The sequence below is a fragment of the Ktedonobacter sp. SOSP1-52 genome (assembly GCF_016587395.1).
The window spans coordinates 3,088,936-3,204,278 of the sequence record NZ_BNJH01000001.1; the positions used below are offsets into that span (position 1 = coordinate 3,088,936).

The window sequence follows — 115,343 nt, forward strand, 5'->3', positions numbered from 1 at the left end:
AGGCGAACGTATTGACGAGTCAGCTTGAGCCATCCTCTTTGCCCCCGGAACCTGGTAGGTTGCCATCTGGGTTGATCCTCTCTAGCAAACTCGCTCTCCCCGTCTGCCACCCTCTCTGGTGAAGCGAGAGCGCTTGCTGTCCACGCCTGATGCCGTGCGTACCACCAGGCTCTTGCTCGTCTGTGCCCCGGCAGGCTTTGGGAAATCTACCCTGCTTGCCGCCTGGGCGCACCAGCAAAAAGAGGCACAGGTGGCCTGGTTCTCGCTCTTTTATGAGGCAGAAGGTGATGTTCACGAGGCAATGAGTCACGCGCTCCAGGGGGGCTGACGCCTCTCTTTTTCAGGGGGGCCATGGGATCGGGGGCTGTCTGATGCCTTCCCAACTGTGATCCGCGTGTATTTCGCTCAACGGCGCTTTAGGGAGGCGTTGCGCTTGCTGGAACGCTGGAGCGGACACCTGGATCGACCAGCCAATGTCAGGATCACGATGACATACCTGTCTCAGTTGCTGGTAGCGCTACACCAGACTGGACAGCACGAGCAGACCCGCGAGATCGCGGAGCGCCTCTTTGCTCTCACGGAGCCAGAGGGCTACCTGCGCGTGTACCTGGATGAGGGCGAACCAATGAAGGAGGCGCTTCAGGCACTGCTCTCCACATATGTCGGGCAGGACGAGGTGGCTACGGCAACCAGAGTCTCTATCGCCAAGCTGCTCGTCGCCTTCGAGCAGGAGCCGTCAGGCGCGAGCAGATCACGAGAAGAGGCAAACCCATCCGAGCCTGCGCTTTCCCCGGCTCGACCGCTCTCGGTGACTTCCTCTCTGCCAGAGATCTCACTAACCAGGCGCGAACAGGAAGTCCTGCGCTTGCTCGCAACCGGAGCCTCCAATCAGAACATCGCCAGAACCCTGGTGATTTCCCTGGGTGCCGTCAAGAAGCATGTCAGTACTCTGCTTTGCACACTGGGAGCGAGTAGCCGTACGCAGACGGTCGCCCTGGCGCGAGCCTACTCGCTCCTCTAGCTCCTCCTTCTCCCCAGCAGGCAGCCTTCCTGCCTTGCAAAACTACTCCTTTTCTTCCACTTTTGGGGACTGTGTTGGAGGGCATACCCCATCTATACTTTCCTCATGGTCAGAGCACTCTACTGCAACTGAAGGAGAAAACTGATGCACTGCCGCATTCACATCCAGGGGCACCTTGCTTCTGGGTGGCAAGACCGCTTTCTCGGACTACGAATCGAGCAGCAGGAAGCGGGCACAACGCTCCTTGTGGGTACGCTGCCGGATCAGGCCGCGCTCTATGGAGTGCTCTTACAGCTCATCCGGATGGATCTGGTACTGCTCTTGCTTGAAACGAGTGAGGAGGCAGCACAACGCTCGTGAAGGGTGTGTAACTTCCTCGCGCAAGCCTGGAGCACTTGTTTTGCACACAGTACCAGTTCCCAACACAAGGAAGGGCATACATGTTGGCATGAGCTGTTTGGCTTCGTAGCCATGACGCCGTTGATGAAAGGATGCCTTTCCTTGTTAAAGGTGTTTTCCCAGGAGAAAACTATGACAATCGAAGAAAACAAGAAAAGCAATGATGAAATCGAAATTAAACGGATAATAGAGGCTGGAGTTGAGGGGATTCGCACGAAGGACATCGATGGGGTCATGTCCATGTACGCACCCGAACTGGTCTCGTTCGATATCGTGCCTCCGCTGCAATATGTAGGAGCAGATAGATACAGGAAACAATGGGGAGAGGCGTTCTCGTCGTTCCCAGGCCAGATCAATTATGAAATTGTTGACCTGTCCATTACAGTGGGCGATGATGTGGCATTCGCCCATAGCTTCAACCGGCTGAGTGGAACCATGAACAATGAGCAGAAGATCGGTAACTGGCTGCGTTGGACTGCTTGCTTCCAAAAGATCAACGGCAAATGGCTGATCGTACATATGCAGGCTTCGGTGCCAGTCGATATGGCGACGGGCAAAGCGGTGCTCGACCTCAAACCATAGCCATTTCCTGGGATGTTTCGGCAACAGCCGGCAAAAACATGAGAGGGTGTGCCCAGAATGGTCGGCGCATGATACCGCAGTCGGCCGGACCCATGTCTTAGAACTCTTCCGCCTGCGCGCCGGCGGCTCGTATCTGAACGACGCTGTGTTTCATGATTGCTACTAACGTACTGAGGACGGCTGGAAGTTCGCCGAGCGCGTCTTTGAGGCTAGATACCTCGACATCATACCGCTTGCTGGCTCGGCGCCCCAGGCAGCGGAGGCGCAAGCGCCGAACGATCCCACGTCTTCGCCGAAATGAAGGCACATCACAGGATGAACGAGCGCTCCCGCAGTTCATGTGAAAACTCGTGCCTAATGATGAGACATTTAGAGGCGAATCTGGCTATCCGTAACCTTCCACCAGATGCATCTCAAGATGCACAAAAGACAAGAAAGTGAGAATACTCTCAATGGCAACCAATGTATCACATTCCGAATTTACACAACTGGCATCAGAATCGCAGATTGAGAAGACGGTCCAGGCGCTCCAAGCGCACGGCATACACACGGTCGTCTTTGAGACTGGCGAAGAAGCAAGCAAGTATGTGCTCGACCTGATCCCCGATGGCGCGAAGGTGTATGATTCGCCCTCCCGAACCTGTGAGGCGATTGGTCTGACAGAGCAGATCGAACAGGCACACCACTTTCAAGCAGTGCGCGCTCAGTTAGCTCTGCTTGATTACGTAGCCCAGCGCGACGAGAGGCGCAAATTGGTCGCGACCCCCGATATCCTGGTGGGGAGCGTCCACGCGATCACCGAACAGGGCGAGGTGCTCATTGCATCAGGCACTGGTAGCCAGTTAGGTTCCGCTGCATACAGTGCAAGCAGGGCGATCTGGGTGGTGAGCACCCAAAAGCTCGTACCCACGCTGGAAGATGGACTTCGTCGTATCCGCGAACGCTGCCTGCCCTTAGAGAGTGAGCGATCCCAGCAGGTATACGGCCAGCCCAGCGCCATCAATAAACTGCTGATCATCAATGCGGAGCACGAGGCTGGTCGTCTCACGATTGTCCTGGTTAAGCAGCAGCTCGGCTTCTAGGAGATATGGGCGTTCTGTCTACGAGAAACGAGACACGTGAAGAAGGAACAGGGAAGGACTGGACGAGATGGAACGGAAACGCTATACGCCAGAGTTTATAACGAACGTCGTTTTAGAGAGTCTCCAGCGGGAGACAACGCTGGAGCAGATACCACATGCTCTCGCCTATACTCTGGTCGTAAGCCCTCGGGTGCTTCATCCAGCAACGGACGGAGCCTTCTCTGGTGGAGTCTCTTGGCTCCAAATGAAAAGAAGTGGGGGGCTTACCCAAACATGTCATGCAAGGAGAAAACAATGTCTCATAATGGAAAAACGATATTGGTTTTGGGGATGACTGGACGACAGAGAGGCGCTACTGTACGCCAGTTACTTACTCGTGGTTGGAACGTGAGAGCGCTCGTGCGTCATACTGACTGATACTCCCGGCGCACGAGACCTTCAGTCTCAAGGAGTTGAATTGATACAAGGAGATCTTGACCAGCTTATTTCATTGCGCAATGCACTGGAGAGCGTCTATGGCGTTTTTAGTGTTCGGACCTCTTTCAGCGAGGGGGCCTTGAGGCAGAAGTGCACTGGGGAAAAGCGATCGCTGATGCGGCGCTCGTAGCAGGGATCTCGCACTTTGTCTACTCTTCAGTCGGTGGGGCTGAACGCAACAGTGGGATCGGACACTTCGAAAGTAAGTGGCAGATTGAACAGCATATTCGTACATTAGGTCTGCCTGCAACCATTCTCCGTCCCACCTTTTTTATGAGCAACCTGACCTCTCCCATTGTGGCCCAGTCTGAGGGATCAATCCTCATCCGTTTTGGCGTGCATGCGGATGCTCTGATCCAGATGATTGCTGTTGAGGATATCGGCGCGTTTGCAGCCCTGGCATTTGAACATCCATACGTCTACCTGGGCAAAGACCTCGAACTTGCTGGAGATGAGATTACCTTCGTTCAGGCCACAGCAACGATTGAGCGCTACACCGGGATCCCTACCCGTTTTGAGGAATTGGCATCGGGAGGTGAACCAATGTTTGAGTGGTTCAACACCCATGTCCATCAAGCCGACATTTCCGGACTTCGTCGGATGCACCCTTCATTAATGACACTGGAGACCTGGTTATCTCAGTCGAACTGGCAACCACTACAGTATGAGTAATGGGTCGTAGATGGATACACGCTGGCCTTTGCCAGCCTTTTATTAATGGCCGGTGCGCTTAGTGATCGGCTGGGGTAGTAAGCGCATCTTTCTGACCGGGCTTAGCATCTTTACGCTCACCTCGGCTCTCTACGCGCTGACTGTTCTGATCGTGGCTCGTGTACTGCAAGGTTTGGGGGCAGCGTTTCTACTACCAGCCTCCCTGGCGCTCATTACCTACGGTTTTCCTGTTGCGCGTGAGCGGGCCAATGCTATCGGGATCTGGGCGGGTATCGCGGCTATGGCAGCGGCTGCCGGGCCAGTAGTAGGCGACTTGCTGGTGGAAGGGATTGGGTGGCGAAGCGTCTTCTACATCAATGTTCCGGTGGGGCTGCTAGGTGTACTCGTCACGCTTCTTTTTGTGGCTGTCCCGGCCACAAAAAGAAGCGCTCTCTTGATCCGCCCAGCCAACTTAGCGGGATCATTACGCTGGCTGCGCTAGCCTTTGCTCTGATGAAGGTGGCCCTCTGGGCTAGGGCGTGCCTCTAGTGCTTCTAGCTCTGGGCCTGTTTGTTCTAGTCCTGCTGGCATTCATCCTGACCGAACAGCGCAGCCAGAGTTCGATGCTGCCGTTGGTTCTCTTTCGTATCACGACCTTTTCGGCAGCGACGGTGATTGATTTGCTAATCAATTTTAGTTTCTACTGGCTCATGTTTTTGCTTAATGTTTTCTTTCAGCAAGTGCAGGGCTATTCTGACTGGCAAACCGACATGCGCTTGCTCCCGCTTACACTTGTCAACGTAGTGGGGACAAATTCCTCAGGACGTATAGCGGGACGCGTTGGTGTGCGTATCCAGATAACGCTAGGCCTGTTGATTGGCGCTCTGGGCGTTTTTGCTTTCCTGGCCTTTGGATAGAAGGCTAGCTACCCCACTGGTTGTGCTCTTTTTCATGGCCATCGGGCTTGGTTTATCCCTGGCCATGCCGACTTTGACTTCGGCTCATCTAGGCTCGGTAGTACGTGAGCAGGCAGGGATTGCTTCGATGGTGCTCAATGCCAGCCGTCAGGCAGGAAGCGCCATTGGGATCGTAGTCCTTGGTTCGCTTTTAGGAGGATGTGAGATCGATGACGTTATGCGACGCGCTCAGCGGCGTGATCTTTGCCATGATCTTCGACGGGCCATTGCGTCGGTTCTCCCAGTCGTAGTACTGAGAGTGGAAGGTCTTGTCGCGGGAGGCGATACCATATGGTGTTGCCTCTGCGTACCCTTCTCCTCTGCAGTACTGGTAATAAGTACCGATGTGAGCAGCACATCCATTGACAGTCTGAAAACCCGCTTCACAAGCGCACATTTGCGCAACGTTTTTGTAATTTCGAGTGGCAAAGAGGGCTTTCCTATTCTTCACGAACGGAAAGTCTTATCTGGGCAGGTATCCTTATTTCTTGACTTCGAGCGCGCTCTAATCTGTATACTGCCATGAGAGAAGGAAAACGTCCTCTGCAAGAAACCTCAGAAGGAGATGTATGATGCGTCTAGGATTACAGGTACCCAACTTCACTTGGTCAGATGATCAATGCCAGCTTGGCGATACCTTTGCGACCATTGTCCAGCGTGCGGAGCGAGCAGGACTCTATAGCCTCTGGGTCATGGATCATTTCTTCCAGCTCCCGGTGTTCGGACCTGTTGAACATGAGATGCTGGAGGGATACAGCACTCTGACCTTTGCTGCTGGACATACTAATCGGATCAAGCTGGGTATGCTGGTGGCTGGCGTGACGTATCGGTATCCGGGCCTGCTGGTGAAGACCGCCACCACTCTGGATGTGCTCTCGCACGGACGAGCCTATTTTGGTATCGGTGCGGCCTGGAATGAAGAGGAGCATCAGGGTCTGGGTGTGCCTTTTCCCTCGATAGCCGAACGGTTTGAGTGCTTGGAGGAAACCCTGCAAATCGCACACCAGATGTGGGAAGGCTCCGAAAAGCCCTATCAGGGTAAGCATTATCAGCTTGCACGCCCATTGAACGTGCCCTCATCCGTGCAGAAGCCGCATCCGCCGATCTTGATTGGCGGGACGGGCGAGCGAAAAACCTTGCGTTTGGTCGCCCAGTACGGCGATGCCTGGAACGTCTCTTTGCGCCAAGTCTCACGAGACGAATTGCGCCGTAAACTGGAGGTCCTGCGCGACCACTGCCAGTCAATCGGTCGCCCCTATGCGGATATTGAGAAAACCACTCTAGATACCAATCTGCGTATCACGAGGGATGGCCGCGACAACAGCCTCACCCCGGCAGCTGCCATCGAGCACTTTAGAGAGCTAGCCAACCTCGGGATCGATCAGGCCATTTTCAATACGCCCAATGTCACCGACCTGGAGCTTTTTGACCTGCTAGCAACCGAGATTATACCGGTTGTCGAACAGATCGAGGCGACCTCCCGCTAGCACGAGGTGAAGCCTCAGCGTTAAAGCCGTCAATCTCAACAGGAAACTGGCCACTCTTCCAGCCATGATCCGGATTGTGAAAACACTTGAAGGATGCAAGCGTTCATTGGCAGCTTTCTCCTGTGGCCCAAGGGGATCATTTTGCTGAAAGCGTAGGAAGGTTTGCCAGACCATGTGAAGATGGTGCAATGCTGGAACGTGAGCCAGGAGGAGATGGGATACCCTTCGGGTAGAATCGCGCTGTGAGCGAGTGGGTGAACAAGCCAGGAGAGCAATGGAGCGGAAAGGTGGAATGTGGGCAAGAAGAGCGCTTGTGCTGCACTATGCTGATCGGGTGGGAGGAAGGCTATGATGAGCGCTGGGTGATTGTGACTGATCTGTAGTTGTCCCAGTTTGGATGAATCAGTAAACTGGAAGTGGAGGGTCGTAGAAGAAGTGAGGAAAGCATGGCAACGGGACAAACATACGATAAGACGTTTAAGCAAGAAGCAGTGAATTTGGTGCGTACAAGCGAAAAATCGCAGAGACAAGTAGCCGAAGACTGAGACAAGTAGCCGAAGACTTGGGAATAGCGATGAGTACACTGAGCCGCTGGTGCTCCGAACTGGCGGCGAACGGAGAACGAGCCTTTGTGGGTAGTGGAAATCTCCAGCCAGAAGCTGAGGAGATGCGTCGCTTACGACGGGAAAATGACGTGTTGCGGCAGGAGCGTGACATCCTAAAAAAGGCTCTAACCATCTTCTCGCATCCGTAGAAGACCGTTTTCGCTTTATCGAGCATCACCGGGAGCAATTTGAGGTTCGGATCATGTGTCGAGTGCTCGCGGTTTCGGTCGGCGGGTTCTACGCCTGGATGAAGCGCCCTCCCTCGCAGAGGGAGCGAGAAGATGGCGCGCATCACCAAAGAGATCGTGAAAATCTATTTTCAGCATCAGGGGCGCTACGGCAGTCCACGCATTCATGAGCAACTGCGCGATGAAGGCATCCATGTGGGCCGCAAACGGGTTGTGTGTCTCATGAAGCAAGCCCAGCTTGCTGCCCATCACACGACCCATCGGGTGTTGACCACGCGTGCTGATCCTGCTGCCACGCCAGCCGAAAATGTGCTTGAGCGTGTCTTTGAGGCGGAGCGCCCGAACGAAAAATGGGTCGCCGATGTGACGTACATTGGCACAGCAAGCGGCTGGATGTATGTGGCAGCCGTCTTGGATCTCTACTCGCGGCGCATTGTTGGCTGGGCCATGGCAGCCAAGCAAGATGAAGCCTTGGTCGAGCAAGCCATGGTAATGGCGATCACTCATCGCAAGCCAGAGGCCGGATTGCTTCACCATTCAGATCGTGGCTGTCAGTATACCCAGCCATGCCTATCAGACGTTTCTGCAAGACCTGACCATCACCCAGATTTGTGGAGACCCTGAACTGGGTTATCTCATCGATTGTACAAAGGCTTGTTCATAGACAAGCGGACTGACATACTGTAACGTCGAATGCAGGCGCACCGGGTTGTAAAAGCATTCGAGATACTCAAAGATGGTGGACCGGGTCTGAGCGTGCGTGGCGAAGGTGGTGCGGCTCACGCATTCGCTCTTGAGGGTGTCGAAGAACGACTCCATAACCGCATTGTCGTAGCAGTTGGCTGTGCGACTCATACTCACCTCGATGCCCAGGGAGGCCAGGAGCGCCTGATAGCCCCGGCTGGTGTACTCGCAGCCCCGGTCGGAGTGGTGCAGTAACCCTGCCTGGGGATGCCGACGCACCAGAGCCATCTTCAAGGCGAGCGTCACCAACTGCTCATTTTCGGTTGCAGCCATGGCCCATCCTACCACCATGCGGGAGAACAAATCTAGGACGATCGCCAGGTACAGCCACCCCTCAGTCGTGGGGATCGCGGTAATATCCGTCACCCACTTCTGATTGGGCATGGTGGCGGAAAACTCCCGATTAAGCCGATTGGGAGCACATAGCGCGGTAGGATCACTGCTCGTTGTCACTGGCTTTCGTCGCTTGCGGAGCTTGGCGCACAAGCCGAGGCTCTGCATCAAGCGGACAACGCGCTTGCGTCCACATCGCACCCCAAGCTCATCGCGCAATGCGACATGAATGCGCGGGCTGCCATACACCTGGCGCTTCTCGACGAAAAGCGTTTGGATTTGAGCTGCAAGCTTGGCATCTTCTCGCTGGTGTTGGCTAACCGGGCGCTGACGCGAGGCGTAATAGCCACTGACGGAAACCTCCAACACCTGGCACATCCTGCTCACCGGGTACTCGTTCTGGTGCTCGGCAATGAATGCGTACTTTACGCCGGGCCGCGCGAAAAGATGCTGATAGCTTTTTTTAGGATATCACGCTCCTGACGCAAGATATCCACTTCACGCTTGAGATGGCGATTCTCCTCTTCCAAGGGCGTCTGGTGACCACTGCCAGGAAAGGCATCGCCGCCGTGAGCTTCCAGCTCTTTGCGCCAATGGGACAGGGTGCTGTCTGCCACACCCAAGTCACGGGCAATTTGGGCCTGAGACTTCTGCCCAGCCTGGACCAACTGCACCGCCTCCAACTTAAACTCTTTGGTATACGTCTTCTGCTCATGTTGCATGGCTCTCGCTCTCCTTTGGGAAGCTCTCTCTTTCGAGTTTACTTTCTCCACAAAGGTGGGCGACGGAGTGGTAATAGTAGTTCGCCAATGGGAAACCATTCGTTGAGCGAAGTACCACAGGAGGCCAGACTCAGGAAATGATGGTTGACACGGATGTGTCATGAGACCATCGTGGGAGTTGCATTGAAAAGATGCGGGTCTCTGGAGAGCCTGGTGCATAGAAAGTGTGCATGCCATGGTTCGGGGGAGGACGGTTGGAAACGTGCCGAGAGGTAACGCGCTGGCCGTCTATCCTACCGCGGAGAACCCTTGAAGGCATGTAAAGAGTTGCTCTGCAAGTCCTGTGTGCATGGTGAAGCTGGCCAATTGCTAAACCTGAGTTCTCGCATGATGATCACTTGCATCCGTTACAACCATGCCTGAAAGAACGACATCAGAAAAGCGTGAGACCCCAGTCCTCATGATAACACCCCCTCTGATGAATGGCGGGTAATGAACCCGAAAGAGAACAAACGGGCACCTAAACACACTACACGTTTCATATGCGCAAAAGCGGGATCGCCTACGGGTGCGATACCTATGGCGACGGAACCCCCATATGAGACTTCAAGGGAACAATGACGATCCTAAGAGGTCAAAGGGGCAGCCCTCGAAGGAGGGCCAGATTATGTGAAGGATACCCACATAAAGGGAAGGTATCAAAGAAGTGCCTAACGCATGGAGGTATGCGAAATGCAGGGAACCGAAGAGCTTTTAGGACTTCTCCGTGAACGCGGCAAGCGGGGCTTGCCGATCAAGCGCGTCTATCGAATGTTGTACAACACAAACCTGTACCTCTCGGCCTACGGTCGCGTTTATCGAAATGCTGGTGCGATGACGCCCGGCGGGACGGAAGAAACGGCTGACGGCACTTCACTGGAAACCTTTGAGACCATCATTACTGCACTGAAGCAGGAACGATATCAATGGCAACCAGCGCGAAGAACCTACATCTTGAAAAAGAACGGGAAAAAGAGACCGCTCGGCATACCTGTCTGGAGCGACAAGCTCCTAGCTGAGGTTATGAGAATGATCCTGAACGCCTACTTCGATGGGACATTCAGCGAACACTCCCACGGCTTCCGTGAAGGACGGGGATGTCATACGGCTCTCCGAGAAGTCTACCAGATCTGGCAAGGCACTGTGTGGATCATCGAGGGCGACATCGCCGACTGCTTCGGCTCCCTCGACCATAACCTCATCATTTCGGCACTCGCCGAACCCATCCAGGACGGGCGATTTCTCAATCTCGTCAAAAAGCTGCTCGACGCAGGATACCTTGAGGACTGGAAACTCAACAACACATTCAGTGGAGTTCCACAAGGAAGCATCTTGAGTCCAATCCTCTCCAATATCCTGCTCTCGAAACTGGACAGGTTTGTCGAAACGGAACTCATCCCCGAATACACCAGAGGGAAGAAGAAAAGGCCAAATCAGGAATACAACCGCCTGATCAATCGCGCCCGCAAACGATACAACAAAGGACAGAAGGAGGCTGCCCACAAACTCAAGCAACAGGCTCAAAAACTTCCCTCCATCGATCCCCAGGACCCCGACTTTCGACGACTGAGGTACGTAAGGTACGCAGATGATTTGGCCCTGTCGTTCGTTGGTCCCAAGGAAGAAGCAGAGGCCATTAAACAGCGGCTCCGAGCATTCCTGCTTGAAGAACTCAAGCTCAATCTCTCGGACGAAAAGACGTTGATTACCCACACACGGGACAGCGCTGCCAAATTCCTGAATTACGAAATCACGACGTTACACTGCGACACCAAACAAACCCGCGACAAAAACGGGCGAAGAGGCCGAAGTATTAACGGAGGTATCGGCCTGAAAGTACCCAGAAAGGTCATTGAAGACAAATGCAAGCGGTATATGCGCAAAGGAAAGCCCTCTCACCGAGCAGAACTACTCAATGAGAGTGACTTCACCATCATCGCCACCTACCAGCTTGAATATCGGGGATTGGTCAATTACTACCGGATGGCCTACAACCTTTACACGCTCCGAAAACTCAAATGGGTCATGGAGCAATCGCTGACGAAGACGTTAGCAAGCAAACACAAAATATCAGTAAGCAAGGTGTACAAGAAGTGCAAGGCGGAAATCGATGTGGAGGGGAAGAAATACAAAGGATTGCAAGTCACAGTCTCGCGTGAAGGGAAAAAGCCACTCGTAGCCACCTGGGGAGGCATCCCCCTTACCTGGGATGTCACCGCACCCATTGAGGATGAAATGAGGCAATACGCCTGGAAACGGTCGGAACTAGAACGACGACTCCTGGCCCAAACCTGTGAACAATGTGGGGCGACTCGCATGACCGCTCAGATAGAGGTGCATCACATACGGGCACTGAAAGACCTGAACAGGTATACAGGTCGAGAGAAGCCGCAATGGGTCCACATCATGGCTTCACGCAGGCGAAAAACACTCGTCCTCTGTCACACCTGCCACATGGACATCCAACATGGACGCCCACAGAGACGCGCGGTATCACGTACACGGACAGGATCAACCTGATGATGCTGGAAAGCTGATTACAGTGAAAGCTGTACGATCAGTTTGGAGGGGGCCAGTCGGAAAAAGGAGCAGGAATGTCACCTTCGTCGGCTGGCTACCCTACGGGGAGGCGGTGGTGATGATGGGAGGGAAAGAAGTAAAGGTGCAGGTGTTTGTGATGCGGATGTGCTATTCGAGACGATTGTTTGTGATGGCATTTCCGACGCAGAGGAGAGCAGGGCAATCGCATCTAATGAACCCCATCAAGAACGCGCAAGAGGTACTGGTTGTCCCAGCCAGCCTTGAGACGCTTGGCATGGATGCCCACGCGAGAGGATTTCTCCTGACGCAAGAGATTTAAACTGATGTGGCGCAGCACCGAGAGATTTTCGTCGGCATGACCAAGCCGGATACGCGATTCATCTTCCCGAAAGGCAAGATCAAGCACCCAATGCAGACGGTTTTCGATCCCCCAGTGGCTTCTGACGGCCATCGCAAACGTTTTGACGGAAGAAAAACTGAGCAAGAAGTAACGCGTTTCTTTCGTTGTCTTCTCTTGCATCCGCCGCTCAGCTCGAACGACCCCAATGGCTTGCAAGCCTTTCCACTTGCCATCAGGGTCCAGATGAGCCAGGATGGCTGGATCGCTCAAGGTCCAATGCTCACGAATCTCCAGTCGACCATGCCCTTTCTCCACGTGCCGATCTGACTCCCAATGCGGATCGGTAAACCCTTCTTTTTCTGCCAGAGCAAAGGTCGCTTTCACCTCCTCAAACAGATCCCCATGATTGTCTTTGAGAGCCAGGGCGTAGTCTCCTTCTTGCTCGACGATCTGCTGGGCAATCTTGCTTTGGGTTCCCATCGCATCAATGGTCACAATGCAGCCTTTGAGGGCCAGTTGTTCGAGGAGCAAGGGAATGGCGGTAATCTCATTGGACTTCTCCTCGGTGGCGAGTTGCGCCAACACCAGGCGATTTTCGACCGCCCAGGCACTCACCAGATGCAGCGCTTTCTTGCCGTTGGCCCGATCATGTGAGCGGCGTAACGTTTTGCCATCTATGGCGATGACCCCCTCAATTCTCTGGCTAATCCCTTGCACCCATTGCAAAAAACTGGCTTCAAATTGTTTGGGATCAAGGAGCGCAAAGACACGTCCGAAGGTATCGTGAGAGGGAATGCCATTGGCTAAGTCGAGCAACTGCGTAAAAAAGGCCTCTTTGGCCTTCCCAAATTCCTCGATTTCCACCCATCCCTCCGCTCCACAAAGCGTGCCACAAATGGCCAGGATGATGATATCGCGCAATCGGTGCCGTTTGGTGCGCTCTATGCGAGGGTCTTCGACGTGAGTAAAGATGCTTTCCAGATCTGACCGGGTGTTCTCTTGCATCTTCTCATCTCCTGCTTTTTTCGTTTATTGTATCTCTCCCTTTCCTTGCTTTTTATTGATGAGATTATTTAGATGCGATTGCCCTGGATCTTTCTGTTTTCTTCTTGACAAATTCACACATCGGTGCCGGATGGTTTCGTAGGTCAATACAATCCCACGTTGCACCATAAGCTCTTCAATATCACGGAAACTCAGTGAGAAACGGAAATACAACCAAATGCAATGGCCGATAATATCAACCGGAAAGCGAAAGCCTTTGTAGACGGGGGCAGATGCTTGTGTTTTCATAATGGTTAGTCTACCAGACATTTTAGCCTCTCAGAAAGTTGACAATACCGTTTTAAGCATTGTTTGTTAAAGGTTCTCATCGGCTCACCGCTCACTATGCATCGCGTGTTTTTCTCATTCTCGTAGCCCGGAGAGGGCTATCTTGAGTTTGTTTGGTGCAAGCATTTATTTGCTCTCTCTGCTCCTATGAAAATTTCTTGCAAGTTTTTCACTAATCTTGTATAAATGTTTCTTTATTATGTATACTTCTTTCATTGATGATGATAAATATTTTCGATGTCAGGAAAGTATTTCATGCGGATCAAATTGCGTGATATTGCTGAACGCGCTAATGTTTCGACAGCTACTGTTTCCCGTGTGCTCAATAATAGCGCAAGTGTTGATGAACGTACTCGCGCTATTGTCCTGCAAGCTCTCACAGAACTTAGTTATCCAATGTATCAGGAGGGGATTCTCCAACATACTGGAAATGGGATTGTTGTCGCGATACGTGGTGTCGATAGTGAGAGCGAGCCGGAGGAGCAGAAACGGGAAAGCCAGGACATTTCTAGTTTCAATACCATCATTATTGATGGTATTGAGCGAGGCTTACGACGTAAAGGGTTGCATATGAGCCTGCGCCGGGCTATCTGGGAGGCTCCGGCTGAAAGCGATCTGCACCATCTTACTCAGGCAGATGGTGTCGTGCTCATTGGCGGCATTATTTCCGTCCAGGTCATTGATGCCCTGGAGCAAGCAAACGTTCCGTTTGTGCTCACCGCAGCCCATGCGGGCGAACGCGAGATCAACTGCGTACTGGGCGACTATATACGCGGTGCAGCACAGGCTACCACTCAATTAGTGCGCTTGGGACACCGCCGCATCGCGTTTATCAATGGCCCCTCTATTACGACAACAAGCCAGGATAAATTGGCTGGCTATCGGCTTGGCCTGTGCGAAGCTGGTTTGGCTTATGACGCTCAATTGATCACTACGACTTCAGAATTTACCCCAAATGATGGTTACCAGGCCACACAGGACTTGCTTGCCCGAACTCGGGATTTTAGCGCTATACTCTATGCCGCTGATATGCTGGCGATTGGCGGTCTGCGCGCGCTCAAGGAAGCAAACATTTCGGTTCCCGAGCAGGTTTCAGTGATGGGTTTCTACGATGAGCCCATTACTGAGTTTACTATGCCAACGCTTTCTAGCGTGCATATTGGCTGGCAACGCATTGGCGAGATTGCGGCACAGCGCCTGGTCGCTCTCCTTGAACGCCATGACGAAGAGCGTTTACGCATTTCTATTCCTACGACTGTTATTTTGCGTGATTCAACCCGGTCGGTTGGAGGGAACCTGCCGCCCACTCTTAGCTCTTAAACGACAAGACAGTGTATTGGTCTTAGCCAGTTTTTCTGATGAAAAACTGGAAAGGAGTCTATGATGACACCACAACATGATGCCTTTACGAGAGCCAACCGCCGCACCTTTCTCTATCAGGCAGGAGGGGTAGCTCTTGCTACTTCTGCCTTACTTGCTGGCTGCGGCAGCGGTTCGGGTACTGGTGGAAACTCTGTTACGCTGAATGTCTGGGGAGGAGTCCCAGCCGAAAACGGTCCCGCAAAACTGATAGAGGCGTTTCACAAGGCGCATCCGAATATTCAGGTAAAGTACACGCGCTTCGTTAACGATGACACTGGCAATACCAAGCTTGATACAGCTCTGCAAGGCGGCACCCCTATCGATATCTATTTCTCCTATACTGTCGCTCGTATGTCTCAGCGTATCAAGGCCAATCTCGCCGTTGACCTGACTTCTTATGTGAATGGCGATAGTGAACTCTCTTCCTGGACTCAAAACAATGAGGCCATTTTTAAATCTGACAATAAATACTATAGCCTCCCTACCACTCGCGAGCCAAACTTCGTCGCGATTAACAAGAAAATGCTCGATGCCGCTGGCTTGCAATTGCCAGCAAGCTGGACCGTGAGTGACTATCGCGAGATGGCAAAGAAACTGACGAGCACCAGCGGAGGTAAGACCGTGTATGGCGCCTATTCATCTCCTGGTCTGCCTCTCATTACTCTGGGTCCAAACGCGAATTATAAAGATGGGGGCAAAGAATCGAATTTTGACAATCCTGTCTTTAAGCAAGATTTGCAACTCCATGTCGATATGATCAAAGAGAAGAGCGCCTTTCCCTGGACCGAGGTACTGGCGCAGAATCTGCGCGCCTACGCGCAAAATCCTTTCCTGACGGGCCAGGAAGCGATGTGGATAACCTCTCCCTTCTCGCTACGTTACGTCAACGATACAAGCAAGTACCCGCACGACTTTATGACTACCTTCGCGCCGATGCCCAGACCTGACAACGCTTCTACTTTTTATAATGGTGGAAGCCTTAACAACTGGATTATGATGCATCCCAGGACAAAGAATAAAGATGCCGCCTGGACCTTCATCCGTTACTGGTTAGGCGACGGCAGCAAATATATGCTAACCGCTGGCAAGAACCCGGTGCTCTCCAACATCGATCAGGATACGCAGGTAAACGGTATCCTGGGCGGCAATAAAGCTACGCTCTATGACGTTGAGGCCTTTAAAAAGGCCGTATTTGCCCCTGACCTCAAATTCGTCACAGATACGATCACTGTGGCAGGTGCGCAAATCACGCAGATTACGCAGAGTCAGACTGATCGCTGCTTAATTGGCGAGATCAGTCCCAATCAATGGGTAAGTACAGTGAAACAGCAGTGCGACGATGCGATCAAGAAAGCAGGAGCTTGATTATGAGCACGTTGTACGACAGAGAGACAACGATGCCAGCAGAGACGAAAGAGGCGAAGGTTATTCGTAAGCGAACGGCCGCACGCGCCAGGGGAGAACCTGCCGAATGGGTCGGCTATCTCTTTATCGCCCCTAACTTCATTGGCTTTCTCTTCTTTACGTTGTTGCCACTTATCTTCGCGCTCGTGGTCGCGTTCACGCGTTGGGACGTGGTTTCGGGCCTGGGTGGCATTCAATGGGTCGGATTACAGAACTTTGTCACGTTGCTGCATGATCCAAACTTCTGGGAGAGCGCACGTATTACGCTCATCTATGTAGGCATCAGTGTTCCATTGACTACCGTGGCTGGGCTACTCGTAGCCCTGGCCCTGAATGGTCCGATCCCTGGGCGAGCGGTATTGCGCGTCATTTTCTTTATCCCCTTCATCGCGAACAGCGTGGCTATCGCGACGACATGGGTTCTACTCTACCATCCTACCTATGGGCCAATCAATACGATCTTAAAGGCACTGGGAGTCAGTCAGCCGCCTCTGTGGCTGGTCTCCTCCCAGTGGGCGCTACCGGCCCTGATCTTCATGGCGGTTTGGAGTGGCGTGGGTTACGCTTCGATTATCTATCTCGCGGCGCTTCAGGATGTGCCGCAGGAACTACACGAAGCAGCGGCGATTGATGGCGCGGGAGCCTGGGCACGTTTTCGCGTTATTACCTTGCCCTTCCTGTCTCCTGCCATCTTTTTCCTGCTGGTGACCGGCTTCATCGGCGCATCGCAGAACTTTGGCATGATCAACCTGATGACGCAGGGCGGACCCGGACGCTCAACTACCGTGCTCTCTTATTATATCTATCAGAGTGGATTTCAGTTCTATCGCTTTGGCTACGCGGCGGCTATGGCCTGGGTGATGTTCCTGGCAGTCCTGCTGCTGACGCTGATTCTATGGCGTATCCAGCGGCGAGGCATCTTCTATAGCTAGAAAGGATAGCTTATGGCAACACCCGCATTGACGCATACGAGAGCACAAAGCAGAAGCACTTGGACAATGAAGCAGCGTAAAAAGGTGCAATGGACGATTATCAGCATTGTGATGTGGCTGCTGGCAATCTTGTTCTTGCTCCCTTTCGCCTGGATGCTCATCTCATCTCTCAAGCGCGAAATTGATGTGTTTAGCATGCCAGTTCAATGGTTTCCCAACCCGCTCAACTGGCAGAATTATGTCACGGTCTGGACTGGCGAGCATCCGTTGACGATGTATATCGGGAATTCGGTAATGGTCGCTATCGCACGTGTCCTTGGAGAACTCCTCACGGCTTCCCTGGCGGCCTATGGTTTTGCACGCTTGCGCTTTCGAGGGAGAGACGCGCTCTTCTTTCTCTATATCAGCACGCTCATTATTCCAGCTCAACTGCTGCTGGTGCCTCGTTTTATCCTCTTCCAGCAGTTGGGCCTCTACGATACCCTCTGGGCATTGATCCTGCCAGGCATCTTTACGGCTTTAGGAACCTTTCTCCTACGCCAGTTTTTCCTGACCATTCCCCAGGAGCTGAGCGACGCGGCACGTATCGACGGCGCGAACGATTGGCATATCTACTGGCGTATTATCCTGCCCCTGGCAAAGCCCGCACTGGCCTCACTCGCCATCCTGGCCTTTGTCTGGAGCTGGAATGACTACGAGACGCCACTCGTCATGCTTACCAGCGAACCCAATTTTACCATTCCCCTGGGGTTGACAAGCTATGTTGACGAGAGTGGGGGCTTCACCGCGTCACTAATAATGGCGGGTGCCGTCTCATCCGTAGTGCCCATTATCGTAGTGTTCCTGTTTATGCAACGCCAGTTTATACAGGCCCTGGCTCGCTCTGGCCTGAAGGGCTAATATACCGGGACTAGCCTTAGAACTTTCTGTGGCTGGCCTCAGACATTGCATAACTCTGATAGCCGGTGTCTGATACCCGGCTATCATTAAGAGATACAGCACTGAGGAAAGGTAAACAGTATATGCGTACATCAGTACGGAGGAATCACATGCTCAATATTGGCGGCGTTATACCCGGCCTGGCCGTCAAAGGTGATGCGCTACCAGCACGGAGCGAATGCGGTATTGGAGGCCTTATGGCCTGGGCAGACCGTCTCTGGTTCATTACCTATGTGTCTCATACGCGCACAACGGGCGCGGGAACCGGACTGTATGAGGTTGACGAGGACTTACAGATACGTAAGCGACCTGAGAGTGTTGTTGGCACCTATGCCAATCGCTTGCTTCATACGGAGACAAACCAGGTTATCCTCGGACCCCACCTTATCGATGTCGAAGGGAATGTGCGCACCATCGAAGCGCTACAGGATCACCGCCTGGCGGCGACCATGAGACATCTGCATGATCCTGCCAACAAGGTCTACTTCCTGACAATGGAGGGCCTGTTTCTTGAGTTTGACCTTAATACCTTCAACATCGAGCAGCTTTATGATCTGACACAGGAACTACAGGTTCCACGAGGCGCACAACCGCATTTCAAGTCGGGCCACACCAGCCATGGACGTGTGGTTGTTACCAATAACACCTATGATGAGCGCGACTTCGCGGGAACACAGGCGGCTGGTCGCCTGGCCGAGTGGGATGGCGAGCGCTGGACAATTCTAGAGCGCACAGGTTTCAACGAGGTTACGGGTCGCATGAATTTTGGAAGCGCGATCTTTGCCACCGGCTGGGATAAGGCATCGGCAATCTTGCGCGTCTTTACTGATGGCTCCTGGTCGCGCTATCGCCTTCCCAAGGCGTCGCATACCTTTGACCATTTCTGGCAGACCGAGTGGCCCCGTATCCGCGAGGTAGAGCATGAGCGCTTCCTGATGGACTGTCACGGTATGTTCTACGAACTCTCGCCGACCTCCTATGGTGGCAAGGTCTGGGGTGTACGGCCAATCTCTACTCATCTACGTGTTGTTCCCGACTTCTGTGCTTTCCGCGGCTTCCTCGTCATGGGTGGAAATCAGGTCACGCCAACGCATGATAGTAACTTACTAGCGGGCGAACCCCAGGCGGGTCTCTGGTTTGGAAAAACAGACGACCTGTGGCAGTTTGGCAAACCCAGGGGTTGGGGTGGCCCCTGGTGGGAGGCACCAGTGAGATCAGATGTCCCCTCCGACCCCTACCTGATGACCGGGTTCGAGCATAAAGGACTTCACCTCTATCATGACGCACCTCAGACCGTTGACATTACCATTGAGGTCGATTTCCTGGGAACCCAGAACTGGCAAACCTATGACACGCTCAGCATACCTGCAGGCAAGTACGTCCACCACGAGTTTCCGACTGCCTTTAGCGCTCATTGGGTACGTTTTACGAGCAATACAACATGTAACGCAACTGCCTATTTAATGTATAACTAGAAAGAAGGAGTGAGCAATGCCGATGCAGCAGGAAGCGCCAGCCGCGAGGCGCGCTTATCGTAGCAAAGAGCTACAGTGCGACCTGGTTATTATTGGTGGAGGTATGTCGGGCGTCTGCGCCGCTGTTACCGCAACCCGGGCGGGGGTGAAGGTGACACTAGTGCAGGACCGCCCGGTATTGGGCGGCAATGCGTCGAGCGAGGTACGCCTCTGGGTGCTGGGCGCGACCTCTCACATGGGCAATAACAATCGCTGGGCGCGTGAGGGAGGTGTTCTCGATGAACTTCTAGTCGAGAATCTCTATCGCAACCCTGAGGGGAACGCAATCATCTTTGATACGATTCTGCTAGAGAAAGTGACTGTTGAGCCGAACATTACATTGCTCTTAAATACCGCTTTAATCGATATTACGAAAACGCAACCTGATCGCATTGATGCCATCCAGGCCTTTTGTAGCCAGAACTCGACAATGTACCATGTGCATGCACCTCTCTTCTGTGACGCCTCCGGCGATGGTGCACTGGCATTCCTGGCGGGTGCAGCCTTTCGCATGGGGGCGGAGTCCCGCCAGGAATTTGACGAGGGCTTCGCGCCAGATGCCGAATATGGAGATCTCCTTGGGCATTCCATCTACTTCTATAGCAAAGATGTTGGTAAGCCAGTTACCTTTATGCCCCCAGCATATGCCCTGGAAGATATCACGAGGATACCGCGCTTCCGTAGCTTCAACACGAAGGATTACGGCTGCCGACTCTGGTGGATGGAGTATGGCGGTCGCCTGGACACAGTACATGATACAGAGACGATCAAGTGGGAGCTGTGGAAGACTGTTTATGGCGTCTGGAACTATATCAAGAACTCGGGCAAGTTTCCCGAAGCAGAGACCCTTACCCTGGAGTGGGTAGGTTCCATTCCAGGGAAGCGTGAGAGCAGACGCTTTGAGGGCGATTACATGCTGAACCAGCGGGATATCGTTGAGCAACGCCATCACCATGATGCTATTGCCTTTGGTGGTTGGTCGATTGACCTGCATCCAGCGGATGGCGTATTTAGCGAGCGTCCTGGCTGTAGTCAGTGGCATGCGCGTGGCGTTTACCAGATTCCTTATCGCTGTTTGTATAGCAGGAACGTCCATAACCTTTTCCTGACGGGTCGCATCATGAGCGCCTCGCATGTCGCGTTTGGCTCTTCTCGCGTGATGGCGACATGTGCTTATGCCGCGCAAGCAGCGGGTATGGCTGCCGGGATCTGTATGCGACAAAACCTTCTTCCTGCTGCTCTTAGTGAAACCGAGTATACGCGGCAACTGCAACGCGATCTCATGCGGAGCGGACAACATATCCCTGGCTTCCGTTTGGATGATCCCGACGACCTGGTGAAGCAGGCTCGCATAAGTGCCTCCAGTGAGCTACGGCTAGCCGAACTGCCAACTAATGGACCTCTGATTCCACTGACCAGTGCGTGGGCGCAGATGCTTCCTATCGTAGCTGGCCCCATGCCCACTCTCGCCCTGACAGCCGATGTCGCTGAAGCAACCACGTTACGGGTTGAACTGCGCACAAGTGATCGGCCCGATAACTACACACCAGACGTAATGCTCGGAGCACTTGACATCGCCCTGGAAGCGGGAGCGCACCAGGAAATCACTGTCAATTTTCCGGTCACTATTGATGAACCACGCTACGTCTTTCTGTGTGCCATGCGGAACAAGCAGGTCGCATTATACGGAAGTGAGCACCGGCTCACAGGCATTCTCTCAGCAAAATATAGTCGGACGCAAGAGCCAGCGGAGGACATCGGTGTCGAGACGTTTGAGATGTGGCAACCCCAGAGGCGACCTGGAGGATATAACTTTGCGTTACATTGTGAGCCACCACTGACCGTCTTTAGCCCGACCAATGTAGCGAATGGGATAGCGAGACCTACGAGTCAGCCAAATGCCTGGGTTGCAGCACTCAACGATTCATTGCCCACCCTGGAACTACGTTGGGAACAGCCCCAGTGTATCAGGCGAATAGAGCTTGCCTTCGACACGGATTTTGACCATCCGATGGAATCGGTGCTTATGGGGCATCCTGAACGCGTTATGCCCTTTTGTGTCAAGCATTATCGTCTCTGCGCGGGTGAGCAACTCATCGCCGAGAACACAGATAATCACCAGACACGCAATACGATCACACTCAAGGAACCGATCACGACGGACTGCCTCTCCATCCATTTGTTAAAGCAACATGGAGAAGTTCCCGCTGCTCTCTTTGAGATCCGCTGCTACGCTGAATAATAATGCTCAGAGCCGCTTAGAAACTGTTTGCTAATTGAAAAATCGCCGAGAAAGAAAAGAAAGGAGATCGTTGCGACCAGCTGAGCCAGAAGAAGGAGCCAGAGTGATGCATTCCCACCAGAATCGACCAGCGTATCCCGCGTGATGTCACCGACGCCCAATGGGCCATTCTTGAGCCCCTGGTCCCCAAGCCTTCGACCGAAGGTCGACCAGCCGAAATTGAGCGGCAGGAGATTATCAATGGCATCTTGTACATTCTGCGCAGTGGAGAGCCGTGGCGGATGATGCCCCACGATTTACCCAACTGGCAAACGGTGCATCAGTGCTTCCGTGACTGGAAGCGCGATGGCACCTGGGAATGCATCCACAGCCATTTGCGCAAACGCCTGCGCCAAGAGCTGGGACGAGACGAAGACCCTTCTGCCGGGAGCATCGATAGCCAAACCATCCAGACCAGCGCGGTGCGCGGTGGAGAGCGCGGCTACGATGCGGGGAAAAGTGCGGCCCGTTTCGCCGAAATCAGCATATGCTGCTGAGGGATGGCGAGCAAGGAATGAATCTTGATAACTGAATATCCGACGTGAGGTGCAATCCCTCTCCCGCCCGGTGAAGGCGGAAATGGCCATGCCTTACGGTAGCGACTGGACCTCAATCCGTAAAGCAGGCATGTGAAAGTAGACTCTGAGCCTGACGAGAGTCGAAATCTTTGCCAGGTTGCTATGGTGAGAAGCTCGTCTAACAAGATGAGTAAATCGAATGTGCGTGACCAACCATCATGAGCGTCAACAAGTCAAACAGGCTGAGAGACTTGACCAAAAGGTAGTGATATGATCGCGATGCAGACGCGTCTTTTTCCCCGCCTCTGTTCACTCATCCCCATATCTGGTGGATAGCACACACCTACGGCAACGACAAACGGATATTCGGAACGGGATAACTCTCAAGTGGCTCTTGGCGATGGTCGATACGCCAAGCCGGTTCCAACCAATGCCCTTGAGAGTGGGATTGCCTAAGAAGCAAAAGCCAGGAGGAAAGCTCCTGGATACGCTGACGTAGGCACGATGATATGGAAGGAAGAGGCACCAGTCGTATGCCAAAGACAAAGGCACCCAGGATGAAGCGGCAAACGCCTCTTGATCCTGAGAGTGAGCGTTGGCGCGCACTGCCCTGGCGCAAGTTCGAGCAGCACGTGTACAGGCTACAAAAGCGCATCTTCCAAGCCCAACAACGTGGCAACACACAGGCAGTCCACTCACTCCAAAAATTGTTGATGAAGTCGAGGGCAGCCCGACTGCTGGCGGTACGACGGGTCACGCAGGATAACCAGGGAAAGAAAACTGCTGGGGTGGATGGAGTCAAATCGGTTCCCCCAGCCCAACGCTTTGAACTGGCCGAACGCATTCACCCCAAGCACTGGAAACGCGCGAAGAGCCTCCCGGTCCGACGCGTGTATATTCCGAAGCCAGGAAAACTCGAAATGCGCCCATTGGGCATTCCCGTCATGGAGACGAGATCCCAGCAAGCTCTGGTAAAATTCGCATTGGAACCGGAATGGGAAAGCAAATTCGAGCCGAACAGTTATGGATTTCGCCCTGGACGCTCCTGTCAGGATGCGATGGCTGCGATCTTCGTGATCATTGCGCATAAGGCCAAATATGTCTTAGACGCTGATCTGAAAGGCGCATTCGACAACATCCGCCACGAAGCACTCCTTGAGAAACTGAATACCTTCCCAACCATGCGCCGTGTCATCAAGACATGGCTCAAAGCTGGGGTTGTCGATCACGGAGTCTTTGAAGAGACAACCCGAGGAACTCCACAAGGAGGAGTCGCCTCACCGTTATTGATGAATATAGCCCTTTATGGCATGGAGACCGCCCTCATGAACGCCTATCGAACCAAAACGGATCGACCCCAACTGGTTCGATATGCGGATGACCTGGTGGTGTTCCATCCCACAGAAGAAGGTGTAAAGAAAGCTCAAGAAGTATTAGCGACATGGTTAGCCGACATGGGACTGGAACTCAAGCCAAGTAAAACCAGGATTGCTCATACGCTCCGAGAATACCAGGGCCGGATTGGCTTCGACTTTCTCGGCTTCACCGTCCGCCAATTCCCGGTAGGAAAAACCCACTCGGGAAAAGCGAACCAATATGGGCCTCCACTTGGCTTTAAAACCATCATCACACCGAGCAAAGAAGCCGTTCAACGACACGTTGCCGAGATGAGGACGATCATTAAAAAGAACAGAAGCGCATCTCAGGATAAGCTCATCAGAGAGCTCAATCCAGTGATACGCGGATGGACCAACTACTACCGGGCTGTGGCTGCAAAGCGGACGTTCAGCCATTGTGGACATGTTCTCTATCTGCAACTCAGGTCATGGGCGAATTCCAGACACCCCAACAAAAACAAGCATTGGATAGCACAGAAATACTGGCACGTAGATGACGGCAATGGCTGGATATTTACTGACCAGCAGGGAACGACCTTGCGAGAACACCCGCAAACGCCTATCCAACGACATGTGAAAGTACGGGGAACAGCCAGCCCATACGACGGTGATTTGCTCTATTGGAGTAAGCGGCTACGAACCCATTCGATGTTCAACGGGATGTTAGCAAAACTCCTTCAGAAACAACAGGGCAAGTGCCGATGGTGTGGACTCTTGTTCCAAAATGGGGATCTCCTTGAGGTGGATCACATCACTCCCAAAAGCGAAGGCGGAGGAAATGAGATCAGCAACCGATTTGCGCTCCATCGACATTGCCATGACCAACGACACGCTCGGAAGGTCGTGGGTACCTCTGACAAAGGCTATATCATTGAGGAGCTGGATGATGCGAAAGTATCATGTCCAGTTTTGAAGCCGAGTAAAGGAGGCGACTCCTCTGCTTAGGTTAACAAAAGGTTCGGCAGAAAACGCCACCTGCTCGTTGATACCGAAGGCTTCGTGCAGGCAGTGCGTGTCCATGCCGCCGACATCCAGGATCGCGATAGCGGCAGGCTTTTGCTTGTCGATGGGCCGGGCCGATATCCTCGGATGAAGCATGTATGGGTCGATAGCGCATACGCTGGCACGTTTGCCGATTGGATCAACGAGCAATTTGGCTGGAGCGTGCAGGTCATCAAACTGCGCACGCCCCATCGCTTCCAGGTCCAACCCCGCCGATGGGTAGTGGAGCGAACGTTCTCCTGGATCTCTCGCTGTCGACGCCTCTCACGCGATTTTGAGGGTCTGTCAGAACTCAGACAACCCCTTGGCAAAAAAGTCAGACTTTTGGTATGCTGATCTTGTAAAAACAGGAGAGAATGGGGAATGTTGACTGATGAACTGCCCACATTGTGCTATGACAACCACCACGAAACGAGCGAAGAAAACGAAACTGGGTTACGCCACGTTCTTTTGCCCTCACTGTCAACGTACGTTCAACGAGCGAACTGGTACTCCTTTCAATTACCTTGAATTCCCGACAGACATTGTCCTGCTCGCGGTCTTGTGGCGACTACGCTATAAACTCAGTCTGCGAGACATCGCGGAAATGTTTTTGGCGCGAGGTTTTCCGTTCACTCATGAAGCCATACGTGATTGGGAAGCGCGATTTGCTCCATTGATGGCAGATCACTTGCGAGCCAGGCGACGTGGACAAGCTGGGAAGTCTTGGCATGTAGATGAAACGTATCTCAAAGTGCATGGAAAGTGGTGTTATCTCTATCGAGCCATCGACCACGATGGTCATCTGGTTGACTCCATGTTGAGTGAAAAACGGAATATGGAGGCAGCTCAGCGGTTTTTCCAACAGGCAGTCGCTGTGGTTGGCCATACCCCAGAATCGGTGACGACAGATGGGCATCGTTCCTATCCCAGGGCGATAAGCGAGACCATGGGCACCCCTGTTCAGCATCGGACCAACAAATACCTCAATAATCGCCTGGAACAAGACCATCGAGGGATCAAACAGCGCTACTATCCCATGCGTGGCTTTGGAACATTTGAAGCGGCGGCACGTTTCTGTTGTGCTTTTGACGAATTACGCAACTACCTCCGTTCGCGTCCCGCCATGGGAGAACCGATCTCACTCCCAGAACAACGACGTGTTTTTCTCCAAAAACTTGTCGCCTTGAAAGCATTGATACAAGCAGCCTCATAGCGAGAGACGAGCAGTAAGAAGCATTCTCTGGATCCTGGTAAGCTTTCTGTGTTCTCAGTTCTGACACTACCCTTGCGAAGAAAACACACGGTACGTGAGACCAAACTGGGCGGCGTAGGCTTCGCCGGGAGGACAACACCAGGAGCCATCTGGCCGTTGCTGGTAGCGAAAGGGCATTTTCTTTGCCAACTTGACCAGATCCTTCTCCATCTTGCACTCCACCCAGCCTGCACTCTCCTTGCGTAGTACAAAAAAGTCTGGAGTATGTCTGGCCGTGACATCGCGCGTATCGTCCTGGCTGCGATACTTCAATTTGATCTCGCCTGCGGGTTGATCGTACAACTCCAGAACATCGGGATCGTGGTCGATCTGGTAGGCAAAGGGGAGTTCGTTCTTATGGCTCTCAAACTGGATTGCGAATCCCATTTTGAGGGAGGGATATGTGCCGCTGACATTGCCTGCAGCACCCTGCACACGGCGTGAAGGATTCGATGTTCGAACGTGGGTAATGACCGTCTTCGCCTGGTCAATCAGGCCAAGCTGCCAACACCACTGATCAAATGCTTCTTCGCTTAGCATCCTGACACGCTCCTGTGGTCTTTGTCCTCTGACAAAGACATGGGAAAGAGCATCTGTCCTAAAAATATAGTGTTACCTGTTTCTCCTCTTGCTCAAAGTATATCATACAAAAATGGGGTACTTTAAGCAGCAAAAACGAGGGGCTTGGGGCTGGCACCATACCAAGATGCGAGATCCCAGGAGAGTGGAACGGCTCTGGCTGGCGATGGCAGTGGCCCAGATTTGGCAGGTGGCGGTCGGAGGAGAAGCGGAGGCGAAAGAAGAAGACCCCAAAGCAGCAGAGCAAGCAGGAAGGGGGATGGAGGAGAGCTGCGCACGAAGGGGGCAGAGAATATTGGAGATCAAGGTGATGCAAGGAAAGCCATCCCCCTTGGGAAGGTTCTTGCCGCAAAAGTGGCCCACCAGCTTGGCGGCAGTATTGAGAAGCAGTGCGGCCTGGGCGGAACGCAAACGCAAACGACAACGCAAACGGACCGAAAAACAACGGAAAAAGGCCCGCAAGCGAGAAAGCAAGCGGGCCCATCCCAAAAACCTACACGTGTAAAGGTCAGGGGATGAGGGGTTAGGATGAGAGGGAACGTGTCACCGATAGTTCCCAGTCAAGCTCCCAGCAGCGAATTGTTTCATCGCTGCTACCCGAGACTAACCAGCGATTATCAGCACTTAATCCTATGGAGTTTACCGAGTTGGAGTGACCTTTGAAGGTGTAGACACAGCGACCAGTATAACCGGAAGAATCTGACATGATTTCCCAGACACGTATGGTTCCATCGCCCCCGCCTGAGAAGATCCAGCGCCCATCGTTACTCAACCGAACCGAAGTTATCTCGCCTGTGTCTTCGATTGTGCACAAACAACGACCCGTAGAAACTTCCCAGAGTCGAATGGCATAATTACCATCGCTATCGTCACGACCTCCCGTGGCAATAAGCTGTCCATCTGTACTCCAATCAAGTGATGTGGCCGCTCGTTTATGACCCTCCATGGTGAGCAGGCAGTTACCTGTTTCTACATCCCATATCCGAAGATTGCCCTCTTGATTGTAACTTCCTGTGGCTAACAAGTTTCCGTTCGGTTGGGGGCAAATGGCTGCAACGCTACTGCCAGGGTATCTTGTCTTTATCTTTTGCGGCATGAATGGATCTGGATACTCTTCAGGCCTGGTGTAATCAAAGAGCGTGTGAACCTTTTTACCAGTCTGGGTGTCCCATACCTCGATGGCACCAACTCTATCTGAAGAGAAGGCCCATCGTTTATCGACGCTCATACCAACCACATTAATCCTAAATGGGAAGACTGCCCTCATTCTAGAGTTTTCTCCGAAGGTGAGCTTCAATTCATTAGTGGCTATATCCCAGATATACGCAAAACCTTGATTGGTGCCCCAGAGTAGGAGGGTACCGTCTTTCGTTAAAAAGCATGATGTTATAGACCCCTTATCGCCCCGGATCTTCATTAGATCTTTATTGGCTAAGAGATCCCATAGGCTAGCAGTCCCATCATTCCCCACCGATAGAGCAAGAGTGCCATCACTGCTCACGCTAATTGAATTGACTCCTCGTGCATGGGCCTGGATGGTATTCACTGGCCAGCCACTAATAAAGCGAGTACGTGAACTGTGTGGTAGTAGCTTGGCCCAGGTGTTTCTTGTCTTCTGGTTGCGTCTCCAATTCGGGAGGGCCTGTACTTCGTTTAGTAAAGAAAGAGCGGTTGTAAATTGGGATTGCGATATGGCCTGCTCTACCTGCTGCAGAAGCGCCTCGGCCTGGGCCTCTACTTGTGCTACATCCGAATAGGAAGACACCAGCGAGGGACGTAATGAACTCGAAAGAATGGGGCCATCATGCTTTTCCCAGAGTTGAATGGTTTTATCGGCTCCACTTGAAACGATCCTACGACCGTTGGAGCTTGTGCTTATTGAAAGCACCCTGTTCTTGTGTCGAGTAAAGGTATGCAGGCAGCGTCCAGTAAAGGCATCCCACAGGCGTACGGTTGCATCCGTTCCACCGGAGATGATCCATCGTCCATCGGCACTGAAGCAAGCTACAGCTATTTCGCCAGTGTGGCCTTCGAGGGTATCTAAATGTTGTCCATCCACAACATCATACAGGTAGATCTTGCTGCCTTTGCTGTAGAGGGCAAGCGTACCATCACCACTCAAGCTAACAGAGGTAACTCGATCATCATTGAGCTCCTCATTCTTGTAAAAGACGTTACCACTCCTCGATAAGTAGCTATCCATTAAAACGCTTCCAGTAGATATTTTGCCTGATAACTCATCGTTGAGGAATGGTTTGTGAGTATCCCATAAGTACAGGCAGCGACCTGTAGCGGTTTCCCATATGCGCACAATCTGATTAGTATCGGCAGTTATGGCAATGGAACCATCTGCGCTGAGACTCACCTGTTTAACGGAGTTCCCCATTCCTGAAGTTCTTTTTTCGTGTAAAAAGGTTTTATAGCAGCGACCTGTAGATGCGTTCCAGAAGCGTGCTATCTGATCATGTTGACCGCTGGTGATTGCCCATTGCCCATCAGCGCTTAAAGCGACTTTTTCTACCGTCGAGGTATGCCCCTTGAAGGTCCGTAGTTCGCGACCTGTGGTGGCTTCCCAGAGTTGCAGTTCAGTGCCCACCTTTGAAAAAGCAAGCCGACCGTCGCCACTCAGACTCACATACTCGTAAATTGCAATATCTGATAGATCCCCATATTCTTCGCCAAATTTGCGGTGGAATTCTTTTTCGATCCTGTAAATATCTCGCCCTGAAGTTGTCTCCCAGAGTCTCCAGATGATCCTGTGAAGCCAGGTTGTTTTCTCCTGAATTTTTATTGTTTCTCCCGAAAGAGCCACGTTTCCATCAGTGCTTATGTTTATCGAGGTTGCGTATGTTTCTGGATGGTGCTCGGCTGTGTGAGTAACGTGAAAATAAGATGTGTTATCTGTTGGGATGCGCTGCAACAGATCTGCTAACTCCTGGGCTTCTGAAGCCTCTTGCCTTGCATCTTCTAATAGTGATTTAGCAGCAGTTATATCGCCACGTTCCATGTGAATCTGGGCTATCATGGCAGCAACCTGCCAAGACTCATTGAGTTGTTGTAGTATCTCCAGCTGGTGAAGCAAGGCATCATCGGTTAATTCCCCAAGCCGCCAGAGTACCAACCCGCGATTATAGGTTGTCTCCAAGTGTTGAGGATCAGCCTGTAACGTCTTCTCCCAGGTCTCTTTGGCCTCATCGATCTTGCCCAGATCATAGAGAGAAAGCGCGCGGTTGTTGAGACTATCGGCCAGCATCTTCGCCGTTTGAGGTTCAGAGCGAGGATAGGGTTGGCCGATCTCGTGAGCATAGATCTCTTTCAATACTGAGACTATCTCTTGCATGGTGGCGGGACGTTGCTGTGCTTGTGGCTCGAAGCAATGCACAAGCAGCTTGACTAATTCAGAGGGCATTGGGGGAATTGCTTCATGGGCAGGAGTATGACTGGCAAGGACATCACGAGCCACCATACCTGATCGCCATGTTACCTCACCAACAAACATCTCAAGTATAGAGACGCCCCAACTCCAGATATCAGTTTTACGGCTTAATGGCTGTCCTGCCGCCTGTTCGGGGGAGGAGTAGGCAGGAGTCAGCCCTCGTCCAGTGACGAGGATGCTCTGTTGGGCGTTGGCATCATTGTTTGTTGAGGGGTTGCCTACCAGGGCTCGGGCCTTTGCGAGACCGAAGTCAGTTACTTTGGCGATGCCCTGCTGAGTCATCATGACGTTTGCTGGCTTGATATCTTGATGAACCAGCCCTTGTTCGTGGGCGGCATGAAGTCCCCATGCGAACTGTATAGCTATATCAAGCATCCGTTGCAGGGCTTCTTTATGATTGCCAGCATAGAGGCGATGACGGCGAATCCAATCGGAGAGGCTACCACCATCAACATATTCAGCAAAGATGCGTGGAATGTTCCCCAGCGTTCTGACGTAGTAGCAACTTACAATGTGGGGATGCAGATCGAGATTGACCCATGTCTCGGCTTCACGAATGAAGTTCTCTTTACCCTCTTCTCGCGTAAAGATCTCCGGCCTGGGATTTTTGACAGCCATATCGATATTCCAGCCTCTATGGTGTACTTGATAGACGGTACCCATGCCACCTTCGCCAAGGTTGCCAGTTACCTCGTACTGGTCCAGGATCACATCGCCCCTTTGCCAGGTGGGAGGAACATTGGCCTCCGCCGATGGGATAGTTGTCGAGGGCTGCTCTTCAACTGGCTCGTCTTCTTCTGTGTAGGGATCATCTTCTGCACCCTCAGTCCATGGAGGCAATGGTGGTGATGACATAGCTTTTGTGTTTGAAGTATTTTCTGTGGCTGGTGTGTTTGAAGTGCTTGTTACAGTTTTCGTTGTCGTACTTGAGGAATCGCGTTTTAGTAGACGATTAAACCAATTCTGATTGCTCATATGTTCTTCCTTGATACTAAATAAAACCCGTCGCAGTCGGTCGCAGAATAAGACCAGGATAGCCGGATGAGCCTCGGAAATCCTTCTAATAATTTACTTGATTGTTGTGGACCATAACAATGTTGATTGTATGGAAATTCGGTGGAAATAGAATGAAGAGCAAAATTCTTTGTGCCTACAAGCTTAATCTCTTATAGAAATAGGTATTTTCCTAGACTCGCCCGTGGTCTCCCCTCACTCTCCGTCTCTCTCTCCCGGGTCGCGGGAGAGAGAGTGCCAAACGAGTTGCTGAGCCCTTGCTCGCTGTGTTCCCCGTCTCCCGCACAACCGGGAGAAGGGGTCAGGGGATGAGGGGGAACCACGGCTCAAGGGCTTGAGAGGCCTCTACAAGCGGGCCCATCTCCAAAACCTACACTTGAAAACACCGCTGGTTGTGGTGCGGAGGCACCTTCTTTATTTATACGAGCGTCGCCTGGCCCCTGTTCTTTATTTATACGAGATGTTTGTGGTGCGTCAGTCATGATTGAATCTCCTTTGCTATGCGTTCCTTAAAATATTGCAATGCTTCTTTGCGGGGTATATTCAGATCAGCCAAGACGTCGTGGGCCACGTAGTAAACTTGCTGACGTTCATCTTTGCGAGCCTTATCAACTGCCTCTCCTACACCTTGCGAGCGCCAGGCGAGTAATTTGGCTTTGGCTTCATCAATGCCCGTCCAGTCATCACAATTTTTCAAGCCCCAAGGGTCTTCATATCGGTAGTACCCGTAGCGCGCGACTCGTTGGAGCAGGTCTTCCAGCTCACCTTCTACAGGGTTAGTATTCATAATCTATTCTCCCTTAATTTTATTATCAAGTGCTTGTTTTATGCCGAGCAACATTGTTTTTATGGTTGTGTTGCAAAAACGATGACGAAGGCGGAGATGACGTGAAGAGTTCTCCTCGTTCGGTCAGGCTGCCACCCCAAACAGCTTGGCAACCAAGGCCACCTGGCCTCTCACATCTCCTTTGTTCACCCTTTGCAGTTGTCCTTTTCTGATCATGTTGTATGCTTCATATCCCTGTAAGGTTCTGCTGGCTGTCTCGAACGAGAAAAAGCCCATCCCCGGCTTCGTCAAGCGTTTGATGAACCGATGATCTTGTTCGATCAGATTGTTGAGGTATTTCACCTGCCTCAATTCCACGTGTTCAGGCAGGACTCCAGCGGCTTTCAGGTTGGCAACGGCCCTGGGATAGGCCGCATTCTTATCGACATTGATCACGCGAAGAGCGGACGTGACAGTTGTGGTGTCAGTCAGAGCCGTGGGCTGAGCCACCTGCTCTGCGACCGGACACGCTTGAGAAGTTGAACACGCAGAGGAATACAGGGCTTTGCAGAAAAAACGTGTGGCGGCCTCGGCATCCCGCATTGGACTCAAAAGAAATTCGATCGTGTTCCCTTCAGAGTCGACGGCCCGGTAGAGGTAGAACCAGACTTTTTTGATTTTGATGTACGTCTCGTCCACTTTCCAGGAGTCGCTGTAGGCTTTGAGATGCGGTCGGCAGCGCTTCTCCAGCTCTGGGGCATATTTCTGAACCCAACGGTAGATCGTGGTGTGATCGACGTGCAGACCCCGTTCGAGCATCATCTCCTCCAGATCGCGGTAACTCAACGAATAACGCAGATACCAGCGTATACACAAAAGAATGATCGCAGCTTCAAATTGGCGCCATTTGAATGGGCTCGCATTCTTCATCATGAAGAACTCCTCTGCTCTGCTCCAAATAAAGAAGAGTTTACCATCGCTCCTTCATTCTTGCAACACAACCGTTTCTCCAACGTTTTCCTGGCCGATTCCTATGTTTCGCGCTGATTTCCCAGGTTTCACCCTAAAAATCGTCAACATTCACGCTATTTACTATTAGAAAGTCGCGATCGAATAAATTCGAAGGCGAGAAACAGGCCCACAAGCAGAGCAGCAGTAATTCCCAATATCGCCGGGACAAGCATGAAAACAGAAAAGAAGCAGATTTCCACCGCTTTGATAAGCTGCTCGAAAAAGATGCCCACAATTGGGTGATGTTCGGTCCTAACGTCTGTCGGGTTGGCAGGGTCGTAGAAGAGCGTTCGCGTTTGCCCGACCTCGTCCGTATACTCGCCATGAATCGTCACCTGCTGCGTCCTTCCATCGGAAAGAGCAAAGGCGAGGCGAGTGGTGTAATCAGTATTGCAGCCATTCCCGCCACAGACCTGGTGGGACTCGACAGCGACGATGCGGGCCGTGACGCTCCTGGCATGAGCAAAGAACTGACTCTCGCGGTAAGTGCCGTAGATCGCCCAGCCCACAGCGATAACCAGGATACCCCATATGATGAGAGAGAAACGGTGATCTTCGATAAAATCCTTCAGAGAGCTCATAGGCACTGATCCTTGATGCAATCAACCACGAGCACGGTAATATTGTCTTTCCCTCCAGCCGTATTTGCCGCATGCACTAATGCCTGGCAGGCGACCTCGGCGTGCGGTGAAGTGCGCAATTTCTGGGCAATCTGCTGATCGGATATCATGGAGGTGAGGCCATCGGTACACAGGAGAAGCCGATCTCCAGCGAGGAGCGGTACTGTCTGGACAACAGGTGCAACCTCGCCATCCATTCCCACATAGCGGGTGAGTTGTCCACGGGCCGGATGCATGCGCTCCTCTTCTGGAGTGATCTCTCCGCGTTGCCGCAAGAGCGTCACTACAGAATGGTCCTCGGTCAACGGCAGGAGGCGATCCGCGCGGAAAAGATAGAGGCGGCTATCGCCCAGATGCGCCAGGGACGCCTGGGCATCAGAGAGCCAGGCCACGACGACGGTCGCGCCTAGGCCATGCAGCCCCACCCGCCCGGTGCTCTCCGCGCGCAGGTGCTGACTCAGCTCGACGATGCTCCCATACAGGATGCGTTCCCGCGCCTTGGTCTCAGCGGCGTTGGCGCGTTCCAGACCGCGCTCCAGCAGGGCTGGCAGGACGGTGACCACGGACTGTGCGGCGACGTCTCCAGCCTGGCGTCCTCCCATCCCATCGGAGACGATGAAGAGCTTGTGCTCAGGATCGAGCAGGAACCGATCTTGCTGCTGCTGCCGGCGACGTCCCACATCGCTTACACACGCTGCACGAACTGACCAGGATACGGACCTGGGTTCAGGAGACCCCATGGTTCACCTTCCTTTCGCGCTCGGGCGGATGCCGCTCGTTGCCACATACGATGTGTCCCTCTCGCGCTACTCACCCGCTTTCACCAGGGCTTCGTACATCTCTCCAGCATGGCGAAAACGTTCCTCTTCTTTGATCGCAAGCGCCTGATCAATCACCTCGGCAAGGCGAACGGGGAGCTGGTGATCACGCTGGCGTAGGGGCACGATCTCTCCATGCAGGATCGCCAGCATTGGATCTTCTCCTCGCCGGTGGGTTCGGGGGAAAGTCCCCGTCAGCATAGCGTAGCAGGTCGCCCCCATTGCCCACACATCGCTCACCGGCTGCACCCGTTTGAAATTGATCACCTGTTCACGAGGCATAAAGGGGAAAGAGCCCGCGTAACTGCCGGTAGCCGTCATGCCGCTCAGGCCCGCCTGCTCAAAGTTCTTGGCCAGCCCCAGATCGGATATCTTGGCTACCCGCGCTCCCGCATGTTCTGCCAGCAGCAGGTTGTGGGGCTTGAGGTCTCGGTGCACAAAACCTTGCTCGTGAAGATACGCCAGTCCTTGCAGGGCCTGAAGCATGATCGGCCTGGCTTCCTCCAGCGTGAGGCGACCACCCCGCCGCTTCACCAGGTCAGCAACACTGCCTCCGGCACAATATTCCAGCAGGAAATAGAAGAGACTCTCCTCCGCGCCATGGCCAAGAAAGCGTACGATATGCGGATGGCGCAGGTCGCGCGTGGTGTCGATTTCACGCAGAAACATTTTACGCGCATCATCCGAGACACGTACTCTGGCGAGCATGACCTTGACGGCGACCTGTTCCCTCGTGTGTTTATGCTGCGCCAGGTAGACCGCGCCCATACCGCCCGCCCCCAGCAATTTGCCCATCTCGTAATTCTCGATCTGAATCTCCTGCTGTCTCCGTTCGTTCTGTGATGCGTGATCGAGGACGGCCATCAGCAACGCGAGGGGGTCCTGCTCGACCTGCTGGCGACAGCGCGCACAGATATAGGCCCCCTGCTGTGAGGCCCCGACTTCGGCGGAGACATCGTTGCCACAGCGCTGGCAACGTACAGGCTCTACTGATTGTGCAGCCGCTTCCAGCCGGACCTGGAACATGGTCGCGCCCACTTTGACCTCGTCACCATTATGCAGATCCACCTGGGGATACTCGCGTTTGGCCCCCTCTTCGGGCGTTTCATGCTTTTCGCGCCCGCCATATTTACGCCCGTTGATGTAGGTGCCATGCAGGCTGCCCAGGTCGCGGATACGAGCATCGGGGGGGGTGACTTCTAAGAGAAAGTGATGGCGCGAGATCTGTCGATCATCCGGCAGGTAGACATGGCAGTCGCTCATACGGCCACAGAGCAAGGTATCATGTTCATCGAAGGTAAACGCTTTGCCCTCCATCGGACCGGAGGTGATGGTCAAGATAAGCTTCCCTGGCATATATGCTCTCATTTCTTGTCGTCGTATCGTGCGTCCCTTCTCATGGTTCGCAGAAGGGCTGCCAACGATGATCTTCTCATGCGTTGGCAATGAAGGGAATTAATTCCTCCATCCAGTGAGTCAACCATTCCTTCCACCTCTATCATACATGATCGCACCGCTATTGACGATAGAGAATCAATGGAAATAAGATGGAATATAAAAATTGCACGATCCTTAGCGGCCACTCCAATGCCTCCTTCTCATTAGATACTGTTTCCATATAGTTTCCAGGTTATTTTCATTGTCATTACTGGCGTGAGGAATTAAAATACTCTCAACGGGAAAAAGAAGTTAAGCAGATCGTACAGGCGAGATTTTTCTAAGCTATCGTCAAGGAGGACTCAATCCTATGTTTGGTAGACACCAGCAACGTAAGCAATCATCAAATCCTGAACAGGCGCTTGCGTATATAAAGCAGGCAAACACGCTTCTGGATATTCATCAGTATAACGAGGCGCTTACGGCTATCGAGAAGGCGGTATTGCTTGCGCCCGACGATCCGCGCAACCACGCGCTGAAGGCGTACTGCCTCAGTAGCATGCGGCATTATGAACAGGCGCTTGACGCGTATGATGATGCGATTCAGCTTGAGCCAAACAATGCCAGTCATTATATGAACAAGGGTACCACGTTGTTATTTATGGGGCACCCTGAGGAAGCACTGGACACTTTTGATCATGCTTTGCGCCTGGAGCCGCACCAGGAGGTGATCCACTTCAATCGTGCACGTACGCTCTTGCGCTTGCGGCGCTATGAAGAGGCACTTATGGCGCTTGAGCGCGTTCCTACTACTACTACGGGAGGCGCGCAACTCCAGAGCCTTGTGGCCCTGGCGCGAGGAGAGTGCCTGATTAGCCTTTCCAGATTTGAAGAAGCTTTGTCAGCCCTGGAGCAAGTCGTGCAGCTTGATCCTACGAGCTCGGCAGCCTGGTTTCAGAAAGGAATGGCATTTTCAGGCCTTTTAGTAGAGATTGGACAATCCCAGCCTACTCTCGCCAAGACTCTGGCAGATAAGTCTCTGGAAGCATTTGACACTGCTCTGCGTCTCGATCCTGGCAACGATGCGGCACTTGAGATGAAAAGACACCTCCAGACCATAATTTATAAAAAAGGTGAAGAGGCTCAGCAGCCGTTCAGCCCACAGCAGCATAGGGAGAGTTCTCCTGAAGCTACGGCTCTCATCAAAGGCCATGAACTCTATAAAAGCGGGAAGCAGGAAGAAGCTCTGGCACTCCTGAAACAGGTGCTGTCCACGACGAATGACCCCCTTATACGAAGTACTGCCTATGCCAATATGAGTAATTCATTCTTGAGGCTCCGCCGGTATCCCGAAGCCCTGCGTGCCGCCGAGCAGGCTCTGGAACTGAACCAACTCGATGCGATTGCATACCTCAGCAAAGGAATGGCGCTTCTGGAAATGGGGCGCTATCAGGAGTCGTTGACTGCATTCGACGAATCTCTGCGTCTGGACCCCACCGATGCGATGACGCATTGTGAGCGCGGCCGCGCACTTTGGGAACTCCAACGCCCTCAAGAGGCGCTTGAGAGCAGTGAGAAGGCATTGAGGCTCAGACCTGAGATCCCAAGCGCGATCTATCAGCGCGGGCGCGCCCTGTTTAGCTTGAAGCGCAATGCCGAAGCCTTCGAGGCCTTTGAGAAGGTGAATGAGCTAGACCCCAGCAACGGCATGGCTTACGTTTACGTGGGTAAATGCCTGGAGCTCATCGAGCACTACGATGAAGCTGTCCCTTTCCTGGATAAGGCATTGCGCGTTTCCTCAAACCCGAGCCTGACACAGCTCGCGCAAGGGGTGAAGGCCCAAATGTTGACTCAGTTTATACCGAAGCCAAAAAGAGCACGGACAGTGGCAAAGACACCGCTTTCCAAGGCATTCGCGGCTTATCAACTTGTTAAAGAAGGTGAGAAGCTTCTGGAGAATGCGGCACAAGCCCTGGCTTGCTTCGACAAAGCCTTACAGCTTGATCCCTGGTGTGATGCTGCCTATACCTTCAAAGGACTCGCTCTTTCTATGCTAGACCGTGAAGAAGAAGCCCTGAAGGTGTTTGAACAGGTTTTACAGGAAGGGACCAGTGTCTGGGCCTTGACCAATGCCGCGGTAAATAAAGGGGAGATTCTTCGCTCACGCCGTCGGTATACTGAGGCTTTAGCTTGCTACAAAGAAGTCCGGCGTCTGAATCCAAATAGCCCTGCTGTTATCAATGACCGTATCCTCGAATTATCACTGTATAGCGAGTCGGAGTAGGCGGCGCGGCATGCCCGCTTAAGCAAGATGCGGGCTAACCTATGCAAGCTGGTATTATCAGAGAAGGAAAAGATCATGGATAGTAAACAGAGCCGGATGCAACGCCTCTTCGGCCACAAGCCTGCTCGGCTGTTAGAGAGATATGATTACGCAAAGAATGGGCCTGCTGTATGGGAGGTCGGCGATGTTATACTTGGTATGCACAAAGTGACGGGCATTCTGGGTGAGGGCGGCATGGGCAGCGTCTATAAAATCTACGAGCGCGAGTAGGGCATTGAGATGGCGGTAAAAAGCCCCAAACCAGAAATCTTCACCAGAGCAGACGGCAAAGAAAACTTTATGCGTGAGGCGGAGATATGGATGAACCTGGGAGAACATCCCCACATCGTCCGTTGCTACTTTGTACAAATGCTGGGTAGCATTCCACGCATCTTTGCCGAATATGTCGAGGGAGGGAGCCTTGCGGACTGGATTCGTCAGGGCCAATTGTACGAGAGGGGGACAGAGTGTGCCCTGGAACGTATGCTTGATGTCGCCATCCAGTTTGCCTGGGGACTGCATGCGGCTCATGAACAGGGGCTTGTCCATCAGGATGTCAAGCCTGCCAATGTGATGATGAGCAGCGATGGGGTTGCTAAAGCCACCGATTTTGGGCTGGCAAAAGCGCGGGCCGTGGCAGGTGAGGGAGCCACACCAGTCCAAGAGGGCGAAAAGAGTATCCTGGTAAGCTGGGGAGGGATGACTCCTGCTTATTGTTCACCAGAGCAAGCTGCAAGGCGGACACTCTCGCGCAAGACAGATATCTGGAGTTGGGCACTCTCGGTCCTTGAGATGTTCGTTGGAGGCGTGACCTGGCGCAGTGGCATCCTGGCACGTGAGGTACTGGCAAGTTATACCGTACAGGAACCATCCATTCCTATAATGCCGGATGAAGTGGCAAAATTGTTGAACAGGTGTTTTGAGCCTCAACCAGAGCAGCGTCCCGCCACGATGGCGGAGGTGGCGATGGAACTGCAAGCTATCTATGTTCGCCTGGTGGGAAGCTCATACCAACGTGAAGTGCCTAAATCTGTTCGGATAGACAAGTTCACACTCGTTAACCAGGCGTACTCGCTGCTCCAACTAGGGCGAGTGGAGGAGGCGCTGGTTGTCTGTGAGCAAGCTATCCGCCTCGACCCTGCTGAAGGACGTGCTTACTATAACAAAGGTCGTGCGCTTGATTATCTCGGGCGCTTCGAGGAGGCGCTGCTCGCCTATGAGCAATCGATTCGCCTTGACCCGACTTATTTCAAAACCTATGAGGACAAAGGAGGGATACTTGAAGAGCTCGGACGATGGGAGGAGGCAGTAACTACCTATGAGCAGGCAATCCGCCTTGATCCAACCAATGCTGATGTCTACTATGACAAGGGGTGATACTCGGCGAGAGGTTAGGGCGCTTCGAGGAGGCATTGCTTGCCTATGAGCAAGTCATTGCTCTTGATCCTGCTGATTCCCGTGTTTACAATAACAAAGGGGTCACGCTCCAAGAGCTCGGAGGCTTCAAGGAAGCATTAGTCGTCTTCGAGCAAGCGATCCGCCTGAATTCTGCTGATGCTTATCCCTATATGAATAAAGGAAACGTACTTCGAGAGCTCGGGCGCTTCGAGGAGGCGTTGCTCGCCTATGAGCAAGCAATTCGCCTGAGGCCTACCGATGCTGATGTTCACCAGTGGAAAGGTTATATACTTATACAACAAGGACGATTAGAGGAGGCGCTGCTCGCCTTTGAGCAATCGATCCGCCTTGATCCAACCAATGCTGTTGCCTACTATAACAAGGGAGTAATACTTGGCCAGATGCTAGGGCGCTTCAAGGAGTCGTTGGTCGCCTTTGAGCAGACGATCCGCCTTGACCCTACCAATATTAATGCCCACAATAACATGGGGCTTGTGCTTAGTGAGCTTGGGCGGCTGGAGGAGGCCCTGCTCGCCTATGAACAGGTCATTCGGCTCGATCCAATTCGTGTCAATGCCTACGAGTGCAAAGGCTATGTGCTCCGGCTGCTCGGACGACGAAAAGAGGCCGAGCGTGCCTACAAAAAAGCACGAGCGCTTCAGTATCGAAGCTGAGTAATCTGCCTATTGTTCGTTCTTCTGGAAGCCTCTGACTATGGTCACACACAGGAGAACGGGCACGTAGCGATGGACCTTTTCAAAAGCTAGGAAATTGTTGCTGGGAAGGCGCAAGTTCTGCCAGCTTGCGCCGCACTCCAGACGAGCGCAACCAGCCATATCCAACACGTTGTAGATGCAGTAGTAGTCCCTGGAAGCTTTCTTCCTCCCAGTATGGATTGGCGTTGAGCGTCAGGGCCTGGTCGATCTCTTGCGCGCTGGGCTGTCGATAGGGCGAGAGCTTGTGAATGACATACGAGCGATGCAATTCTAAAAAAGTCTCCAGGAAGGGCAGTGCTCCGTCATCCCAATCAGCAGTGGCCCGCACTTCCAGTTCCCAGTCAAGTTCCCACAGACGTGCCGTGCCATCGGCGCTGCTTGAGAGCACAAAGCGTACATCGGTGCTGCAACTGATCGATGTGATCATATCAGTATGTCCTTGCAACGTCCACAGGCAACGACCACTGCTCACCTCCCAGATGCGTATCAACCCGTCAAGATCACCTGAAAAAACGAAGCGATTATCCGCACTTGTGCAGAGCACTGATACGCCTGCCATATGCCCTTGCAGCGTCCGCAAACAACGACCGCTACTCACCTCCCAGATGCGTACGGTTCTATCCCAACTCCCTGAAAGGGCCAGGCGATTGTCTGTGGTGAGAGAGACACTGGAAACCCCTGCTGTATGGCCTTGCAAGACATACAGACAGTGCCCATTTTGTATTTCCCAGACGCGAATAGTCTGGTCGTTGCTGCCCGAAAGGGCTAGAGATCCGTCCATTCCCAGGCACAGGGCGCGTATCGCGGCTGTATGGCCTGTCAGGGTCCGCAAAAGCCAGCCTCCTGAAGGGTCCCATAGGCGGAGCGCATAATCAGTGGAGGAATCTCCGACCAGGACAAACCGTTCACGAGGGTGTAGAAGCACGCGGTCGTGTACATGACGAATTCCTTTGGCTAAAGACGAGGAAATACGTCTCGTCACGCTCCGTTGGACGATTATGCCATCTCTATGCAGGGAGAGCGCCCATTGTTGACTGGCCTCCAGCCCGTCCCACCTGGGTTGGGGACCTTGCTCGTCCCGAGGCAGTTGGAGTGATCGCCGCATCCGCCCCGTGTTGAGATCCCAGACAGACAATACTCCTGTGGAATCGGCTGTCAGAGCCGTGCGACCATCGGAGCGCAGGCTCACAGCCGTAATGGTACTGGCTTTTTCGCCAGGTTTCGCCTGCTCACCCAGAACTTGCAGGAGCCAACCGGAGCGCAGCTTCACTTTATGGCATTGTTTCGAGAGCTGTTGCCAGAGGGATAAACTCTCTGGTACACGTTCCCAGCCAGCGAGTGAGCGAACGCCTCGCAAATGTTCTAGTGCGACATCATCCGTTGACTCTGTCTGGGTGAGGGCCTGAATCGTCTGTTGTAGAAGTTGTTCCGCACGCGAGGAGAATGAAGCAACATCATTTAGAGTATAGATTCGTGAAAGGGCAAAAGTGCTCAACGATGTTGCGGGATGAATATGCCAGACGTGTAGCGTCCCATCTGCGCTTGCGGAGAGCATCGTATGTCCATCATGGCTCAGGCGAAGGGCGGTGACAGCCCGTGTGTATTGGCGCAGGGTGCGCAAGCAACAGCCGCTCGCGACATCCCAGACCCGGATAGCCCCATCAACTCTGCCGGAGCATGCAATGCGTCCATTGCCGCTAATACTGCTTGCCGAGTAGCCGCGCGAATCCGAGATATACTCTCGTAATTGACGCCCCTGAATGCTGTCCCATAGGGTAAGTGAAACGCCATTTCCGCCCGTCAGGACCAGAGACGCATCCTGATTGAGGCTGATGGTCTGTGAACTCGTCTGGCGATGTCCTTGCCAGGACTGGAGACGGTGTCCGTTGCTCACCTCCCAGACTTGCATGGTTCCATCTGCGTATCCGGTGAGTGCCAGGCGATTATCTCCGCTCATATCGACGAATGTCAGTTCAGAGGTATGCCCCTTCAAGGACTTTATGCTGTGCCCTGCGCGCGTCTCCCATAGCAGCCCTTCACGCCCACGCTCATTGGTAATGGCTATCTGCCCATCTGTACTCATACCGATAGAGTTTACCGTATGCCCATACAGCGTCTGTAGACAGTGGCCCCGGACAAGGTCCCAAACGCGCACGGTCTTATCATTTCCAGAGGAAAGCGCCATCCGTCCATCGCGGCTTATCCTCACAGTACGTATGGGAGCAGTATGGCCCCGCAAAATGAGCTGGCAGCGCCCGGTTGCGACGTCCCATACGCGCACAGTGGCATCCTCTCCGCCCGAAAGCGCCCGGTTCCCTGCTTCATCGAGATCGATGGACCATACCCGCCCCCTATGCCCTGCCAGGTTATGCAGAAAATAGATGCTGTCCTGAGGCTGCTCCTGAATTGCAGGCAAAGCCGGGAGAGAGACTCATGAGGAGCACGTTTCGCGTACTCATTCAGGTATGAGGCTGCCCCATTCTGGTCGCCCTGTTCAAGGCATACCTGCGCCAGCAACATATCGGCCTTCCAGGGCTCGGAAGCCACCTGCCTGCAAAGCTCCAGGCGCAACTTGAGCACCTCATCCGTGATCTCACCTCTTCGCCAGAGGATCATTCCTTGATTGTAGGTCGCTTCCAGGTGATGAGGAGCAATATGTAACGTCTCGTTCCAGCAATTCATCGCCTCCTCAAGTTGCTCCAGGTCGAACAATGAAAGCGCTCGATTGTTCAAGTTATTTGCTAAGGCTCTCTCCGTTTCAGGCCGAGTATATGCATACGCGCACCCACAGACATCCCGGTAAATTGCCTCAAGCGCATCTGCCACCTCCAACATGGTCGCAGGTCGCTCCTCCGGTCGTAACGCAAAGCAGCGCGCGAGCAGTTCTCTCAGAGGGGCAGGGATTGGGGGAATGGCTGCATCCTCAGGCTCATAGCTCGCCAGGACCTCACGCGCCAGGATGCCACTGTGCCAGGTGACCTCTCCCACAAACATCTCCAGCAGCGAGACGCCCCAACTCCAGATGTCCGTCTTGCGGCTCAGCGCTTTGCCTGCCGCCTGTTCGGGGGAGCAGTAGGCCGGAGTCATCCCACGCGAGCTGACCAGGATACTGCGCTGGCTGCTTCCTTCAGGGCTCTCTGTTGACTCCCCGGCCATCTCGCGTGCCTTGGCCAGGCCGAAGTCCGTGACTTTGGCGATCCCCTCCACATTCATCATCACATTGGCGGGCTTGATGTCCTGGTGCACCAATCCCTGTTCGTGAGCGGCGTGCAGGCCCCAGGCAAACTGGATGGCGATGTCGAGCATGCGTTCCAGGGCGTGCTGCTGTCCTCCTTCGTAGAGACGACGACCGCGAATCCAGTCCGCCAGGCTGCCTCCTGCTACATACTCGGCGAAAAGCAAGGGCAGCTCATCCAGCGTGCGCACATAGTAGCAACTGACGATGTGGGGATACAGGGGCAGATTGACCCAGGTCTCGGCCTCGCGGATGAAGTTCTCTTTGCCCCCTGCCTGGGCAAAGACCGCCGACTGGGGACGCTTGAGGGCCAGGTCGATATTCCAGCCGCGATGATGGACTTTGTAGACGGTGCCCATCCCGCCCTCACCCAGGGTCTCCAGCACTTCGTACTGCTCCAGCAGTACATCGCCTCTCTGCCAGTTCTGGTTGTTCATGCTTCCTCTCTCATGGTTCGCAGAAGGGTTGCCAACCATGATCTTCTCATGCGTTGGCTCTGAAGATTAAAATCCCTTAACCAGTGCGTCACTGACCCTATCAATAAAGCCGTAAGCGATGGCTTCTCGTGCTGAGAGGATGATCCCACGATCCATATCCTCGCGAATCGTTGTCTCGGCTTGTCCGGTCTCTTTGACAAAGAGCTCTACCAGAAGGCGACGAAAGCGTAATATCTGGCGAGCCGTGATCTCGATATCGGCTGGCGTCTCGCCTCCGCCCAGGACCTGCGTCAGCCCAATCGTGCTCGTTGGCAACGCGTAACGCTTGCCTTTTTTTCCGGCAGCGAGCAGGAGGGTTGCGAAGCCATTCGCCTGACCGAGACAATAGGTAGCAACCGCTGGTAGGAGAGCCTGTATAGTGTCATAGATTGCCAGGCCAGCGTAGATGTTGCCCCCAGGCGAGTTGAGGTAGAGATGGATATCCCTGGTTGCATCTTCACTTTGCAGGTAGAGCAACTGGGTGATAATGCTATTCGCGACCTCATCCTCGATAGGCGTATCAATGTAGATGATACGCTTTTTTAGGAGCTGAGGAGAAAGATATTTGTTGATAGCTGGATATTGGCCTTCCAAGAGTTGTTGACAGCGGCGTTTCAGGATCTCCTGTGCATCCTCTCCTTCTGGTATCCATGTCTGGTCAGGTGGATTGAGCCCGTAGGTCTTGATCTGTGCTGAGTGAAGATCCTGGCCTGTTGTATGCTCATTATCGCTCATGATGCTCTCTTGCTCCTTCTTGCTCGAACATGGGGAGTGGACCTCGCCATTCACGCGCCAGGGATGCAAGCTGTCTGCGTACCCCTTCTGGCTCCAGCCAGCCATAGCCGGCATATTGTAACTGGCGGATCACCCCTTGAAAGTCATCTTCATTCCAGGTGGGGATTCCTTTACGCGTAAGCGCCTGCTGAACTTCTTGCTTGGTTGGCTCATGGCGCGCGTGACTCGATCTCGGAGAACTGGTTGGTGCTCTGTGTTTCTGGCTGGCGACGGAACAAACGGCTGAGCCAGTTCTGGTTGTTCATGCTTCCTCCTTTGCTTTGGGTGAGGTCACGAGCCGATAGCCCAACCCGCGTACCGTCTCCAGAAAGCGAGGCGCTTTGGGATCGGGTTCGAGCTTCTTGCGTAGTTCCCAGATCAGGTGATTGATGTCCCCCTCCGTGTGGTAAGCGTCCTCTCCCCACACGGCTGAGAGCAATTCTTCATACGAGCACATCACGGGGACATGTCCATTGCTTTGGTTGCGCTGGGCCATGTAACGGATCAATTTATGCTCCTGGGGCCGTACCTCGTGAATCTCCTGTCTCCTGGAACCCTCGATACGAAAGAGCCGAGCCTGGATCCAATCATATTCCAGATAGGCGACCTGGAGCGGCGGACCCGAAGGTCGCGTCCCCAGCGGATCACTGAAGGTCAATTCCCAGTAGCTGGGCTCGCCCGTCTCGCTCAGTTTCCCCAGGATGCGAATACTATCTCCCTCGTTGAGCAATACCCGGCCCTCTACCACCTGCACGTCATTCCCACGACGCACAAAGGTGCGGTTGATGCTACCATTGTCGACAACCCACCAGCCGTAGAGATCATGTTCAAGGGTGCAATGTACTTTGCGGGTAATGAGTTGCTGGGGATCGGGAGAGAGCGCAATATCATTGAATTGCTCAAAACGCCCAATGGTTACCGAGTCCTTCTCCAACTCGGCCTGGAAATGCTGTCCCTCTGGGCCAACGATGTCGAGAAACGGCAAAAGGATGTCCATGTCCCTTAATCCTTCATCTGTTGTTAGAAAGCTTCCTGCTTCTTTCTCTTTTCTACTCTAGTCTATCATAGATGTCTGTGACCATGGCCACACGATGGAAATGGCATGGAAATACGATGGCAATGCTTCAGAGCTTTCCGGAGGGACGAAACATATGGCCGTCATCAACAACCTTTTTCTCACGCTGTGCGCACAACAAGAGCAACAAGATGTGACCCTGTCCCAATGTGGTGGTGTGGTTTGCATGTTCCCCTCTCATGGAGAGAAAAGAGGTACCGACGGCTATGAACATGTCATCACACGTGTATCTGATCCGCCGTCTCGGATACACTTCAAAGGATACAATTCCCCAGGCGTAACACCGCATGCTACATTCTTCGCTTACAGCCCGGACCAGGGTGTTGTCGCTAAGGTGGTAAGGTAGCCAATTGGCAGAAAATGCTAAAGTGGTAGGGAGAACCGCCTGCTCTTCTCTTGACAACGTGCTTCGTTCTCATTACAATAAGGGTATAATGTGCAACCAAAGGTTGCACATATGTGCGCTCCTCTGGAAGCGTTGGTTACGTGACATGACGTCAGGAGAATTTCAATGACCGAGAAGATTGAGCGAGAAATCAGCATTGCGGCACCGATAGCAACCGTCTGGGAAGTCATCACAAAGCCTGAATACATTCGCCAGTGGTTTGGCAGTCAGGTAGAAATAGACGTGCGACGAGGAGGAAAAGGCAAACTGATTTGGGGCGAGGACGTTGAAGCCCCCTGGAAATTGTCGAGGTAGAGAAGCCGCATCTGTTCTCCTTTCTGTGGGTCGCACCCGATGAGGAAACCAAACCGACCCAGCAGCAAACCCTGGTTGCGTTCAGGCTGACAGCGAATGGTGCGGAGACCAAGCTCTACTTCACAGAAAGCGGTTTCGAGAAACTGGAGATGACGGCAGAACAGAAGGCCACTCTGATTGCCAACCATACCCCTGGCTGGGATGACTTTCTGTCCACGTTGCAGCGTTGTGCCCAGAATATCCCAACAAAGGCGTAGCTATGTCATCACCTGCCCCTTTTCATGAAGAGCTCTGGTTTGCCATTGCTGAACCGAGCCGACGGAAGCTCATCGAGGTGTTGCTTCTCAAAGGTGAAGCGACTGCAAGCAGGCTGGCGGATGACGTGCCGTTTAGCCGCCAGGCGGTGAGTAAACACATCGCTGTTCTGAAAAGGGCAGGTCTCGTCAAAGAGCGCAAAACGGGCAAAGAGGTACGTTTTCGCCTCTCGCCAGAAGGACTCAGTGTTGCGGCCCAGGAACTGTCACGGGCTGCAACGCTCTGGGATGAACGGCTCCAAAAGATCAAACACATTGCTGAAACTCTTAATCAAGAAGAGTGATACCACGATGACCGCCACCCTCGATCAGCTCTTACGCCGGGCAGGGCTCAGTGAGGTGCGAAAGAGAGGAGCCATAGAAAATCGCGTAAGGACATGCTGTTGTGAGAGGGGCGAGAAAGAAGCGGGAAGGAGGAGGATCATGTTGCTAAGGAAGGAGGCCATCTGTAGTTTTGCAATAGATACAGAGAAATGCATGGAAAGAGAGAAAGTGATAAAAGAGGTTGCCAATACCCACTGGTTTCCCCATGCTGACATGGCGGCCCCTGGTGTTTTTCCTCTGCTCCAGGTCCTCCCTCTGTCTGTGTGAGGCAAAATCGGGTGGATTCTGCTCGAGGGAAAGGTGGCTGGCTCCTGGCTCGCTGTGTCTGGTGGTGGTGGCCAGGTCTCGCTGGTGATTGCGGGTGTTTGCACCTGCAGTGGGGACGTGGTGTAGCTGCAGGGTGCGAAGCCCTGAGTGGTCCGTATGATGGCGCCTGGCTGAATGGATGAGGTTGGTGAGGCTACGTCATCGTGCGCTTACGTCCTTGAGGGGATGGTAGCACGAGGCGAGTGACCCCTGCGCAGGAGGTGAGGAGACCAGACTTACCCATCACCTGGCTGGGGGAAGAGGGAGGGAGAGGGTGAGGGAGAGGGGAATATCTTCGAGCATGCGAGTATCTCTGGAGGAAGCCTCAAAAGCGAAGCGGAGTTTTGACCGGATTTTTTGGGAAAAAGCACCGGAAGAATATATAGATCTATCCAGGCCAAATTTCGCCTTGGGAGGCGTTTTAGCACGAATTCGATCGGATGCGAGCGCCGCGTCCGGATTTGCTGTTTTTTGGGAGGGCATTCTCTCCATTGATGGGGGAGGAATGAGAGAGAGGGAGAGACTCAGGATGGGGTATAGATGATGGGGTCTTTCTAACAAGAGATGTCAAACAAGAGCGGAAATAAAAAAGAGCCTGGGCTCCTCTCTTTGAGAAGGGGATGAAAATCAGAGAGGGTTGTCTGGAAGATCGAGGCCAAAATCAGTAATGTAATACAGGCCATCGGGGGCGCGCTCAACGACGACATAGGGTTCAAGGGGAGGGAGATCGGGGGGGAGCGGATGGTGTTGGGCAAGCCAGGTCGCAATGGCGTGTGGGAGCTCGGGCATCTGAGGGTGCAACCATTGCAGGAAGTCCAGGGCCTGCTCTGGCGTGAGAGAGATGTGGTGGCCATTGGGGAGTTGGATCCCCAGGGTGTTTTCCATGGTCATAGCGGTCTTCTCCCTACGTTTTTCTAAGAGGACCTGGTGGTGGTCCTAGAGAGAGTATACCGCGTGGTGTGTTTGTTGTGGATAGGAGGCCCAGGCTCTCAAGAGGCTGGTGTTTGAGGGACAGAGGAGATCTTCTCAACCGTTTGCTTGTCAATGCCTGCTTTCGCACCTATGGCGCCCAGGGGCGGGAAGGGTGTGCACGTAGTGCTGGCATTCGTCAGTACTACAGGATACCGTTTTCGCTCCCGCCCCATCAGATGTGTTCCAGGTGGTACGAAGACTGGCGTCCTGGTCGAGAATTGTGGCATGTGTGGACCAGGGATTTGATGCAGGAGAGGGGAAGCTTACTTTTCCTTGATGTGCGAGCATTCGAAGTGGAGGATCTCATGCGGGGGCAGCGCGTCACGCAAGAGATTCCTGGTAGATTTTACGGAAGGCTTTGATCCCTTGTTGTAAATTTTGGAATTACGTGAGCGGAATTTTTGACAATGCATTCATTTAATTACCAAATTTACATCATGGCGGTCGCACAGGACCAGTCCATGACGATTGCTTTTTGTTTTCTCCACAATTCCTCCACATCGGTCTGGATAACTTCGTGGATAAATGGGTTGTGCGCTGCTCTATGGTTCTGGTATCCTTCATAGGAACGAACGTTCTTTCCTCTCCTGCGCCCGGCGGTGGCCCCTCTATTTCTGGTGTGCTTTTGTTGTGCTTCTCAATCAAAGGAGGGAATCAGTATGCCTGCAACCATCGAGGGGGAGGAGCAGCGTCTCGCCCCACGCAGTCTCGTCGTGCGTCGCCGCCCGAGGTCCGAGCCCGGGAAAGCGCCAGCGGTCCAGACGGCGCGTGCGTCACAATTCGCCAAACCACGAGCGCAGCGCCCTGTAACGACTGAAGAGGTGCAGGAATTCTCGCGGCCGTCAGCTCCACAGTCGAAAACGTCCCGAGGAGGGAGCTGGCTCCTGCCGCTTGGACTAGGGATGTTGTGCGCCTTGCTCCTTGCCCTTGCTGGATCCATGGTGTTGAGCTGGAGTGGTCGATTTATTGACGATGTTTACTACGGCTATCCAAGGACAACGCAGGTAGACCACTTTGTGGGCCATGAACTGAATCCGCGAATTTCAACTCACTTTACGGCTATGAACCTCAGAGGTCAAGTGTTGATTTTTGAGGTGCCCGGCGGCGATCCAGAACATGCGCGACTCCTGCAAGGACCTCGCCTTGCTGGCCCTGGCGTTGACCTGGCACCGATCACGCTCACCTTCTCAGGGGATGCCGCGCATCCGGACCTGGTCGTGACCGTAGACAGCCTTCAGGTGGTCTATCACAACACAGGAACGAGCTATGCACCGATACGGTAAAACGAACGAGCACTCGCCAGTACCTGGCCATACTTGACCACGTGACGAGTGCTCATTTAGTTTTCTTCTTCCAGTTCTGAAAGGCGGATTTCTCCCTGAAGTGGGAGTACCCATAGAAGGCGCTTATCATCTTCCATCTCAGTGCCATCCCCCAAGCCGAGCAGATCAAAAGTATCGTCGAGTTGAGCGACGGTAATCCACTCAGGAATTTCACAGACTGAGGTGTCCTGTAGTTGCACCTGCCCACGCACCTGTATGTGGGCAATAACTCCGAATTGCTCCGTAAACAGGTGAGCCGCTTCACGTATTGCTTGTACACGCCTGGGAAGAGGGAGAATCACCGACTCGCTGACATCCATAACACATCCCCTTCAAAAACACATATATGCATTCATTATAGCTGTTGTTGTCAGTGCGAAACGCAACCGTTATCGCTTGGCTAACCGGGAGTCATACCTTGTTTCCCTCTATATCCTTATGGATCAAAGATTTCTCGTCACGCTACATGGAGAGCGGAGCTATGTTCATCAGCCTCGCTACGTTTTTTCCCCTCTCTATTCTTCTAAGAGCGAATGAGCAAGACAATGAGTGTGAAAAGTTACTTTACCGTTGCAACGTCTTTCAGAAGTGTGATAACAAAGGGTTTCGGCGCATTTTCCAAAGAATCGTTGCACTGCCGTTGCCACCAGCACGATCTCAATCATCAGCCCAATCCATGCCTCGATAACGGTGAGCAAGGCGTAGCGTGCTGACCTGAACTCTTGCAGCGCCTGCGGGCCGACGGCTATGATGGCTTCCTCTCACTGGAGCCTCACCTGGCCAACGCCAGCAGGTACAAGGATTTCAGCGGACCAGATCTCTTCCGCCGCGCCTCTCAGGCCTTGCAGAACATGCTCCAGGCCATGAACTGGCAGTACGCTTAATCACCCCCACTCTCCACCCCTGCCCATGGACGGGGGTGGAGAGTGGATCAAAGCGCCCCGGTCTAAGCGGGTCGAAAGACAAAATTTGCGAGGGAAACGGGCATAGCAGGAATTGTCCGCCCATAATGTAATGAGATAGAGAAAGTACTTTTCGGCTTTTACTCCTATTCAAGCGACCAGCAATATGGGATAATGCATAGATGAGTTTTTATTTTATTTAAAGTGACTGAGGAACAGAACATCTATGCAATGCCGTATTTGTAGGGCCGAGGTGCCGCAGGGCTCGCCCTCCTGCCCTGTGTGTCACGCCTCCCTGGTAGAGAACATCTCAGCGAATGTTGCAAGTGAGGGTATGGGCGAGTCCGCGCCCTATATAGAGTATGCTGCGCTACCAGCCTATGCCGTGCAGAGCAATCCGCCCTACCCGCCGCCGTATCCTCCTCATCCTGGAGCCTATCCACCGCCGGGGCCTCCATTTCCGTTCCCGTATCCTCCCCTTGCGCCTCAGCCTAAACCCAAAAATACGCGTAAAACGCTTACCATCGTACTCCTCTCTGTGCTCGCGGGTGTAATTATCCTGGGCGGCTGTGGCTTGTTCGCGCTTAACTTCTTAACCGGGCTGAGCAGTAGCCTTGCTTCCTCCTCACAACAAAATCAGGCGCAGAATCAGGCGCACGCGGAGGCACTCTATCAGCAGGTGACAAGCAAGGCTCCCATCACAAGCAGTCCTCTATCAACCTTGGGGGATAGCGACTGGTTAAATTATGATAGCACTGATGGAACCTCCTCTTGTCATTACAAAGATGGTGGCTATCACATGACAGTCAATAAAGCCGATCACTATTACTATTGCTCAGATGCTGATTTACATACAAATTTCGCAGTTCAAGTCGACATGTCCATACTCAGCGGATATGCTGGAGGGATTGTGTTACGCATTAATACGCTTGATCCTTCTTACTACGCATTTTTCATAGGCCAGGATGGATCTTACAAGCTTATGAAGCGAGATGGAGATCATTCAAGCTATATTGAGCAGAACGCATATGACTCTAGCAGTAAGACTGGATATAATCAAAAAAATATCGTGACGGTTATTGCCCAGGATAATCAGCTCTATTTTTATGCCAATGGACAAGTCCTCACCAATGTAACCGATAGCAGCTATACTAAAGGCGCACTCGGTTTAAGCGCATTTGAACAAGGACTGATCACAGAGGTAAGTTTCTCCAACCTCAAGATCTGGAACTTGTAACGACCCTTACATTGCGTAAGAATATACTTCTTCTCCGAAAAACCTGAGCGTTTATCCCCGAATGGGGGCGAAGCGCTAGTCATCCCCATTCGGGGACAAGCGCAAGTGACGTCGCGTCCCCAGATGGAGATGGGTTTCGGAATAAGATCATAGAGGTGTTGTAATGAAGTGTCATCAATGTCAGACTGAGTTCGCGGTGGGGGCGGCCTTCTGTTTCAATTGCGGGGCGCCAGTGGTCGAGGAGGAACCTGCTCCCTCCGAGCGCTTTATCTATGATGAGTTACCAGAGGAGTCGCTGTACCAGGAGTATAGCGCACCCACGCAGGCGCCTTCTCACTCAGCAGCGCTGCCCCTGACTGGTACGAGCTATGGCGCGGCAGTGATGCCAACGCCGCCACCCGTTATGCCGGTGCCACCAGTACCGGTTGCACCACCTATGCCAGTGCCAATCGCGCCTCCGCCATATCTCCCTTACCGCGTACCTGGCGAGCAAACATCTCCTCCGCCTCCCGTGCCAGGCCGCACGCGTGGCAAGAAATGGATGATTATCGGTGGTGTCATCGCCCTGGTCTGCCTGGTTATATGCGGCGGGAGCGGTCTGCTCGTCTTCTCGCTTCTGCAACAAGGGAACACGCCCGGTACGAGCGCACAGACAAGCCAGAATGATCCCAGGGCACTTTATACCCAGATCATGAGCAAAAAGCCGACCTATACAGACGATTTTGATGGGACTGGCGTTGGGCACTGGAATGCCTATGAGCGCACAATGGAGAGTTGCCGTTTTCAAGACGGCAGCTATCATGTGTCTGAGAATCAATCTGACCGCTGGTATTACTGTGGTACAGCCCAATTCTATTATGACTTTGCCCTCCAGGTTGATGCCACAATCCTGCAAGGTGATCGAGCAGGCATCGTTTTTCGCACCAGCCATGGTAGCAACGATCAATCAAAATATATTTTTGTATTTGATGGCCAGGGCAATAGCGAACTCCAGGGCTATGACGCGAGCGGTACACAGAAAATCCTGCAATCCAACCTGGCGAACAGGGCTTTCAAAGCTGGCCTGGGACAAAAGAACATTATTACGCTTATCGTTCAGGGGTCGACCGTGCATTTCTATGTGAATGGCACATTTCTGTACACCTGCACCAACCTTACAATCGATGGTGGCGATATAGGACTTTATGCGCATAGCCAGGCACAGCCGACCGAGGTTAGCTATGCACACGCCAGAATCTGGATTTTGTAGGGCTGCTATTTAATGGGATGCGTCAGAACTAAGAACAGAACTCTAAGCGAAGTTCCGCTAGCGTGTGATAGACTGATCAGCACAGAAATATTTTGGGGAGGCGTGCCCGATGAACTGCCCGTACTGCCTGTCTGTAACGACGAGAGAACAAAACAGGAAAACCACACTTGGCTACCGGATATTCCGCTGCCGAAGGTGCCACCATATCTTCAATGAGCGCACCAACACACTTTTTAACTTTCTGGAATATCCAACCGATCTCGTTCTGCTTGTCGTTCTCTGGCGGCTGCGCTATACACTGAGTCTGCGGGATCTCGCTGAGATGTTTCTCGAGCGCGGTTGGGTCTTCACTCATGAGGCGATCCGAGACTGGGAAGCTCGTTTTGCTCCCTTGCTTGCAGAACACTTGCGTACCAGGCGGCGAGGACAAACAGGGACATCATGGTACGTGGATGAAACATACATCAACGTGCGAGGAACGTGGTGTTCTCTCTATCGCGCTCTCGATCGTGATGGAAATCTGGTCGATTCACGCCTGAGTGAGAAACGCGATATGGAGGCAGCAAAGCAGTTCTTCCGCCAAGCTATCGCAACGGTTGGTCACGCCCCGGAGCGGGTAACGACCGATGGACATGACTCCTATCCACGTGCGATTCGTGAGATTCTCGGCAGCGAGGTCATGCATCGCTGGAATGCCTATCTGAATAACCACCTGGAGCAAGATCATCGTGGGATCAAACAGCGCTATTATCCGATGCGTGGTTTTGGGAACTTCACCTCGGCCTCTCGCTTCTGCAGGGCATTTGACGAGGTACGCCAGTTCTTTCGGTTTCGGACCACGAGAAAGCAATATGTTTCCCTCGCTGACCAACGTCATCTCTTCTGCCAACGATTGGATGCCTTGAAAACCATGTTGCTGGTCGCCTAAACAGATTCAGGTTGAAGATGAAGCACGCCTTGTGATCTTCTGTGTCCTCAGTTCTGACACATCCTGTTCTAGCTGCTCTACTTTCTGCACTTTATGAATGACAAGGAGTAAAATTCACTTAGGGAATCTTTTTAGCCTGGCTTCTTAAGCACATGAGAGGCCATTGCTGCTTTTCTCAACCATCCCCATTTCTGCATGCCTTCTCCTCTTGGGAGAATGTAATGTGAGAACACAACCTACCCTCACAGGAATGGAGAAGTATTACGAAGTGCTCATTCTACTTCTTCTCGAAAGCGATTCTGAGAATACAGCCAACCCTCTGCCAGGAGAGAAATAACAAAAAGGAGCAGATAGTTTGGGTATCTAGAAATTTCTATTGTAGTCAGTAGAATACATCTTGTCTGCCGAAGCGGCCTGATAGAGTTCCTGAATTCTGGTCGGGGGCACACTCTGACGGGTATCGGGATTGAAGACGAGGTCGCAGCGATGACAGTAGAAGAGCTTATCCCAGATTTGCAATCCCGGCTGAATATCTTTCACCAGACCATTTCGCCAACTCTTAAGATATTTGCTAAGAAGCAGAACACTGACGAGAAAAACTATACATATCACAGGAATAGCGAAGAAAGAAGAACTGATGCCACCAATGCTAAAAATGCCGCTTTCAGTTACTACTACGACAGTTGCTTCCAAAATACCCACTAGTATGAGTGGTGGCAGTATTTTTTTCCAAAGTAATCGAGTCAAGATAGGTGGACGCAGCATTCCTTGAAGGTACGTACTACTCACATTGTTCCTAGCCATCGGGATGGGCCTGTTACTAAATGCTGATGTTGTATATGTCCTCCCCATGTTATAGATGGCGCTAACTTTCTGCACCTGATCTATGCTCTGACATTGTGGGCAACTTAATGGTTGGTCGTCCATAAACTCCCCCTACATTAATGAAGACCTTAAAATCTGGGATGAGCTCGTTCCTATCTCTCTAAATGCAAGCGGTGAATGTGCACCTCATAGGAATACAGTATATATTCAGTTCCATCGTGTATGCTATGAGATAATTCACAATAGTCGTCAGTCTATATCGATTGCAAGGAAAGAGCATATCAGGAGAAAAGAACCGCCACATGGGGGCTCATCGACACGTTTGGTGATAAAAAAGAGAACCGGATCAGCCTGAGAACTGAGAAGAATGGTCAGAGTCACTGCAAATTGCATCTTGTGGATGGTGCAAGAGCCAAGGGACCTTCTTGACTGTGCAATCCATATCACCAAACGAGTCCAAGAGCCAAAAAACAGGACATAGGCATAAGGTATAACATCTCACATCTCTGCTCTGTTTTTGCACGTATCTCGGTCTTGGGTCAGTCGGTTTGGTCCTGCTCAATTGAGTGCCTTCTGAAAGAAAGTGACGATACGCTGGACGTATTCGCTTCTGTCTTGTACGATGCCGGTGACATGTGCCATGCCGGGTAGTGTCCACGTCTGTACGTGAGCATCATGGCCTTTGCGTGCGGCAGCGGCCAATTGGAGCATGTTTTCAAAAGGAACCAGGTCATCGGCGGTACCGTGAATGAGCAGCAAGGGGCGCGGCGCGATCTTCGCCACAACGTCGACTGGCCGTACCTGATCATAATCGATGCCATAGAGCAGTTTTGCTGCCAGCAAACACTCTGGCAGCAAAATGCCAGGGACGCTCGACTTCTCGCGAATAAGAGACGAAGCCTCAGCAAAGGCACTGTCGGTGACGACTGCCTGGATGGCCGGTTCTTGAGCGGCGGCAAGCAAGAGCGTCGCTCCCCGAGAGAATCACCCCAGCCCTCGATGCTGCGTGGACGCCCCAGGTTCGCATAGGGCAATGTTCCCGAACGCAAGAAATCAACAGCCCCAAGGACATCACGTTGCTCATAGTATCCCAGAGAAAGCCGCGCAGGAGCCGATTCACCATTCCCACGGAGATCGAAGGCTAGCACAGCAAAACCATGCTGCGCCAGTGCTATGCTTGCATCCATTGAGGGGGAGTAGGAACGATTCGCATGCAGGCCATGAACGACAATGATAGCATGCTGTGTGGTGAGATGACCATCAGCGAGGACACCGGGAATGAACCAGCCCTGTAACTGTAGGTGATCCTCACGACTGAAAATGCTGACACGTTGATAGCGTAAGCCAAAATCAGCAGGTGTACTGATAAGGGCGGATGCTGAGGGCTGGGTTAAAAGGGTGGCAAGAGCAATGGATAGAATACTATAGAGGGCAAGGAACAAGATCAGAAGAATGACAAAGGTTTTTTTGCGCAAAAAAACGCGGCGCAAGCTTCCCTGAAATGGTGGCTGCAAAGATTTTGGTGACGAAGAACGTTTCAAGGACATACACAAACCTCTACCGTTATTCATCAAGATGTTGAAACACTGATCGTGATGGTGTAACCAGTGTAGTCGATGGATGTCGGCTCCTCCATGGGTCATTTGACCCATTTTTGTAAATATGATAATTCAATGGCGGCAAATCGGCTCATGCGCACTTTGTGTGGGAAATTTCATCACGATGGAGCACCCGTAGACGGAGCAGATCAAAGTTGGCACGCCCGTACATTTGTCGCTTGAGGAGCTTGAGTCGATTCACCTGCCGTAGAGTAGGCCGCCAGCGAGGTACCACTGCTGGCCCTTTTCTGTCGGCCCCTCCCGCGAACCGTGCTTGCACCGTTAAGCGCACACGGCTCTCCAGCAGAAGGCATCCACTCAGTTCGGGAATAGCGCATCTCGCGCCCCTTCCTTTTTAGATGCCATCCACCTGCCATCCTTCCCCCTGTTCGCCGCTTTCCGGCGCTCCATGGCGAGTCGTGACTCCCGCGAGTACTACGATGGCTCCGTGATCCTGGGCGTCTCCGCCTTGGGACCATCCCGCATTTACGCCCATGAGACGTGATAGTATGGGTAGGTGCCCGTTCGTTCCTTACCACACTCATTGTGTGTTCCTCATCGGAGTGAGCGTTGCACATCCTCGAAGGGGAGATGTGTATTCCGGTGTCATCGCATCAGACATGCTGCGATGGGCGGCCCAAACGCCGGAGGGAACTTGGGTTCAACAAACACAGTTTCACCATGCATACAGGACTTGCGGAGCAGATTACCGTACATGCCTTCCGGCTTCTCCGCGTTAGAAGCATGCTACTGTCCCCTTTGGGTTTCCCCGCCAGGTCAGCTCTTGTCCTAAAGGTTTCTTGCTCACAACCTTTCTCCCCTCTGGGGAGGATCTCATAGGCGCCGAAACGGCGCACCCTCAACCATTCCATTGCTCCACTCGACTGTAAAGGCGGCTCTGACGGCATCCCAGTCTTTACGCAACCCACTGACAAAATGGTGAAGCTCGGGGAACGAGGTCTTCGCGACCTGTTGTACCCAATCGTCGAGCTGCTCCGGGCAACGAGCATGCATCAATGCTCGAAACTGTTGTACGAGCTGATACAATGCTGCCAGGTCAGTATGGCGCTGAAGGATCTCGCCGAGATCTTTCTGTTCCTCTGGCTTCAAATCCGTTGGATGGCGCAGAAACAAAAAGTGGACGTGAGTGCCGCGAAAGCTGCCGAACAGACGGTGGTATCGGTGTTTCTGGCAAGCTGGCTCCTTTGCGTAAGCATCTGATGTAGGCAGAAACGGATGCATAGGAACCCTGATAGCCACGCCCAGCGATCTCTTGATGCAGGTGTGCGGCATTGTGACATCCTGCCTGCCAGCGCTCAAACAGATAGACGCGATACGGGTCCAACTTGGTCTTTTCTTTTCTTCTGCGTTTCTTTTCAGGAAAAGACGCAGCGGCAAGAAATCGCTCGATGGTGCTTCGACTCACGTGCAAACGAGATGCAATCTCCCCGATCGTGAGTCCTTGCGCGCTTCCGAGCAACGGCCTGCTCATAGCGCTGGCGTCGCTCTTCTCGGTGAGCCAAACGGACCTTTTCTGCTTGCTTCGCCGGAACAGGACGGATGTCTTGAGGCAATGGAAGATCTTCTTGGGCTTGGACGAGCAATGGTGAAGTTCCCTCTTCATCTCTGAAGTGAAAACAATCGCGGTAGTGCTTGAGGAGAGCTTCGAGGTCATCGCCCAGGTTCGCGGATCAGATGAAAGCGATCTGCCACCTGAAGCGCTTGAGGAGCGCCTCGGCGGGCGGCATCAGCATACTCAGTAGACCGATCTCGGCTGATGATCTTCACTCCAGGATGGGCCTTGAGCCAGGCAACCACGGTATCAGCTTCCCGATCGGGAAGAAGGTCAACGGGGGTATGTCGCTCCAGATCACAGAGAATGGTTCCATAGTGGCGTCCCTTGCGCCAGGCCCAGTCATCGAGACCAAGGACCCGAGGCAGCAGGTAAAGGGGAGCGACGGAGCAAACGTAACAAGGTATCACGGCTGGCAGAACATGCAAAGGATTCAGCCACACGGGATGCAGGCTTGCCACCTAAGGCAAAAGCCAACGCACGCAGCAGCTTCGTTTGGCGGATGGTTCGCCGTGAGTGAGCCTCGACTAGATCTGGGAATGGCGAGAGCAAACGTTTGGCGTTGACACGTCGACTTCTGGCACAAGAACCGACGGACACGCAGATGCAACCGGACGGTGTATTCCAGGCAAGGAAGATCCGCAGGCTTGCGAACATAGGAACCATGCAGCCGTGTTGATGGAGAGGCGCACACAGGGCATGGAACAGCTCTCTTGGTTGATCGAATGGAAAAGATGAATACGTTGCCCTCACGAGTTATCTCTTCGATAACCACATTGGGGCTATTTGGGAACAATATGCTTGCTAGGGAATTCATTGGTACTTTCATGTAGAGGAAGAAAACGGCAAGAAAACTTCCTGTATTGTATCACTTCTGAGCTTCCCACACAAAGTGCGCATGAGCCAAAAGTACGTCATCGAATTATCACATTTACATTCTTCTGCACAACGCGCACGCTCGATTCCAGGAGACTTATCACCTTACTGAGTTGCTCGCGCTCGTCATCCGATGACACTGCGACCGAGAGTCCGTGTACGAGCTGGCTCTCATCTGTCTTCTGATTCTCCTGCCAGAATCGCAGCGCCTGGCGGACGAGTGACTGGCATGATTTAAGCACGCGCTCACGTTCGCGCTCGGCCTCGGCACGCTCAAGAGTCAATAGATGGCCTCTCAGTGCGATTCTAACGAAAAAGTACAGCGTACCATATAACTACTGAATTTATGTTTATATAGTTGTGCTTTAGCAGCAGCCTCAAAATAGCTTGTGGAAGCGATTGGCTAGGAGAGGCTTTCTTCCGATGAGCGGCAGACGTAGGATATAATTACAGTTATATGGTACTTGATTAGAGCTTATGGCCAAAAATAGGGAGTGATGTATGCCTTATATAGCGAACAAGGATGTAGCAAAACCACCTGTCATTCACGACACAACATGTCCGTATGCGCAAGAGCGACGGAAAAACGCTGCTAATGGTCGGTGGAGCCCTGAATATGCTACGTATGCAGAAGTGTTGGCTTGGGCGAGGCAAGGTCAAAGAACGCGCCAACCGCAAGATTGCCTGCATTGTAATCCTGTACACTGAACCATAACTAAGATTTCAGTCCACTTGCGTTCTGCTCCTTCAGAGAAGCTATCTTCCAGATTGCAGTTATATGGTACGTCGTAGTGCGCCCAAAGAGGCCCATGAAGGTCTGCTGCAAACCCAATGCAGCCTCACTCAGGCGAGGTGAGTAAAGCAGCTTCTTACCTCTAACCGAAAGGCTCAGGGGAACAAGAGCATGAAGTCAAAAGCCCGCTGAAGTCCTAGCGCCAGGGACCAGAGGGCGGGCAGCCAGGCCGTCTATGGTGAAAGCGAAACTGCTTGAAGCTCAGTCACGGCGGACAATGCGTGTCCTGTGGGAGGGCGTTACTGCCCACATCTGATGGGATGAACGAAAGGTACGATGCGCTCATCCAGCCTGCATCAGAGCCAGCCCATAGGGAATGGGAAATGACGAACGAGACACCTACGGACGGAGCGACCCACATGGGTAACTTGGGGATCGCCTAAACGCTGCAAAGCGCACGGCGACGGAGGAGTCATAGTACTCAAACGCCCTTCGTAATGGAAGGGACACGGGGAAGGACTCTACAGAGAGTCAGTTTCAATCAAAGGAGGTTGGCCCGGATGAGCCAGAAGACCGACACGCGATTGGAGCGCCTACAACAGTTAAACAGCAAGAAAGAGTGGATCAACCACAATCTGTATCGAATGATGTATCGAGAAGATCTCTACATCATTGCCTACGAGCGGATCAAATCCAAACCTGGCAATATGACCCCCGGAACAGACGCCGAGACGCTCGATGGCTTCTCTCTTGCCACAATCCAAGAGATCATACAAGAAATGAGAACCGAACAATTTCACTTCCGACCGGTACGGCAACAATTTATCCCAAAGCCCAACGGCAAGATGCGCAAACTCGGCATTCCTTGTGTGAGAGACAAGATCGTCCAGGAAGTCATGCAGATGATCCTGGAAGCCATCTACGATAGCCCCTCCGCTCCCTACTTTCAGGGAACGAGTCATGGGTTCCGACCAGCCCATAGTTGCCATACAGCTCTGCGAGAAATCCGCACCCATTGGACAGCCGTGAACTGGTACATCGAGGGAGACATTCGAGCCTACTTTGATCATACATCTTGATACTCCTCTCAAAAATGGAGCGTCTTGAGCGTTCCCTTGGTAAGCTGGGCGAACTCTTCGAGCGTGCTGGGCTTGTCAGGAAACAGATACAGGTGGGTTGTCGCATCTCTGCTGATCTGGATCGTGCCATTGTGAATGCGATCATAGATCCAGTGTGGAGCGATGTCAAGCCTCTCTGCCAGTTGTGAAATGGTGAGAGCCCCCTCGATATGGCGCGGATGGGACTGGCTACGTACTTGAAATTGTCTGTGCTTCAAGCGCATGCCTTGAACGGTACTCGGCAACACAAAGGGCTGCATCGGCGAACGAAAGCCCTGGGTGGTCAGCTTCTGCGCAATCTCCTCGTCTGTCTGCCCTTGCGCGCTCCACTCAAGAGAGAGGCGTTCCATTTCTTGCGCTCCAACCAGATCGGTGAGGGATCCCACTGCAACCGGAATGTTCAGCGTGGTCGTTTCTCCACCTCGCCACACGATGCGTGCATGAACCGTTTCCGGAAGAGGCCGATGGATCACCACCTTGTCAATGAGGCAGCGCAACAGCGCCTTTTTCTGCCGCTGTGCCACGTCCCCTTGCCGCCAGAGTCTGGGCAGGTGCTGCCCAATGGCTTGAAACAGCTCCTTCTGCTCCTGACTTAAAGAGGACAAAGCGTTCACCGGCGTGGGCGATGGGGTTCCTGCTTCCTCAGCTCGCTTGAGTTCCGTGAGCGCCATCTCCCATCGTCTTTCGAGCTCTGCGGCGACCAACCGATTCTCTGGATCGACGTGCAAGAACTGTCGCTCGGCAAGGGTGGCTTGGTACCGCAGACGTTCCAGATGCTGCTGGTGGGCATGCAAGATCTGCGCAGTCGCCTCCTGTTGGGCGGCGACCGCACGTGCATACACGTCCAGTTCGACAGGGGAGAGCGCTTGGAAGAAGGCTTCTACCACCTGCATGTCCACGGGATCTGCCGCAATATCCTGGCAGACAGGAACGCCGTACTTTTGGCGCAGAAAGTTGCAGAGATACCGTGTCCCGCCTTTGTATTGCACCACCATCTTGTGCCCGCATTCGCCACAATACACAATTCCATGCAAGAGCGCAGCCCCATCCCGGGGGACGCCACGGGTCTTGTTGCGATCATACTCAGCGTAATTGTCTAGGAGCATGGCCTGAATGCGTTCGAAGAGGTCCCAACTGATGTAGGCAGGATAAACACCCTTGACGCAGATGCGCCATTCCGACAGGGGCAGGCGAATGGTTTTGGCTCGACGGGCTGTCCGATCTGTCCGCAGGGTACGCGTACGCCCGTAGACAAAGGCGCCAGCGTAGGCGGGATTTTTGAGGATCTCGAGAATGGCTGCTCCCGTGGGGCGTTTCCAGGCCACGTCCCCAAAGCGATCTCGTCGCGGAAGTTGGAGAGCATGCTCGTTGAGAAAGTGGAGCACTCGGCTGGCCGATCGCAAGCGCACAAAAGAGGCAAAGATGAGATCGATGCGATCCTGAATCTCGCAGTTGGGGTCTTTTTGTACATGGCCCGCAGCATCACGCACAAGTCCAATGGGCAGGGGAAGGGCCAAATCTCCCCGCTGGGCCTTGTTGAGGAGTCCAGCTGTCATGCGAGCACGGATCGTGTGCAATTCGAGTTCCGAGAGTTGCCCCTTGAGTCCGAGCAACAAGCGTCCATTGGTCGTAGCAGGATCGTAGATGCCGTCATGATCGGCGATGAGACAGCCTCGATAGCCGCAGACATCCAGCAGCGGATACCAATCGGAGCAGTTGCGTGAAAGACGCGTGACTTCGGTCGAGAGAATGATCCCTACCTGTCCTAACGTCACTTTGGTGACGAGTTCTTGAAAGCCGGTGCGTTGGTGCGCCGAGGCTCCCGTGATGCCCAAATCCGCATCAATGATTTCAATCTCCTCGGGAGGCCATCCCAGGCTACGAGCCCGCTGCTGGAGGCCATATTGCAGACGTAAGCTCTCCTGATTGGTGAGCACTTGATGCAACGTCGACTGCCGGATGTAGATCAAGGCTTTCTTTTGTAGATGGAGCGGGGTGACCAATTCGGATGTGCACTTCATGGGCATCTCCATGCTCGCTGGGCTCATTGTGCTTACGGACGTACTCATACAGCACCTCCTGAAGAATCAAGGAGAGATCGTCTTGGATACGCTGTTGCACCTGGGCAGGCAGACGTATCCAGAGATGAGAGGGAAGAATGGATGCAATCACGTAGCGCCTCGCAATCCTCAGCCACATGTAACAGATCGGTGACACTCTCAGCAGTGAGTTTGCTGAAACCTGGTGACCGAGACGGAGCCAGTGTAGTGCATGCCAGAGGAAGGCACAAGAGCATCCCATCGCGATACGCCACGAAGACGTGCCCATCCTCATGAGGGGACGAGGTGATGGAAACCAGGCTGAAACGGCGTCCGAACAGGGGATGTCTGGGATCGATGACCTCAATCTCTCTCAGGGTTGGGTTATCTGGGTTCTTGAACCGGGTATTGAGTTGTGCGATCGTTCGATGAAATCGACCATCATGTCTTAGTCCAACTCCTGCGCAAGAAAATCCAGGATGAACGCTTTCTCAACCTCATCTGGAAACTACTGAAAGCAGGATACCTGGACCTGCACGGGACCAAGAAGGAAGGCCTCGTGGGCTCCCCCCAGGGCAGCATTCTCAGCCCGATCCTCGCGAATGTGTACTTGCACGAACTCGATGTCTTCATCGAACATCTGCAAGAACAACAAGAAAAAGGAGCCATTAAGCGAGACAATCCTGAATGGAGCAAGCTCATCTATCAAAAGAACCGGATGGTAGCACGCCAGGAAACCAAAACCAAAGCGTTCAAAAGCCTGATGAAACAGATCAGAAAAACCCCCTCGAAAGTCGTCAACGATCCAGACTATCTCAGGTTGAGATATCTGAGATACGCCGACGACTGGCTGATCGGTCTGTGTGGGAGTCACGCGCAAGCCGAGGAAATCAAGGAAGCTGTGAAATGCTTCCTCAGAGATCACCTCAAGCTGACACTCAACGAAGAGAAAACGCACATTACCCATGCTCGGACCGAAGAAGCCTTCTTCCTGGGGACACGTCTTTCCATCGGCAACGGAGGCGAGGCGAAAGTTGTTCAGCAAAAGACCAGCAAAGGGAAAACGATCAAGCGTCGTAGTACGGGATGGGCAACCATCATGAAAGCTCCCATCGACAAGCTGATCGGGCGGCTGAACAGCCGAGGCTTTTGCACGGCAACAGGAGAACCTACACCCAAGCGACTGTGGACTCAACTGGACGCGGACCAGATCATCCAGTTATACAGCGGAGTCAATCGCGGACTCCAAAACTATTACCGCTTTACGGACAACTGGAAACACCTGTCCCGCATTCAGTACATTCTCAAATTCTCGCTCGCAAAAACGCTGGCGCAGAAATACCGGATTTCCGTGCCCGGGGTCTTTCAACGCTTTGGAAAAGAACTATCCTACTCTCTTAAAGACGAGAGAGGAAAAGCAGATCGGAAGGTGAGTTTCTACCTCAATCGCGATTGGACGAAGAATAAGCTCGCCTTTCAGGGCGGAACACAACGCGATATTGATGTCATCCGAACGGTGATCCACCTGAGAACCCGCTCGAAGCTGGGAAAGCCCTGCTGCATCTGTGGAGAAGCAAAAGGGCAGATCGAGATGCACCACGTTCGACACATTCGCAAACTCTCGAACAAACGGATAGCCACCGGTTTCAACAGTCTCTTGCGAGCGATGAACCGAAAGCAAGTTCCCGTTTGCTCAGATTGCCACCGAAAGATCCATCGTGGAGAATATGACGGACTGAGACTCTCTCAGTTGGCCTACCTTCCACGCTGAACACTGATCGTAGCGGCTCTTGGAGAGCAGTGTGCGCGGAAACGTGCAAGCACTGTTCGGAGGGGAGGGGTTGGTGTTCCTGGGCAACCAGGACCCGGCCTCTTACCCTACTCTTTCGCTAAAGGGGAATAGCTACGTAATAAGCTGATATGAGCCGCAAAGGAACCAGTTCCGCCTTTCTCCTCAATGTTCTTGATTTCACCATAAAAGAAACATATAATTATTTATGTACTTGATAAAGGCTAGATAATTATGTTATACTGTAAGGTAGGAATAAGAGCAAGTGCAATGCTCTTCCTTCCAACAGAAGTAGCTTCGGTATTTCCCTTCTTCTGCACTCCCCAGTAATGCCACTCACATCCCCTCAGTCGATTTGACGAGGAGCAAGAGATGCGACAACGATGGTCTGATCTGTCAGTAACCACACGCATCCCTTACTTACACTTCCCTCCAACAGAAAGAAGGGCGACCATGGAAACCCGTTTCTATCAAACTCAGGAGATTACTATTCCAGTGCTTGCTGAAGGGCTGGTGCTTGAGTACCAGGCACAGGGCTACGAGGCTCAACACTTTGGTGATGTCAACCAGACTACTGTGCAACTGAAGAAGGAAAGCACCTTGAGAGCCATTACCGGCTTTGAGAAGGTCCTCGCGATTTCCTTCCAGCATGTTAACGGTGGGACGCTCGTGACCGTAGGCGCGCAGGACTGGGTCGATCAGATTGTAGTAGGAGCGGTTGGGCTGTTCATCCATCCTCTGCTGATTACCGCAGCAATTGGAGCTATGCAGCAACGCAATGCCTTACACGATGTGCTCACTTCGATTGACCAGCATATCCGGTATCAACAGCCGCAAGCCCAGGTTGGGGAGCCTCCTACACCTCTGGTGCAGAGAGAGATGACAGGAAGCTCCATCTAAATCGGGAAACCCGACATGCTCAAACGAGCGGAGGAGCGCAATTGAGAGGGTCCGATAGGTGAGGGTGGTGAGGCAAAGCAGGCGTCATTGCCACTTGCCCAGCTAACTCCGCCACGCGCGCTCGCAAATGGTGTCCCTCACGCGCGTTGAGCGTGGGAAGTCGATGACGGTCCGACGCCTGCTCATGGCAGAACACTTCGTAGCGAACTGCCGGGAACAGGAGTGAACCGTGAGTCCTACAAGAGACTCTGGAACGACCCCGATGTCCTCCCCTCTCCTATGTGATCACTGAGTGAGGAAGACATCTCATGTGGTGAGCCTTCTCGCCGAAGACGCACGTCGTATTGGAAATAATGCTGGACAGGAAACGTGTCCTGTCAGCGTAAGAAAAAGGAGCATTGTGATGACAATAACCACTGGAAAGACCACACGAGCAGGCCCGCTTCAAGCAGACCGTGAAGCGGTTCAGATGAGTCCACGTAGAAAGACCGCGCTTGTCGCGGGCGTGCTTTACCTGCTCACCTTTGTCTCGATCCCGACCCTCTTTATCTACGGTTCGGTAAAAGGTGCAAACTACATCATCGGCGCGGGCCCGGACACTGCCGCCATCATCGGCGGTATCCTAGAGATCATCGTGGCTCTCGCTGGCATCGGCACCGCCGTCGTGCTGTTCCCGGTGCTCAAGAAGCAGAACGAAGCGGCCGCGCTGGGTCTGGTTGCCTCCCGAATTCTGGAATCCGGCACCATTTTCGTCGGCGTGGCGTTCCTTTTGTCGATTGTGACCTTGCGGCAGGCCGGAGCTGGAGCAGGTGCATTGGTCACCGGCCATGCGCTTGCCACCCTGTATGACCGCATCTTCCTCCTCGGACAAAGCTTCATGCCGGCCATATGCGACCTGTTGCTGGGCTTCCTGCTGTACCAGTCGCGCCTGGTGCCTCGAGCCCTTTCCCTGATCGGAATCGTCGGAGCGCCCATCCTCCTCGCAGGCTACATCGCTGTGATGTTCGGTCTTCTCGGGCTACATGCCCCCTTAGCTGGGTTGTCCGCACTTCCGGTCGCGCTCTTTGAGTTTTCGCTGGGCGTCTGGCTGGTCGTCAAAGGCTTTCAGCCCTCTCCGATCCTCTCCAGCGATACGCAAGATGCCAGCGCGGCTACCGCCACCAATCCTTCCGCTTCTCGTCGGGCATAGCTCGCCTTGTCATCTCAGTGATCGATTGTGATCACTGAGTGAGAAGACACCGCATGTGATGAGCCTTCTCGCAGCAGACTCGCGTTGTATTGGAAATGGTGCCGTCCAGGAAAAGTGACCCGGCAGTGTAAGAAAGATGAGCATTGTTATGACACAGGCCAATGTAAAGACCTCACGAGCAGACCCGTTTCAAGGAGACCGTGAAGCGTTTCAGGGAGCGAGTGGAGACACCATGAACTCACCCAAGCGTCTCGCGAGAATCGCTGGCGTCCTCTACCTGCTCGTCGGCATCTTCGGCGGCTTCGCCCTGGGCTTTATGTACCCCAGGATGTACGTCGCAGGCGACGCGGCGACGACGGCCGGAAATGTCATTGCCAATTCTGGACTTGTCCGTATCGGTATCGTCGCCGACCTGTTCCAGGCGACAGTTACCGTCTTCCTCGCGTTGACCCTCTACCGGCTACTCCAGCACGTGAACAAGAGCGTGGCGAGCGCAATGGTCATCTTGGTCGCAATCGGGACCGGCATCGTCTGTCTCAACGCGATCTTCGAGTTTGAGGGCTTGCGGGCCGCAACCGGTGCAGTCAACTTGGTCGCCTTGGGCACCGCGGGGTCGAATGCCCTGGTGCTGCTCTTGCTCGACACCCAGCATTATGGGACCCTCATCGCGCAGATCTTCTTTGGCCTGTGGTTGGTGCCGCTGGGATATCTCGCCTACAAGTCATCAGAGATGTTCCCCAAGGGGCTGGGCGTCCTGCTCATCGTGGGGGGCGTGTGCTCCCTCGTGGACCTGCTCACGTTGTTGCTGGTCCCCGCCTTCGCTCAAAAGATCACTCCCGATCTTCCCGGGACTCATCACACCTTCGTCGGCGTCATCCTGCCAACAATCGCGGAGATCTCGATGCTCGTCTACCTGCTCGTGATCGGCGTGAAGACCGTCAAGCCAGCCGTCAGACGGGCTGCCCTGGCGGCAATCAATTGAGACTCTGAGTTGCACCGGGTTTGATGGAGGGAACACCTCATGTGGTGATCCTTCTCGCAGAATACTCACGTCGTATTAGAAATGGTGCCGCACAGGAAAAGTGACCTGGCAGCGAGGGAAACAGGAGCATTGTTATGGCACAGACCAATATAAAGGCCCCACAAGCAGAACAGATTCGAGGAGACCATGAAGCGTTTCCGGTCGCCAGTGCAAACACGATGAAAGCCATTGTCTACACACACTACGGATCACCTGATGTTCTTCAGCTCAAAGAGGTTGCAAAACCGACTCTCAAGGACGATGAAGTCTTGATAAAAGTGTATGCGGCGGCTGTGTTGCAAAAAGAAAGCTGATCTGTCAGAATGGTGGGAAAAAGAACACAAGAGCGTCCACCATGGAAGAATAGCAGCCCTTCAAATGGCGTCACTTTGAGGCGGAGATTATTTTGCTTTGCGTCCGCTGGTATTTACGATACGCGTTAAGCTATCGGGATCTGGAGGAGATGATGCGGGAGCGGGGTCTCCAGGTGGACCACACCACGATCTATCGGTGGGTGCAGCGCTACGCTCCCGAACTGGAGAAGCGCTGTCGGCCTCATCTCAAACCCAGCAATGATTCCTGGCGGGTCGATGAGACGTAGGTGAAGGTCAAAGGTATTTGGATATACCTGTACCGCGCGGTGGATTCTCAGGGAAAGACGCTGGAGTTCCATCTGAGTGTTACCCGCGATGCACCAGCCGCCAAGAGCTTTTTCGCGAAAGCGCTCGGAGCCTCCTATACGGGAACTCCCCGCGTCATCACCGTTGACAAAAACGCGGCCTCTCCCAAAGCCTTCAACGAATTGAAAGCAGCGGGGACCCTTGCAGGTCCTTGTGAACTGCGGCAGAGCAAGTATCTCAACAACCTGATTGAACAAGATCACCGGTTCATCAAACGGCTGGTGAAACCGGGATTGGGCTTCTTTTCTTTTGAAACGGCATGGCATACCTTACAGGGATACGAGAGTATGCATATGATTCGCAAGGGACAGATGCATGGGGTGGAAAAAGGGAACATTCCTGGACAGATTTCCTTCATTGCCAGCCTGTTTGGACTGGTTGCCTAAGCGCAACAAGAAATGAGACTTCACGCCCATCGTCTTCCCTCGTAAATCTTTGCAACACAGCCGTAAAAGATCCATGCTCTTGTCGCGAAAAAACCATAGGCTTGCCACATGAAAACATTGATCCTACCGGAAATCAGAAAAATGAGCCAAGGAAACTCAGCATTTCTGAAAGTCCTCTTTTCCTCTTCTCGTTGGGAAACAAATAAATGTTTCCTATGTATGTATCCATTACAAGACAGGAGAAATGGTATGAGTGACCCAATTGATGTGACTGTAACTGATGGAAGTACTGCTATCGTAGGTCGTGGCTTTGGAGATGATGGCAGTGGAGATTTCTCTCAGAGTGTAACCAGTGGCTCCGGCGTTGGCGTCCGCGGAATAGCTGACGTTGGGAGCGGCGTGCAGGGAGACAGCCAGGATGGGACTGGAGTGTATGGCTCTAGTTACTCCCTCTACGGTGTGGTTGGCTCTAGTCGCGTTGGAACTGGCGTTTCCGGCTTTGGTGGGACAGCAGGAGATGGCGTCTTTGGGACAACACAGGCGGCTGGAATGAGTGGCGTCGCTGGTATCCATGCTGGAAATGGTCATGGTGTGTATGGACGAGCCGATGGAGACGGATTTGCGGGGTGGTTTGAGGGAAATGTCACCGTCACTGGAGACATTGTTTCAAAAAGGCATGTTACTGTCACTGGAAATGTTACCGTCGCTGGAGACGTTGTTTTAAGCAGTGGTCATGGTGATTGTGCAGAAGAGTTCGACATCGCATCAACTGAACACACTGAGCCTGGGATGGTAGTAGTTCTGGATCAACAGGGTGCACTTCAACCAAGCTACAAGGCTTACGATAAGACCGTTGCAGGAGTCATCTCCGGAGCTGGCGATTACAAGCCCGGTTTGATCCTGGATAAAAAGGAGCCTTCAGAGAGCAGGATGCCAGTTGCTTTGATAGGAAAAGTGTATTGTAAGGTCGATGCACAGTATGCTTCCATCGAAGTGGGTGATCTGTTGACGACCTCTCCCACCATTGGCCACGCGATGAAAGCAGATGATCCTTTTAAGGCGTTCGGGGCAGTGATTGGAAAAGCACTACGGCCTCTCCAAGCAGGTCAGGGAATGATCCCCATTCTGATCGCGTTGCAGTAAGAGGAGATATCACGATGGGAAGTTTTCGTGACGCAGCCAAAGTAAAAGTACCGCCAAATGATCCGGTAGACATGGCAACTTTAGCACAACAAATGAAACTGAGCCGCCCAGTTTCTCTCCGCACGTTGATCACTGACCTGAACGCATCACCTCCTGACTCTGTCCTATTCAATTCCGGGCAATTGGGGCCATCTACAACGACAGGGCAAGCATTCGTTGGATTTACCATTGCTGGGGGTGTGAGCTATCAAGGAAGCGTACATGAAAGCGGGTTTATCGGGCATAAGTATACCTTTGCTATGGCTGTTTATAACTACCGAGATGCATCGGGAAAGGTCTTCGTTTTCCTGAAGCATGGCACCATTGGGGGAACGGTGGATGCTTTTGATTCGCGAGATGATTCCTGGTCAGAGAGCAATTTCGATCCGCTTATTTCCCAACAATGGGATAGCATCAAGACGAGTGGTTGGTACGCAAACCTGTATGTTGATACCGATGCAGGGCAAGTACTCCAATTAGTGGCAGATGTTTTGCTTGTAGCTATTAGTGCAGTAGTTGTTCTCTTCCTTGCATATCCCTCCACAAGTTGCCATAAAGCCATGGATGAGGAAGGAAATGCGATGCTTCGATGTGACGGCGGAGAAAATTAAGGGAGATGCGGTGAGCTGAATTCCTCGCCAAAATGGGGATGTAGGTACCATAAGGTTGCATTTGTGCATGTAACACCTGCTGTACATTGAGTATATTGATAGAATGTAGATCATTTCATGTCGTGAAGTGATTTACATTCTTGGCTTCGGCCTGGATGTGCCATTTCATCCCAAGCTCAGCCTCAGTTCGTGGGCAAAGCCTGCTTTCTCGTTCAAATGGCACGTCCAGGTCTATTCTCTTTACTGACACATTCTCCTGACCCAGTGGTAAACTTTTTGATTAGCATTTTGGACCAGCCCAGCGAAAGTTGGTAAAGGTTTTTGACTAGCATTTCAAGGGGAGGTGGCTGCAAATATGAGTGTGGAAAACAGCTGCAGGTGCATGTCTTTCGTGAGTGGGTGGAGGTGGGAGAATGAGATGCAGCTCTTGATTTGGTGGGACTGAAAGATTCGGGGTATGTTGCGGAAGACGAGGAGGAGGATGGACTGAGGTGGGTAATTCCGACAGGCCCGGGCGCTATCGGCTGTCGGAGCGGAATGAGAGGCCTGGGTTCTAGTGGTGACGAGGGGCGTACGCCAGGCGCCGTGTGCGCGATCGTGTTCTGCAGGGAGAGGATTGCATTCCTGTGGAGGTATCGAGATGCTCGTCTGTGTTCTGTTTCTGTCGCAGGAGCGCAGCGCGAGGGGGACAGTGAAGGTCGACGACCAACGATACGAATTTCAAGAGCAGATGAAGAGAATGTCGTTACGTGACGGCTGCTCCTCGACGTTCGGTAATGACCACCTGCTTCTTTCTCGCATGTGCTCCCGTGTTTTTTCCAAGATGTTGACCTCTTCCTCTCAATCAGGGTGAAATTTCACCGCTTTCAGTAGTATCATGAACGTGTCTGACCACTATGCAACACGCGAGCATTGGAAAAACGGGTATCCAGAGGTGCTGCTCTGATACGAAAGGACGAACCCATGACAGCCGATCCAGAAACGAGTGCTCCGGCCCACCTTCATGATGAGATGCTCTTCGGCTGGGATCCGACACCAGGTATTGTCTCTGTCTGGGCGACACGGGCAGGGAAAGCGCTTGTCTGGCAACGGCAAGGGGGAGTGGTCAGTTGTTGCAAAGCGTCCTTTCGCCCCTGGCTCTTTGCCAGAACGTTGGAGGATCTCCCGCCGCTGCACGCGCACCCTCCGGCGACTGTGCTGGCTACTTGGGACATCTGTTCGGGAAATCAGCCTGTTATGAACAATGAAATGAGCTTTCTTGCCAAGCACGTGAGATGCGTGTACAATCAACACTGCCCATTCTGTGTATGCACTCCAACCATATGCCATTTTTACAAAGAAGAGGTTCTATTTGTGTGGTGGGTATTTTCCTCGGTCAAGCGATGCCTGTCTTTCAACTTCCAAACATTTCTCGAACGCGTTCTCTGTTGGGTCAAACCATCGGCAACCTCCCTTGTGCCCGGTACGCTTGCCGATCTGACTAAAGGGAAATTGGAACTGCTGGCGGAAAATGCGCTCTTACGGCAGCAACTGATCATTCTCCGTCGACAGGTCAAGCGACCGACCTATCGGAAGACGGATCGGCTTCTTTTCGTGCTCCTTGCCAGGATGGTCCGAACCTGGAAACAGGCGCTTTTCCTTGTCCAGCCAGAGACGCTCCTGCGCTGGCATCGTGAACTCTTCCGTCTGTTCTGGAAGCGCAAAACGAAGGCATGCGCGAGAACGTCGAAGCTCTCACCTGAGACGATCTGCTTGATCAAGGAAATGGCAGCGAAGAATCGACTTTGGGGAGCGGAGCGTATTCGGGGAGAACTGCTCAAGTTGGATATTCGCGTGAGCAAACGAACCATCCAGAAATATATGAGGCCCATTCGCCGGAGACGACCGAATGGGCAGAGTTGGAAAACGTTCTTGCGCAATCACGCGGCAGGCGTGTGGGCCTGTGATTTCTTACAGGTGACTGATCTCTTCTTCCGCCCACTTTTTGCTTTTTTCATCATCGAACTCCAGTCGCGCCAGGTGATCCATGTGAACGTGACGCGATCGCCGACCGATCCCTGGGTCGCGCAACAACTGCGCGAAGCGACTCCGTATGGGCAAACACCCAAGTATCTGATCAGGGATAATGATCGCAAATTCGGGCCGAATTTTGCTCGCGTGGCCGCAACGAGTGGGATCAAGGTGCTTCGCACACCATACCGAACGCCGCGTGCCAATGCTGTGTGTGAACGCTTTCTGGGAAGTGTGAGGCGAGAATGCTTGGATCATTCCCTGATCTTCCATGAGAAGCAACTCCATCGGCTCCTCAATGCCTATACGGTCTACTTCAACCAAGCTCGACCCCATCAAGGGCTGGGGCAACGCATTCCGGTGCCATCGGTTCCGTCTGCTTCTCTTCTGAAGCCCCCAAGCCGGGTGATCGCCATTCCCATGTTGGGTGGGTTACACCATGACTACCGGAGGGCCGCCTAAATAGCCAAAAGCCAGAGAAAAGAGAAGATGTACGAATGTGTTTCTGTGCAGTCTGACCCTTTGCTTCATTGAGCAAAGAGAACACGTCCTCTTGCCTCATCGCAGAGGTCTGGCGTGCTGACGATGGAGTGTATCCACTTGAGATAAACCCTTTCCGTGCTTTTTCTGCCTCTCGTTTCTTGGCATGAGTCAGAGATTTTGGAACGGATATGCTAAATAGCCAGCACAATGTGTACTAGTGAGACAAAGCATTGCATGAATAGATAATGCTTTGTCTCACTATGAAAGGTACAAAAGGAGGCCGCCATGTTCTCTATACAAGAATTAGTTCAAAAGATTCGTACAACTCCTGATTGCTTCGTTGCTGAACCTTGTGGCTTACCACAAATTTCCGAAGAACATCAACTTCCTGATGATGTACGTGAATTTTATGAAATTTGTGGGGGAGTCTCGCTCTTTGAAAACGCGGAAGTGTATCGTGTGTCTATTGTAACTCCGGCCGAAGTAATTTTAGCTAATCCTGTTATTGTTGGCCCTAGACATTATTCTGAGGAAGCACTAAAAGATATATCGTGGAGCTGGTATATCATTGCTAAAGATGATAACAACGAGTATTTAACAATCGATTTTAGTAAACAACGATTGGGACGTTGCTATAACAGTTTCTTCGATGTACATGCAGTAGCAGGTTCATGCCCTATTATTGCCCAGTCATTCACGGAGTTACTCAATCATCTTTATGAAGGCCAAGGTGATGATCCATATTGGGAGTTGTCTGATTTTGTATCGTTAGGAGATGCTTATGATGATGTGTAAAATTAACAAATCTATTACAGACAAAAGGAGAATATATTATACGCTTTGTGCTAGTAGTTTAGACGGCCAGATCAGCTAACTTGAGAGGAGGTCGACCCAAGAGCGTGTTGAGCATCATGCCAGCGCTATGAGCAGTGACTTTGACCGCAATGCGCGTGAACAATCCCCAGACGCTCTTGGCATAATGCTTGGAGAGGTGAAACTGCTCTTGCAATTGGGCATTGACTGTTTCGCAGATCAAGCGCAAGCGATTGAGGACCTTTTGAGCCGTCGCAGAGCGCTTGGCAGGCTGATTTGCTTTGACGGGAGCGAACAAGAGCAGCGAGCGAGTGTGCTCAAGGGTCCTTTGGAGTGCTTGATCATTGTAAGCCCCATCCCCAATCAGCCGCTTGAGGTGATGAGCCACCGAATCGAGCAACTCCACTACGGGCTGATTGTCATAGTGACTGGCTGGAGTCAGCAAGAAGCCAAGAATGACGCCTGAGAGACCAACGAGGCTATGGAGCTTGCATCCAAAGTACTTCATCGCCTTGCTGCTACAGACGCCATAGTCGGCATGACCGGCAAAATCGCTTGCCTTCTTACTGCGTTTGTAGCTGATACAGGGGACAGGAGCCGAGTCAATGGCGGCGGTCTCCTCCATCTGCTGGGCCTCTTGCACGAGGCACAAGCCTGCTCGTATGGCCAAGATCACGGCCCACAGAGATCGCTTGCGGCGGTTGTAGCGACTGCGTTCATTGAGCCCAGGAAAGAAGGGCCGCAACTGCTCGTGGTGCAAGCGAAAGAAGTGATCTTCTCTCGGCTCTCCAATGAGTTCCTGATACAAGGCGATGGTGACCACCTCGCTATCTGAAAGCTGGGGAGCGGGTCCTGGTCGCTCTAAGGCGTCTTTGATCACGGCTGATCCTTTCATTAGGTCATCAACTATGAGAAAAAGAGTGGTGAGAACGGTCGCTTTGTCAAGCATTGCTGGACGCTCCTTGTTTGTTGATTGGCTTTACAAACAGAAGCGTACTTCCGTTCTCCTTTTTTGTCATCCACTAGCACAAAGCGTATTATGACTCAGCAGGCTGAAGCCTCGCAGAAATTGAAGCCGCATAAGATCTGGCAGGATGGGCATATGCCCTAGCCCTGCGCAATCGTTATATTTGGAGCCACGGGCGACCTGGCGCAGCGCAAATTGCTCCCAACGCTGGCACACTTGTGCATGATCATCCCCTTCCTCAGAGCTTCTGTATTGTGGCCTTGCGCCGCCCCTGGATGATGAGCAGTGGCGCGCGATGGCACTGAAGTCCATCAATACCTATATGTCCGAAGATGATCGCCTGGATGAGGAGGGGCAGAAGCAGTTTGCCTCGCACCTCTTCTACTGCCAGTCGATGTTTGAAGATCCCAGGGATATCAGAAACTGAGGCAGCTCTTAGGGAAGCTAGACCATGAACAGGGGACGATGCACAGGCATACTGGGGTCTCACAACAAGACAAGCACATATGCACAAACAAACGAATGGCGATACCAGATCAGGGCAAATCGGCAACGGTCCGCTGATAGCGTCTGTGAATGCGAGACGAGACGATGCTACAGACTGGGCAAGAAGCGTGAGCAAGGGTGGTGGCAACCGTAACAGAGATCTGTTGGACCTCTGCCACTACTTCTTCGAGGTACAACCCTTCCACCTCGGGAAGGTTCAAAAGGGGCATTGTAGACGTAGAATCTCCCTCCACCAACAAATCTATTTCTCTACCCCTTTTAACACAGTTTACTGCTCAGGTATTCCCGCTCGTCATCAAAATTGCGTTTGAGCCCGTAGATGAATCAAAAGCTCCCCAGAGTGGGCTTAATAAAACTGCTTGGAGAGATGATATAGATGGTATAAACGATGTAGGAAATTGACAGCAGTTTTTACGGAGAAAAACGGCATGAAATGTGAAAAATTGTTCTGACATATATATGCTTTGAATAGTGCAGATACGCTTAAAAACGGTATATAATGATATAAAAGACGTGATGATGGGCTAAAAAGGCGTTTCGACTATACCTACAATCAGGCACTACTCTGCCACAGCCTACGCAGAACATTGCCTACCTGGCCAATGGTGGCTGTAGCGGCTCTTCTGTCACGGTGAAGCATGGCTACGATACGAGCGGTACACCCATCACGAATATTGATGGTGACAATCACCTGGGCTGTACTAGTGGTCAGTCCAGTTAGGTTTGCTTGATGGGATAAAGCCGTTCAAGTTTCACCCGAGCATCATCAGAGGTAAAACACCAGGTGATGGTACAATGCTTGTGATTGCGCTCGGTCTCAAGAGCCTGAAACCGTCGAAGCAGGGTGGCTTCATCACCAACCCGATGGGACAAACACCCGCGAGAAAAGATGCCAATCTCAATCTCTGCCATATTCAACCAACTCCCGTGTTTGGGAGTGAAATGAAACTCCAGACGACGTAAGATGCGCCGGGCGCGCGGCGGGAGCAAAGGTTTCGTAGAGAGCGGCGGGTGTGTGCGTACTCAGGTTATCTTGCACGACCCGGATATATTCGGCGTTGGGATACGCTTCGTCCACGAGCCATTGCATACAGCGGGCGTCGTCCTGTTTCGTGCGCTGCTGGGTCACGCTGACATGCCTCCAACCAGCCTGGGGTTCCACAAAGAAAAAGACATTGCGAGTGCCATGGCGTTGATATTCGTAGTCCGTCCGCGCCGCAACGCCAGGGTCGACAGCTTGAGCAGGAGAAACATCAGCGATCAACGACACCGGTTTTTCATCGAAGCACACGGTGGGATACAGCGGATCGTACTCCTCTTCGTAGAGTTCGAGCACATCTTCCATGGCTGCCACAAATGGTGCTCCTACCTGTGGGATACACCACTGCTCGTGTTGCCACGGCTTGAGTTCGTTTTTTTCAAGAGTTGGCGGATCGTCTCTGGCGAAATAGACTCGACAAAGCCCAGTTCCACCGCCTGGTCTGCCAGTAAGCGCACGGTCCAATGATCGTGTCCCTCTGGCACCGGGCTACAGGTGATCGCTACCAGATGAGCGGATTGAACGGGCGTGAGGGCGTGCCGTCGGTGAGCTTGTGGCTGATCCTTTAGCACACGAGTAAGGCCACCCTCCGCATACCGTTCTCGCACGCGTTTGACGGTCGAGAGGCTGGTTTCGATAGCCTCCATAATGCGTTGATTCGGCCATCCATCGGCAGCCTTCAACAGGATACGTGCACGGGTCAGGATTCGAGCACTGGCTTTGCCCCGATGTAACAGGGTTTGCAGTTCTTTTCGCTCTGCTGGCGTCAGGTTGATTGCTTCTTTCATGCTCCTACGCTATCACGCACAAGCCAGCCCTGTCAAACCTAATTGGACTGACCACTAGTGGGTCTTCACAGTACAGTGCGTGTGCCACCTACGATACCTTCGACGCGCATCTGCTCACGGCAGTCAATGCCAAGAACCAGAGCATTACCTACAGCTATGATGCCAACAGCGCCGTTTCTTATTTCATGCCCAAGTGTTTCCTTATTCAGATGCAGGGGCATCTGCTGCACAAATACCTCTTCTCCTATGAGCAGACCCAACCGCAGACCATCACCGATCCCCTCACCGGATCACAGGAGAGTGTGGCAGGCTACCTGGACCTGACGCAGATTCAGGAGCAGGGAACCAATGGGACCACGCTCAATGCTCCCGTGATCAACATCTCCTACTCCACGCTTCCTCAGCGCTATGTGGACCTATGGCGCAATGCCTCCTCGGCGGCGACCTGTCCCTCCTGGACGACCTCCAATGGGGGAGGCTGTGTGCTGTGGGAGACGAGCTACAATGGGCGCTATATTACCACCCTGGACAATGGGCGTGGCTGGCACGAGAACGTGAGCTGGAATGAGGCCCATGGCAATACGCATGGGGTCAGCAGTGGTAACCCCAACGATCCCTTTGCCTGTAACGGGCACCAAGCGGCGGGAACCACCTGCGGTACGGCCGATGATCACAGCTGGAGCCGTGAGGTGGTGACCTCGCGCAGCAGTGTGACCAACGGGGTGACCTCATCCTGGAAGTACCAGTATGGCGTCAATGGAGGCGAGCTAAGTTGGTGTACTGATTGTAACTATGGCTATACCTGGGGCAATCAGAATGACACAGACTATGCTGACTACTACAACGGGCAGTTTACCAGTTTCGCGAATGCGCAGGTAACGCAGCCCGATAACTCCTATCAGATCGAGTACTTTGCCTCGACGAGCGGTTGGGGGGTGGCACCTGGTGTCCAGTGTTACACCTCACCAACAACAAATCCCTGTCATGACCAGCCCTACTGGTATGATCCAGGCATGGCAGGCCATCTGAAAACAGAGGAGGATTTTAGCTCGACCGGGCAGTTGCTCAAAGTCAAGCAGCTCAACCCGGCGACCAACTGTTCCCCACCAGGCGTGGGGCATACCGAAACGGCCTACGGCGGCGGAGTCGGTCCAGCCAACGGCAATCCGGGCGATACCAAGCTCATCAGCCTGCTGGATCAGAATAACCCCGTGGTCGTATGTGACCCACGCGCCACGCAAGAAGATGACTACCAGGTGGATGGGGTCACGGACCTGGGCCACTACACGACGGACGCCCGGGTTCTGCACAAGACCATCACCACGTCTTATGATGGAGATAACCAGGGCGTGGGCACCTATGACTATGGCAACGTCAGCAAGGTGGATGTCACCGCCAATGACGTGGGTGGCGCGCACTTCATCACGCGTAACACCTTTTATCCCAAGGATAACATTGGCTCGGGCCAGTATCTGACCGATTTGTCAGCCCAATCCTTCCTGCAGGATGCCAGCAACAACATCTATAGCTGCACGGCCTCGGTCTATGGTTCCAACACGGCCTACAATCAGGCACCTACGCTGCCACAGGCCACGCAGAATATCGCGTACTTAACTAACGGTGGCTGTACCGGTTCTTCCGTCACCGTCAAGCACGGCTATGACGCAAGTGGCACGCCCATCACAGGCATCGATGGGGACAATCATCTGGGCTGTACTAGTGGGTCTTCACAGTACAGCGCGTGTGCTACCTACGATACCTTCGACGCGCATCTGCTCACGGCTGCCAATGCCAAGAACCAGACGGTGACTTACACCTACGATGCCAACAGCGCCAATGGCGGCTTTGGGCAATGGCTCTTGAGCGAAACAGATGCCAATGGGCAAACGACCAGCTATCAGTATGATGCGTTGGGTCGTCTGACGGCGGTGATCCGTCCGGGAGATAGCGCTAACTATCCAACAATATCGTACACGTACAACAATACGTGTACCAATGGCTCAACGGTACCTTGTGTGGAGATCGATGCCACTGCGCGAGTGACAAGTGGGAATACACGGACCACAACAACGCAGCAATGGTATGATGGGCTTGGAAGATTGGTTGAAACGAAGAAACCCGGCCCGAATATGCTTTCCAAAGTGCCAGCGATCCCCTCGGCACTTATCTCCTATACCATTTATGACAATATGGGTCGAGCCACAACCAAAAATATGCCCTATGCTGTTTCGGCTTTGACCTCTGGCTATGTTACACCTGACCTTAATCAGCCTCGTACGGTAACGAGCTACGACAGTTTAGGACGTTCTCTGGGTACTATCACCTATGGTGATGCTACGACGATTATGCAGGAGGTGAGTACTAGTTATACAGTTGCTCAAGGTGTGGCTACACTCTCTAGCGAAAATAGCACAGCCTACGAGCAATCGATAGCTTTAGATGCCTATAACCATCAGTCTATTACGTATACTGATGCGCTTGGGCGTTCTCGGTACAGTCAGGTCTTCAATGGCGCAAGCAGCCCCTATACTGTAATCCGCACAGTAGGTAAGACCTACGACACGGTAGGCAATACGCTCTCAGTGCAAACTTATGATAGTACAGGAGCAGTGAAGGCCAATTATAGCGCGAGTTATGATGCTCTCAAACGGATTTCAGGTTTTAATGATTCAGATTCGGGTTCTTGTCAGAATGTTCCGCTGCCAGCCAACTGTAGCGGATCAACAGACTTAGCATGGAAGTATAGCTACGATGCTGACGGGAATCCACTCAGCCAAACTGACCCACGTAATAAGAGCGTCTTTGTGAGCTATGATGCTCTTGATCGTCCGTTGTGTAAAGGCGCAACCTCTGCTTCGGTGAACCCTTGTAGCAACAGCGCCTATGACATTTTCTTTTACGATAGCTACGATAACAGTAGTAACTCAAGTGTTACGTTCCCATCCAACTGTGCAGCTTCTGGTCAGTCTTATGCCGTTAAAATGTCAACGGCAGAGGTGTTTAGTAGCACAGCCGGTAGTGGTTGGCGTTGCAAAGCCTATGATCAGCGTGGTCAACAGACGCTGAGTATGCTCTCGGTCTCAGCTGATAGTCAGACCACGACACAGGCTGTGTATTCATCGTATAATGAGGTGGGTCAAGTAATCGATGTGACATATCCTGATGGGGAAAATGTCACCAGCCAATACGACAATAACGATTACTTGCGTTCATCCTACTTTGGTTCTCCTACGAGTTCCGATCCCGTCAACTTTCTCGTAGGTCAAGTAACCTACACGAACAATGGTCTGGTTGCTGGGATGGGAATGGGCGGATCAGCGTCCAAAGCGAGTACACCAACTCCTGTTTTTTCAACGTCAACGACCTATGATAACATTCAGCGCCCGCAAACTATCAGTGCCTCTAAAGGAGGGAATACCCTCTGGGACCAGACCCGAACGCTTGATAATGTTGGCAATGTCATAGGTTTAACAACCTCATTGCCCACTACCACTGGAGGAACACAGACAGACGTTCAATCCTTCTGTTACGATAGTTTGAGCCGGCTTGTGTGGGCAGGCAATACGGGTACACCTACGGGTGGTGATCACTGTGGCAATACGCCTGCTGGCTCAACCATTTCAACCTATCAACAACAGTTTAGCTACGATTCCCTAGATCGTTTCAACCTTGGCCCTGGTGGGTCAACTACGTATGACACAAACCATGTGCATGGCGCAAGTACATTACTGACATCGTGATAAGAAACTAAACTGAGTAGCCGCATTGCAGTGAACAACTACGAATAATGTCGCGTTTGTGACGTAATCGCTCTTTTGCTCGAAGCAGCTCTTGATACAAGTGATCGAGGTCCCGACAACAGAGATTGCCCATCTCGACGCGCTTGAGATACTGCCAGATGCCCTCATCTGGGTTGAGGTCGGGAGCGTAGCCTGGAAGTTGCTCCAAATGCAGTCGTTTGCCCATCTTCGTTTTGAGAAAGGTCTTGATCTCATGGTTGCGATGGATGGGAGAGCCATCCCAGATGATCAGGACCTTGCCGCTGATCTTACGCAACAGCACTTTCAGAAATCCGACCACTGCCTCCGCATCATAGGAGGTCTGGCGCACTTGCATGAAAAGCCGCCCATCCAGGGTAATCCCACTGATCGCGGAGAGGTGATCCCGTGTCAGTTTCACGCGCAGAAGAGGCGTTTGCCTGCGCGGAGCCCAAGTACGAACCGCCATTGGCAGCAGATAGAACCCAGCCTCATCTACCCAGAGGATGGTGTATTTCTCGTTTTCGGCTTTTTTTTAATCGCTGGCCAACGATCTTCATACCACTGCTTGATAGCTTCTTCATTCCGTTGCGTCGCCCGTTCGATTGGCTGTTGAGGACTCCAACCAGCTTCTCGTAACAGTCGTCCGGCGTGATCGGGATGGTAACGGACACCAAAGCTGCGATAGATCACTTCCGCGATCCGCTTCCCTGTCCAGACATCTCCCCGAAATCCATAGGCTTCTGCCCCCTCCACCAACAAGCCAGGAATCTGCGCTTGTTGCTCAATTGACAGTTTTGGCTTCACGCCTTTAGGAGGATGTGCTTTGAGTGCTTCTATGCCGCCTTCTCTTGCTTGTTTCATCCATTGGCTCACGGCTCCCTTACTTACCCCTAGTGCTTTGGCTATATCCTTTTGTTGCCATCCTTGTTGCTTCAGTTTCCATGCTTGTTTGCGTCGTTCTTCTCGCCAATCGGCTTTCTTTGGTGCTCCCATGCTGCCGATTCTATCACAGTTTACTTGCTTCCGTCGACGTCAGTAAGTACTATCTCCAACCAGTACGCTAGCTACGATGCCATGGGGAATATGACCTGTCGAAATGTGGACACCACGACTGCCCATAGCTGTGATGCTACGCAGACTGGGGCCACGATGACCTACGATAGTGAAGGTCGCTTGGATACCTGGACCGCTCCCAGCGGTACAGCCTCCAGTGATCAGTTCCTCTATGACAGTAGTGGGAGCCGTGTCCTTCAAAGGAGTACAAGCAACGGGACAGTCACGGATACCATTACCTTTGATGGTTATACAGAAGTTACCATTAGCGGTGGCAAGACTTCAACCATAAAATATTATGGATCTGTAGCCCTCAAGAAAGATGGGACACTGTTCTATCTGTTGTCTGACTTCTTGGGGAGCAGCAGTCTTGCTCTCAAGAGTGACGGAACCATCCAGTCGGTTCAATTGTTTGCTCCCTTTGGTTCCACACGCTATAGCGACGGTGGAATGCCCACAACCTATAACTTTACGGGTCAGCGGCTGGATAGTCAGACAGGACTCCTGTATTACGGCTTTCGCTACTATGACCCTATAAGCGGTCGCTTTACACGTGCTGATACTGCGGAAACCAATGCAGGAGGAATGGACCCTTATGCCTATGTGCATGGTAATCCACAGACATTCAATGACCCATCAGGGCATAAAGAGGTTGGACCTTGTGATGGCGATTGCAATCCTCCTCAAACCTACACTCAAGATGATGTAGATAATTGGTGTGCTCATGATCCTGAATGTCTTCGTGAGCTTGAGGAGCAAAACAATCTAGAAGAATCTCAAGTAACCAATATTGTGGAACAGACAGTACTTGATCTTGCTGTCGGTATTGAAACGGACAATCCCGAATTAGCCGAGCAAGATGCTGAAAAGATGGCAGAGGAGCGAATTGTTCAAAAACAAGTTGCTTTACAACAGCTATCTGAGGATGACAACAGCTCTGGATTCGATGCGCAAATTGCGGAAAAATTAAATAACCCCGTCAAAGAAGGGGATATATTAGAGGGGGAACTAGGACAGCTTGTTAACAAGCATACAAAGTTAACTAGTTTTAACAAAGGATTCGGACACAAAAACGAAGATGGAGAGATTGATGCAGAATCCCCTGAGGCTATCTTTGAGGCAAAATCAGGCGAATTACAAGGTGGAATCAAGAACCTGAGGAAAAAAATCGATAACACGATTACAAATCCAACCAGGAAACCTTTTGTCATATACGCGCCGGAGTGGAATGATAATCAGCTTAAAACAGCCTGGAAAGAGCTATCAGGCCGTGGTGTGGATCTTTATATCGCGAGAAATCCTGATGAGCTTATTGCAACCATCAAATTCTTGCAAAAGTTTGGGCCTACAGCTAGCAACTAAGGAGGTGAAAGCCTATTTGTGTTTTTTTCTGGTTTGATTGAGAAAATATAAAAAGTGAGGGGAAGATGCTACATAATTTTCTCGAACTGAGAACCTTCTTGAGAAGAAAGGTAGTACTTCCCCCCTTTGAAAGTTTTAAATCAAAAGGATATCATTACAGCATCCTTGCTATAATGATATCCTTGTGTGAATATGAAAAGGAGATGGTCAGTATGAGTTCTAGTGTACTACTCTTCAGTAGTCATAATGTGACTGAAGAAGAGCTAGCAGATATAATTCTCCAATCAGGTGGAATAGTAACAACAAGTCCAACTGCGCGTGCCTTTGGAGGCCTTGTTGATGGTGAATGTGATATATGGATTGATCGTATTCCATGTTATGATGGAGTTTTTGATGATGAGGGGAATCCTCTGAAAGAAGAGAATATTGTTTTGCTTGAAAAGGCCAAAGGTCTACTTGGTGGAGAATTTCAAACCTGGCTTCACATCGAACTTGGGCATGGATTCGGCAGTGAACAATTAGCAGTTCGTTTTGCTTATGCTTGCTGTCAACTTTGGCCATGTGTAGTTGACAATAATGAAGGACTGCTATTTACGTGTAAAGAAATTGAGAAGTTATATAAAGAAAACGGAGTTTTTTTTAATTATTGGATTCGAAGAAGAGGGGGAGAAGGGATATAGAACAGTTTTATGGCCACGAATTCAATATAGTAAAGTAGGAGGGCAGATGCAATAGTATTGCATTTCATCTGCCCTCTTACTGTATTTTATAATCTTTAGTTGGTAGGACTCCCCTAATTGGTGGACGCGCATAAGGCCCCCTTTTGCAGACGAAGCAGGGGGCGAGATGGTGCTGGAGAAGGCGAGGAAGCAAGCTGCCCTTCCCTCTTTGGGCGGCCTCGCCGCTTTGGGGCGACCCAAGGCGGCGGAGCGATCCGATAGGTCAACACCTCGCGCATGCTCCAGATGTGATCCGTCAGCCCCGAAGCCATAGCGGGGGTGATCACGATTTCTCCCTTGCTCCCCCGCTCTTTCGCCAGCCGCCGGCTCAATTCATGATGTGGCCAGCACCAGTTGTAGGTGCACCCCACTAACCACATCCCGGCTTCGAGCCTGCTCACGCGACGAGACGCGTGTCGGCAACGTCGAGTCAGGCAGGCGAGCCGCTCTCTCATGGTCCCGTTGAAGCGTTCGATAAACGCTGTGTTCAGTTCCTTTCCTCCCTGCGTTTGAACCAACACCTGGTTGGCTTGCTCAAGGGTTCCTTGCGCCATCCGCCGAATGACTTCCACGACGCGCTTTTTCGCCGTTTTCTTGATCACCGTTCCAATCAAGAGGTCGGGCCAGGCTTGCAATGCACACCGCCCGCGTCCTCCTCCTCTCGGGATCTTTTCGCGAAACGCGCGCCGGATACTGTTGGGGTATGCCGACCATCCGTCCGTCAAGACGAGGAGCGCGCGCCAAGGCAGGCAACAGGCTTTCACCATCCGTAACAACTGATCAGCCAACTGCCGATCACGCGAGAGACTCACTACGCCTCCCAACCACAAGCGCGTCGAAACCATCATGGCCATCGCCATCCAGGGGATCATCTGGCAGCCTTTCCCTCGGATCTCATCGGCCTGGACGTGTTGCAGATCCAGTTTGGCTTGCACGACCCGGTCGCGGTGAACTTTTTGGCAGTGGGCCCCCGCTCGCTCTTGCCATCCGGCCACGGTTCGTTCGTCCAGGTGGAAGGCATGCACAATCGCTTGAGGGGGACAACCATAGGCGAGCAGCGTCACCACGATCACAATCAGTTCCTCTGGTTTGCGCCGTCCCTCAAACATCGTTCCTGCTCGTGCGCTAAAGGTCTGCTGGCAGATCTTGCAGCGATAGCGTGGTCTCTTCCGACTATGAATGACGATATTCCCTTGCCCGTATTTGCCCCTTGCCGGACACTCCAGATTGGGGCAAAATACGCTGGAAGCATCCATCTGGCTTTCTGCTTGTGTGTTCATAGCCGCAGCTTGCCAGATATCTGCTCACTTTTCAAGCCTTTCTGGCTGACTCTCCACCAGTTAGAGGAGTCCTACCCACCGTCTGAGGGCCGGAAAATACCGCGCTCTTTTACAGGACCGATTTCAGACGTGGAATGAACTGACTGGAGCAAAGCGAGTCGCATAACCATAGGTATCCCCACATCTTCTATGACCCATCAGCATCCTTCTTTGCTATAACTCAGCAATATTCTTCATTTTTCTGATTAAGTTGACAATACCCTTGAAATTGCTCTTTTCTGTCTGAAAAGCGAACTTTGTTGAAGCTCTCTACAGGCTGGTTCAGCAGACTATTCCGACTTTCGGTTCCAAGTAGGGGCAAACCCCAGATTGAAGCGAAATATGGCAATTGTCATCCCGCCGGCAGCTGAGGGGTGCGACAAGTTTTTTTGCAAAACCCCAGAGAGGCAAGGGGAAGACATTGGCTGCCGTTTTCCTGTCATGCTTGTGTGCTTACTGTTTGCAAAAATCCTTGGCACACCCATTGCCTTGTCTACTTATGCACCAGGGCGTTCACAGGCGCAGACAGCGTGTTCTGGCTTGTGTCCCCGGACCCCCACGCCGAGAGCGTCGAGGCCGCCTACGTGGGCTTCAGTCGACCGGCGTGTGAGGCATTCAAGAGTCAGGGAGTCAAGCGGGTGATTGGCGTCTCAGCCTTCGGTCGTGGGGCAGCCGTGTCCGGGAACGCTGGCAATGTCACTGCATCGCTGGCTATGGACGACCTGATCGCAAGCACGGGGGTCAGTTACCGCGCTCTGGCAGCGGCCCCATTCATGGATAACCTGCTCCGTCAAGTCGAGTCGATCAAGAACCAGGGCATGTTCTTCGACATGATATCCGGGGACCTCAAACAGCCAACCTGTGCTACCCGAGACATCGCCAGCGTTGCCGCCAGGCTGCTGCTCGATCACACCTGGAGCGGAGTCGAAAGTTGCCCAGTGGTCGGCCCTGAGGACCTCTGCTACAACGACATGGCGCAGATCATGTCCGAGGTGTTGGATAGGCCTGTACGCTACCAGCAGATCCCTGGTGAAGCCCTGAAGGCCACGCTGACCAGATATGGGAGGTCCGAGGCTATGGCGCAAGCCCTGGTCGATATGATGGCGGCCTACGATCAGGGGCTCGCCACCGCCGAGCCGCGCACCCCCGAGTCCACCACTCCTACGAGTTTCCGCCAATGGTGCGAGGAAGTGCTTAAGCCAGCCGTCCTGGCCTGAGCACCACCGCAAACGAAAGGACTACCAGATGCCTGAAGTTGCAACAAACAAAGCGCCTCAGCTCTCCAACGATCACATCAATGATGTGTTGCAGCAATTCGCCGACAGTTTCAGCCAGCCGCAGCGGGCGCCGGTCTGGCACTCGCCTGAGGAGCAGAACCTCGACTACGAGGATGTCACCTTTCCGTCCCTCGATGGCGTCCCACTGGAGGGCTGGTTCATCCCGGCAGCCGGGTCCAACAGGCTCATCATCGCCAATCACCCGATGGGGTTCAGCCGATCCGGGATACCCACACAGTTCGAGCCGTGGCACTCGCGGTGGGCATCCAGCGGGAACGGCTTCGAGGTCAACTTCATCCCGGACTACAAGATCCTCCATGATGCCGGATACAACGTCCTGACCTATGACTTGCGCAACCACGGTTTCAGTGGCGCGGCCAACGGCGGCATCGTATCCAGTGGCATCTTTGAGGCGCGCGATGTCGTAGGTTCGTTACGGTATGTGCGCAACCGCGACGAGACGCGGGACATGACGATTGGCCTCTTCAGCCGCTGCCTGGGCTGCAACCCCACATTCTCTGCGATGGCGCAGTTTTCCGAGGTGTTCAACGATGTGCGCTGCCTGGTCGGACCCCAGCCCGTGACCCCACAGATCATCCTCGCGCATCACCTGGCACTGGCGGGAGTTCCCGCCAACCGCATCGAGGATCTGGAACAGAGCATCATGTTGCGCACGGGTATCGGGTTCGCTCGAACAGACCCGAGGGAGTGGGCAAAGCATGTCCGCATCCCCACGTTCCTCTACCAGGTACACGATGACGTGCTGACGCAGCCGAGCGACGTGCAGACCATGTTCGATAACATTCCCATCGCCGAGAAGAAACTTCAGTGGATCTACGGCACCACGGCCCGCTGGGACGGCTACCTCGAGTTCCAGCGCCGCCCGCAACCAATTTTAGAGTGGTTCGAGAAGTACATGTCCTGATGGCCTTTGAGTATGAATGTGTTCGGAAAACAAGACACCTGGTTTACTCTTCAGGCGGAGAATCTCCGCCATGTCGATCCAGAGGTGATTACCTGTATCCAAGACACGGAACGTATGAACCAGGGGTATGATGCGCTCGTCTTGCTGCCAGCGATCAGCTGTCTCGTCCTCTTTCTCCAGGCCGACGCGGCTACAGGTGGCCTCACCACAGGTGAAGAGATCTCGCGAGCGCTCCGGCTTCTTCGAGACGGCAGACGCGTCTTTCTGAAAGGAGTCAGCCACGCCATGTACAAAGATCAGCCAGACCTGGTGCAGCAAGCCATCAACGCCTTTCTTTCCACGCTTGCTGCCTGATCCGGCTGCTTTTTCACGCTTCGGGTTAAGAAGGATCTCGCTCGAAGCGTGAAAAAGCCCGTGCGTGTTCGTCGAGCCCTGCCACGAGTCAGCCAGTCATGAACGACTCCCTTGATCCATCGACAAGTCTCACCCTCACGCAAAGCCTCGGCCACGCAGGCTCAGCCCACGGTTTGAGCTGAGCCTCATGTGCCATCCGTAAAAAAGAAGAGCAACGGAGTACCACATGCGCCCTACAGCCTGGCATCCTCCAGTGGAACGCTCACATGGAGAGCACATGGTCATCACACGCATCAAACGAGCGAAGTTGTTTGTCTTTCTCCGTTATCACCGCCACCAGTTATTTGATGACGCGTTTCAAGAAGAACTGGCGGCACTCTACGCTCCAAGTCTGCGTGGACACCCACCTATTCCGCCAGCACGATTGGCCCTGGCAACTATTCTGCAGGCATACACAGGCGTCTCGGATGATGAAGTCATCGAGGCGACACTCATGGATCGGCGCTGGCAATTGGTGTTGGACTGTCTGGACGCCGAGCAGGCCCCGTTCAGCAAGGGAACATTCGTCACTTTTCGCAAGAGGCTCATCGAGACGCAGATGGATCGGCGGCTCATTGAACGGACGATCGAGATGGCGAGCCAAAACCAGGAATTTGGCTCGCGCGCCTTACGCGCAGCGCTGGACAGCAGTCCGTTGTGGGGAGATGGTCGCGTCGAAGATACGTACAATCTTTTAGGCCACGCGCTCAAAAAGGTGCTGCGCGTGGTAGCTGACCAGCAGGAGCGGGATCTGGTCGAGGTGGCCAAAGAGGCCGGAGCTGAAATGGTGTGTGCGACGAGCCTGAAGGCCGCGCTTGATCAAGATTGGGATCGAGTGACGAACCGAGAAGAAGCGTTAGATCTCATGTTGCACGTCTTACAGGCAGTGGAAACGTGGGTACAAACCCTGCCCCAGGAAGAATCCCACCTGGCGCAGCCTCCTTTACAGATTGCCCAGCAGGTCAGAGAGCAAGATGTAGAACTGAGTGAGAATAGCAAAGCTCACCTGATCAAAGGGGGTCGCCAAAGATCGACGCATCAGCATCGAGGATGCTGAGATGCGGCATGACGCAAGAGCCGAAGTATCCGTGTGGACGGATACAAACGCCATGTGCTCCACGATTTGGATACGGGTCTGATCCGTGCGATGGGCATCACCGCCTGCTAATGTCCCGGAAGCCAGTGTCACCAGAGAGATCAGCGCTGACCTGGAACGGCAACCGGTCACGTTGAACGAATTGCATATCGACCGAGCCTATTTGAGTAGCCATCTCGTGCGTGAGCGCAGTGCTGAGCTGAAGATCTATTGCAAAGCCTGGCCGGTGCGCGAGGGGAAGCGCTTCTCCAAGCAGGCATTTACCTTGGACTGGGATCGGCAGATCATTCGCTGTCCGGCAGAACAGGAAATGCCTTTCATGTTAGGTGGGGTGGTCCACTTTCCCACAAAAACGTGCGCTCAGTGTCCATTGAGAGCGCAATGCACTACAAGCGTCAAAGGCCGTAGCATCAGCATTCACCCTGATGAAGCCTTACTTATGGAATTACGAGGGCGTCAGCAAACGCCGCAAGGACGCGCCCAGCTGCGTGAGCGGGTCGCCGTGGAACACACGCTGGCTCATATTGGTCGATGGCAAGGTCGGCGTGCCCGCTATCGTGGTGTGCGTAAGAATCTCTTCGATGTGCGCCGCTGCGCTGTCGTTCACAACTTGCACATTCTGGCCCGCTCCCAGCATCTCTCTGCTGAGCTTCAGGGGGCTGCGTGATTTCTCGACCGGTTCTCCTAGAGAACCGGGTTTGTCCTGCCAGGTGCTCAGGCGCCCTTCTGAATCGTAGTCCAGTTGCTGACCTGTCTGTGTGCCATTACAAGTGGTGGCACTGGTCAGGGCGCGACAGACCATGTTGCCGGAAGGATCGTAGGAGGCCGTGTAGCCATTGCCCGTGGCGGTGACGGCATGCGGATGCTTGCTGTCTCCATAAGTATAGCCACCCGCAGGACCCGTGGTGAGCTGGCCCTCGGTGTTGTAGGCGTCACTCTCCTGATACTGCGCGCTGGTGAGCGTGCCTGCCGTGAACGTGGCACAGGGTGGGGTCCCCGTCGAGCCCGACCAGGTCATGCGGTTCAGGTTATCGTAACAAAACTGCTGATTGTCCGTACCCTGGGGCAGGGTCGCCGAGACGGTGACGACGTTGTTGACCGCGTCATAGCCTGGCTGCTCCTGTAAGAGCGTCGTGCCGGAGCTGATATTCTTGTAGAGCAGGTTGGTTATGCGCATGCCCGAGTCATAGGAGGCCGAGAGGCTGTACTGCCCATTGCCAAAGGTCAGCGAGGTGGGATGCCCCGCAGCTCCAGCATTGCCCTGGTACTGCATGTTGGTCGCGATGGTGGTTGTGGTCCCACTATTGGTGGTGGTCAGGCCCAGTCCCCAGCCATTGGCATCATAGCCAGGAGTAACTACTTCCCCGGTCGGATAGGTCTGGCTCGTCACCTGCCCAGCATCGTTATAGGCTGCCTGAATTGTGTAGGGTGTGCCATTGACGGTCATGATCTCTGAGAGCTGCTGTCCACGCACATCATAGAGGTACGAGTAGGAGCCTGAGAGCGCCTTTCTCCTGATGCAATCGCCGATACTGGTTCATGAATCTGTTGGGAAATGTTGGTCCATAGCTACGATGTCTTCCTGAGCTTGACCTATGTTCTCACTTGTTTCCATCATTGTGAACATCTGTCAGTTTTGGATAAGCTTTTAGCACTACTCTTGCGAAGGGGTCAAATATCTTTCCAAGAAAACAGACCATATTTCACAGACTATAAATAAGATAGAAGCTAAAGCACCTAAGATAAAACTCTATGTTTGCACTTTTGAAAAGAGGGTAGCAGGGAAGGACACCATGTGGTATCAAACAGGTAACAAACAACCTGAAACCACGGAGGTGTCCGATGCCACAGCCTATTCTCTGTCTGGATGCAGAAGTGCGCTACTTTGCCGAGCGGTTCCGTGCGGTCTTCTCCAAGCCCCAATATGAGTACTTCGTGACCGTCCTGCTGGGGCTGCTGGAATGCGAGGGCAGGCGCACGCTCTCGGGGATGCTGAGCAAGATTGCGCAGCCCCCCAGCTTGAGCGGGTTGAGTCGCTTTCTCTCGGAAGCTCCGTGGGTAGCCGAAGCATTGGTCGTCGTCTGGCTGGAACGCTTCCGCACCGAGATGCAGCCGTTGGTGGAAGCCGAACGGGAACAACAACGTCAGGCGCAACCCAAACGTCGAGGTCGCCCCAAAGATCCCTTGGTGACCGGGTATCTGATTGGAGATGATTCCACGATGAGCAAACCGAAAGGGCGCAAGATGCAGGGTCTGGGCAAGCATCACTCGACCACCTACGAGCAGCGCATCGTCGGCCACAGTTTGGTGCAGGGACTCTACGTGTTGCTGGATCGCAGGTGCCCCTTGGCTCCGCAGTTGTACCGACAGGAGAAGGTCTGCGTAAGCGAAGACGTGGCGTTTGAGAGCAAGATCGCGCTGATGGAAACACTCATTCGCACCTTTGAGCCAGTCGTCGGGACAAAAACGCATGTCTTGCTGGACAGTTGGTACTGCGCTCAATGCCTGTGGCGTGCGGCTCGTGATCGAGACTTCCTCATCACGACCGGGATCAAGAGCAACCGGTGGCTGCGCATTGCTGATGCCACCACGCCGCAAGGATGGCGGTGGCAGAAACTGAGTGATTATCTGGCTGGCTTGACAGAGCAAGATTTCGTCCAGACTTCCTGGCCGCGCGGCGGCAAAGCGGTGTCTGTCCATGTGGTGACCACCAGTGTACGCAAACTGTACCGTTGTCAGGTTGTGATCGTGCGCCACTCGCTCTCGGCTCCGCTCTCCCAGGCGCGCTATTGGGCCTCTAGTGATCTGGACGCCTCGGTTGAGGTCTTGCTTGCCCATATCTCGGCGCGCTGGGACATTGAAGTTCTCTTCGCTGATGGCAAAGAAGAGCTGGGGTTGGACCACTACCAGCTCATGAGTACTCAGGCCCTGGTGCGTTTCTGGACCCTGGCGATGCTGCTCTACGTCTTTCTGGAGGAAGAACAGCACCGCTTGCAACTCAGGTGGCAACGCGCGGTGACCATTGGCGAAGCCCGGCGCGAAATCCAGCGTCGCCATCGTCATCGCTTGCTTGACTGGCTGCATGAGCAGTTCCTTTCTGGCATTCACCCTGACACGTTGGTTGATCTGCTGGCCGCTTGATGCGGCTCAGCCAAAAAGTGCAAAGATAGAGGGTTACTAAACTCAAACATCCTGAACCAGCAGGGAATTGCTAGCGAGGTTTAGTTTTTTATGCTGAGATCAATAAAGAGATATTTCTTACAATGTAGGAGCATCCCAAATCAAGATGCGATTATCCTCACCCGCAGAAGCAAGCAGCTTCCCATCAGGAGACCAAGCAAGCCAGTAGACAGATTTGGTATGTCCCTGGTATGTAAAGATCCGCGCGCCAGTGGTGACATTCCACACCTGCACGATCTGATCATCACCTCCCGCAGCTAAGCGTGTCCCATCTGGTGACCAGCACACACACGTACCGCTGTGCCAGAGTCCCTGAAGTGCTACCTGCTGATTGGTTCTCACATCCCAGAGAAGGATCGTCGGTATTCCAGAGTCAGCATACGCAGAGAGAAGAGCAAGGGCTAAGCGTTTACTATCGGGTGCCCAGGCAAGATCATGGATAGCTGTCCGATATGGGATTGTCGTCTGGATGTGCTGGCCGCTCTGAGTATCCCAGACATGTACAATATTGCTAAGAACCTCTGCGGCTGCAAGCGAACGACCATCTGGTGACCACCTCACAGACGCACATTCTTTGGAAAGAGCGTAGCTCCCCACCATCCTGGCACTGGTAATATCCCATATCTGGACACCTTGGAGTCTGCCTATAGCGAGACGTTTACTATCCGGAGACCAGGAGACCCCACCAGGGTTGAAGCTGGACCACTCGGAAGTCTCAGGAATAGCTTGGAAGAAAGTGCTTGTTTGGGCATTCCAGACTCCAAGTGAAGTCTTTTTGTCTTCTGAGTCAAGCCAACTCACCAGATACTGACCATCTGGTGACCAAGCGATGTCTCTGCATGGATTGCTTTTGCTGTTAACGATATCAAAGCGAGGTGGAAGCGGATAGGTGATCATTTTCTGACCAGTCGCGATATTCCAGGATTTCAAGTTCCCGTCGCGTGTTTCTGCCAGGTAGGCGCTGTCAGGCGACCAGGCGAGGAATGGCAGATAGTAATTGGAAACAAGCGTCTCAGAAGGAAGAGCCAACCGATAAGCGTGTGCTCGCAGCCAGTCTTCTCTCCATATCTGACCCAGTATCACTCCAACGCTTCCCACTCCCAGCAGCCCGGCCAGATTCAGGCCATGTGTGAGCAGAGTACGACGCGAGAGCTGGGTTTGCGTTGGGGCTGGACGTTGTGTTCGGGGAGTTTTTTGTCTCATGTAGGGAAGAAATAAACTGGGAAGAGCGATCAGGAAACCTGCTAACGTAAGCCAGAAACCCACGAGCACTTGTGATGGGAACCATGCCACAGCAGGCCAGAAGCCGAGGGATGGCTGGCCGATGCGGATCTTCTCAACAAAAATGATGCCAAGCAGAGCGAGACTGATACTGCTTGCTAACAGTGTCCAGAGGGGTCGCCAGTACATCCGAGAGCCAAAGAGACGCCCCACCCCACGCTCAACAGCAGTAGCGCAGAGAGCGGCACCAACCAGAACAGCGAGAGGAGCTGGGGCTGAAGATCAGGAAAATCAAGTAAATCGAGTACACCGTAGCCAGAGGAGCCTAGTGCAATACCCCACCCTGACACCAATGTGATACGTAGCCAGGGGAGCCAGAAGCCGCCAAGGATCAACAGCGCAGCTAGAACAGACGCGAACATCAGTCTGCGTTCGTTTTCGGTTCGGAACTTGAGCCCCCTCGTGCTCTGTTGAATAGAGGAATGGCAAAAGGGGCAAGTTAAGAGATCATCGCCAACATGACGAGAACAACTTGGACAAGCGGACATGATTGCGTTCTCCTTATGAAGGATAATATCTGCCTTCAAGCGAGTTGAAATGCTCGAACAGTGAGCTTGGGCAACGAACACTGAGGTAATAATAGCAAAAAGAGGGGGATGGGCAATGAAGGAATTCACACTTTTTAGGAAAGGCGAAGGGTAAATGCACACGCTGACTGTCCCTCTTGCCCAGCATCATAGAACGCTATGTCCAACTTTTTTGTCCAATTTGACTGCGCACCCCTTTCAACCATCATATGTCGAGGTGTCAGGCATTCAAACCCCTGCTGCGAGAAGAGAACGCTGGCGTCGCGCGGTGTGGACCATCATGATGCATAATCGGGCCTGTGTTCGGAGTGAGGATCGCTGGTACATTCACTACTGGGCGGTTTTGACGCTTGCTGGTGGAGATGTCCGTTCCGTAGGCCGATATCTTGAAGAGCGGTCAGAAGGATTACGACGCCATCATGACCTCTATGAGGTTCATCCCAACATGAATCAGAAGGCCGTGTCCATCATCGATGATCTTTCTCTTCCAGAAGATCCTCTTCCTCCTGATGGAGAGGCATTTTGGGCGCAGATTGATGAGCAGCGAGACCTTTGAGTTAACTGTGTTGTCGCTAAAGTGGTAAGGTGGCCAATTGGTAGGCGCGCTAAAAGAAACCTTGCCAATTGTCACCTACTGCTGTATTCCTTAATGGCGCTATCATTTCTACAAGCCGAGACCTGCAAACAGTCGACCTCTCTTTGGACTCCAGACCTCGGTTCATCGCTTTATTCATGTCATTGAGGAACGTAGCACTACCGGTAGTTTGTGGACTCGGGAAAGTGCGCCTGATATTGGATAGCTATCCTGAGCAATTTAAGCACAGATTGCCCTCACTTGACGGGTTTAAAACGGGGCAAAATCCCAAGTCGACAAACTATCGCTAGCGGATGACTGCTGACTCCCGGAGTATACTGGAAGAGCAAAGAGGACGTCATGGGTCCAAAGAGCTATTGTCGGGAGAAATGACAAATGGAACCCGGCACCAAAGTGCTAGTGTGCACCTCGACGTCCCTGTCAGGTGAAGCACATGCGCAGGCAGGGGGCAGCCAATCAGAAGCGCCATGTCACCATCAAGAGGGGCAGGGAGCTCTTTTCATGGGCCGTGGCACAGCATGCCTGTTCCAAGGCGTTGATCTGCTCACCGCCAAAGGCACACACCAAGGAGCAGAAAGGAAGAACGAGTATGGACCACGAGATCCATCAACCCCCACAGCGCCGCGCCAGAGCCGATCCCACGCTCGTCTCCTCATCCTCTGTTTGCGACCAAGTTTCTGCTCCCGGTAGCCCCCATGAGCTCATTGCGTGCCCTCGTCTCCTGGCCCTGCTCAATGCTGGCCTTCTCACCGACGCCTCATACTCGTCTCCGCCGCCGCAGGCTTTGGGAAGACCACGCTGCTGGCGGCGTTCGCCCAGGTTAGTTCGCCCTCACCTCAACACCTTTGACCGCTTGTTCGATGAGCGCCGCCACCGCAGCGGGCTGCGAGACATAGATGGCGTGACTGCCCGCTACTTCGACGACGGTCGAACCTGCGCGCGTGGACATGAACCGCTGAGCGGGAGGGGGAATCATCTTGTCGTCGGTGGCGACCAGATACCAGCTTGGCTTGGTCTTCCACGCTGGCTCGCTAACCCTACCTTGAAGGGCTTCCACTCCCCACGGAACCTGGGAATCAGCCATGAATGCGGCCTTTGCTGCGTCCACATCTGCCGCAAAGGAGGCGGCGAATTTCGCTGTGTCCAGGAACAAATAGCCATCCTGGGGCGGCAGGATCGGGGGCACAGGTGCTCCAGGAGGGGGATCCTGGATCAAGCTAGAGACCGACTCTCCCCTGTCAGGGGCAAAGGCCGCGATATACACCAGCCCGGCAACCTGGGGATCGTTGCCTGCTTCGGTGACCACCACCCCTCCGTAGGAGTGACCAACGAGCAGCACCGGGCCGTTCTGCGCGTGAATGATCCGTTTGGTTGCGGCGACGTCATCGGCCAGCGAGAGGGTCGGATTCTGAACAATGGCTACACGGTAGCCATCTTTCGTCAAAATGGTATAGACATCCTCCCAACCGGAACCATCCACGAACCCTCCGTGGACCAGAACAATCGTTTTTTCTGCCGAATGCGATACTTCAGCCATGATGCTTTTCCTTTCTCGAACAAAGTAGTTGCCTGCCTTAGGGCATGGTCTCTTTTGGGCGAAATACCCACATGGTGAGAGCGTCACCTTGAAAGCCACTTTTCACCTTTTGCTCCCTTTGTGGCTCCCTGACATGTGTCCCACGACAAAGAAAATGACTCCTTCTTCCTCTCTGCTCTTTTCGGTTCTCTCTCGCCAAGAACTGCACCGCTCCTGCAGTGCTAGGCCCCTAGCCAGAGAGAACTTCTGCTTGGCCTGAGCATGTGCTACCATAGAGGCAGAGCTTGCAGGAGTCCTGACTTCTGCGGGCTGTGGCACTGCACAATTCCGACTTGAACAGGCTTGGCTCGCTTGGTAAGGACACCTGACGCTCCAAGTATAGCCACGCTCCTCGGAGGAGTCACTGTGTAGCAGATGGCATGCCGCTTTACATTGCTTTACAGCGCTTCTTCTGTGCCATTCCATGGAATGAAAAGGAGACCACCAATGCAGAGATCCTCTTATGGAGAGCGTGACTATCCCTTTGGCCAGATGATGCTGACCCTACGGACAACAATTGGGCTGACGCAAACAGGGCTTGCTAGCCAGCTTGGTGTTTCTCGCAATGCGGTCGCGCAATGGGAGGGAGGCAGTAGTTATCCCAAAGCCGAACATCTTCAACACGTGATTGAATTAGGAGTACGAGCTTTCGCCTTTCCTGCTCGACACGAAGAAGAAGCAATTCAGACGCTCTGGCGGGCCGCACGCCAGAAGGTGCTCTTGGATGAACACTGGCTCCGGGACCTGCTCCATCGCGCCTCTGCCTCCTCATCTGAGCAGGGTGCCGTTGGCGCTCCGCAGAGAAACCGGACAACGACCAATTGGACTGCGCTCTGGACGGTTCCATTTCCCCGCAATACCCACTTTACCGGACGTCACGAACTGCTCGACCAGCTTACCGTGCAACTCACCCCCCTCGCCTCAAGCCAACCGACCGCTCTCCGCCGTGCAGCCCTGACACAGGCCCAGGTCATTAAGGGACTGGGCGGGATTGGGAAGACCCAGATCGCTGTTGAGTATGCCTACCGCGCTCGTGAAATGGGTCATTATATCCATACGCTCTGGATCGCTGCTGCCAGCGAAGAGACTCTCTTGATGAGCTTTGCTGCGCTCGCAGAACAGCTGCCATCTATTTCCTTTAAGGAGGAGACAGATCAACGCAAACTGGTCAGGGCCGTCATTCGCTGGTTGGAGCAGTGTCAGGAACCCTGGCTGTTGATTCTGGATAACGCTGATGATCTCTCCATGGTCCAACCGTACCTTCCGGTCCAGGGGCAGGGCAGTCTGCTGTTTACAACGCGCTCAAGCGCCGTTGGCTGGCTTGCCCCCTCTCTAGAAGTCAGCGCCATGGGAGTCATTGAGGGAGCTGAATTGCTGTTACGCCGGGCAGGACGCTTCGCCCAGGCATCAGATGAGCACATGAATGAGGCGGCTACCTTGGCCGCGGAACTGGCACTGTTTCCTCTTGCGCTCGATCAGGCAGGTGCTTACATCGAAGAGACGAGTTGCAGCTTGGCTGACTACTTCCAACTCTATCAGGCTCACCGGCATACGCTGCTCTCCCGGCGCGGCAGGCAAGCGACACACTACCCAGAATCGGTTGCTACCACCTGGTCGCTCTCATTTAAGTATCTTGAGGCGACTAACCCAGCCGCCGCTGAATTGCTGCGGTCATGTGCTTTCCTCTCACCGGATGCGATTCCCGAAGAAGTGCTTACCGAAGGTGCTTTCCATTGGCCTCCTGCGCTGCAAGCGGCTGTCGCGGATCGTCTCAGCTTCAACCAGATGCTGGAAGCTCTGCTCGCTTTTTCTCTGGTCAAACGGTTTGCGGAGGATCGTTTCCTCAGTATTCACCGGCTGGTACAGGTGGTACAGCGGGAGCGTCTCTCACCGGAAGAGCAACGCCAATGGACGGAGCGGGTAGTGCGGGTACTCAATGCGGTTTTTCCGCAGAGTCCGCAAGAATCCACTTCCTGGCACCTCTGTTTGCGCTATTTGGATCAGGTGCAAGACTGTGCTACCTTGATCCGGGAGCAGCATGTTCTGCTCCCCGAAGCGTCCGAACTCCTTGAGCGGGCTGGAGCGTACCTGTATGAACGTGGGCTGTACACGCCCGCTGCACTGCTCTACCAGCACGCTCTTTCCATGCGAGAACAACTGGTGGGTGAGACCCACACGACGAGCATCTCAGATATACTCCAGTTGGCACACATCTATTTCAATCAGGGAGCGTTTGCGGCGGCGGAAGCGCTCTATCAGCGAGCATTACCCATCGCAGAACAGCATGCTGGAGCAGAGCCGCTTCTCCTGATTAAGGTGTTGCGTGGATTGGCGCATGTCTATGGCGATCAAGGAAAGTATGCTCAGGCGGAAGCGCTCTACCAGCGAGCGCTACCCATCTGGGAGCAGCTCGCAGAAGCGGAACAGGTCAGGCGAGGCGGTATCCTGGCGAGCCTGGCCTTTGTCAAGGCTCAACAGGGGAAATATACAGAAGCAACCATCCTCTCTCAGCGGTTGCTGTGCCTCCGTGAACAGCACCTGGGACCAGAACATCCCCATGTAGCCTCTGCACTGCTTGGATTGGCTCAGATTATGACCTTGAAGGACGAGGATGCTCCAGTTGAGCATTTTAATCTGCGGGCGCTGCGTATCTACGAGCAGCATTTTGGACCAGAACATCCTCTGGTAGCCACGGCCTTGCATGCACTGGCGAGGCTGTATACGGGGCAGGGGAAATACGCTGAGGCCAAGCCACTCTACCAACGTGCGCTGCATATTCGCGAGCAACAACTTGGGCCAGAGAATCTCGATGTATCCGATACACTGAGCGGATTGGCAAACCTCTACTACAAAGAAAAGAAGTATACTGAGGCTGAGTCGCTCTATCAGCGAGCGCTCTCCATCCGAGAGCAACAGCTTGGATCAGAAAATAGCGTCATTATCGATGTGCTGCTTGGATTAGCAAATATTTATCGAGAACAAGAGCATTACATGCAAGCCGAGTCACTCTACATGCGGGCGCTACGCATCAGTGAACAGCACCCGGAGCGTGTTGAGACCACTCACATTCTGCACGATTTTGCCCGCTTGCAGCACATGCAAGGCCAGACAAAAGAAGCGGTAGCCCTTTACCAGCGGGCGCTCTCCATCCGAGAACGCGTCCTTGGATCTGAACACCCGCTAACAGTCAAAACACGCGAATGTTTACAGGGGCTCTTCGCAGTGACGGACCAAGTTGAGGAGACGAAACGAATGGAAACACAACAACAGAAAAGAGCAACTCCTGTACAGAGCCAACAGCTGGAAGAAGAGATCTGTTGAGTTGTCCGGGCGCGCATTCCGTCATGGAAAATGGTACTCACCAGTACCATTTTCCATGATCGAACGTCTCTGACTCATCCTCATCTTTTTGCCTTCCGACGTGTGCTCTTGCTTCTTTTATCCTGGAAAATGCCCTGTTGTCATGAAAAGAAGCTGGATATTGGAAATTGTGTCGAACATTCAACGCCAGAAAATTGCGTTGAATGTTCGACGCGATGGCCCTCAGCCCAGTATTCTCGTTCGATCATTCAGCGCAATTACCACTATGCTTCTGCCTGCGCCTCCAGCCAGCGTTTGAGAAAAAATCGCTCTTGCGAGAGTCTTGAGTGACTTCTCGTTGTTTCCCGCTCCATTGTGACCCGAGTGTAAATTACAAAATTCGGTGTCGTATTTGTGATACCACTCCATGTAGTATGTTCTCATCCTTCCATTTGGAAACGGGCCATGTACGACAGAGAACGGGGGCTCTGGGACATATTCGGTGTGCCTACCTGACTTTGGGAAGCTACTGATCAGGCATCGGGGATGTAGGGGATCAACCCTTTACGGAATGCTGCCTCCTGGATTTCCCTGGGGGCCTGGCGCACATCGATGATGAGTCCATTCACCTCAAGCATCCAGATCAAAGGGTTCTTGTCAACCATGGAGGGGATCGACCAATCTGGGTTCATGGGATACATGCCCAGCAGGTCACGGATTTGTTTGGATTTCGCCTGCATCGTGCTCGAACTGAGATCGAAATACTCCCAGATCTGGCTTGCTGTAATGTGGGGAGTCTGGGAGGAATCAAAGAGAAAGTTGACCATGCCCAGCGCATGAATGATCCCACAAGCCCACGTAGGAGCCTTGCCTCGTGCCAATGGTGAAGGACGTTTCCGGCACAGGGTCGCTGTCAGTTCACGACAGAGTTGGAGATACTCGTCATTTAAGTAGGTCTGGCTGAAGGTATCCGTGAGCAGGGTGATCTCCTCGAAGCACTTCTGCATCTCTTTGGGAACTTGTTGTGATGTACTCCGTTTGGCCATATCTTCCTCCTTCACGTCTTCATTGTAGCGTATCACCACGAGGGATGACCAGCGAATCGCCCATCCGTCAAGCACCGACTATGCAGCTGCGATGGCTGCCGGTGTGGACCCAGTGCCATGTGTCTCAAGAGTGGCAGGAACCGCCACCTGCGAGGAGCGTCTACGCTGCTCTTTACCCAATGATTCCCCTGCTGCTGGGTGGAGCAGAACACGGCGTTGCAGGAGCGCAAATCCGGCTTGTCCATAGGAACTACGCTTGATCCATTTTACTTTATTGACAAAGCCTTCGACCACTCCGTTGCTCCAGGTCAGGCTGCATCCGTTGGTAACCGCCTCCGCATCATCGGCTAGTCCATCAACAAAAGCGATCAGTTCCGCGATCCCACTGGCTTGGACAGCGGCTTTCCATTGTTCCAGATGTGTTCGTCCCTCGTGTTTTCGTAGGAGGTAGCCAAAGTCCTGCGCAAGCTTGAACACGAGAGCGATGGTCTCATTGCTCTGGATGAGCTGATCCAGATAGGCCGCTTGCTCTCTCGTGCGGTTTTGTGCTGGCCTCACCATCATGAGCGCAACGCCTCTGGACGAAGGAGGCTTGTCCCAGATGATTGTCTGCTTAGAGACGGGGCGTGCGACGTTCTGACGAAAAGGACGAAGCCGCCTCTGAAGCGTGCGCTGCGTCCCAGTATATCCTTGAGTGACAATTTCCTCGTACAGCTTGGCCACGTTGTGGCACCCCTGGTTCCATCGCAAAGTGAGGTAGGAAAGGTAGGGATCAACGATGGAAGAAGAGCGAGATCGTCGTCGCGGAGGCGGAGGTGTCTCCTGTTCGAGGGTACGGTAGACTTTGCTTGAACTGACGCCAACGAGCTGGGCAATCTGCCCTTTGTGGTAGCCTTGCCGATACAGTTTCCAGATCCGCTTATGAAGTTTGACTTGTTGGCGATGACGCTCCTGCCGCTCTTGTGCGACTTTTTCAGGGACTGCCGTCCTCGTAGCTAGACGCGTTTTGCCTGTGCTCCCTTGTGTTGCCTTTTTGAGTGCACGTTCTTGCGTGCGAAAGAACTTCTCCAGGGCTTCGGCAAAATTCTTTTGCAAGTGAAAGCGATCGACCACCTGTTTGGCCTGAGGCGCGCCCTCAGTGGCAGCTTCTCGGAAGATTTTGCCACGATCACGTGAGACCAAATCAATTTCGGGATGCGTGCACAACCATGCTTTACTCGTTTCGGCGGAACGCTCTGCTAACAACTGCACGATCCGCCGCTTTTCCAGGTCCACGAGAATGGTCCCATAGCGCTGGCCTTTTTTCCATGCCCACTCGTCTATTCCCACCTTCGCTACCTCGCCTTCACTGGGCAAGGGAAGCTGCAAGACGCGACGGATGATGGTTTTGGCAGTGGTGGGCATGCCAAGGGACGAGGCGATCCGCGCTGCATCGGCCCCATTGGTGGTCACTCCTAGTGCCTGAAGCGCCTTGACGAGCCGATCCGTCATTCGTGCATAGCGCTGGACCAACTCTGGGAAGCGCTCGGCAAAGATGTGTTGGGGACAGGATGCCTCGTGACAGATCCACTTGCGCACTCGTAACTTGAGCACAAGGCATCGGCCGCCAAAGGCAACATCGGCAATGGTGCGCTGATAGTGGCTATGGACTCGAGAGCCAGGCGTCCCACATCGTGGGCAAAGAGCTCTTGACGAGGTTGCATGAAGATGGACGATGATTATCTGATTCTGGATCTCGATAGTCTCAAGATGTACCGTTGAAGGAAATGCAAAAACAGGGGAAAGATCGATGGAAGCGCCTCCAGATGACTTAAATGATTGGAACTGACGCTATTATACCACAAAGCCAAGTCAGTAGGCACACCGAATATGTCCCAGAGCCAGAACGGGTGAGAAAATGCGACACCGAATTTTGTAATTTACACCCGAGAGACCTTTACTTGCTCATGGTGCGCAGGCTATCGAGGAGCGCGGATGGCTCCAGGCGGTGGGTGTAGTCCGCATCGGCGTAGGTCAGGCGGATGGTGCCATCCTGGGAGATGATGAAGGTGCCGGGTACAGGTAGCTCCCAGGACTCGTCACCGTTGAAGGCGGGTATGTCGGAGCCAAGGCTCTTGAGGAGGGTGCGTGTTTGCTCCTCAATCGAGAAAACTAGGCCAAACTGACGAGCGACCTTGTTGCCCTGGTCGCTCAGGACCGGAAAGGCCAGCTCATGCTTCTCGCTCATAGAGAGTGAGTGATCAGGTGTCTGAGGCGAGATAGCGATGAGACTCGCGCCCAGCTCCTTGATCTGGGGCAGAACCTGCTGATAGGCATGGAGCTGCAGATTGCAGTAGGGGCACCACTCACCACGATAGAACGTGACGACGACCGATCCCTGCTGGAGAAGCCCCGCGAGCGAGACCTGGCGTCCCAGAGCATCGGGCAGCATGAAAGAAGGAGCTTTCTCACCCACCTGCAACGCGTTCTTTTCTACGCCAGACTCAATGAGCGTGTTGATATGCTGGCTAAACTGGTCAACGACCTGGAGAGGAGCCTGAGTCGCGAGCTGGGCATTGAACTCATTAATTTGCTGCTCAAGCGTTGCGTTCTGGTCTATAGACATCGTTTTCTTCCCTTTCTTTTTACCAATGAACAACTTTTTGTTAGTTAACTAACTTAATTTATGCGTGGAAGAGGATCACTCTGTGTGCTCCCAATGGGTGCTTATGGAAGTGCTGCCTGGTGAGAGGCGGCGAGATCGTCAAGCCACTTTTCGAGGCGGGTGAGTTTGCGCTCGAACATTTCTAGCGAGCGCAGGCTCTGGAACAGGAGATAGATCCCCTGCATGTTCGCGAGCAGGTCTACGGCCAGGTCGCGTGCCTCGTCGCCGAAGTCAAGCTGGCGGAACTGCTTCTCGGCCCAGTCCACCTGGAGAGCAAAGAGTTCAGAGGAGGACTGAGCCAGGGGCGTCTCCTCTTTCTCCAGTTCCAGGCAGAGCGTGGCGTAAGGACAACCATAGCTCATCAATTGGTCACGGGAGGAGCGTCCGATACACGCCAGAGCTTTGAGCCGTTGCCAGGGGTCTGGCAGGGCCTCAAGAGCATGCAGATTAGCGCGGATCTCCTGTAAATGCGCTTTGATGACAGCCTCGACCAGGGCATCCTTGGTCTTAAAGTAGTAGTAGACGTTGCCAAGGGGAACCCCTGACGCCTGGGCGACATCCGCCAGCGTCGTGCGATGGGTGCCTTGCTGGTACATCACCTGCGTGGCGGCCTCGATCAGGCGCTGGCGTTTCTCCTCTCCTGGCATACCCTTGATCTCCTCTGCAAAAATGAGTTAGTTAACTTACAAATAGAGTATACATGAGCGGAAATCAGATTGTCAAGGATAGTGGTAAATGCCTCGGAACCCGGACCATTTTTGCCTTGAAACAGGCACATTTGCCCCGACATACGGAAAATTGGTAGTGACTCTATTGAGAAGTGATATATAAGGGAGTCACTACCCCAATGTGAGCACTGGTACAAAACTACTTGAGCCAACCGCTTCACATCTGGGGTATCAGCAGAGAAGAGCGTAAATAACAACGAGATCTACACCCCTTTGAGGGGTCACAAGATTACGGCGGGCTTAGCGTATGTTTTGCCCGCCGTAATCTTGTGACCCTATCATGGCACCATTTCTTCCTCATTGCGCCTGGACCTGCACGGGCGTTGCGTGCTGCGTAGCGGTCCCAGGATAGATCACAAGGTAGCGGCGTGGCATGTTGTTCTGCCCCTGCACGACTTGTCGGATCGGACCGACGGTGTTGACAATAGCGGCGCCTGCCGCGTTCGTCGTGAAGACCTCCAGCGGCTCCAGCGTGCCGTTGCCATTCGGATCTGAGGAGAGCGCAAGCACATAGGATTGCTTAGGGGCGAGCCCGGTCACGGCTGCTTGCAGTACCTGCACCTGCCCTTGATCAAACAGCGAGGCACTGGTAGGGGCTTGCTGCCCGGCTGCCAGTTTTGCCGGCTTGCCATTCTTTAGTGGCACGAGCGAGAGATGCGTGGCTTGTTTAGCGATGCCAAGCGAAGTGAGGCCCTGCGTACCAGTGCCGCTCGGCACGGCATTGGGCACGTACGTGATCGCCTGACACCCTTGCCCAATTGGGCTTTTCCCTACCACCTGGTTGGTCAGCGTATTAATGGCAACCAGGTTATCTCCGTTTTCAAGCCCGACATAGACCCGTGTTCCATCGCCGGACGGCCAGATCCCATGCGGCAACGCGCCGACCGGAATGGTCGCAACTTGAGCGAAGTTGTCGGTGCGGAATACCTTGACCTCGTTGAGCCCACCGATGGTGATATAGGCAAACGTGCCGTGGGCATTGTGGACGATATTGACATGGTTGGTAATCGGTCCCGTGTCAAGTGTTTTCAACATCGAGAAAGGTGGCTGGCCATCGAACACCTGCACCCTACCCGTGTCCTTCAATGTGTACCAGACCTGTTTACCGTCCGGCGTCGCCGCAATATTTGGGCAGAACGGGCTTGCCTGGGGGATCCGCTTGATAACCTTGTGATCGGTGACCGTGATCACGTCGGTCTCAGGAGTGAAGGAGGAGCAGACATAGCCGTATTTGTCATCGGGGGAAAAAATCGTCATGCCCGGTCCATTCGCCACGGTGATGCGGGTCTTCTCCTGATACGTGGCGCCATCAAGAACGGAGACGTAGTTCTCGCCACGGACGGTCACCCAGGCCTCCTTCCCATCTGGCGTGTAGAACGCTTCATGAGGCGAGCGTCCGACATAGGTGACGTGTTTCACGGTATTAGTTGCCGTGTCGATGAAGGCAACGGAATTCGAGGCGATCGAAACGACCAGGAGGGTGCGATGATCGGGTGAGAAGCCCATGCCATGCACGAGCAACTGCCCTGTATACAGTGGGTTGAGATTGGCTGGGGTTGGGGCTCCCAGATTAATGGCACCCAGGAGCTTGTTGTCGACCGGATCGGTGACGGTGACGGTGTTTGACCATTGGTCCGCAGTATAGACGCGGTCTCGGTGGCTGAGGGCTATATCTGGAGAGGTTGGTGTCCCAAACGGAACCTGCCCCGCCCAGGCGATTGGGGGAGAGACAGAGGCCGTGGGAATAAGCGATGCCATAACCAGGGTCATGGTAATCAGCACAATACTAAAAAAGCTGCGTTTCATGCGGATACTCCTATTTGTTACAGATACCGCATAAATGTACAATACGAAGATAGCCGTTATATGCTGATCAAAGATAGCTCATGGGACAACGACTCAGACGAAGGAGGTCACCCACGCTCGCCGAGTTGCATCGCGACGATCTCCTGCTGCTGGGTAGCGATGATTTCCTGAGCAAGGCCGCGAAGAGGCTCATCATGCCCATACATCAGCTCGGCTTTTGCCATATCGATGGCGCCCTGATGATGCGGCACCATCATGGCGACGAAATCTCTATCCACGTCACCGGATGGTTTGATCTTCATCCCTACCATCATTTTGGCCATTGCCGCATTGTTCTTGGCGAAGAACGGCCCCTCATCCTGGCTGGTGAACTGGGAGGAAGATGTAGGAATATCAACGAGTGCGAGCCGCATCGTAGCAATATCCTCTTGCTGAGTGACGATGATTTCCTGAGCAATGGCGCGGAGTTTCTCGTTATGCCCATAGCTCAGTTCGGCTTTTGCCATGTCGATGGCGCCCTGATGATGCGGCACCATCATGGCGACGAAGTCTCTATCCACGTCACCAGATGGTTTGATCTTCATCCCTACCATCATTTTGGCCATTGCCGCATTATTCTTGGCGAAGAACGACATTTCCTCAGCATTCGAAGAGGGTGTCGTGTTGCTAAGGGTGATGCCAATGATGAGAGCGGTGGCAAGGAGTAACACCCCTAAACCGAACACCATCCAGTGAAAGAGAGGCACGCTGCCTCTCAGCCTGTCCATAGTCGTTGCTCGTGAAGGTTCATCACACTGCTCGGCTGCACGTAGACGCGCTTCAGCTCGTCGCTGCCCGCGAGTTCCAAGGACGTCTATTGATCGCCTTCTTTCCATCACATCCTCCTCTTGTCTCCTTCGGGAACGTACAGATCCTCGACATCGTCTGTAAGCAGGAACGTCCTCATCCTTGAGCTCTCCCCATCGGCGCAGGAATACGACAAAACGCTAGAAGGCTCTTCGCATGGCCTTGATCTTCCTCTCTATGGCCATCCCTGTAATCTGCGAGTGCTCCAACAAGAAGAATAGTTGATGAGAGCAAGAGACGTGCCACCTGATTTACGCGAATCATCTGCCAGACCCATCGAGCCATGAAACGCATAAACCATTCTGCTGGTGGGAGGTAACGATTTTGCTTCCACGTCCCTTTTCTCTTCCTGGCTTTGTCATTCAAGGGTTTCCGCCTTACTCATGTAGAGCTTTATTCTCGAACGATAGAGCGAGGGATAGAATATTACAGTGAAATGGTTTTCAGGTTTTTCGCTTCTCTGGTCACGAGATTTACCATAATCCTGCAGCCAAATCCTACGATCTGTTTGTGTACCTTATGGATTGAGAGAGAATGGGAGCCAGCAAACTGGTAACGTCTCCCCGTCAGCAGCCCCTCCTCTCATCCCGACCTGGACGGTGAAAATACGGGAGAAGGGCATGGAGCAAGTTAAGGAGCCACAAGGCAAGAAGGCATGTGCGCAGTGCAGCAAAGAGAAAAACCTCATTGAATTTTATCGCACAAAAAAACGGGGCTGATGGGCGGATGAAAATGTGCATCCAATGTTTCAAGAAGAATAAAGAGGAACGCCAACGACGCGAACATGAGGAATGGGAACGTCGACGCTGCGAACGCGAGGCACAATTACAGGAGGAACGTGAGCGGCAAGAGCGCCTGGAGGTTTATGAACGCGAGCGCCAGGCGAAACGACAGGCAGAAATGGTAACTGATCTACCATGTGGTTCTGCCCACGGGATGCGCAACGAGATGTACGTATAAACAAAATAAAGTGGCTTGGACCGCCCTTTGTCGCCATCGCGCTTTGGCGATAAAGCGTAATTTCCACGCACCTCTCCAGCAAGCAAGTATAAGACCGAAGTAGCTTGTAAAGCCGACTCAAACAATATCGCCTGCTTACTGTAAGCTCGTTTCACATCCCATGGGCAGAGCCAAATGTTGAGCAGCTTAACCATTGCAGTGTGGAAATATGGCTCTAGAAGCGAATGATTGTACGCCTTCATTGGTAATTCTGGTGGGCAGGAGGTCACACATCTCGCGCTTTATCTGCAATGTACTACAGGTTGTTTACACGCTCACACTGAAAAGAGAAGGAGGCAGCCATATGTGCAAAAATTTACAGCTTGCTCTTGTATTATTCCAACAGGCTATGATTCAATGCAAATCATAAATTGTCATTATGTGCGGTAATAATCTCTCTTGAAGAAGAACAGGATCATCCGAGTCATACACAAACGTGTCTCAAGAAGATCCCCTGATCAAAAATGGAAGAATCGGAAGGTTTTTGGGGAGGTTCGAGTGATACGACACCTGCGTTCCTTTTTCTCGGCTCATCAGGTTTCTGGTGGGGATCAGCAGGGCTCAGACCCATCTGAACACCAGCAAGAGCCAGTACCTTACCCATATGCCTGGGCGACTGCTCTAATTGGCGGGGTTCTGCAAGGCGGCGTGTTGATCAGCGCTGCGGTGATGCTGGTTGGGATTATTCTGCTTCCCACTCGACCAGGGGGGCTTTCTCCAGAGCGTTTACTGGTCTTTCCGTTCACCGGGTCTGCACTGGTAGCCAGCCTGGCTCAATGGCATCCCCAGGGGATCATCACACTGGGCTTACTGTTGTTGATTGCCACACCTGTTTTACGCGTAGCGGTCTCGATCGTGATGTTTGCGGTAGAACGTGATCACACCTATGTGTTCATTACCTGTCTAGTGCTGGCTATTTTGCTGTTCAGTATCTTTGGTGTGGGCACCTGGAGTTCCGGGCAACACGCCGCGCTGACTGGAGGGATACAGTTTTCCGCACTGGCTCCCGTGCTGATTTTCCTGGCGTCGATCGCCGCGGGTTTACTCGGCTCGCTGGTGGGTCTCGGCGGTGGCGTGCTAATCGTGCCGCTGCTCATCCTGATCTTTAAACTGCCCGTCACGTTTGCCATTGGCGCGAGCATCATCTCGGTCATCGCGACCTCCAGCGGCGCGGCAGCAGCCTATGTACGCGATCGCCTCACCAATCTGCGCATTGGGATGTTTCTGGAGATTGCCACCACGATCGGAGCGATCAGTGGGGCGTTTCTCGCCGGTGTGCTAGCTCCCAATTTGCTGAACATCATCTTTGGAGTCATTCTCTTGCTTTCTGCCGCGCCGTTGGTGGTCGAAATCGGCGAAGACACTCCTCAGGGGGTGAAAAACGATCACCTGGCAACCTGGTTGCACCTTTCCAGTATCTACCCTGACCACAAACTGGGGAAGGATATGGCGTATCAGGTAACGCGCACTCCCTGGGGACTGGCTATGATGTACGTTGCTGGCCTGATCTCAGGGCTCCTGGGCATTGGCAGCGGAACCTTTAAGGTCATCGCGCTGGACTCCTTGATGCGGTTGCCGATCAAGGTCAGTACGACGACCTCCAATTTTATGATTGGGGTCACGGCGGCGGCCAGTGCGGGCATCTATTTCTCGCGTGGGGATATTCCCCCGCTGATCGCGGCTCCGGTCGCGCTGGGCATTCTCGTTGGCGCGCTGGTCGGAGCACGCCTGCTCGCGAGCATCAGCAACAAACTGCTTCGGCTGATCTTCTTGTTGGTGTTGCTCGTCAGCGCCATCGAGATGATCTTGCATGGAGTCGGGTGGGGAGCATTTTAGCGAAAAAACGGGACAAACGTGTCTCACAAAACCAGCTGATCCTCCCAAGCGAGAAGCATGGTGAAACCCTCTTCTCAGGCCAGCCCTGCCCTTGCAGGGAGAGATCAGGGGTTGCTCCCTGGTGTACCGCGTCGTGAAAGGAGAAAAAGATGCAAAATGAAGACCGCTTCAGTGTTAACGGTCTATCAAGAAGACCCGTTGAATGCCGGAACGTCACTTGCATATCTGACGCAGATATTTTTGACACCGTCCGACTGGTTTTTTATCCGTGGACACGGCACGATCCCTCTGGTGGGCCGAGACACCTATCGTCTCGTCGTGAAGGGAATGGTCCAGCATCCCCTGGAGCTCTCGATGGAGGAGCTACTCACCCAATTTCCCCAGCGCCAGCTTGTCGCGACACTTATCTGTGCTGGCAGCCGGCGCAACGAACTGGTGGCCATTCACCCTCTGCCGGGAGAAATCCTCTGGGGTGCTGATTGGATCAGCATCCTAGAGGACACGGCGGGAGTCGAGGAAGAGGCCCGCTATGTAGCCTTTCGTGGGCGCGACCAAGCTCAGGTCGCAGGCGACTTGGGGCATTTTTGCAGTTCAACTCGCCTGGAAAAGGTGCTGACGCCCGAAGTCTTGCTGGTCCACGAAATGAACGGCGCTCCCCTGCCTCGTGAACATGGCTTTCCCTTGCGCATTCTCGTGCCAGACTATGTCGGGGCCAGAAGCGTCAAGTGGCTGCAGGACATCACGCTCCAGAGCCAGCCATCCACCAATTATTTCCAGGCTCGCGATTACAAAACCTTTCCTCCAACGGTGGCAGCGGAAACCGTCGATTGGGAGCAGATATTGTCAACTTATCGAGAGAATGGAAGAGTTTGTAAAAAAGAAGGGCGAGGGAAAGCGAAGAAGCAGAAGAAGAGGAGTGGATACTGCAGTACTATGCCGCAGTTTTTGTTGCAGTGACCTCATTCCAAGTCTGGAAGCGGGTCTGTAAAATGGAACGGTATTCCCCAGCACTCAGACGATGTCTTCGCGGTTGAAAATGGCCAGAGATGAGGCCGAAAGCCGAGAGAAAGCGTTGGGCGTGTTTGGCGGATTTGAAGCGTCGCATTTTCTTCTCTCGCAGTCGTGTAGGTTGGTGTGAATTCTCGGCTCGATTGTTTAGCCCTTTGTGCTGCCGGTGCTCTACGCCTGGCAGAAGCTCGCGTTTGACTGCTCCATAGCTCTTCAGTTTATCAGTGATAACCACGCGTGGCGCGTATTGGAGTCCTTTGAGAAGCTTCCGGAAGAAGCGTTTGGCTGCATGTGTGTTCCGTCGACTCTGCACCAGAATATCAAGCACGCTGCCGTCTTGATCCACTGCTCGCCACAGGTAATGGGTCTTCCCATTGATCTTCAGAAAGACTTCATCCAGATGCCATTTGTCACCACACCGAGGGCGACGACGTTTCAACTCGTTGGCATATGTTTGCCCAAATTTCAGGCACCACTGGCGAACGGTTTCATAACTTACCACAATTCCCCGCTGTGCCAGCAGCTCTTCAACATCGCGAAAACTGAGCGAGAAGCGAAAATAAAGCCAAACCGCGTGGCTAACGATTTCGGGTGGAAAGCGAAACCCCTTGTAGCTCGGAAGCGTTGTATTCGTTTTCATGAGGCTATTCTAGCACGTTGTTCAGCTATGTTCCAAGTTGACAATACCTCACAATGCGCTCAAGTTCGTCACAAGCGTGTTTTTGCCTGTATTGACGATCATTTATATGCTCGCTGTCCCTGGGGTGCGTAAAGAGTTCGGCGTCTCCCTCTAAGCGCCCTCGCCTCTCACACGAAAAAGATGGGCCTGCCCTCCTCTCCCTCAGTCTTGCGTGCGAGGGGAAGAGAGCAGGCCCGCGTCTCTGGTGCGCTGGCAACTACTGAACGGCTGCAAGCCGCGTCATGAGCCGGTCTATGCGCTCCTCGATGTAGGGGACGGGCTAAAGATGGGGTCTATGGCGCAATGGACCAGAAAAGTGGTTTAAGGCCGATTCCGGCGTGAGATAGCCTCATAGAAGCTGCAATGAATGCATAAAGAGCATAGATGCAACGAAATCAGCGATGCAACTCTTTTTTGTGCTTCCTGTTAACCCGCTCTGGAAGCCAATTCAGAGCTTAAACCACTTTTCTGTTCCATTGCACCACAGACCCCTTCATCCCAGGGAGTTGGTAATCGAGCAGAAACAACGCAGGCGTGATGGTTGAAAGCATCATCAGCGCTCTCTCGCCACTTGAAGCAAGATAGCCTTGATAGGTCGTCTCCTCCTGGAACGTTTCCAGCAGAAGGTTCCCAAGAATGGGATCATCTTCGACAATGAGAATACTCTTGGCAATGACAACCTCGCTGCATACCTGTTGTTGGAAAGTCTTCATGTACGTTCCTCATGTTCTTTTCCGGGGAAGCATCACCTGAAAGGTCGATCCTTTTCCCCGTTCGCTTTCGACGGTGATGGTCCCCCCATAGTGTTTCACAATCTCCGCGACAATGTACAATCCCATGCCCAGGCCGGGGATCGCCTTCTGCCTGGGATCAACGACCCGATAGAACCGGTCAAAAATCTTGTCGCGCTTTTCGCGCGGGATGCCCAGGCCGTGATCCTGCACACGGATCGTGACCGCATCTTCGGAGGTGGAGAGATCCATCTCGATAGTCTGGGCATGAGGAGAATACTTGATAGCATTACTGAGCAGGTTGGTGAAGACCTGTCCCAGCCGGTCTTTATCTCCCACCAGGGAGCAGGAAGTTGCGCCACGTACCACAATGGTATGCGTCGCCTTGATCTGTTGCATCGTGTCGGCCACCTCATGGAGCAAGGCGTCGAGATCGACTATCTCCTGCCGATACCCCAGTTTGCCAGCCTGGATTTTGGAGACGTCTAGCAAGTCTTCCACCAGCCGGATAAGTTTGTTGATCTGGGTCTCCATGCTGGAAAGTGCCGGAGCAGAAGCCGGAATGCCTTGCTTGGCCAGTTGCCGGTGCAGCAAGGTGGTCTGCAGTTTCAAGGCCGTGAGCGGGTTCCTCAGTTCATGGCTGGCCATACTGATAAAGTCGTCCTTGCGTTGTTCGAGTTCCTTGCGCGCGGAGTTATCCAGCACAAAGCCGATTGTGCGGAGCAGCGGGGCGCGTCGTAAGGCCACGACTCCCACAATCACGGGAAGGCGACTGCCATCTTTACAGACATATTCTTTCTCATAGGGGGTTCCATATTGTTGAACAACGAGTTCCTGGCGTGCTTGCTGCGTGCGAGCCAGGTACTCTGGAGGCGTCATGCGCATCCAGTTGATGTGCCCCGCGCGGAGGTCTTCGCGGGTATAGCCGGTCATGCGCAGATAGGTGTCATTGGCATCCACAATCTGCTCTCCTTCGCCGAAGAAGATCCCGATAATACGGGAGTTCATCAGGATGTTGACGCGTTCCTGGCTCTCTCGTAGGGCTTCCTCAGTCCGTTTCCGCTCCTCGATGTCGGTGCACGTACCAAACCACTTGACGATCTGGCCTGCTTCATCACGGACCGGCGCCCCGCGAGTTAAGAACCAGCGATACTCCCCGGTCTGACCGTTTCTGAGACGCTCTTCGTGCTCATACATGTCTCCTGTGTCCAGGGCATGCTGGAAGTTCGCTCGATTGCTTTCACGATCATCGGGATGGATGAACTGGAGATGAGACCATCTGTCGCTTTGTATCTGTTCAAGCGTCAACCCGGTGTAGTCACGCCAGCGCTGGTTCACATACTCGTGCAAGCCGTCGGGTCGCGCTGTCCACACCAGTTGGGGCACCGTTTCGGCCAGCACACGCAGGTTCTCCCGGCTTTCTTTGATCCTCTCTTCAGCCTGTTTCTGCTCCTCGATGTCGGTGCAGGTGCCAACCCAATGCAGGATCGTGCCCTGGGCATTACGCTGCGGCACGCCTCGGACCAGAAACCAGCGATAGGCTCCATTGATACCGTCTTGCAGGCGATGCTCCACTTCATAGGGCACCCCTGTCTCGATGGAGGTCTGCCACGCCTTCCATACTCGTTGTCGGTCATCAGGATGCACACCCGCCATCCAGCCAGCTCCTTCGGCCTGTTCGTGGGTCATTGCCAGAAAGTCGATCAAGCGTTGATTGTTGTAGGTGATCGACCCATCAGGTCCTGCGATCCAGACGAATTGGGGGATAGCATCGATCAGGACACGCAGTTCAGCTTCGGCCTGCTTTTTGTCATGAATATCGGTGCAGGTGCCAAACCATTTGACGATCTGACCTGCTTCATCGCGCACCGGCGTGCCGCGGGCTAAGAACCAGCGATAGGCTCCCGTTTGGTCATCCCTGAGACGATATTCGATCTCATAGGCTTCACCCGAGGCAAGCGCATGATGCCAGACTGTTAAGGTGTGCTCAAGATCGTCCGGGTGTAAAAACTGGCTCCATCCATGGCCCAATGTGTGTTCGGGGGAGGAACCACTATAGTCATACCACCGTTGATTCCAGTACTCCACCGAGCCATCTGGCGAGGTCGTCCACACCAACTGTGGGACTGTTTCAGCCAGCACCCGCCAGTTCTCCTCACTGGTTTTGATGCTCTCTTCGGCTCGTTTCTGCTCCTCGATGTCGGTGCAGGTGCCAAACCACTTCACGATCTGGCCTGCGTCATCGCGCACGGGCATGGCACGAGCTAAGAACCAGCGATAGCCCCCCGTTCGGCCATTCCTGACTCGATATTCGCACTCGAAGGATTCACCTGTTTCAAGCGCATGACGCCAGAGCGTGAGCGTATGCTGATAATCGTCGGGGTGGATGGCCTGGAGCCAGCCGTTCCCCTGGTATTGTTCAAAGGTCATGTCGGTATAGTCACACCAGCGTTGGTTGCCGTATTCACTCGAGCCATCGGGACCCAGCATCCAGACAAATTGGGGGATGGCATCAACCAGGACACGGATCTCGTCTTCGATCTGCTTTTTGTCATGAATATCGGTGCAGGTACCAACATATTTGAGGACCGTCCCCCGCGCATCAGTGTAGGGTGTGGCTTGCATCAGGAACCAGCGATACTCCCCGGTCGTGCCATGGCGCAGGCGCTGTTCCGTTTCATAGGGCTCGCCGTTCTGGACGGCGCGCTGCCACACCCCCAGGACGCGTTGCCGGTCCTCCGGATGCGTACACTGCATCCATCCATCCCCCTGGGCCTCTTCGGTGCTCAGGCCCGTATAATCGCGCCAGCGTCGATTATACGAGTCGACGTAGCCGTCTGGTCGCCCCGTCCAGACCAACTGGGGGATGGCATCGATCAGCGTATGGATGTCTGCTTCAGCTCTCTTGCGTTCGGTGAGGTCGATCCCGGTGATGACGAGGTACTCGATGTGGTTGTTCACGTCCATATGGGGAGTGATCGTTGCCTCAAGGGGAAGGTCCATCCCTTCCCTGGGGTGTACCAGGGCCTCGAAACGCACCGTTTCTCCCGTGCTGGCTTGTGCGATGGCGGCGCGGAGCTGCTCTTGACTGGCAGGAGCAAAGGACCACCAGGGGGCCTCAGTTAGCGGTTTGCCAATCACCTCCTCGCGTCGGATGTGCGCGTCTTCTAACGGGACCGCATTGATGTCCAGCACGATCCCCTCTGGCGTCAAGATCCCGATCCTGGTATGCAAGCCATCCAGGTCATCGATGCAGAGGCGCTCCCCCTGGGGAAACATCTCCTGGCGTGGTGCAGGTGCTCTCCCCTTGTGGAAATGCAATAGGATCCCTCCAACGGTCGGAGCGAGCTGCACGTGCAGCCAGGTCCGGGTCACGCGAGGACGATACTCCACTTCGGTCGGTTCCTGGGTTTGCCTGGCCTCCATGACTGCCTGGCAGAGCGCGGTGCTCACCAGGTGGGGAGCGCAGCGCCAGAAGCTGCTCCCAAGGCATTCCTCGGGCAGTGCTCCGGTGATGTCCTGCGCGCTTGCATTGGCATAGACAATGGTATCAGCGTCATCGACGACAAATACAG

Annotated in this window: 102 protein-coding genes and 11 pseudogenes (2 of these 113 only partly in view); 65 read left to right on the forward strand and 48 right to left on the reverse strand. The window is 53.3% G+C overall.

Annotated elements, in window-relative coordinates:
* From JMJ16_RS14840 to JMJ16_RS14860, 5 genes are all read left to right on the forward strand, one after another.
* On the forward strand, positions 1–122 hold the 3' portion of the coding sequence (locus tag JMJ16_RS14840) for a hypothetical protein (protein WP_201382430.1). The gene continues 298 nt to the left of window position 1, outside the view; 122 of the gene's 420 nt are visible here — the last part of the coding sequence; the start codon falls outside the window, past its left edge; it ends in the stop codon at positions 120–122.
* A gap of 11 nt (positions 123–133) precedes the next feature.
* On the forward strand, positions 134–328 hold the full coding sequence (locus JMJ16_RS14845; protein WP_201382432.1) for a hypothetical protein: 195 nt from the start codon (positions 134–136) through the stop codon (positions 326–328).
* Positions 329–394: 66 nt separating this feature from the next.
* Entirely contained in the window at positions 395–1,021 is a 627-nt protein-coding gene (locus tag JMJ16_RS14850) for a LuxR C-terminal-related transcriptional regulator (protein WP_255553190.1), read from the forward strand.
* A gap of 144 nt (positions 1,022–1,165) precedes the next feature.
* Positions 1,166–1,381 (forward strand): hypothetical protein, encoded by a 216-nt coding sequence (locus JMJ16_RS14855; protein WP_201382434.1) that lies wholly within the window; start codon positions 1,166–1,168, stop codon positions 1,379–1,381.
* Positions 1,382–1,552: 171 nt separating this feature from the next.
* Positions 1,553–2,002 carry a nuclear transport factor 2 family protein gene (locus tag JMJ16_RS14860; protein WP_201382436.1) on the forward strand — a complete coding sequence of 150 codons (450 nt, stop codon included), beginning with the start codon at positions 1,553–1,555 and terminating at the stop codon, positions 2,000–2,002.
* 97 nt (positions 2,003–2,099) lie between these two features.
* Here JMJ16_RS14860 and JMJ16_RS14865 read toward each other — a convergent pair whose 3' ends face one another.
* Complete coding sequence (locus JMJ16_RS14865; RefSeq protein WP_201382438.1) at positions 2,100–2,342, reverse strand: hypothetical protein; 243 nt, start codon at positions 2,340–2,342, stop codon at positions 2,100–2,102.
* Between the two features lie 112 nt (positions 2,343–2,454).
* Between JMJ16_RS14865 and JMJ16_RS14870 the strand changes: the two genes are divergently transcribed.
* From JMJ16_RS14870 to JMJ16_RS14910, 9 genes and pseudogenes are all read left to right on the forward strand, one after another.
* The gene (locus JMJ16_RS14870) at positions 2,455–3,084 is read left to right on the forward strand and encodes an LUD domain-containing protein (protein ID WP_201382440.1); all 630 of its coding nucleotides are present in this window, start codon (positions 2,455–2,457) and stop codon (positions 3,082–3,084) included.
* Positions 3,085–3,378: 294 nt separating this feature from the next.
* Entirely contained in the window at positions 3,379–3,501 is a 123-nt protein-coding gene (locus JMJ16_RS57075; RefSeq protein WP_201382442.1) for an NmrA family NAD(P)-binding protein, read from the forward strand.
* Positions 3,502–3,541: 40 nt separating this feature from the next.
* Positions 3,542–3,691, forward strand: coding sequence for a hypothetical protein (locus JMJ16_RS57080; protein ID WP_201382444.1), 150 nt, complete (start codon positions 3,542–3,544; stop codon positions 3,689–3,691).
* Entirely contained in the window at positions 3,652–4,233 is a 582-nt protein-coding gene (locus JMJ16_RS14885) for an NmrA family NAD(P)-binding protein (RefSeq protein ID WP_201382446.1), read from the forward strand. The genes JMJ16_RS57080 and JMJ16_RS14885 overlap by 40 nt, the downstream gene beginning before the upstream one ends.
* Positions 4,234–4,285: 52 nt before the next feature.
* Positions 4,286–4,714: an MFS transporter gene (locus tag JMJ16_RS14890; protein WP_201382448.1), complete on the forward strand. Its 429-nt coding sequence runs from the start codon at positions 4,286–4,288 to the stop codon at positions 4,712–4,714.
* A gap of 46 nt (positions 4,715–4,760) precedes the next feature.
* Positions 4,761–5,129 carry a hypothetical protein gene (locus tag JMJ16_RS14895; protein ID WP_201382450.1) on the forward strand — a complete coding sequence of 123 codons (369 nt, stop codon included), beginning with the start codon at positions 4,761–4,763 and terminating at the stop codon, positions 5,127–5,129.
* A 608-nt stretch (positions 5,130–5,737) separates the two neighbouring features.
* Positions 5,738–6,655 carry an LLM class F420-dependent oxidoreductase gene (locus JMJ16_RS14900; protein WP_236601501.1) on the forward strand — a complete coding sequence of 306 codons (918 nt, stop codon included), beginning with the start codon at positions 5,738–5,740 and terminating at the stop codon, positions 6,653–6,655.
* A gap of 541 nt (positions 6,656–7,196) precedes the next feature.
* On the forward strand, positions 7,197–7,409 hold the full coding sequence (locus JMJ16_RS14905) for a transposase (protein WP_374229007.1): 213 nt from the start codon (positions 7,197–7,199) through the stop codon (positions 7,407–7,409).
* Between the two features lie 126 nt (positions 7,410–7,535).
* Positions 7,536–8,072: pseudogene (locus JMJ16_RS14910) on the forward strand (IS3 family transposase); the annotation flags it as partial.
* Positions 8,073–8,078: 6 nt separating this feature from the next.
* Here JMJ16_RS14910 and JMJ16_RS14915 read toward each other — a convergent pair.
* Both JMJ16_RS14915 and JMJ16_RS14920 read right to left on the reverse strand, forming a co-directional pair.
* Positions 8,079–8,939: an IS3 family transposase gene (locus tag JMJ16_RS14915; RefSeq protein ID WP_236601578.1), complete on the reverse strand. Its 861-nt coding sequence runs from the start codon at positions 8,937–8,939 to the stop codon at positions 8,079–8,081.
* Positions 8,940–8,950: 11 nt separating this feature from the next.
* Positions 8,951–9,247 (reverse strand): transposase, encoded by a 297-nt coding sequence (locus JMJ16_RS14920; RefSeq protein ID WP_201382456.1) that lies wholly within the window; start codon positions 9,245–9,247, stop codon positions 8,951–8,953.
* A 732-nt stretch (positions 9,248–9,979) separates the two neighbouring features.
* Here JMJ16_RS14920 and JMJ16_RS14925 point away from each other — a divergent pair.
* Positions 9,980–11,806, forward strand: coding sequence for a reverse transcriptase domain-containing protein (locus JMJ16_RS14925; protein ID WP_201382458.1), 1,827 nt, complete (start codon positions 9,980–9,982; stop codon positions 11,804–11,806).
* Between the two features lie 229 nt (positions 11,807–12,035).
* On the opposite strand, the gene JMJ16_RS14930 is transcribed toward JMJ16_RS14925, so the two are convergent.
* Positions 12,036–13,172 carry an ISAs1 family transposase gene (locus tag JMJ16_RS14930; protein WP_201382459.1) on the reverse strand — a complete coding sequence of 379 codons (1,137 nt, stop codon included), beginning with the start codon at positions 13,170–13,172 and terminating at the stop codon, positions 12,036–12,038.
* A 125-nt stretch (positions 13,173–13,297) separates the two neighbouring features.
* Positions 13,298–13,460: pseudogene (locus JMJ16_RS54330) on the reverse strand (IS6 family transposase); the annotation flags it as partial.
* A 294-nt stretch (positions 13,461–13,754) separates the two neighbouring features.
* Here JMJ16_RS54330 and JMJ16_RS14935 point away from each other — a divergent pair.
* The 6 genes from JMJ16_RS14935 (at position 13,755) to JMJ16_RS14960 (ending at position 21,892) form a co-directional block, all read left to right on the forward strand.
* Positions 13,755–14,819 carry a LacI family DNA-binding transcriptional regulator gene (locus JMJ16_RS14935; RefSeq protein ID WP_201382460.1) on the forward strand — a complete coding sequence of 355 codons (1,065 nt, stop codon included), beginning with the start codon at positions 13,755–13,757 and terminating at the stop codon, positions 14,817–14,819.
* Between the two features lie 60 nt (positions 14,820–14,879).
* A complete protein-coding gene (locus JMJ16_RS14940; RefSeq protein WP_201382461.1) occupies positions 14,880–16,226 on the forward strand; it encodes an extracellular solute-binding protein in 1,347 nt (448 codons plus the stop codon).
* Between the two features lie 2 nt (positions 16,227–16,228).
* Positions 16,229–17,197, forward strand: coding sequence for a carbohydrate ABC transporter permease (locus tag JMJ16_RS14945; RefSeq protein ID WP_201382462.1), 969 nt, complete (start codon positions 16,229–16,231; stop codon positions 17,195–17,197).
* Positions 17,198–17,263: 66 nt separating this feature from the next.
* Positions 17,264–18,097: a carbohydrate ABC transporter permease gene (locus JMJ16_RS14950; RefSeq protein ID WP_236601503.1), complete on the forward strand. Its 834-nt coding sequence runs from the start codon at positions 17,264–17,266 to the stop codon at positions 18,095–18,097.
* A 122-nt stretch (positions 18,098–18,219) separates the two neighbouring features.
* Positions 18,220–19,611 (forward strand): hypothetical protein, encoded by a 1,392-nt coding sequence (locus JMJ16_RS14955; protein WP_236601504.1) that lies wholly within the window; start codon positions 18,220–18,222, stop codon positions 19,609–19,611.
* Positions 19,612–19,633: 22 nt separating this feature from the next.
* Positions 19,634–21,892, forward strand: coding sequence for an FAD-dependent oxidoreductase (locus tag JMJ16_RS14960; protein WP_374229008.1), 2,259 nt, complete (start codon positions 19,634–19,636; stop codon positions 21,890–21,892).
* Here JMJ16_RS14960 and JMJ16_RS54335 read toward each other — a convergent pair.
* On the reverse strand, positions 21,880–22,185 hold the full coding sequence (locus JMJ16_RS54335) for a hypothetical protein (protein WP_236601505.1): 306 nt from the start codon (positions 22,183–22,185) through the stop codon (positions 21,880–21,882). The two genes, JMJ16_RS14960 and JMJ16_RS54335, sit on opposite strands and share 13 nt — an antisense overlap.
* On the opposite strand from JMJ16_RS54335, the gene JMJ16_RS14965 reads away from it, so the two are divergent.
* The 4 genes and pseudogenes from JMJ16_RS14965 to JMJ16_RS14980 all read left to right on the forward strand — a co-directional run bounded on the left by JMJ16_RS14965 (position 22,072) and on the right by JMJ16_RS14980 (position 26,043).
* Positions 22,072–22,428 (forward strand): transposase, encoded by a 357-nt coding sequence (locus tag JMJ16_RS14965; protein WP_236601579.1) that lies wholly within the window; start codon positions 22,072–22,074, stop codon positions 22,426–22,428. The two genes, JMJ16_RS54335 and JMJ16_RS14965, sit on opposite strands and share 114 nt — an antisense overlap.
* Before the next feature lie 554 nt (positions 22,429–22,982).
* Positions 22,983–24,791, forward strand: a complete 1,809-nt coding sequence (gene ltrA, locus JMJ16_RS14970; RefSeq protein WP_201378913.1) for a group II intron reverse transcriptase/maturase — start codon at positions 22,983–22,985, stop codon at positions 24,789–24,791.
* An 18-nt stretch (positions 24,792–24,809) separates the two neighbouring features.
* Positions 24,810–25,184: pseudogene (locus JMJ16_RS14975) on the forward strand (transposase); the annotation flags it as partial.
* A 37-nt stretch (positions 25,185–25,221) separates the two neighbouring features.
* On the forward strand, positions 25,222–26,043 hold the full coding sequence (locus JMJ16_RS14980) for an IS6 family transposase (protein WP_201382465.1): 822 nt from the start codon (positions 25,222–25,224) through the stop codon (positions 26,041–26,043).
* Between the two features lie 66 nt (positions 26,044–26,109).
* Here JMJ16_RS14980 and JMJ16_RS14985 read toward each other — a convergent pair whose 3' ends face one another.
* Positions 26,110–26,622: a TnsA endonuclease N-terminal domain-containing protein gene (locus tag JMJ16_RS14985; RefSeq protein ID WP_201382466.1), complete on the reverse strand. Its 513-nt coding sequence runs from the start codon at positions 26,620–26,622 to the stop codon at positions 26,110–26,112.
* A gap of 112 nt (positions 26,623–26,734) precedes the next feature.
* Here JMJ16_RS14985 and JMJ16_RS14990 point away from each other — a divergent pair, with 112 nt between their 5' ends.
* A complete protein-coding gene (locus tag JMJ16_RS14990) occupies positions 26,735–27,166 on the forward strand; it encodes a hypothetical protein (RefSeq protein WP_201382467.1) in 432 nt (143 codons plus the stop codon).
* 18 nt (positions 27,167–27,184) lie between these two features.
* On the opposite strand, the gene JMJ16_RS14995 is transcribed toward JMJ16_RS14990, so the two are convergent.
* The 6 genes from JMJ16_RS14995 to JMJ16_RS15020 form a co-directional block, all read right to left on the reverse strand.
* Positions 27,185–31,072, reverse strand: a complete 3,888-nt coding sequence (locus tag JMJ16_RS14995; protein WP_201382469.1) for a WD40 repeat domain-containing serine/threonine protein kinase — start codon at positions 31,070–31,072, stop codon at positions 27,185–27,187.
* A gap of 517 nt (positions 31,073–31,589) precedes the next feature.
* The gene (locus JMJ16_RS15000; RefSeq protein WP_201382471.1) at positions 31,590–31,898 is read right to left on the reverse strand and encodes a hypothetical protein; all 309 of its coding nucleotides are present in this window, start codon (positions 31,896–31,898) and stop codon (positions 31,590–31,592) included.
* A 123-nt stretch (positions 31,899–32,021) separates the two neighbouring features.
* On the reverse strand, positions 32,022–32,807 hold the full coding sequence (locus JMJ16_RS15005; protein WP_201382886.1) for an IS6 family transposase: 786 nt from the start codon (positions 32,805–32,807) through the stop codon (positions 32,022–32,024).
* Between the two features lie 155 nt (positions 32,808–32,962).
* On the reverse strand, positions 32,963–33,469 hold the full coding sequence (locus JMJ16_RS15010; RefSeq protein WP_201382473.1) for a DUF3592 domain-containing protein: 507 nt from the start codon (positions 33,467–33,469) through the stop codon (positions 32,963–32,965).
* Positions 33,466–34,248 carry a PP2C family serine/threonine-protein phosphatase gene (locus JMJ16_RS15015; RefSeq protein ID WP_201382475.1) on the reverse strand — a complete coding sequence of 261 codons (783 nt, stop codon included), beginning with the start codon at positions 34,246–34,248 and terminating at the stop codon, positions 33,466–33,468. Before JMJ16_RS15015 ends, JMJ16_RS15010 begins: the two co-directional genes overlap by 4 nt.
* 66 nt (positions 34,249–34,314) lie before the next feature.
* Positions 34,315–35,682, reverse strand: a complete 1,368-nt coding sequence (locus tag JMJ16_RS15020) for a protein kinase (protein ID WP_201382477.1) — start codon at positions 35,680–35,682, stop codon at positions 34,315–34,317.
* A gap of 391 nt (positions 35,683–36,073) precedes the next feature.
* Between JMJ16_RS15020 and JMJ16_RS15025 the strand changes: the two genes are divergently transcribed.
* The 4 genes from JMJ16_RS15025 to JMJ16_RS15035 all read left to right on the forward strand — a co-directional run bounded on the left by JMJ16_RS15025 (position 36,074) and on the right by JMJ16_RS15035 (position 40,098).
* Complete coding sequence (locus tag JMJ16_RS15025; protein WP_201382479.1) at positions 36,074–37,987, forward strand: tetratricopeptide repeat protein; 1,914 nt, start codon at positions 36,074–36,076, stop codon at positions 37,985–37,987.
* Positions 37,988–38,062: 75 nt separating this feature from the next.
* Positions 38,063–38,257, forward strand: a complete 195-nt coding sequence (locus tag JMJ16_RS54340; RefSeq protein ID WP_236601507.1) for a hypothetical protein — start codon at positions 38,063–38,065, stop codon at positions 38,255–38,257.
* Positions 38,258–38,266: 9 nt separating this feature from the next.
* The gene (locus JMJ16_RS15030; protein WP_236601508.1) at positions 38,267–39,403 is read left to right on the forward strand and encodes a protein kinase; all 1,137 of its coding nucleotides are present in this window, start codon (positions 38,267–38,269) and stop codon (positions 39,401–39,403) included.
* 35 nt (positions 39,404–39,438) lie between these two features.
* A complete protein-coding gene (locus JMJ16_RS15035; protein ID WP_201382481.1) occupies positions 39,439–40,098 on the forward strand; it encodes a tetratricopeptide repeat protein in 660 nt (219 codons plus the stop codon).
* Between the two features lie 82 nt (positions 40,099–40,180).
* Here the strand turns inward: JMJ16_RS15035 and JMJ16_RS15040 are convergent, their stop codons facing one another.
* The 6 genes and pseudogenes from JMJ16_RS15040 to JMJ16_RS15060 form a co-directional block, all read right to left on the reverse strand.
* Positions 40,181–42,421, reverse strand: coding sequence for a WD40 repeat domain-containing protein (locus tag JMJ16_RS15040; protein ID WP_236601509.1), 2,241 nt, complete (start codon positions 42,419–42,421; stop codon positions 40,181–40,183).
* Positions 42,422–42,457: 36 nt separating this feature from the next.
* A pseudogene (locus tag JMJ16_RS57085) lies at positions 42,458–42,556 on the reverse strand (hypothetical protein); the annotation flags it as partial.
* 161 nt (positions 42,557–42,717) lie between these two features.
* Positions 42,718–43,851, reverse strand: a pseudogene (locus JMJ16_RS15045) (protein kinase); the annotation flags it as partial.
* Between the two features lie 27 nt (positions 43,852–43,878).
* Complete coding sequence (locus JMJ16_RS15050; RefSeq protein WP_201382484.1) at positions 43,879–44,586, reverse strand: ClpP family protease; 708 nt, start codon at positions 44,584–44,586, stop codon at positions 43,879–43,881.
* Positions 44,576–44,719 (reverse strand): hypothetical protein, encoded by a 144-nt coding sequence (locus JMJ16_RS15055; protein ID WP_201382486.1) that lies wholly within the window; start codon positions 44,717–44,719, stop codon positions 44,576–44,578. The genes JMJ16_RS15050 and JMJ16_RS15055 overlap by 11 nt, the downstream gene beginning before the upstream one ends.
* 168 nt (positions 44,720–44,887) lie before the next feature.
* On the reverse strand, positions 44,888–45,622 hold the full coding sequence (locus JMJ16_RS15060) for a winged helix-turn-helix domain-containing protein (protein WP_201382488.1): 735 nt from the start codon (positions 45,620–45,622) through the stop codon (positions 44,888–44,890).
* 589 nt (positions 45,623–46,211) lie between these two features.
* Here JMJ16_RS15060 and JMJ16_RS56010 point away from each other — a divergent pair.
* From JMJ16_RS56010 to JMJ16_RS15070, 3 genes are read left to right on the forward strand one after another with little or no spacing between them, the layout of a single operon-like run.
* Positions 46,212–46,400 (forward strand): SRPBCC domain-containing protein, encoded by a 189-nt coding sequence (locus JMJ16_RS56010; protein ID WP_255553191.1) that lies wholly within the window; start codon positions 46,212–46,214, stop codon positions 46,398–46,400.
* Between the two features lie 23 nt (positions 46,401–46,423).
* The gene (locus JMJ16_RS56015) at positions 46,424–46,657 is read left to right on the forward strand and encodes a hypothetical protein (RefSeq protein ID WP_255553213.1); all 234 of its coding nucleotides are present in this window, start codon (positions 46,424–46,426) and stop codon (positions 46,655–46,657) included.
* Positions 46,658–46,659: 2 nt separating this feature from the next.
* A complete protein-coding gene (locus JMJ16_RS15070) occupies positions 46,660–46,998 on the forward strand; it encodes a helix-turn-helix transcriptional regulator (RefSeq protein WP_201382490.1) in 339 nt (112 codons plus the stop codon).
* 973 nt (positions 46,999–47,971) lie between these two features.
* Here the strand turns inward: JMJ16_RS15070 and JMJ16_RS15075 are convergent.
* Positions 47,972–48,235 carry a hypothetical protein gene (locus tag JMJ16_RS15075; protein WP_201382492.1) on the reverse strand — a complete coding sequence of 88 codons (264 nt, stop codon included), beginning with the start codon at positions 48,233–48,235 and terminating at the stop codon, positions 47,972–47,974.
* A gap of 740 nt (positions 48,236–48,975) precedes the next feature.
* Here JMJ16_RS15075 and JMJ16_RS15080 point away from each other — a divergent pair.
* The gene (locus tag JMJ16_RS15080) at positions 48,976–49,599 is read left to right on the forward strand and encodes a hypothetical protein (RefSeq protein ID WP_201382494.1); all 624 of its coding nucleotides are present in this window, start codon (positions 48,976–48,978) and stop codon (positions 49,597–49,599) included.
* Positions 49,600–49,655: 56 nt separating this feature from the next.
* Here the strand turns inward: JMJ16_RS15080 and JMJ16_RS15085 are convergent, their stop codons facing one another.
* Entirely contained in the window at positions 49,656–49,958 is a 303-nt protein-coding gene (locus JMJ16_RS15085; protein ID WP_201382496.1) for a hypothetical protein, read from the reverse strand.
* 402 nt (positions 49,959–50,360) lie between these two features.
* Here JMJ16_RS15085 and JMJ16_RS15090 point away from each other — a divergent pair, with 402 nt between their 5' ends.
* The 4 genes from JMJ16_RS15090 to JMJ16_RS15105 all read left to right on the forward strand — a co-directional run bounded on the left by JMJ16_RS15090 (position 50,361) and on the right by JMJ16_RS15105 (position 53,954).
* Entirely contained in the window at positions 50,361–50,522 is a 162-nt protein-coding gene (locus JMJ16_RS15090) for a hypothetical protein (protein ID WP_201382498.1), read from the forward strand.
* A 244-nt stretch (positions 50,523–50,766) separates the two neighbouring features.
* Positions 50,767–51,777 (forward strand): hypothetical protein, encoded by a 1,011-nt coding sequence (locus JMJ16_RS15095; protein WP_201382500.1) that lies wholly within the window; start codon positions 50,767–50,769, stop codon positions 51,775–51,777.
* A 163-nt stretch (positions 51,778–51,940) separates the two neighbouring features.
* The gene (locus JMJ16_RS15100; protein ID WP_201382502.1) at positions 51,941–53,026 is read left to right on the forward strand and encodes a family 16 glycoside hydrolase; all 1,086 of its coding nucleotides are present in this window, start codon (positions 51,941–51,943) and stop codon (positions 53,024–53,026) included.
* 109 nt (positions 53,027–53,135) lie between these two features.
* A complete protein-coding gene (locus JMJ16_RS15105) occupies positions 53,136–53,954 on the forward strand; it encodes an IS6 family transposase (protein WP_201382504.1) in 819 nt (272 codons plus the stop codon).
* A gap of 363 nt (positions 53,955–54,317) precedes the next feature.
* On the opposite strand, the gene JMJ16_RS15110 is transcribed toward JMJ16_RS15105, so the two are convergent.
* The 6 genes from JMJ16_RS15110 to JMJ16_RS15135 all read right to left on the reverse strand — a co-directional run bounded on the left by JMJ16_RS15110 (position 54,318) and on the right by JMJ16_RS15135 (position 59,110).
* Positions 54,318–54,494: a hypothetical protein gene (locus JMJ16_RS15110; protein WP_201382506.1), complete on the reverse strand. Its 177-nt coding sequence runs from the start codon at positions 54,492–54,494 to the stop codon at positions 54,318–54,320.
* Positions 54,495–55,337: 843 nt separating this feature from the next.
* On the reverse strand, positions 55,338–55,742 hold the full coding sequence (locus tag JMJ16_RS15115; RefSeq protein ID WP_201382508.1) for an alpha/beta hydrolase: 405 nt from the start codon (positions 55,740–55,742) through the stop codon (positions 55,338–55,340).
* 1,469 nt (positions 55,743–57,211) lie between these two features.
* On the reverse strand, positions 57,212–57,670 hold the full coding sequence (locus JMJ16_RS15120) for a transposase (protein WP_201382510.1): 459 nt from the start codon (positions 57,668–57,670) through the stop codon (positions 57,212–57,214).
* 378 nt (positions 57,671–58,048) lie between these two features.
* The gene (locus tag JMJ16_RS15125; protein WP_236601511.1) at positions 58,049–58,411 is read right to left on the reverse strand and encodes a transposase; all 363 of its coding nucleotides are present in this window, start codon (positions 58,409–58,411) and stop codon (positions 58,049–58,051) included.
* Positions 58,384–58,779 (reverse strand): transposase family protein, encoded by a 396-nt coding sequence (locus JMJ16_RS57090; RefSeq protein ID WP_374228968.1) that lies wholly within the window; start codon positions 58,777–58,779, stop codon positions 58,384–58,386. Before JMJ16_RS57090 ends, JMJ16_RS15125 begins: the two co-directional genes overlap by 28 nt.
* Before the next feature lie 85 nt (positions 58,780–58,864).
* Positions 58,865–59,110, reverse strand: a complete 246-nt coding sequence (locus tag JMJ16_RS15135; RefSeq protein WP_201382516.1) for a hypothetical protein — start codon at positions 59,108–59,110, stop codon at positions 58,865–58,867.
* A gap of 1,009 nt (positions 59,111–60,119) precedes the next feature.
* On the opposite strand from JMJ16_RS15135, the gene JMJ16_RS15140 reads away from it, so the two are divergent.
* The gene (locus JMJ16_RS15140) at positions 60,120–60,638 is read left to right on the forward strand and encodes a reverse transcriptase domain-containing protein (RefSeq protein ID WP_201382518.1); all 519 of its coding nucleotides are present in this window, start codon (positions 60,120–60,122) and stop codon (positions 60,636–60,638) included.
* Between the two features lie 8 nt (positions 60,639–60,646).
* Here the strand turns inward: JMJ16_RS15140 and JMJ16_RS15145 are convergent, their stop codons facing one another.
* Complete coding sequence (locus JMJ16_RS15145; protein ID WP_201382247.1) at positions 60,647–62,698, reverse strand: recombinase family protein; 2,052 nt, start codon at positions 62,696–62,698, stop codon at positions 60,647–60,649.
* A 433-nt stretch (positions 62,699–63,131) separates the two neighbouring features.
* Here JMJ16_RS15145 and JMJ16_RS15150 point away from each other — a divergent pair, with 433 nt between their 5' ends.
* The 10 genes and pseudogenes from JMJ16_RS15150 to JMJ16_RS15195 all read left to right on the forward strand — a co-directional run bounded on the left by JMJ16_RS15150 (position 63,132) and on the right by JMJ16_RS15195 (position 73,762).
* Positions 63,132–64,487 (forward strand): group II intron reverse transcriptase/maturase, encoded by a 1,356-nt coding sequence (locus tag JMJ16_RS15150; RefSeq protein ID WP_201382520.1) that lies wholly within the window; start codon positions 63,132–63,134, stop codon positions 64,485–64,487.
* A 471-nt stretch (positions 64,488–64,958) separates the two neighbouring features.
* Positions 64,959–65,405, forward strand: a complete 447-nt coding sequence (locus JMJ16_RS15155; RefSeq protein WP_201382522.1) for a hypothetical protein — start codon at positions 64,959–64,961, stop codon at positions 65,403–65,405.
* Between the two features lie 403 nt (positions 65,406–65,808).
* Positions 65,809–66,594 (forward strand): DUF4386 domain-containing protein, encoded by a 786-nt coding sequence (locus JMJ16_RS15160; RefSeq protein WP_236601512.1) that lies wholly within the window; start codon positions 65,809–65,811, stop codon positions 66,592–66,594.
* Positions 66,595–66,730: 136 nt separating this feature from the next.
* The gene (locus tag JMJ16_RS15165; RefSeq protein WP_201382524.1) at positions 66,731–67,576 is read left to right on the forward strand and encodes a DUF4386 domain-containing protein; all 846 of its coding nucleotides are present in this window, start codon (positions 66,731–66,733) and stop codon (positions 67,574–67,576) included.
* Positions 67,577–67,794: 218 nt separating this feature from the next.
* Positions 67,795–67,911, forward strand: a pseudogene (locus JMJ16_RS57095) (NAD(P)-dependent alcohol dehydrogenase); the annotation flags it as partial.
* A gap of 104 nt (positions 67,912–68,015) precedes the next feature.
* Positions 68,016–68,681, forward strand: a pseudogene (locus tag JMJ16_RS15175) (IS6 family transposase).
* Positions 68,682–68,930: 249 nt separating this feature from the next.
* The gene (locus JMJ16_RS15180; RefSeq protein WP_201381073.1) at positions 68,931–69,824 is read left to right on the forward strand and encodes a hypothetical protein; all 894 of its coding nucleotides are present in this window, start codon (positions 68,931–68,933) and stop codon (positions 69,822–69,824) included.
* A gap of 14 nt (positions 69,825–69,838) precedes the next feature.
* Positions 69,839–70,474, forward strand: a complete 636-nt coding sequence (locus JMJ16_RS15185) for a hypothetical protein (RefSeq protein ID WP_201381075.1) — start codon at positions 69,839–69,841, stop codon at positions 70,472–70,474.
* 963 nt (positions 70,475–71,437) lie between these two features.
* Complete coding sequence (locus tag JMJ16_RS15190) at positions 71,438–72,946, forward strand: integrase core domain-containing protein (RefSeq protein WP_236601513.1); 1,509 nt, start codon at positions 71,438–71,440, stop codon at positions 72,944–72,946.
* Between the two features lie 306 nt (positions 72,947–73,252).
* The gene (locus JMJ16_RS15195; RefSeq protein WP_201382527.1) at positions 73,253–73,762 is read left to right on the forward strand and encodes an SMI1/KNR4 family protein; all 510 of its coding nucleotides are present in this window, start codon (positions 73,253–73,255) and stop codon (positions 73,760–73,762) included.
* A gap of 58 nt (positions 73,763–73,820) precedes the next feature.
* On the opposite strand, the gene JMJ16_RS15200 is transcribed toward JMJ16_RS15195, so the two are convergent.
* Entirely contained in the window at positions 73,821–74,729 is a 909-nt protein-coding gene (locus JMJ16_RS15200) for an IS982 family transposase (RefSeq protein WP_201382529.1), read from the reverse strand.
* A gap of 177 nt (positions 74,730–74,906) precedes the next feature.
* On the opposite strand from JMJ16_RS15200, the gene JMJ16_RS15205 reads away from it, so the two are divergent.
* Positions 74,907–75,026, forward strand: a complete 120-nt coding sequence (locus tag JMJ16_RS15205) for a hypothetical protein (protein WP_255553214.1) — start codon at positions 74,907–74,909, stop codon at positions 75,024–75,026.
* A gap of 16 nt (positions 75,027–75,042) precedes the next feature.
* Positions 75,043–75,174 carry a hypothetical protein gene (locus tag JMJ16_RS56020; RefSeq protein ID WP_255553192.1) on the forward strand — a complete coding sequence of 44 codons (132 nt, stop codon included), beginning with the start codon at positions 75,043–75,045 and terminating at the stop codon, positions 75,172–75,174.
* A 109-nt stretch (positions 75,175–75,283) separates the two neighbouring features.
* Here the strand turns inward: JMJ16_RS56020 and JMJ16_RS15210 are convergent, their stop codons facing one another.
* The 4 genes from JMJ16_RS15210 to JMJ16_RS15225 all read right to left on the reverse strand — a co-directional run bounded on the left by JMJ16_RS15210 (position 75,284) and on the right by JMJ16_RS15225 (position 77,081).
* Positions 75,284–75,463 (reverse strand): hypothetical protein, encoded by a 180-nt coding sequence (locus JMJ16_RS15210; protein WP_201382531.1) that lies wholly within the window; start codon positions 75,461–75,463, stop codon positions 75,284–75,286.
* A gap of 508 nt (positions 75,464–75,971) precedes the next feature.
* Positions 75,972–76,166, reverse strand: a complete 195-nt coding sequence (locus JMJ16_RS15215) for a hypothetical protein (protein WP_201382533.1) — start codon at positions 76,164–76,166, stop codon at positions 75,972–75,974.
* Complete coding sequence (locus tag JMJ16_RS15220; RefSeq protein WP_236601581.1) at positions 76,153–76,599, reverse strand: transposase; 447 nt, start codon at positions 76,597–76,599, stop codon at positions 76,153–76,155. Before JMJ16_RS15220 ends, JMJ16_RS15215 begins: the two co-directional genes overlap by 14 nt.
* Before the next feature lie 20 nt (positions 76,600–76,619).
* Positions 76,620–77,081: a helix-turn-helix domain-containing protein gene (locus JMJ16_RS15225; RefSeq protein WP_201382537.1), complete on the reverse strand. Its 462-nt coding sequence runs from the start codon at positions 77,079–77,081 to the stop codon at positions 76,620–76,622.
* Between JMJ16_RS15225 and JMJ16_RS15230 the strand changes: the two genes are divergently transcribed.
* Positions 77,069–80,821, forward strand: coding sequence for an RHS repeat protein (locus tag JMJ16_RS15230; protein ID WP_201382539.1), 3,753 nt, complete (start codon positions 77,069–77,071; stop codon positions 80,819–80,821). The two genes, JMJ16_RS15225 and JMJ16_RS15230, sit on opposite strands and share 13 nt — an antisense overlap.
* Positions 80,822–80,828: 7 nt before the next feature.
* On the opposite strand, the gene JMJ16_RS54350 is transcribed toward JMJ16_RS15230, so the two are convergent.
* Together JMJ16_RS54350 and JMJ16_RS54355 are read right to left on the reverse strand one after the other, a co-directional pair.
* Positions 80,829–81,308, reverse strand: a complete 480-nt coding sequence (locus JMJ16_RS54350; protein ID WP_236601122.1) for a transposase — start codon at positions 81,306–81,308, stop codon at positions 80,829–80,831.
* 26 nt (positions 81,309–81,334) lie between these two features.
* Positions 81,335–81,835: an IS630 family transposase gene (locus tag JMJ16_RS54355; RefSeq protein WP_236601123.1), complete on the reverse strand. Its 501-nt coding sequence runs from the start codon at positions 81,833–81,835 to the stop codon at positions 81,335–81,337.
* 156 nt (positions 81,836–81,991) lie between these two features.
* Here JMJ16_RS54355 and JMJ16_RS15240 point away from each other — a divergent pair, with 156 nt between their 5' ends.
* Both JMJ16_RS15240 and JMJ16_RS15245 read left to right on the forward strand, forming a co-directional pair.
* A complete protein-coding gene (locus JMJ16_RS15240) occupies positions 81,992–83,257 on the forward strand; it encodes an RHS repeat-associated core domain-containing protein (RefSeq protein ID WP_201382541.1) in 1,266 nt (421 codons plus the stop codon).
* Between the two features lie 212 nt (positions 83,258–83,469).
* Positions 83,470–83,937 (forward strand): hypothetical protein, encoded by a 468-nt coding sequence (locus tag JMJ16_RS15245; protein WP_201382543.1) that lies wholly within the window; start codon positions 83,470–83,472, stop codon positions 83,935–83,937.
* Between the two features lie 113 nt (positions 83,938–84,050).
* Here the strand turns inward: JMJ16_RS15245 and JMJ16_RS15250 are convergent, their stop codons facing one another.
* The gene (locus JMJ16_RS15250; protein WP_236601514.1) at positions 84,051–85,256 is read right to left on the reverse strand and encodes a hypothetical protein; all 1,206 of its coding nucleotides are present in this window, start codon (positions 85,254–85,256) and stop codon (positions 84,051–84,053) included.
* Positions 85,257–85,801: 545 nt separating this feature from the next.
* On the opposite strand from JMJ16_RS15250, the pseudogene JMJ16_RS15255 reads away from it, so the two are divergent.
* From JMJ16_RS15255 to JMJ16_RS15275, 5 genes and pseudogenes are all read left to right on the forward strand, one after another.
* Positions 85,802–86,512 (forward strand): annotated as a pseudogene (locus tag JMJ16_RS15255) (NmrA family transcriptional regulator); the annotation flags it as partial.
* Positions 86,513–86,540: 28 nt separating this feature from the next.
* Positions 86,541–87,497 carry an alpha/beta hydrolase gene (locus tag JMJ16_RS15260; protein ID WP_201382547.1) on the forward strand — a complete coding sequence of 319 codons (957 nt, stop codon included), beginning with the start codon at positions 86,541–86,543 and terminating at the stop codon, positions 87,495–87,497.
* A gap of 12 nt (positions 87,498–87,509) precedes the next feature.
* Entirely contained in the window at positions 87,510–87,851 is a 342-nt protein-coding gene (locus JMJ16_RS15265) for an alpha/beta fold hydrolase (protein ID WP_201382549.1), read from the forward strand.
* Positions 87,852–88,077: 226 nt separating this feature from the next.
* Positions 88,078–89,653: pseudogene (locus JMJ16_RS15270) on the forward strand (IS1182 family transposase).
* A 1,175-nt stretch (positions 89,654–90,828) separates the two neighbouring features.
* Entirely contained in the window at positions 90,829–92,127 is a 1,299-nt protein-coding gene (locus tag JMJ16_RS15275; protein WP_201382551.1) for a transposase, read from the forward strand.
* 117 nt (positions 92,128–92,244) lie between these two features.
* Here JMJ16_RS15275 and JMJ16_RS15280 read toward each other — a convergent pair whose 3' ends face one another.
* Together JMJ16_RS15280 and JMJ16_RS15285 are read right to left on the reverse strand one after the other, a co-directional pair.
* Positions 92,245–93,576 (reverse strand): WD40 repeat domain-containing protein, encoded by a 1,332-nt coding sequence (locus JMJ16_RS15280; RefSeq protein WP_201382553.1) that lies wholly within the window; start codon positions 93,574–93,576, stop codon positions 92,245–92,247.
* Positions 93,546–93,935 carry a hypothetical protein gene (locus tag JMJ16_RS15285; protein WP_201382555.1) on the reverse strand — a complete coding sequence of 130 codons (390 nt, stop codon included), beginning with the start codon at positions 93,933–93,935 and terminating at the stop codon, positions 93,546–93,548. The genes JMJ16_RS15280 and JMJ16_RS15285 overlap by 31 nt, the downstream gene beginning before the upstream one ends.
* 154 nt (positions 93,936–94,089) lie before the next feature.
* Here JMJ16_RS15285 and JMJ16_RS15290 point away from each other — a divergent pair, with 154 nt between their 5' ends.
* Positions 94,090–94,530 (forward strand): hypothetical protein, encoded by a 441-nt coding sequence (locus JMJ16_RS15290; protein ID WP_201382557.1) that lies wholly within the window; start codon positions 94,090–94,092, stop codon positions 94,528–94,530.
* An 859-nt stretch (positions 94,531–95,389) separates the two neighbouring features.
* Here the strand turns inward: JMJ16_RS15290 and JMJ16_RS15295 are convergent.
* A complete protein-coding gene (locus JMJ16_RS15295) occupies positions 95,390–96,106 on the reverse strand; it encodes an alpha/beta fold hydrolase (protein ID WP_201382559.1) in 717 nt (238 codons plus the stop codon).
* Positions 96,107–96,592: 486 nt separating this feature from the next.
* Between JMJ16_RS15295 and JMJ16_RS15300 the strand changes: the two genes are divergently transcribed.
* Entirely contained in the window at positions 96,593–99,466 is a 2,874-nt protein-coding gene (locus tag JMJ16_RS15300) for a tetratricopeptide repeat protein (protein WP_201382561.1), read from the forward strand.
* A gap of 512 nt (positions 99,467–99,978) precedes the next feature.
* Here JMJ16_RS15300 and JMJ16_RS15305 read toward each other — a convergent pair.
* The 6 genes and pseudogenes from JMJ16_RS15305 to JMJ16_RS15330 all read right to left on the reverse strand — a co-directional run.
* Positions 99,979–100,491, reverse strand: coding sequence for a DUF6398 domain-containing protein (locus tag JMJ16_RS15305; protein ID WP_201377662.1), 513 nt, complete (start codon positions 100,489–100,491; stop codon positions 99,979–99,981).
* A 78-nt stretch (positions 100,492–100,569) separates the two neighbouring features.
* Complete coding sequence (locus tag JMJ16_RS15310; protein WP_236601524.1) at positions 100,570–102,282, reverse strand: ISL3 family transposase; 1,713 nt, start codon at positions 102,280–102,282, stop codon at positions 100,570–100,572.
* A 145-nt stretch (positions 102,283–102,427) separates the two neighbouring features.
* A complete protein-coding gene (locus JMJ16_RS15315; protein ID WP_201382563.1) occupies positions 102,428–103,096 on the reverse strand; it encodes a peroxiredoxin-like family protein in 669 nt (222 codons plus the stop codon).
* Positions 103,097–103,197: 101 nt separating this feature from the next.
* On the reverse strand, positions 103,198–103,782 hold the full coding sequence (locus JMJ16_RS15320) for a TetR/AcrR family transcriptional regulator (RefSeq protein ID WP_201382565.1): 585 nt from the start codon (positions 103,780–103,782) through the stop codon (positions 103,198–103,200).
* A gap of 378 nt (positions 103,783–104,160) precedes the next feature.
* Entirely contained in the window at positions 104,161–105,669 is a 1,509-nt protein-coding gene (locus JMJ16_RS15325) for a YncE family protein (protein WP_201382567.1), read from the reverse strand.
* A gap of 122 nt (positions 105,670–105,791) precedes the next feature.
* Positions 105,792–106,544, reverse strand: a pseudogene (locus JMJ16_RS15330) (DUF305 domain-containing protein); the annotation flags it as partial.
* Positions 106,545–107,202: 658 nt separating this feature from the next.
* On the opposite strand from JMJ16_RS15330, the gene JMJ16_RS15335 reads away from it, so the two are divergent.
* The 4 genes and pseudogenes from JMJ16_RS15335 (at position 107,203) to JMJ16_RS15345 (ending at position 110,307) form a co-directional block, all read left to right on the forward strand.
* Complete coding sequence (locus JMJ16_RS15335) at positions 107,203–107,475, forward strand: hypothetical protein (RefSeq protein WP_201382571.1); 273 nt, start codon at positions 107,203–107,205, stop codon at positions 107,473–107,475.
* A gap of 537 nt (positions 107,476–108,012) precedes the next feature.
* Positions 108,013–108,438, forward strand: a pseudogene (locus JMJ16_RS57100) (DUF1634 domain-containing protein); the annotation flags it as partial.
* Positions 108,439–108,513: 75 nt separating this feature from the next.
* Entirely contained in the window at positions 108,514–109,350 is an 837-nt protein-coding gene (locus JMJ16_RS57105) for a sulfite exporter TauE/SafE family protein (RefSeq protein WP_374226815.1), read from the forward strand.
* A 156-nt stretch (positions 109,351–109,506) separates the two neighbouring features.
* Entirely contained in the window at positions 109,507–110,307 is an 801-nt protein-coding gene (locus JMJ16_RS15345; RefSeq protein ID WP_201382574.1) for a molybdopterin-dependent oxidoreductase, read from the forward strand.
* Here JMJ16_RS15345 and JMJ16_RS15350 read toward each other — a convergent pair.
* The 3 genes from JMJ16_RS15350 to JMJ16_RS15360 all read right to left on the reverse strand — a co-directional run.
* On the reverse strand, positions 110,282–110,998 hold the full coding sequence (locus JMJ16_RS15350; protein WP_201382576.1) for an IS6 family transposase: 717 nt from the start codon (positions 110,996–110,998) through the stop codon (positions 110,282–110,284). The two genes, JMJ16_RS15345 and JMJ16_RS15350, sit on opposite strands and share 26 nt — an antisense overlap.
* Positions 110,999–111,492: 494 nt before the next feature.
* Positions 111,493–111,750: a response regulator gene (locus tag JMJ16_RS15355; protein WP_236601516.1), complete on the reverse strand. Its 258-nt coding sequence runs from the start codon at positions 111,748–111,750 to the stop codon at positions 111,493–111,495.
* Positions 111,751–111,759: 9 nt separating this feature from the next.
* Positions 111,760–115,343, reverse strand: partial view of a PAS domain S-box protein gene (locus JMJ16_RS15360; protein WP_201382579.1) — the 3' portion only. It continues 82 nt past the right edge of the window; only the last 3,584 of its 3,666 coding nucleotides appear in the window; its start codon lies beyond the right edge, outside the window; its stop codon occupies positions 111,760–111,762.

Coding starts and splice junctions, on each gene's coding strand:
- JMJ16_RS15155 (WP_201382522.1), top strand. CDS start 64,959: ATGGAAACCCGTTTCTATCAAACTCAGGAGATTACTATTCCAGTGCTT.
- JMJ16_RS15080 (WP_201382494.1), top strand. CDS start 48,976: ATGCCTGCAACCATCGAGGGGGAGGAGCAGCGTCTCGCCCCACGCAGT.
- JMJ16_RS15180 (WP_201381073.1), top strand. CDS start 68,931: ATGAGTGACCCAATTGATGTGACTGTAACTGATGGAAGTACTGCTATC.
- JMJ16_RS57090 (WP_374228968.1), bottom strand. CDS start 58,779: ATGAAAGTACCAATGAATTCCCTAGCAAGCATATTGTTCCCAAATAGC.
- JMJ16_RS15030 (WP_236601508.1), top strand. CDS start 38,267: ATGGCGGTAAAAAGCCCCAAACCAGAAATCTTCACCAGAGCAGACGGC.
- JMJ16_RS15225 (WP_201382537.1), bottom strand. CDS start 77,081: ATGAAAGAAGCAATCAACCTGACGCCAGCAGAGCGAAAAGAACTGCAA.
- JMJ16_RS15285 (WP_201382555.1), bottom strand. CDS start 93,935: ATGTCCGCTTGTCCAAGTTGTTCTCGTCATGTTGGCGATGATCTCTTA.
- JMJ16_RS14960 (WP_374229008.1), top strand. CDS start 19,634: ATGCAGCAGGAAGCGCCAGCCGCGAGGCGCGCTTATCGTAGCAAAGAG.
- JMJ16_RS14985 (WP_201382466.1), bottom strand. CDS start 26,622: ATGCTAAGCGAAGAAGCATTTGATCAGTGGTGTTGGCAGCTTGGCCTG.
- JMJ16_RS15265 (WP_201382549.1), top strand. CDS start 87,510: ATGAATGTGTTCGGAAAACAAGACACCTGGTTTACTCTTCAGGCGGAG.
- JMJ16_RS15275 (WP_201382551.1), top strand. CDS start 90,829: ATGCCACAGCCTATTCTCTGTCTGGATGCAGAAGTGCGCTACTTTGCC.
- JMJ16_RS15015 (WP_201382475.1), bottom strand. CDS start 34,248: ATGGGGTCTCCTGAACCCAGGTCCGTATCCTGGTCAGTTCGTGCAGCG.
- JMJ16_RS15145 (WP_201382247.1), bottom strand. CDS start 62,698: ATGAAGTGCACATCCGAATTGGTCACCCCGCTCCATCTACAAAAGAAA.
- JMJ16_RS15195 (WP_201382527.1), top strand. CDS start 73,253: ATGTTCTCTATACAAGAATTAGTTCAAAAGATTCGTACAACTCCTGAT.
- JMJ16_RS14860 (WP_201382436.1), top strand. CDS start 1,553: ATGACAATCGAAGAAAACAAGAAAAGCAATGATGAAATCGAAATTAAA.
- JMJ16_RS14940 (WP_201382461.1), top strand. CDS start 14,880: ATGATGACACCACAACATGATGCCTTTACGAGAGCCAACCGCCGCACC.
- JMJ16_RS15355 (WP_236601516.1), bottom strand. CDS start 111,750: ATGAAGACTTTCCAACAACAGGTATGCAGCGAGGTTGTCATTGCCAAG.
- JMJ16_RS15305 (WP_201377662.1), bottom strand. CDS start 100,491: ATGGCCAAACGGAGTACATCACAACAAGTTCCCAAAGAGATGCAGAAG.
- JMJ16_RS15200 (WP_201382529.1), bottom strand. CDS start 74,729: ATGCTTGACAAAGCGACCGTTCTCACCACTCTTTTTCTCATAGTTGAT.
- JMJ16_RS14995 (WP_201382469.1), bottom strand. CDS start 31,072: ATGAGCAATCAGAATTGGTTTAATCGTCTACTAAAACGCGATTCCTCA.
- JMJ16_RS57075 (WP_201382442.1), top strand. CDS start 3,379: ATGTCTCATAATGGAAAAACGATATTGGTTTTGGGGATGACTGGACGA.
- JMJ16_RS14935 (WP_201382460.1), top strand. CDS start 13,755: ATGCGGATCAAATTGCGTGATATTGCTGAACGCGCTAATGTTTCGACA.
- JMJ16_RS15140 (WP_201382518.1), top strand. CDS start 60,120: ATGAGCCAGAAGACCGACACGCGATTGGAGCGCCTACAACAGTTAAAC.
- JMJ16_RS15085 (WP_201382496.1), bottom strand. CDS start 49,958: ATGGATGTCAGCGAGTCGGTGATTCTCCCTCTTCCCAGGCGTGTACAA.
- JMJ16_RS15105 (WP_201382504.1), top strand. CDS start 53,136: ATGAACTGCCCGTACTGCCTGTCTGTAACGACGAGAGAACAAAACAGG.
- JMJ16_RS15245 (WP_201382543.1), top strand. CDS start 83,470: ATGAGTTCTAGTGTACTACTCTTCAGTAGTCATAATGTGACTGAAGAA.
- JMJ16_RS15120 (WP_201382510.1), bottom strand. CDS start 57,670: ATGCCGCACACCTGCATCAAGAGATCGCTGGGCGTGGCTATCAGGGTT.
- JMJ16_RS15000 (WP_201382471.1), bottom strand. CDS start 31,898: ATGAATACTAACCCTGTAGAAGGTGAGCTGGAAGACCTGCTCCAACGA.
- JMJ16_RS14955 (WP_236601504.1), top strand. CDS start 18,220: ATGCGTACATCAGTACGGAGGAATCACATGCTCAATATTGGCGGCGTT.
- JMJ16_RS15215 (WP_201382533.1), bottom strand. CDS start 76,166: ATGGCAGAGATTGAGATTGGCATCTTTTCTCGCGGGTGTTTGTCCCAT.
- JMJ16_RS15240 (WP_201382541.1), top strand. CDS start 81,992: ATGACCTACGATAGTGAAGGTCGCTTGGATACCTGGACCGCTCCCAGC.
- JMJ16_RS14870 (WP_201382440.1), top strand. CDS start 2,455: ATGGCAACCAATGTATCACATTCCGAATTTACACAACTGGCATCAGAA.
- JMJ16_RS15315 (WP_201382563.1), bottom strand. CDS start 103,096: ATGTCTATAGACCAGAACGCAACGCTTGAGCAGCAAATTAATGAGTTC.
- JMJ16_RS15165 (WP_201382524.1), top strand. CDS start 66,731: ATGAGCATTGTTATGACACAGGCCAATGTAAAGACCTCACGAGCAGAC.
- JMJ16_RS15300 (WP_201382561.1), top strand. CDS start 96,593: ATGCAGAGATCCTCTTATGGAGAGCGTGACTATCCCTTTGGCCAGATG.
- JMJ16_RS14855 (WP_201382434.1), top strand. CDS start 1,166: ATGCACTGCCGCATTCACATCCAGGGGCACCTTGCTTCTGGGTGGCAA.
- JMJ16_RS15010 (WP_201382473.1), bottom strand. CDS start 33,469: ATGAGCTCTCTGAAGGATTTTATCGAAGATCACCGTTTCTCTCTCATC.
- JMJ16_RS15075 (WP_201382492.1), bottom strand. CDS start 48,235: ATGACCATGGAAAACACCCTGGGGATCCAACTCCCCAATGGCCACCAC.
- JMJ16_RS14865 (WP_201382438.1), bottom strand. CDS start 2,342: ATGAACTGCGGGAGCGCTCGTTCATCCTGTGATGTGCCTTCATTTCGG.
- JMJ16_RS15350 (WP_201382576.1), bottom strand. CDS start 110,998: ATGAAAACGAATACAACGCTTCCGAGCTACAAGGGGTTTCGCTTTCCA.
- JMJ16_RS14980 (WP_201382465.1), top strand. CDS start 25,222: ATGAACTGCCCACATTGTGCTATGACAACCACCACGAAACGAGCGAAG.
- JMJ16_RS15290 (WP_201382557.1), top strand. CDS start 94,090: ATGCACACGCTGACTGTCCCTCTTGCCCAGCATCATAGAACGCTATGT.
- JMJ16_RS15320 (WP_201382565.1), bottom strand. CDS start 103,782: ATGCCAGGAGAGGAGAAACGCCAGCGCCTGATCGAGGCCGCCACGCAG.
- ltrA (WP_201378913.1), top strand. CDS start 22,983: ATGCCAAAGACAAAGGCACCCAGGATGAAGCGGCAAACGCCTCTTGAT.
- JMJ16_RS15160 (WP_236601512.1), top strand. CDS start 65,809: ATGACAATAACCACTGGAAAGACCACACGAGCAGGCCCGCTTCAAGCA.
- JMJ16_RS15345 (WP_201382574.1), top strand. CDS start 109,507: ATGAAGACCGCTTCAGTGTTAACGGTCTATCAAGAAGACCCGTTGAAT.
- JMJ16_RS15020 (WP_201382477.1), bottom strand. CDS start 35,682: ATGCCAGGGAAGCTTATCTTGACCATCACCTCCGGTCCGATGGAGGGC.
- JMJ16_RS15100 (WP_201382502.1), top strand. CDS start 51,941: ATGAAGTGTCATCAATGTCAGACTGAGTTCGCGGTGGGGGCGGCCTTC.
- JMJ16_RS56010 (WP_255553191.1), top strand. CDS start 46,212: ATGACCGAGAAGATTGAGCGAGAAATCAGCATTGCGGCACCGATAGCA.
- JMJ16_RS15095 (WP_201382500.1), top strand. CDS start 50,767: ATGCAATGCCGTATTTGTAGGGCCGAGGTGCCGCAGGGCTCGCCCTCC.
- JMJ16_RS15185 (WP_201381075.1), top strand. CDS start 69,839: ATGGGAAGTTTTCGTGACGCAGCCAAAGTAAAAGTACCGCCAAATGAT.
- JMJ16_RS15260 (WP_201382547.1), top strand. CDS start 86,541: ATGCCTGAAGTTGCAACAAACAAAGCGCCTCAGCTCTCCAACGATCAC.
- JMJ16_RS15325 (WP_201382567.1), bottom strand. CDS start 105,669: ATGAAACGCAGCTTTTTTAGTATTGTGCTGATTACCATGACCCTGGTT.
- JMJ16_RS14925 (WP_201382458.1), top strand. CDS start 9,980: ATGCAGGGAACCGAAGAGCTTTTAGGACTTCTCCGTGAACGCGGCAAG.
- JMJ16_RS15060 (WP_201382488.1), bottom strand. CDS start 45,622: ATGGACATCCTTTTGCCGTTTCTCGACATCGTTGGCCCAGAGGGACAG.
- JMJ16_RS14945 (WP_201382462.1), top strand. CDS start 16,229: ATGAGCACGTTGTACGACAGAGAGACAACGATGCCAGCAGAGACGAAA.
- JMJ16_RS15220 (WP_236601581.1), bottom strand. CDS start 76,599: ATGGAAGATGTGCTCGAACTCTACGAAGAGGAGTACGATCCGCTGTAT.
- JMJ16_RS15050 (WP_201382484.1), bottom strand. CDS start 44,586: ATGAGCGATAATGAGCATACAACAGGCCAGGATCTTCACTCAGCACAG.
- JMJ16_RS14920 (WP_201382456.1), bottom strand. CDS start 9,247: ATGCAACATGAGCAGAAGACGTATACCAAAGAGTTTAAGTTGGAGGCG.
- JMJ16_RS54340 (WP_236601507.1), top strand. CDS start 38,063: ATGGATAGTAAACAGAGCCGGATGCAACGCCTCTTCGGCCACAAGCCT.
- JMJ16_RS54355 (WP_236601123.1), bottom strand. CDS start 81,835: ATGGGAGCACCAAAGAAAGCCGATTGGCGAGAAGAACGACGCAAACAA.
- JMJ16_RS15250 (WP_236601514.1), bottom strand. CDS start 85,256: ATGAACACACAAGCAGAAAGCCAGATGGATGCTTCCAGCGTATTTTGC.
- JMJ16_RS15025 (WP_201382479.1), top strand. CDS start 36,074: ATGTTTGGTAGACACCAGCAACGTAAGCAATCATCAAATCCTGAACAG.
- JMJ16_RS15190 (WP_236601513.1), top strand. CDS start 71,438: ATGACAGCCGATCCAGAAACGAGTGCTCCGGCCCACCTTCATGATGAG.
- JMJ16_RS14990 (WP_201382467.1), top strand. CDS start 26,735: ATGGGGTACTTTAAGCAGCAAAAACGAGGGGCTTGGGGCTGGCACCAT.
- JMJ16_RS56020 (WP_255553192.1), top strand. CDS start 75,043: ATGGCACTGAAGTCCATCAATACCTATATGTCCGAAGATGATCGCCTG.
- JMJ16_RS54350 (WP_236601122.1), bottom strand. CDS start 81,308: ATGGCGGTTCGTACTTGGGCTCCGCGCAGGCAAACGCCTCTTCTGCGC.
- JMJ16_RS15070 (WP_201382490.1), top strand. CDS start 46,660: ATGTCATCACCTGCCCCTTTTCATGAAGAGCTCTGGTTTGCCATTGCT.
- JMJ16_RS14900 (WP_236601501.1), top strand. CDS start 5,738: ATGATGCGTCTAGGATTACAGGTACCCAACTTCACTTGGTCAGATGAT.
- JMJ16_RS14930 (WP_201382459.1), bottom strand. CDS start 13,172: ATGCAAGAGAACACCCGGTCAGATCTGGAAAGCATCTTTACTCACGTC.
- JMJ16_RS15005 (WP_201382886.1), bottom strand. CDS start 32,807: ATGAAGAATGCGAGCCCATTCAAATGGCGCCAATTTGAAGCTGCGATC.
- JMJ16_RS15280 (WP_201382553.1), bottom strand. CDS start 93,576: ATGTACTGGCGACCCCTCTGGACACTGTTAGCAAGCAGTATCAGTCTC.
- JMJ16_RS15210 (WP_201382531.1), bottom strand. CDS start 75,463: ATGCCCCTTTTGAACCTTCCCGAGGTGGAAGGGTTGTACCTCGAAGAA.
- JMJ16_RS14950 (WP_236601503.1), top strand. CDS start 17,264: ATGAAGCAGCGTAAAAAGGTGCAATGGACGATTATCAGCATTGTGATG.
- JMJ16_RS15295 (WP_201382559.1), bottom strand. CDS start 96,106: ATGGCTGAAGTATCGCATTCGGCAGAAAAAACGATTGTTCTGGTCCAC.